Raw genomic sequence first — 110,771 nt, forward strand, 5'->3', positions numbered from 1 at the left:
GCAAGCTCGTCGACGAACTGCTCGAAGCCGGCATCGCTCCCGTCGCCACCCTGTACCACTGGGACCTGCCCCAGGAGCTGGAGGACGCCGGCGGCTGGCCCCAGCGGGTCACCACGGACCGCTTCGCCGACTACGCCGCGATCATGGCGGGCGCGCTCGGCGACCGGGTCGCGACCTGGACCACCTTCAACGAGCCGTGGTGCTCGGCCTTCCTCGGATACGGCTCCGGTGTGCACGCTCCCGGCCGCACCGAGCCCGCCTCCGCCCTGCGGGCGGCCCATCACCTCAACCTCGCCCACGGCCGGGCGATCGAGGTGCTGCGCGACCGGCTCCCCGCCGGCGCGCAGACCTCGGTCACCCTCAACCTGCACCAGGTCCGCCCGCTGACCGCGAGCGCGGCCGACGCGGACGCCGCCCGCCGGATCGACGCGGTCGGCAACCGGATCTTCACGGGGCCGATGCTGCGCGGCGAGTACCCCGAGGACCTGCTCGCCGACACCGCGCACCTGGTGGACTGGTCGAAGCTGGTCCAGGACGGCGACCTGGCCGCCATCTCCCGCCCCGTCGACGTCCTGGGCATCAACTACTACACGCCGACCCTGGTCTCCATGCCCGAGAAGGGCGAAAGCGGCTCTGGCAACGATGTCCACGGCGCCAGCGACCACTCCCCGTGGCCCGGCTCCGAGCACGTCGCCTTCCACCTCGCCGAGGGGAAGGCGCGCACCGCGATGGACTGGCCGATCGACCCCAACGGGCTCTACAACCTGCTGATGGACGTCACGCGCGACCACCCCGGCCTGCCGCTGATGGTCACGGAGAACGGCGCCGCGTTCGACGACTACGTCTCGCCCGAGGGGCGGGTGGAGGACCCCGAGCGGATCGCCTACCTGCACGGCCACCTCGACGCCGTGCAGCGGGCGGTGGCCGACGGAGCCGACGTGCGCGGCTACTTCCTCTGGTCGCTGATGGACAACTTCGAGTGGGCGTACGGCTATTCGAAGCGATTCGGCACCGTGTACGTCGACTACGCCTCCCAGCGCCGCATTCCCAAGTCGAGTGCCTACTGGTACTCCGACGTGATCCGCCGGCACGCGCTGCCGCAGGGCGGCCTTTCCTGACCGTTCCCGTCCCGGCGGCTCCTTCCGGCCGCACCACCCGCATCACCCGCACCACCACTGAGGCCCGGCCCCGTGCCGGGCCTCAGTCGTGTCCGCGGCCTTTTCCGTCGCCCCGTCGCCTCTACCTGCGGGACCCGCTTGACCACGCGCGTAGAGTGGGAGCGCTCCCACGGTTCGGCCGGGGAGCGCCCGACCGGTCCCGTTGAGTGTCAAGGGATCCAACACCAGGACTTGGTTTGGTTATCCGACTGTGAGAAATTGACCGCGAACGGGAGGCAGCCATGGCGGCAGCGCGAGTACGGAGCGGGGGCCGGCCCACGCTCGAAGAGGTCGCGGCGCGGGCGGGGGTGGGGCGCGGTACCGCCTCACGGGTCATCAACGGCTCACCGCGGGTCAGCGCGCACACGCGGGAGGCGGTGGAGGCGGCCGTCGCCGAGCTGGGGTACGTACCCAATCGCGCGGCCCGTGCTCTGGCCGGGAACCGGACGGACGCCATCGCGCTCGTCGTGCCCGAGTCCGAGAGCCGCTTCTTCACGGAGCCCTACTTCTCCGACATCGTCCGCGGGGTGGGCGCCGCTCTCGCCGACACCGAGATGCAGCTGCTGCTCACCCTCGTCGGCAGCGACCGTGAGCGCCGAAGACTGGCCCAGTATCTGACCGCGCACCGCGTCGACGGCGTACTGCTGGTCTCCGTGCACGCCGACGACCCCCTGCCCGATCTGCTGGAACAGCTCGGCATGCCCGCCGTCATGAACGGCCGCAGGTCCGCCACCGAGCCGCTGCCCTCGGTCGACTCCGACAACTTCGAGGGCGCCCGCGGGGCCGTCGAGCACCTGGTCTCGCGGGGCCGCCGCTCCATCGCCACCATCACCGGGCGGCTGGACGTGTACGCCGCCCAGCGGCGTCTCGACGGCTACCGCAAAGCCCTGGCCGACGCGGGCCTCGAACCGGACGAGCGGCTCATCGCCCCCGCGGACTTCTCCGAGGAGGGCGGCGTCCGGGCCATGCGCGAACTGCTCGCCCGCCGCCCGGACGTGGACGCGGTCTTCGCCGCCTCCGACCTGATGGCCGCGGGCGCCCGCCAGGTGCTGCGCGAGGCGGGCCGGCGCATCCCGGAGGACGTGGCCCTCGTCGGCTTCGACGACTCCTCCGTGGCCCGGCACATGGACCCCGCGCTGACGAGCGTGCGCCAGCCGATCGAGGAGATGGGCCGCGCGATGACCCGGGTACTCCTGGCCGAGATCGCGGGCGAGAACACCGAGCGCCCGCAGATCGTGCTGCCGACCGAACTGGTGGTCCGGGACTCGTCGTGAGGACGGGCCCGGGGGAGTCCTGGGGAGCCCGGGGGATGCCGCCGCCCCCCTTTCGCGTCCCCTGGCTGGGAGAGCGACAGGGGCGCCCTCCCGCGCCCGGCGGGGCTCTCGGCGCCCGTCCCGCGCCCGCCCCGCTCCCGGTTCCCGTGGGCAGCGCGAAGCGGTCCGCCCGGACCGGTGCGCGCTGCCGGTCACGGGGCCGGTACGGGGCGGCTCGCCCGGCCGCGTTCCCGCCGCGCTCCCCGGGGCCCGGTCCTTCGCCGTCCGGGCTCAGCGACGGGAACACCCGGGAGCACGTCGCGCGGACCGGGCACCGGCAACGCGTCACACGTCGGCAGCGGGCTCACGGAGAGAGGCCGGTCCGGCGGTGAGGAGCGCGGTGATCTCCCGGGCGGGCTCCGGGCCGAGCTCGCCCCACCCCTCCTTGTAGCCGTAGACGCTCGCCAGGGCGCGGGCCTCGTAGTCGCCGTTCATGATCTCGATGTCGCCCGTGGTGATGAGGGCCGGGTGGGCGACGCCGACGGCGCCCGATATCTTCAGCAGCTCCTTGCGCAGGGTGCGCAGATAGACGGCGGCCCGGGTGGCCTTCGAGGGCGCGTCGACGCCGCGCACCAGCCACGGGTCCTGGGTGGCGATGCCGGTGGGGCACTTGTCGGTGTGGCATTTCTGCGCCTGGATGCAGCCGATGGACAGCATCGCCTCACGGGCCACGTTGATCATGTCGACACCCAGGGCGAACGCGACGACGGCGTTCTCGGGCAGTCCGAGCTTGCCGGAACCGATGAAGGTGATGTCGTCCGTCAGCCCCCGCTCGGCGAACGTGCCGTAGACGCGGGAGAAGCCCATCCGGAACGGCAGCGACACCGAGTCGGAGAAGATCAGCGGAGCCGCCCCGGTGCCGCCCTCGCCGCCGTCGACGGTCACGAAGTCGACCCCGCGATCACCGCGGGCCATCAGCGTGGCCAGTTCCTCCCAGAAGCCCATCTCCCCCACGGCGCTCTTGATCCCGACCGGCAGACCGGTCGCGTCGGCGAGCAGTTCGACGAAGTCGAGCATCGAGTCGACATCGTGGAACGCGGAGTGCCGGGAGGGCGAGGCGCAGTCCTCACCGACCGGGATACCGCGGATCCCGGCGATCTCGGGAGTCACCTTGGCCCCCGGCAGCAGCCCGCCGAGCCCCGGCTTCGCGCCCTGCGAGAGTTTGATCTCTATCGCCTTGACCGGGGCGCCCGCGACCACGTCCATGAGCTTGTCGAGGCTGAAGGTGCCGTCCTCGTTGCGGCAGCCGAAGTACGACGTCCCGATCTGGAGGATGAGGTCGCCGCCGTTGCGGTGGTACGGCGAGAGGCCGCCCTCGCCCGTGTTCTGCATCGCGCCGGCCAGCGCCGCGCCCTTGTTGAGAGCCGTGACCGCCGGGCCGGACAGCGATCCGAAGCTCATCGCCGAGATGTTCACGACGCTCGCCGGCCGGAACGCCTTGGCGCGCCCGCGCGGGCCGCCCAGCACCTTGGCCGAGGGCAGCGGGCTCTGCGGGTCGTGCAGATCGGGCAACGCGCCGGCGAACGTCCGCTGCTTCACGTACGCGTGCCCCTGCACGTGCTCGACGTCCATGTCGGTCCCGAAGCCGAAGTAGTTGTTCTCCTCCTTCGCGGACGCATAGATCCAGGTGCGCTGGTCACGGCTGAACGGGCGCTCCTCCTCGTTGGACGTCACCACGTACTGCCGCAGCTCCGGCCCGATCTTCTCCAGCAGGTAGCGGGCGTGCCCGACCACGGGGAAGTTCCTGAGCAGTGCGTGCTTCCTCTGGGCGAGGTCGCGGGCAGCCACCAGCGCCACTGCTGCCGCGGCGGCCGCTCCGATACTCCGGGCGCGCATGAACGTTCCTCTCGTCGACTGCTCGGTCCGACTCCGACGCTGAGCGGCGGAGGTCGTGGCGTTGCGCGGCGGACGCGGTGAGTCAGGCACCGGCGTCCGGCGACGGAACGCCACACGATGCTAGGGCGTGTTGTGAAAGTCCCGTCCGGCTCGCGACGCCTGGCACGGCGCCTCGCCGCGTTGTCGGGGTCGCCCGAGTGCGTCCAGTACGCGGGCGGCCCTCCGCCTTACGATGCACCGCACCGGACGCCGCGAGCCCCGCCCTCCGGGCGGACGACGCTACTTTCAGAACACGCCCTGGAAGTCCCGGGGAGGGGCAGGGGCGGCAGGGGGCGCGCCCGGGAGGCGGGCGCCGCGCCGTGGGCCGGTCACGGTGCCGGGCCGCGCGGCGTGGGGCGCGGGCGTCGAAACCGGGCGCCACGGACCGGCCCGGACTCCCGGGCCCCGTACAGGACGAACAGCTCCCGGGTCCCGTATACGACGAAGGGCTCCCGGGTCCCGTACATGACGAAGGGCTCCCGGGCCCCGTACATGACGAAGGGCCGAACCGCTTGCGCGGATCGGCCCTTCGATCATTCAGGGTGAGTAACGGGACTCGAACCTGTTTTGTGACAGATTCTTGACCTGCGACGATTCCAAATACCCGGACATATGGGCCCAGTTCGATGCTGTTCGGTGTCACTGAGGACCACTGAATGCGCCTCGATTCCCGGCCCTGTTCCCATGGGAACACCCCTCGTGGCATGAGTAACAAATCCCGTGGCCGCAATACCCCGGACATGGCACCGCCCCCGCGGGGGCGGGGGCGGCGCCGGCCATCCCTGGTGCTCGCCTGGGGGGCAGAGCGGGGAGGCCGATCGGAATGGCGGTACGTGCCGCCACGGCCAGCTATATGCCCGTGGCGGTTGCACTCAACCGACTGTCACGGAACAGCGACCAATTGGGTACTGACTGGTGATCTTCGCAGTCAGAGCGTTTGTCGAGTGCCGAGCAGACGAACGCCCCTCCCGGACTGGGTCCACCATCAGCGCCGGGCGCTCGGCCACAGAATCGCCGAACGCAGACAGGAGCTCGGCCTGTCCCAGGACCAACTAGCCAGCCGCATCGGCATGGAACGGCGCAGCGTCCAGCGATACGAAGGTGGAAGCCGCGATCCCGCGTACGGGGACCTGCTGCTGCTCGCCCAGGCGCTCGAGGTGCCGCTGAAGATTCTCCTTCCGGAGTAGTGCACCACCGAGGTCATCGGTGCGGGCCCCTGCTGTGCGGCGCCGCATCGTCCACATTGCATGGTGGACTCCCATCGTCGGGGTGGTGCTCTACCCGCCCCGTGGTGGGCGGGGGGTCGGCGAGGCCGAGGCGGTCGGACCGGGTCCCCTGGAGCCAGATCAGATTGTCCAGGATCGCGTCCTGGTCCGTCCGTCGACGCTGGTAGGCGCTCACGCCTCCTCCTCGCACAGTGGATTGCTGGGGGCGGGGGTGACGCGGAGGAACGACGTGATGATCGCGCGGTAGCTGCGGTGGCCGGTGTTCCGGCCAGCGTGGCGCAGCGCCCAGTCCTCAGGCGGCGTGCGCTCCTCGTCCGCGTCGGACCGCTCCATGCAGGTGGTGCACTCGATCTCGTGCACAGGGCGCGATGCGCCGGGCTCCCGGTCCGGGCTGATCATCCAGTCTGCGAGGCGGATCACGGCGCGAGTCACTGGGCCACCACCGGTCGCGGACCCGCCGCGTCCTCCAGGGCCGCTCGTAACGTGGCTGCGTCAGTGATCCACTGGTCATCGCCGGGACAGACTCGCCAGTGCGGGCCCGGGCCCTGCGCGCGGCGGGCCGGAGGGATTACGACGTGCGAGCCCCGAGCCAGGACCCTGGTCCCAGGCACGTTCCAGGTGAGGGCCGCGCCGGTCTCGATGAAGAAGTACACGCAGGCCTCCTGTGGGTCCTCCAGGACTGCGCCCGCGCGAACGCCGAGAATGCGCACGGTGTCGTATCCCACGCTCCGGGGTACGCGGACCGCGTCCCACTCGTGGCCGGCGCCGTCGATGCGGCAGGACCCTACGGTCCGTGTGCTGGGTCTGGGCATCGGGTGCGCTCCTCGGGGGATCGTCCTGAACGATGCGCCAACATTCGCGCAGTGCTGTCCGTAATCCGAGGGCTTTTGGAGGACTCTTCGGGGCACTGAAGAGGACTTTCTGACGCCTCTTTGGGTGACGGCTGGCGTCAGTGAGGGCCTGCTGTGAAACTGGCGGGACCCGCTACTGGAGGACCAGCGTGCCGACAACGCCCAGCAACGTCCGTCTGAAGTCCGCTCGCCTTGCTGCTGGTTACCACTCTCAGCAGGCCCTCGCCGCAGCCCTTGGCGTCGGCGTTCGGCAGGTCCGCCGGTGGGAGACCGCCACTCCGCCATGGCCTCACCCTGAGCTCGGTCAGGCTCTCACTCGGCTACTCGGCCAGGACCTCGAGTCGCTCGGGTTCACCCCTCCGAGTGGCCGCGACCGAACCGACGGAGGGCGTCGCACCCTCGCGAGGTCCGCTGGCCTTGCCGCCGTTCCCTCGCAGACCGCCACTGCGATACAGCCGGCATCGGTCGCCGTCGACTTTGAGGCGGTTACCCGATCGCACCGACGTCTGTACTGGTCGGTCGCTCCCGCAACTCTGCACCCGGCAGTCATTGCGCACGCCACCCTCGGCTGCGCGCTTCTCCCGGAGACGGCCGGGCAGACCAGGCGGGCGATCGCAACGGCCCTGGCGGAGACGTGGCTGCTTGCCGGGCGCATTGAGTTCTTCGACATGCGGGAGGCCGACCGCGCGCAGCAGACGCTCCTCCGGGCGCTCCAGGCCGCGGGCGAGGCCGACGACCCGCTGATGGGTAGTGCGGTCCTCGCGCACATGGCGTTCGCTCCCGCCTGGGACGGTGCCCGGGAGGCAGCCGTAGAGCGGATGGTGGCAGCGCGGACCTACGCCCGACGCGGCCCTGCCTCTGCCGAGCACCTGGCGTGGCTCGACGCGGTCGAGGCCGAGTGCGAGACCCGCTGCGGCAACACCCGGACAGCGCTGAACCTACTCCGGCACGCCGAGGACATGCTCGCCGCAGGGGGCGAGCACGAGTCCCCAGAGTGGCTGACCTGGTTCTCTGCGGTGCGGCTAAGTGCGTTCAAGGGGAACACCGAACTGAAGGCAGGCCACATCCCTCAGGCGCGCACTACCCTGCTCGGGGTCCTGGACGCGCTCGACCAATCCGAGGAGAAGCAGGCGAGCGTCATCCTCGGTGATCTCGCCGCCGTGGAGGCCGCGGCCGGGGAGCCGGACGCGGCGTGCGGATACGCGGTCCGAGCGCTCGACCAACTGGAGCGGACCTGGTACGCCATGGGCATGGACCGTGTGCGGGAGGTGCGGCGCGCCCTGGCCCCGCACCAGCATGAGCAGTGCGTGCGGGACCTGGACGATCGGCTGTATGGCTGGTCGACGACCGTCAGCGCCCTCGCTCGTTGAACTTACTGATGGCCTCCGGCAGTTCGGCAAGCGACTCCACCCGGAACGTTGGCAGGTCGCGGGCCTCGGCAGTGTTCCACTGGATCGTCCCCCACGGCCCGCGGCGGATGAGCGCGGTCTGCATCCCAGCTGCGACGGCGGGGCGCAGGTCGTTGTCCACCCGGTCACCGACATACAGGATCTCGCCGGGCTCGTGCGGGACGACGTCGGCGACCCGGACGAAAAACTCTGGGTCCGGCTTCGAGGCCCCCCAGTCGTCCGACGTACCGATCAAGTCGACGTCGTCAGCGAACAGGGACCGCAGGATCCTGCCGGCGCGCACGGTCTGGTTGCCCGCGATGCCGAGCCACAGCCCATCGGCCCGCAGTTGCGTGAGGGAGGGGCGAACGTCGGCGTACAGGTCCGACTCGTCGAAGTGCTCGGGCTGTCTGGCCGCTGCCCGCCTTTCCCGCTCGGCGTACAGATCGAACCCCGGCTGGAACTCCTGGAATGTCTCTCGGTAGTCCCGACCTTGGGCGATGACGGCCCCGAACATGGCAACGAACGTGTGCCGTGGGACGCCGAGCCAGTCGGCCCATGTGCCGTACTCGCGGGTCTCGTCTACCAGGCACTCACCGACATCGAACACCACTGCGCGAATCATGAGCGGCATCCTAAGGGGCGCCGCAGTCCGGACGCAGAAGAGCGCCCCCTGCTGGCCCGCAGGCCAGACAGGGGGCGTGATCGTCAGAAGCGGCGGCGGTCGAGTAACGCGTATGCGGCTGGTGACGGAGTCGGGGTTGGGTTGGTGGGGGCAGTGTCGCGCCGGCACAGCAGCGCATCCGGATCATCTGGCGGCGGCTGCAGCGAGTACCCGTCCGGGCACGTCTGGCCATTCTTCCCGTTGGTGCCGTCCTTCCCAGCGGCGCCGTCCTTCCCAGCGGGGCCGGGAGGTCCCGCCGGGCCTGGCACGGTGGAGTTCTGGCCCGGTGGCCCTGCCGGACCGGGCACGGTGGAGTCCGCTCCGGCGCGGCCGTCCGCCCCGGACGGGCCTGGTACCGGAGTGGGCGTTGCTCCCGCAGCCCCCCGCTCGCCCTGCTCGCCCCGGGGCCCGGGCGGCCCGGGGATCGGCACGGGCACCTCGGCCCGTGCGGGCAAATCCTTGATCGCCTTGCCCGGGTCCGGTGCGACGGGCGTCCCGCCGCGGGCCTGGACCTGCGCGCGCAGGTTCCGTACGTCCGTGGCCAGCGTGGTGACGGCGGTGCCGCGCCGGTTGGCCTCGGCCGCCAGGTCGTCCGCGCGACGGTCCGCAGCACCGATCCGGAGCCACACGAGCACGACAGCACCGGACAGGACGAGCAGCGTGGCAGCGAGAGCGAAGGACCGCCACTGGCGGATCAGGACATCGGGCCGACGGTGCGTCACAGCGGGGTTCCTCCTAGCTCGGCGATGCGCGCGTGCAACCGGACGTTTTCGAGAGTGAGCTCAGAGATCTGCGCGAGCAGTTCGGCCTTGGCTGCGCGTTCGCCGGCGAGTTCTGCGTACGCCGCCGCTAGGCGCACCTCGTTCTCGGCTAGGTGCTGCTTGGCCTTGTCGCGCTCTTCCTGCAGGTTGTCGACCAGGGTCGAGTAGCCGCCGAGGACGGCTCCGGACTGGGAGGCACGGTTTTCGCCTCGCTTTCCGACGGCCGCCCCGACGGCTGCCGCGAGCCCAACGGCGATGGTTCCGACGGCGCCGAGCGTCGCAGCGTCCACGCTGTACCTCCGGTCGTGCAGATGGGACGGGTTGGGCTACGCGCGGCACATCACGGCAGCGGGGTTGCCCCGGTTCCGTAGGCCGCCGGGTCGACCGGCTCGAGGGCCTGGACCTTGGGGTAGGCCGGCGGCCGTGCCCATCCGAGGAACAGCCCGGCGAGGTTCTGCAGGAACGTGCCCTGCGCTCGCTCGCCCAGGAGCTCGAGGAGCCGGAACAGCAGGTAGTAGACGAGCGCGGCCGCGGTGGTCACGGCGCCGGTGACGGTCGCCGAGTCGATGTCGAGCCCGGCGCGGGCGAGCAGGGTGAGCAGGTATCCGGCGACGAGCGGCACCGCGGTGCGCATGAAGCTGACGAACAGACCAGCGGCCATGATCGGCCCCTTTCTGGTGGGTGGGCCCGGCCGCCGTGGTGGCGGCCGGGCAGGGGTGTCAGGCGGTGATGGTGAACCCGTGCGCCTTGCCGAGCGTGGTCAGCGTGGCCTGGCCGGGGATGCCGTCGGCCGCCTTTCCGCGGTAGCCGCGGCGCTGCTGGTAGAGCGCGTAGGCGCTGAGCGTGGCGGTTCCGGCGTGTCCGTCGGCGTAGTGCTTGGAGAGCAGGCCTTCGGCGACCAGGGCGTCCTCGACGTACTCGGTCGCGGCGTACGACACCGGGGTGCCGGCCTTCGGGGGGTCCGCCTTGAAGGCTTTGATCAGCTTGCTGAGGCTCACGACGCGCTTAGCTGTGGCCCCGGTCGGGAGCTTGAGTTTCTGCCCGGCTGTGATCTTGTTCGGGTCCTTGATCGCGTTCAGCTTGGCGAGGGCTGTAGTCGTCGTCTTGTGCGCCGTGGCGATCTCCGACAGGGAGTCGCCGTCCCGCACGGTGTACGTGCCCGTTCCTGCCGTCGGCGGGGCTGCCGCCTTGTACTTCGGTCGGCCGAATCCGGCGATGTCGTGGACGACCCGCACGCGGCGGGCGCAGACGTTCGATGTGTTGCCCTCGATCGTGTAGACGTACCGGTGGTCGGCGGAGACGTTCGTGACGATGCCGACGTGATCGATCGTGCCGATAGAGGACGAGCCGTCCCAGTCGAAGAAGATGATGTCGCCGCGCCGGATCCCGCTCGCCTTGATGCCGGTCGTCATCGCGGTCCACTGCCCGGCCTCTTTGAACCGTTGGGCGTGGGCGACGGTGTACGCGTAGTCGGTGCCGTGACAGACCGCGTCGTACTCGCCCGCATCGAGTGCGGCAACCGTGATGGTGGCGTCGCACCAGGCGAAGTTCCCGCCGTAGTCCGGGCCGTTGCGCTCCCGGTAGCGGCGCTGGATCTCGTTCGGCTCGCCGGTTCCTATCCAGCGCTCCATCTGCGCGATCATTCCGTCGACGCTCATGCGGACTCGCCCCCGTCCGCGGGTGCGTCGTCCTGGGCGACGGGCATGGCCGGCTCGTCGGTGGTGATCCCGTCGACGAACCCGGGGCCGACGTAGAAGCCGGCCATGTCCGGTGTGCCGTGCACTGCGGCGAGCAGCTCGGCCTCGTTGTCGACGGTCGGGCCGTTCCCGGTGCGGCGCAGGTGCTGTGCCTGCTCGTGCTGGTCCCCGAGGCGTTCGGGGATCGGTCGTTCGTCACCCATGGGTGAGCCTCCTGAGTGCGGGCATGCGAAACGCCCCGAGCCGGTCGGCGCGGGGCGTGGTCTGTGAGTGGTGCGGGTCAGGCGACGTAGGCGTACGCCAGGGGGGCTGCTCCGCCGCTGAAGGCGGCCGCGGTGAAGGCGCCGCCGGTGACGGTCGGGGGCCCGGTCTGGCCGCTGTTCGTCGGCCCGAGGCCGGGTGAGGTGCCGCTGACGGCGCTGACTGCGCCCTCGCCGATCAGGTTCGGGGGTGTCGTGCCGGTGACCATCACGCCGAGGTAGTGCAGCCCGGTGTACGTCGTCGTGAATGACGACGCACTGCCCGCCGTCGACTGCGCGATCGCGAGCGATTTCGCGGTGTTCGCAGCCCATGCCGCCGAGCCCTGGTCGGCGGTCCGGGCCAGGGCTACGCGGCTCGAGTCGTGCAGGGTGAACCAGCAGGCTGTCAGGCCCGTGGCGGCGTTGCTCCCGGAGACGAAGGCCAGGGCGCTGATGGCGAGTCCTGCGGGCAGCCAGATCGGCACGAGGTAGAGCACGCCGCTTGTCGGGGTGACCGCGCTGCCGCACCGCAGACGTGAGGTGGTCTCGTATCGGCCTGCGGGCCGCATCGCTGCCTCGAGGGCGGGCAGCGCGGTGAGATCGCTGTCGACGAGGTTGGAGCCGGGCAGTGCGGTCATGCCGCCTGGTCCAGTCGTCGGCGCCGCGGTGGAAACGCTGAGCGCGGTGGCCGCGGACCAGCCGTTGCCGGACAAGTCGTTGCCGTGGAGCAGGGCGCCGGTCGCGGTGGCGTCCAGGGTGATGCCCGCGGGCGTGGTTCCGGTGCCCTTGCGGACCTGGTTGGCTGCGACGGTTGCGCGAGTTGTCCCGGTGGACAGGCGGATCCCTGCCGATGTGGTGCGGGCGATCCGGTTGCCGGTGACGCTGCAGGAGTCGGAGCCGACCAGGACTATGCCGTAGTTGGCGGTGGTGCCGCCGATCGTGCACCCGGCGACAGTCGTTCCCGGGGAGTCGGAGACGTTGATCGCGTTCGACCCGGACGCGGTGACCGTGGACCCGTTGATCAGTGCGTCGGTGCACTGGTTGATGTAGATGCCGGTGGAGGCGGTGCGGTCGACGCTGTTTGCGACGACGCCGGGCCCCTTGCAGTACTCGACGTGGATGCCGTTGGCGCTGCCCGTGCCCCGGCCGTTGACGGTGTTGCCGGTGATGCGGACGCCGGAGTGCTGGGCGGTCGAGTAGCCGATGACGCGGATGCCCGAGTCGCTGACCGGCCCGTCGATGACGTTCCCGGAGATGACGATCTGGTCGGGAGTGAGGGAGTAGCCGGCGGTCGAGGGGTTGGGGACGGTGGCCACGATTGAGGCCTTGCCGGTGCCGGAGATGATGTTGTCGGCGATGACGACGTGCCGCCATCCGTACCCGTGCACGCCCTCCTGCAGGGTGCCCTCGACGGTGTTGCCCCGGACGATGATGTTGTCGTAGTACGTGCCGGACGCGGCCGTGTGTGACCCGACGAAGCGGCCGAAGACGCCGAGTCGGTCGGACGGGCCGCAGTAGCAGCCGCTGATCTTGATGTTCCGGGACGGGGTGCCGTCGAAGGCTCCAACGGCGCTGGCCCCGTTCACGGCGATATCGATCTGCACCGCCTCGGAAAACTGCCGGTTGGAGGTCGGGGACAGGTCTGCGAATCCCTCGAATCGGCAGTTGATCGCGCGGCCGCCGTCGCAGGAGTTGAACTCGAGGGCGTGCGCGGTCGCAGTGTTGCGGATGACCATGTCCCGGCACGTGATGTCACGGCAGTGGTTGAAGGACACCACGTCGTGCTCACCGCTGGTCTGCCCGGCCCCGGTGCCCGCGTTGCCGTCCCAGATGCCGCCCAGGACGGTGATGTGTGAGCGTCCGTCGTACCCGCTGAACACCTCGGCCGTCGAGGCGTAGTTGTGGAGCAGGCCGGTGTCACCGGTGGCTGTGATCGTTGCGCCGTACGCATAGATGACGGTGTGGTCGTAGGCGACCAGTGCCGATCCCACGGCGTACGTCCCGGACGGGATCAGGACGGTGCCGCCGCCCGCGTCCCTGGCAGCGTCCAGGGCGGCCTGGATCGGGGCGTAGTCGTTCGTGATGCCGTCCCGTGCGGCGCCGGTGACGACATGCCAGCTGGCCAGGCCGGCGCGGTCGAGGGCCTCGTCTGCTGTGGCCTGTGCGGCCTCGGCCGTGTCGCTGGCGGCGGCAGCAGCTGCCTGTGCTGCGGCGGCGGTGGCACTGGCGCCGGTGGCGGTGTCGAGAGCAGCTGGTGCGAGCTCGCGGGCTGCCTCGTACCAGGTGACGGGATTCCCTCCGGCGTCGAGGTACTGGTACTGGATCGCGCGGACGTCCACGACAGTAAACGTTCGGATCGCGCCGGGTGCGTTGCTGCCGGCCCCGTTCGAGGCGAGATGGGCGATGGGGGTGGTGCCGTCCGCCTCGTAGAGCGCGGTGACGGACTCGCCGGTCCCGGCCCGCAGGACGTTGACGGGGTAGGACAGAATCACGTCTCCGGCAGCGTCGGTGAGGACGGCGGCCGGGTTCCCGCCGAAGGTGTAGAGCGTCATGCCGAGGCGCCTTTCAGTCGAGCCAGTAGGAGCCGGAGATGTCGATCCAGGCCACACCGCCGCCGGATTCCTGGGTGCCGTCCTGCGAGTACCAGATGAGCGAGCCCGAGCCGCCGAGTGATGACGCCGAGGCATCGCCGAGCACCTCGAACCGGCCGACACCGGTCATCGGGTCGCCCTGCAGCGAGGCGCCGCCGGCGAACGAGCCGAACAGGGCGGGGCGGCAGTCGTCGGGCACGTCGCCGACCTTGACCCCCGCCATCGCGAACGTGGTCCCGTCTGCTCGCTGGATTCGCCCCCGCAGGGACACCTGCCGGCCGATCACCCGGGCCTGCGGTGTGAACTCGCCGGACTGGTAGCCCGAGGCGAGCGTGATGGGACGCCAGGCAGGCAGCGGCTGATAGATCGTCGCCCATACGTTCCCGTCCGCAGCAGAGGTCTTGATCCACAGAGAGCCGTCCTCCGCAGTGACCAGCGTGTGCAGCGGAGCCGCCGCAAAGGTTGTGTCGCGTTCCGCCTGGTTGGCCACGTGCTGAATGAGATGAGGATCAACGGCGTTGGCGAGCGCGGCCATTGCGGCCGGGCCGACCGGTGCGTCTCCCCCGTCGGGGACGGGCAGTGATGCGTAGCCGAGGGCGGCCATGGGGCTCCTTAGGTTGCGGCGAAGGTGATGCGCAGGGACCCGCCGGTGAAGGCGGCGTAGTCGGTCGAGCCGTTCGCGTAGATGGCCAGGCCGCGGGCGGTTCCGGCAGCAAGCGCGGTGCGCCAGGACGTGGGCAGGATCGCGGTGCCGCGGGCGCCGACGGACAGACGCAGGAGGTCCTCCGGGCCGACCCCCAGGGCCAGCTGCCCGGACGGCGGGGAGGTGTAGGAGTGCAGGTACAGGTGCATGGGGCGTTTGCCGTTGGCGCCGGATCCGCGGGCCCGGGTGAAAGTGACCGCCATCGATGAGACGGTCTTGCCCGCACACGCGGTCTGGATCTTCATGCCGTAGAACCAGCCGCCTCTGCGGTTGCCGCCGCCGGTCCAGTCACCCTGCATCGGGTTGGACGCGTAGTCGTCCGGCCGGCCGTTGCGCCAGGACCCGGAGGACGTCGCGGTGATGGTGACCGGGCTCGGGGCGCGGCTGGGCGGCGGGGGCGGTGGCGGGTCGGTTTCCGAGGCGAGCTGGTGGTAGTACTCCACTTTGCCCTGCTCGTTCTTGCGGACGTGCGTGGCGGCGACGGCCTGCCATCCGGTACCGAACGGTTCACCCGTGCCCCAGGCGACCGCCCGCACCACCTGGATTTCGGCGGCCGCGTCCAGGGCGAGCTCACGGATCTCGTCCTCGGTCTCTACCCCGGGGTCCTGGCCGAGTCGCCAGATGACGACGGGGCGGGCGCCGCGGGTGACCGCGACCCAGTCTCCGGCGGCCCGGTTGCGGTAGGAGTCGGCACACGGCACGTCCAGGATCAGTTCCTCACCGATCCGCAGGTTGACGCCCAGGTCAGTGACGCCGTCGACCTGCGCGGACCGGGTCTGCAGCCCGCCCGGTCCTCCGGGGCGGGCGAGCTGGGCGCCGAGCTCGGCGGCCGGATCGGTCATGACAGCCTCCTGGCGGTCGTGCGGGTGTTGCAGGACTGGGAGGCCGCGCCCAGGGCGTACGGGCAGGAGTCGATGATGTGGCGCTGCCACTCCCCGGGTCTCACCTCGACCTCGACGACGTCCCCCGCCTCGAGCGCCGGGTTGCCCGCAGTGGTGAAGGACAGCGAGGCCTGGATGCCGAGGCTGTCGGCGAGGCGGGCGCGGCCGACCTCGTAGCCCTGGCCCACGCTCGTGATGAGCGGTGAGGTGTAGCGGGCGGAGCGGATGCGTACCCCGGTCAGGCCCTGTCGCTGCGGGGCCAGGGGGTCGCCGACGGGATCGGGTCCGGCGTACGTCAGGCTGCCTGGGTCGTCGTCCCACACGTACAGCGGGCCGACAGCCGGGGCCCCGTCGCCGCCGTCGCCGGACACCGACCACAGATTGACCAGGCCCTCGGCGGACTCCTGCTCGGCTGGCTCGACCAGGGCCAGGCCGTACGGGATCCGCCAGACCACCGGGTCGGCGATGGTCGGGACCGGTGCGACCACGATGGTTCCGGAGGCGTCGGCGTAGACCTCAGCAGCGAGCGCGGCCGCGATGCCCGTGTCCACGCCCGAGGCGTCCGAGCCGCCGGACAGAGCCGCCCACCGGTCCTCGTCGACCACCCATGACGGCAGGGGCGTATCGGGGGTGACCCCGTCCCGCCACGACACCGGTACGCCGGGCAGTACCTCCCCGATGAGTGTCTGAGCGATGGCCCGGGCATTGTCCGGGCCGACCGTGCGCGGCGCCGGCAGCGGCGCCCCCCGGATCACTTCCTCCCGGCCCAGGAGTTCCACCTGCGCCCCGTGCCGGGTGCGGGTGAGTCGGTCCACGACGTACACCCCGGCCGGGATCCACTCCACGTCCATGCGCGGCCCCTGGATGCCCTGCCACAGGCGCACCTGTGTGATGACCGCGTTGACGCCGGACCGGCCCAGGGGCACGCCCAGCAGGTCGGCTGTGCCGGAGTACCGGCACTCCGCCGTACGGTCCGGCTTCACGTCCCCTGCGGCGACCCCGGCGGCCGCGGTCCAGGTGCGGCCGCCGTCGTTGGACCAGTCGGCGCGGATCGGCCGACGGGCCGCTCCGGTGACGGCGGCCAGGGCCTGGGCGGAGATCGGCAGCATCAGGTGATCCCGTTCGTGCTCAGCGATGCCCAGGTGCTGAACGAGGCGGCCACCGCGTCCCACGTGGCGAACCGCTCGGCGACGTCGTCCCACGACCAGCCCGGGATCCTCATCGGCGCACCTGTGGTGTCCGGGCGGGCCACCGGCTCCACTGCCCAGCTGAACTGATAGCCGCCCGAGGCGCCGAGACGTCCGGTGGAGAGCGGGCCTGTGATGTCCGCAGGTACGTGAAACGCGTCAGGCAGGGTGACGTACTCCGGGCGCGTCTGCAGGAGCAGCACACCAGACCGCAGCAGGCGGCGCACCCGGTCCACCGCGTCCGGGGGGACGTCGATGGTGAGGGTGTACGCCTCGGCGGCGTGCTCGTCGTAGGACACGACCCGGTACGGGGATCCGGGGACGGTGGCGACGTCTTGGCGGCCGGCAGCGGCAGGCTCGGGCTTCCCGACGATGACGGCGCGCAGCGACAGCGTGGGCTCGTCCAGGCTCTTGAGCCACACGTCCCGCAGCTCCCCGGGGACGGGTGCGGGCACGGTCACGGCCAGGGCCGAGGATGGGCCGGTCGTGCTGTCGGCGTAGACGGGAGTGGCCGTGTAGATCACGGCGACGCCCAGGGGCGCCTCGTGGTCGTACGCGGTCCCCACTGCGCCGATGGCCCAGGCCGGGTCCGCGGACCGTACTGGCAGGGGCGCGCGGCCGCCCGGGTCCTGGCGGACGATCCGTACCTGCCGAATGTTGCCGGCGTCCGCCAGGGCGGAGGCGTCGTACGACAGGACCACACCCGCCCACACCGGGTCGACGATCGCGGCGAGGTACCCGTCCGGGGACGTGACCCGGGCCGGTACCTCGATCAGCGGTGCGGCCGGGTCAACGATCATCGGCATGCGCTGTTACCTCCTCTTGGTGCCCGCGCGCGCTGTACGGCGGGCGGTCGTGAGCTTGGCGTCAACCCGCGTATCGAAATGCGCGGCCAGCTGTGTTCCGTCGTCCAGGACCAGGGCGATGGCGGCCCCGTCCAGCGAGGCCATCGGATCAGCCCCGGAGCGCTGCGAGGTGACGGGGACCAGTGCGGCCGCGGGCACTGCCGCGTCCCCGAGCCGCTCGGCCGCCGTGGCGACCGCCGGGCCCATCGCGGCCATACCGGCCACGACCCCGGCCCCGACATCGGCACCGGCCTGCGCGCCCTTGCGGCTGGGCGAGTGCGCGTCGATGCCCTTCTTCGAGCGGATGGCGGTGATCGCCCCGGCCCCGATCTTGGCCATCGAGTCCTGGATCGCCTTCTCCTGCGCGAGCAGCCCGGTCAGGAATCCCTTTCCGGCGGCCGCGCCCGCGTCGTACATCAGGTCGGCCATCGAGTTGCCGTAGGCCGTGCTGAGCTTCCCGCCCGACGCGATCAGCTGATTCAGCTGGGTGAGCTGGTTCTTACTGGACCCGGACACCAGGCCGGCCAGGTTGTTGCCGGCCTCCGGGCCCATCGCGATCAGCTGACTGATCAGGTCCTTCGATGCTCCCTTCTTCTGCGCCGTGGCCAGGCGCGTCTGGAACGACGTCAGGGTGTTCTGGCGGTCCGTGAGGCCCGTCAGGATGTCGCCGACCGAGGCGGCCTCACCGACGTTGGACAGGCCGAGGAAGTCCTGGACGCTCTTCGCTTGGTCGCTGGCGTACGCCTTCGCGGTAGTGATCTTGGAGGCGATGGCGTCGCGCTGCTTGGCCATGCTCTGCAGCCGGGTCGCGGTCTTCTGGACCGTGACGGCGAGCTTCGCTCCGGCGCCGCCGGCGTCCTTGAGGTCCTTCGCGAGCGCGGACGCCGCTTTGGAGATGGTGGCCGCGGTCTTGGTCAGGCTCGATCGGAACGCGGTCAGGTCCCCGGGAATCTCCCGGCCTGCCTTGGCCCTTCTCGCCCTGGTGCCGCTCGCGAACCCGCGCACCGGGCCGAGACCGGCCGCCATGCGCATGGACTCGGCGTTGGAGTAGACAACCTCCCCGCCCCGGAACTCCATGAGCTCGGGGCCGTTCTCACCGACCCAGGCGATCTCACCCGGGCGCGGAGACCCGCCGTTGGCGTACCCCTTGAACCCGTACCGGTCAGTGAACAGCGGGTCCATGTACGAGCGGGCCCGGGAGCCGACCACGACACCATCGCCGCCGCGGCTCTCGACGTTGACGCCGTTGATGGTGCCCGCCGTGTGGCCGACACCGGCATTGGTGACGCCGATCATGTAGGGGGACTTGGCGCCGCGGACCCAGCCGGGCGGGGCCTGCTCGCCGCTGAATGCGCCGGTCGCCCAACGGCGGTGAGGCTTCTGGCCGCGGATCACGGACTCGATCGCGGACACGAGCCCTGAACAGTCCCATGACGGGTCTCCGTTGCCGCCCCACTGGTAGGCCTTGCCCGCCTGCGTGCGGGCCCAGGCAAGTGCGCCCTTGAACCCCTTCCCTCCGATGCCGGCCTTCTCCAGCTCCCCATCGGCCTTGCCGGAGTACCCGATGATGTCCTTGATCATCTTCTTCGGGATGCCGGTGACCATGTCCTTGTACACCGACGCGGAGCCGCTGATCTTCTTGAGGAGCGGCTTCACGACCGAGTTGAGACCGGCCTCGGCTGAGGCCTTGACCCCGTCCTTAAGCCAGTCCACGCCGGACTTGGCGAGGTCGACACCCTTGGACGCGGTGTTCTTCACCCAGCCGAAAATCCCGCCCGTCGAGAATCCCTCGCCCCGGAACGAGGCGAGAGAGCGGCCCTGCATCGCAGCCCGGTTGACCGCGTGCAGGCGTGCCCGCTCGTACGGATCGCGCATCGCCTCGGAGACGTAGACACCCTCGCCGCGGCGCATCGGGACCAGCTGGTCGTCCCCATCGCGGAACGAGGACTGGCCGGGCAGCACGCCGCCGCGGGCGAAGCCCTTGAAGGCGGGCAGCTTCGGTGCACCGAACGCGCCGGCCACGGCGTTCCAGACGGGGCGAATGCCCTTGCCGTACACCTGGTTGATGATGAACTCGACGGGCGCCTTGGCGATGCCCTGCAGCTTGTCCCACTGCTTCTTGATCGCGTCCTTCGCCGTGCCGAACGCGTCACCCACGGCCTTGACGCCCTCGCGCGCCTTGTCGAACGCGGGCTTGAGCGCCTGGTTCCACAGCCAGGCCGCCTTGTCGCCGATCCACTGGAATACCGGCTTGGCGTAGGTGTTCCACAGCTCCTTGATCTTGCTGCCGAGCAGGCCCATTCCGATCTTGAAGAGCTCCCAGGCCGGTTTGATCCGCTGCTCCCACAGCCACACGGCCTTCTCCGCGATCCACCCGAACACCGGGGAGACGACGTTCTTCCACAGCCAGCTGGCGATCGCGCCGACGGTGCGGAACTGAATGACGATGTTGTCGAACGCGGGCTTGAGCGCGTGGTCCCACAGCCAGACAGCCTTGTCACCGATCCAGCCGAACACCGGGGACAGCACGGTCGACCACAGCCAGGAGGCAGTGGCTGCGAGGAGCTTGAGAATAATGATCATCGGCATGAGCGCCACCACCACAACGGCGGTGAGCAGGATTCGTGCCGCGGTGCCGATGAACCCGAACACCGGAGACAGCACCGTGCTCCACAGCCAGGAGGCGGCGCTGCCGACTGCCCGCAGGCCGGTCATGAATCCGTCGATGCCGGGTTTCAGGTATGACCAGAGCACCGCCCATCCGGCCTGGATCCCTGCCCAGGTTGCCTGCACGATGTTGCGGAACGTCTCGGACTTCTTGTAGGCGATGACCAGTGCGGCGCCGAGCGCCACCACACCGATGATGATCAGCGTGATGGGGTTGAGTGCCATGACGGCGTTGAACAGCGCCTGAGCGGCCGCCCAGGCCCGCGTTACCGTCATCACGCCGCGGACCGCAAGCGAGTACACGCCGAGGACGCCGAGGCTGACGCTGGTAGCGATCGCGTTTGCGGACATGGCCAGGGTCACGCCGCCGATGGCGATGGCCAGCGGTGCGAACCAGATGCCGTACTCCTTGACCCACCGGCCGCCGGCCATGAACGCGTCGCCGAGCGCTTTCACCGTCGGAACGACCTTGGTGTCTACGAACCCGCCGAACCGCTGGACGACCGGCAGAACATCGGCGTTCAGGTACCGGCCGAAGGTCACCAGGCGGGGCAGTACGTACTTTGCTGCTGCGTCGCCGAGCGCCATCAACGCCTTGCGCTTGAACCGCTCGAACGGGACGTCTGCGCTGCTCCGCAGATCGTCGCCGGCCTTCTTCGCCGCACCGCCCACGGCGCCGAGGTCGGCGACGGCCTTGGACGGATCCAGCTTGAAAAGGACGCCGGCCAGATCCTCGGCCTTGGTGCCGAACAAACCCACGCTCGCCGCGTTGCGGTCCACCGGGTCTTTCATGGTCCGCAGCTTGTCGAGAACCAGCTGCAGGCCGTCGGCCGCGCCCTTGCCGCCCTTGGCGAACTTGGCGGTGGACGTCTCGGCGTCCATGCCGAGGAGCTTGAACGCAGCCGCTGACGCTTTGGACCCGTCCGTGGTCCGGATCTGGAATTCCTTGAGGGCATCGGCGAGGACGTCGGTGTCACGCGCGCCGGCCTCCATGCCCTGGCTGAACAGGCCGAGCGTCGATTTCATGTTCAGGCCGAGAGCCCGAAAGATCGGGCTGTACTCGTTGAACGTGTCGGCCAGGTCATCGGCGCGCGGGCCCATGATCTGGAATCCGCGGAACATGGCGTCCAGGGCCTCGGTGCCGTCCTTGGCCAGCCCGTTTTTCACAGCCTGACCGGCAGCGTTGGCGGCCTGGCCCAGGTCGACCTCGAACAGAGTCGACAGATCCTGGACTTTCGTGCCGAGCGTGGCGAGCTGCTTGGTGGTGGCCTTCGGCGGGGCCAGGCCCGCGGACATGGTCGCCCGGATCGAGGCAGCGGCCTCGTCCACGGACTCGGTGACGGTGTCCCCGTACAGCTTCCCGGCTGCAGCCCCCGCCCGCTTCGCATCCGCAGCGGTCAGACTCAGTTGCGCCTTGAGCTTGCCGGTGGCCTTCTGCTTGTCCATCGACGTCTCGAGGCCCTTGACGACCAGTGCCCCGGCGGTCGCACCGACCGCCAGGGCACCGGCCAGCATCTTGACCTTCATGCCGGACATGAGGGACTCGCCGCCGGCCTGGCCCGCACGGTTGGTCGCGCGGGCAACCGGCTCACCGATCTCCCGGTCCAGCTGCTGCCCGAACCGCGACATGTTCGGCAGGACATCGACCCACACAGCACCCGCACGGGGCATGAGATCACCCCGTTTCTGTGTGCTACACCTGGTCGGCGTACTGCGGTGTCATCCGGCTGACGAGACGCCGGTAGCCCTCCCGGGCCTCGGACTGCGCCTTGGCTTCGGCCTTCGCCTTCTGCTTCGGCGACGGATCACCCGGCCGCGGTATGCGGTCCGGGTACTCCTGCTGCGGCGACTTCTCGGCCCGGTTCGCGTTGCGGAAATCGATCTCCATCCGGCCGACCCTGTCGAGGAGTTCAGCCAGCTGGTACTCGACCGTGCCCCACGGAGAGCCCGTGATCGCCCGGCCGAGAGCGCCCGTGGGAGGCAGGCCCTCGACCAGGACTCGCAGCTTGCGCAGCGTGATCTCCCCGCGCCAGTACTCGGCGATCGGATCGCGGCCGGTGTAGTGGTGCATCAGGTCGGCCTCGACGGCCTCGGGATGGTGCCCGAGGACGTCTAGGACCGTGTAGGGCGGCGCTTGATCTGCCCCTGCATGTCCTGCTGGACGGCCAGGAACAGCAGCCCGATATCGCCGTCCCCGTGGCCGGCCGCGGAGTACACCTCGTACTGGTCGGCGCCCAGGATGGCGATCGCCTTGTCCCTCGAGGACTCCGCCTCGTCGACCGCTTCCGTCCACGTGTCGTCCGCGAACAACGGGTGGGGGAAGGTGAGGACGTCACCCTTGTCGGTCTCGAACTCGACCTGGTCGCCGCCGACGGCCTCGGTGTACTGCGCCTTGACCTCGGACAGCTTGTAGCGCTTGCGGTTGGGCTTGCTCATGCTCTTCTGCTCTCGCTTCTGGGTGGCCGGTGGGTGAGCCGGTGGAGGCACCGCGGCGGCAGGGCTCACCCTGGGCCGCCGCCGCGGTGCCGGTTTGCGGGGGGAAGCGGTCACGCTCCGCCCTCGTCCTCAGGTGCGAGGCTGCGCCAGCCGGGTCCGTCGATCCACGTGATCACGTCGGTGCCGGCCGTCTCGTCGACGTAGGCCTGGTAGGTGACGCCGCGGGAGATCTCCGCAGTGCGGGTCCACTGCTCGTCCTCACGCCCGGAGCGCAGCGCGGACGGGAAGTACCGGCAGATGTACAGGGCTTCGCCGGTGGCCTTGTTGAGGTCCTCGGCGATGAACAGCAGGCGCCGGTAGCGGGTGGGGGGTACGAGCGGCCTCGACCACGTCCAGACCGCCGAGCCGATTGCAGGCAGAGCCCCGGTCCCGGACAGCGGCAGGTTGTCGTACAGGGCCACGGCTGCGGCGTTGGTCTCCTGCGGGACCCACTGCGCGGTCTGGATGTCCGTCTCGACGTCGGAGCGGGTCGGGCTGCTGGACTGCCCGGATTCGACATCGGACGTCGACAGGTCACCGCTGAACGTGACGCCGTCGGTGGTGGTGTAGCCGACCGGCACGTACCCGGCCGGGAGTTCCTGCAGGATCCCCCCGACGTCGAAGGGATTGGCCACGGCCGGGGCGGTGGTGTCCGCTGCGAAGATCGCGTATCGGAGGGCTTTGCGGATCAGCGAGGTGCGCAGATCCGCCATGGTGGTGAAATCGCCGGCAGCCACAGGGGGCCCCTTTCATGACGATGGCCCCGGGCGGACGCCGCGGGGCCGAGGATGGGTGGTCGGTCAGGAGGCCGCGCGCTCCCGCGTGGAGACCGCGTACGTGGCCACTGCGCGCCGTACCGCAGGGTTCCCGTACGGGATGAGGACGGGGCGCTCAGCGGTCGTTACGTCGTCGATGACGGCCGCCTGTCCGGGGACGTGGGTGGCGGCCAGTGCGTGCATGGCCTTGCGGGTCTGCTCGGCCAGGTCCCAGGTAGCCGCCCGGGTCGCGCCGAACGCCTGAACGTCGACGGTGGCGGTGTCGGTGACCTGGTCGTCGCCGCCGCCCGCGACCTGCACCCACACCAACGGCACGTGGGCTTCCAGCTTGTCGGGCAGTTCGTCGGTCACCCGCACCCCGGGCAGCAGAGGACCGATGCCGCTCATCACGGCCAGTTCGATATCCGCCCACATCACGTCACCCCGTCAATACGGGTGTGCGCGGCCCGGCCCAGGACGCGGCGCCTGGGCGTGGACGACGTTCCGTGTTCGTGGTCAGTGGCGTCCTCCCGGTCGGCGACCACCGCGGCGGTCGGCCGGCCCCGGGGGCGGATCTCCTCAACCACCTCGATCGAGGCGGCGAACTCCTCGAGGCCCTCTGATCGGGCGATGGACCGGGCCAACGGCGCGATGCGGTCAGCCTCGGCCTTGAGCGCCCCGCGTACGGGCTCGGAGCGCATGACCTCGGGCAGGCACCTGGGATCGAACTCGAATCGGATGCCGCTCATCCGGTCACCACCTTCAGGAATGCCTCGGTGTGGTCCATCAGCCCCCCGAACGACCCGAACACTCCGGGCTCTCCGTCGACCTCGTACAGCACGCCGCGGAACCGGACTCGAGAGATCGGAGTCAGGCCCAGGTCCGAGGGCCCTGCCAGGCGCCACCGGGTGACGACCTGGACCCGGTCGTCGGTGGCCTCGGTGCTTGAGACGGGCTGCATGTTGCAGTGATCGACGTCGTGCTCCTGGTCCTCGTAGACGTCGTGCCCGCGGTCGTCCTCACCGATCAGCACGCGAGTGATGACCGTGATGGTGTCCCGCCGCAGCGGATTGTCGATCGTCACGCGTCATCCCCCCGGTTGAGGCGGTGCGCCTCCACCGCGGCCTGCCACTGCGAGGTGATGCCGACCGCCGCCGTTGCCGCGAACGAGACGGATTCGGTGCCGGTGGTGATCTGCTGGATCGCCGGGTCCAGCCGGTAGATCGCACGGGCCTGGTCGATGACCGCCTCGGCGGCCTCCTCCGGGACGGGGTCGTGCCCGTGGTCGTACGTGACGGTGATCTCGGCCCAGTCCGGCCAGCACCCGTCCGGGTGCAGCAGCACACCCGCACGTCGTTTTGCCCGCACTCCCTCGAGCGGCTGCCCATCGACCAGGACCGCACCGAGCTGAACGATCGGTGCGGCCGGCAGTTGGAGTACGGCTCGGCCGGACCCGTCGAGGTGCACGGTGTCCTCGGTGACCAGCGATACGGGGTGGCGGACCGCGCCGCGAAACCGCCGGGTGGCAGCTCGCAGCGCGGCCAGCAGCCGCAGGTCATCGGCCGGGATCTTCAGGAAAACGGCGAGCTCGGCCGGATCGGCGAGATACGGCTCAGGCCCCGCCACCGGGACCGCCTGCCGCGCGCTGCCGGGCCTCGGCCAGGAACTCGTCCCGACGTTCGACCAGCCCCTTACGCGGGTCCTTGGCCCCCGCCTCGGCGTCCAGGATCCGGGCCGTCTCCTGCTCGTCAGCCTCGGCCAGGTGCGCGATGACCTGCAGCACGGTGTGCTCGCCCGGATCGAACGCGTCCGGGTCGGCGGGCGGCTCCTTCTCCTGGGTGCGCGGGTCCGCGTGCGCGGCCGTGAGCGGGGATGCCTGCCCGCCTGCGGGCGGTGCCGTGCGCGCCCGGTAGCGGGATGCTTCATCCGCCCGTACGCGGATTCCGTCGATGGTGATCATCTTGTGTTCGGGCATGTCGTGAGCTCCTTACGGGGTCGGCTTGACGACGATGAGCCGGTTGGGCTTCCAGATGACCTGCATGGCGCGCAGCTCTGCACGGACGTAGACCAGGTTTCGCTGGGCGTAGTCCTTGTGCTGGTTGAACGCCAGGACGGACAGGCCCTCGACGTCCAGGAGCGCGACCTGGCGCCAGTCGCCGAGGATCACGGTCCCCGGGGCCAGACGCTGCGACAGCGCGCGGGCACGGCCCCAGGACGTGTTCGGGCCCTGGCCGAACGGACCCTGCCCGAAGAACCGGTCGTTGGCGTCCTGCATCAGGTCCCACGCCTCGTCGTCCTCGGGGGACATCAGAGCCGCGGTGACGTTGCCTCCCGGCAGGGTGGTGATCTTCGTGATCGCCTGGCGGATCGCCTTGACCTGGGCCATGGCGTCCGCGCCCGGGGTGTACGTGAGTTCCTGCACCCCGGTCGTGTGCAGGATGCCCTTGGGCTGGCCGCTGGTACCGGTGCCGTTGAGCAGCTTGTCCTCGACGACCGAGTCCAGGCTGTACTCGAGCTCGTTGTCCATGTAGGAGGCCAGCGCGGGGGCGTTGGACAGCAGGGCGTTCGTGACGTCGTAGCCGTCCGCGTACGTATACGGCTTGGCGTCGGCCAACTCGGTCTGGATGGTCGACGTCGGCTTGAGAGCCGTGTCCGGGTCGCCGGGCAGGATCTCGTCCTGGACGACAGCGGCGTTGCGGGTCACCCCGGTCACCTGCAGGTACTCGAACGGGCCGGACGACTCGCCGCGGCTGATCAGGTCGAGGATCGTCAGGTTGTCCCGGTCGACCTGGTCGACCATCGGCATCCGGATCGGGGCGACGTGGCCGAGGGCGACCTGCAGCGGCGCGGAGGTCGCCTTGCGGCTGGCCATCCACTCCTTGAGGGATCCGACGCGGGTCCGGCCGATGTCGACCGCCGAGCCCTCGCCGAGCCCGGAGGGGTGCTGCTTGCGGAATTCCGCATACAGGGCGCTCTTGGTGAACCGGCTGCCCAGCGTGGCCGCGTCGCCGTCCTCCTGGCGGTCCTTGACCCCGGACGCATTGGGCTTCGGCCGGTCGGCGGCCTTGCCGGCCATCTCGGCGGCGGCGGCCTGGGCGTCGTCGGCCGCCTTGACCTTCTCCTGCAGGTCTGTGGTCTCGGACTTGAGCTCGTTGATCCGCTTCACCTCGTCCTCGGTGAAGTCCCGGCCCTCGCCTTCCTGCGACTTGGCGACGATGTCCGCCGCTTCCTTCAGCAGAGCCTGCAGCTTCTCGCGCAGCGTCATCCTGTACTCCTCATGGTCATCAGTTCCTGCGTGGTGACCCATGCGGCTACCTGGGCGGGCGTGGGACCAGTGGCCTTCGCGGCGGCCTCGAGGGCGGCGGCGGGCTCCTGCTCCGGCTGCTGGCCGGTCTCCTGCTCGGGTGTGCCCCCGGCCGCGGGCGCGGGCGGGGAGGTCTTGTGCCGGCTCTTTTCCTCCGGCATCGCGGTGGCGAGCACGTCACCGATCGAGGTGTGCGCTGCTGACAGTGCGTCGTAGTTCGCCTGCGACAGAACGCGGCCGGCCTTCGCCCCGTGAACGAGATCGTGGGCCTTCGCGGCGAGCAACTCGGTCTGCTGGTTCGCGCCGACCAGACACGGCCCCACTTCGAACAGTGACGCGAATCGCTTGATCTCGTAGTACTCGCCCCACGGGTACGTGACCGTGTCGTCGGTATCAACCCAGCCGCCCTCGGCCACCTCGTACGCGAACGAGAACTGCTTGATTCGGCGCCCCTTGAGCAGGCCATGCACATGCTTCGCGGTCGGGTTGGTGTCCATGTCCTCGATCTGAGCGAGGACCTCCAGGCCGTCGGCTGTCTCCTTCGCCTCAAGGACTCTGCCGATGTGGGCGAACGGGTCGGACCACTTGTGGGCCCACACGACCGGGATCGGGTCGCCGGTCGCTTTCCACTCGGCGAGCACCTGGGCGAACGCGCCCGGGGCGATGACGTCGCCCATGGAGTCCTCGTTGCCGAACACGGAAACCAGCGCCCGGAACTGGCCCTCCTGCAGGCCGTCCGCAGGGCCGGCCGCCTTGATCCGGGCCGCGCATTCCTTGGTACGGGGCACGTCAGACCCCCCTCTCGTAGTCCAGCCGGCAGTTGCAGTTCGCGGTCTCGGCCGCATCCCCGTTCGCGTCGCCGGGCCAGCGCAGCCCGTTGCCGAACGTCGTGCCGAGCGGCACGCTGTCGCCGCCCAGGCGCACGTGCGAGGCGCGTGGGTTTTTCCCCCCGGTACGCCAAATTTTGTGAGTGAGGCCGGAGGCGCCGGCCGCGTCGTGACCGCCGAACGAGCGGGCCTCGGTCGCCGAGGTCACCGCCCGCACCGCGGCGTTCGTCACCCAGTGCGCCAGCCCCGCACGGAGGTTGTCGCGCCAGTCACCCTCGTCCGCTACAGCCGACGTCGCCGCGGTGTAGGCGGCCTGCTCGTACTCCGTGGCGTGAGACTCGGCAGCCTTCGCCAGCCAAGCCTCCATCACAGCTGCGTCCCAGCCGTCCGCCTCGGGGTTGTAGACGTCCAATACGTCCCAGGCACCGATCTGCGCAAGCCGAAACCCATACCCCTGCATGAGCGCGGACAACTGCACCTGGCGCTCCGGCGACGTCGCCGCCCACAGGCCGTAGAAGTCGGGCGGCCCGTCGGCCTTCGCGTCGGCCGCGGACAGCAGCGCATCTGCCTGGCGGTCAGCCCACGCGGTCAGTGCCGCACTGTAGGCATCCCGTTCGGCGGCGAATGCCCCAAGGTCCTCGGGCCGCGCCGCCTTCATGCGGGGCGGCCCTGCCCTTTTGGGAGGGCGGGCGGCGGGGCCGTATCCGTCGGCGACGCCAGCCCGCCAACCAGAACATTGAGCGGAGTGACCAGCTCGTCAGTGCCGTCTACGTGCGGCAGATTCAACTTGCTGCGCGCCTCGGACCGCAGCATGTACGGGGATCCGGTCGCCGTCTGCAGGATGCTCGCCTGCTCCGTGAACGAGCCGCGCAACTTGGCCTCGACGTTCGCTTCCACGTAGAGGTCCGAGCCCGGGGCGACCAGCGGGACCAGCATGGTGTTGATGACGTCCTGCAGCATCGTGATGTCCGGCCCCACAGAGTGGGTGTAGAGCATCTGCCGGAACGCGTCCAGGTTGGAGAAGTTGCCCTCTCGCGCGCCCACCAGTTCGGGCGGGATGTGGTAGAAGCTGGCCACCTCTGCATCGGTGAGTTGGCGCCCCTCGATGTCCTGCGTCTCCTTCGGGTTGAACGCGTTGACGGCCACGAGCTTCATGCCGTCCTCGAGGAGAGGCGTCCCGCCAACTGCGGGGCCGCGGCCGACGAACGCGTTGAACCCGGCCATGAACCGCTCCCGGGCCCCCTTCGACCAGGCCGGTGCTTCCGTCGGCCGTTCGATGACGACCGGCACCCGTGCGCCGTTCTTCCACACCGAGCGGCGCCAGGCGACTGCTTCGGACTGCTCGGCAAGGATCTGCTGCATGGTCTCCATCGGCGATGTGCCATCCGCACCGACGGTGGCGTACCCGTGATCGAACAGGTACGGGGCCGGCAGCGTGACCACCTCGGCGGGACCGCGGGAGGAGATCAGGTACAGGGCGGCCGGTGCGTCGTCGTCGTCCGCCAGGACGTGCATCCGACGGGCCGGTTTCCTGCGCAGCTCCCACCCGGAGGCGGTATCGGCGTTCGGCAGGACGTGCATGCACCACCGGTCGTGGATGAGCCAGTCAACGATGACCGAGTGCCAGAGCCGTGAGGGCGGAACTGACGGAGCGGGGCTCGCCAGCAGCAGGGCCAGCGGGTGATCGGTCACCCGGCGGCGGTCGGTATCCGAGACCCGCTCATAGACGTGCCACGGAATCGTTGACAGTGCGCGGGCGATGTAGTCGACGACCTTGCGCACCGACGGCTGGGTCTCCCAGACGTTGAGCGCGGCCGCGGTGCCGGCGTAGTTGGACAGCGGGACGCCGGGGTCGACGACCCGGATCCCGTGCTGAGTGACGTACCGGCCGAGTTCGGCCAGATCATCGAACTGCTCCGACTTCACGGGTACCAGGGCGCCGGACTGGTCGATGACCTGACCGGAGGCCCCCTTGCTGCGACGCCACCAGGGCATACGCCGCCTCCTCTCAGATTGCTTCGAACTCGCCGTCCTCGTACGCGGACGTGCGCTTGGCCGGACGCACCAGGACCTCAGACATGGCGTCACACAGGGCGCTGATCCCGTCGATCTTGTCGCCGCTGTTCGCCTTGTCCGGCTTCACGTTTCCGGCCGCGTCCATGGCGACGGCGAGGTTGTCGACCATCCACGTCATGACGGGGTTCCCGTCATGACGCAGCATCGGCCGGCCCTTGACGCCGAGAAGCAGCAGCCGCTTGACCGCCTTGAGCGTCGGCGACATGGTCTTGAATCCCTGGCCGACACCGACCATCGGAGCGCGCTCGCCTTCGAGATCGTTGGTCAGTGAGGTGCTGCCCCACCGGTCGAACCCGAGCGATTTCACGTCGTAGCTGTCCAGGTCCTTGCGGACCTGCGCCCCGATCGCGTGGTAGTCGGTGACGTTGCCCGGGGTGGTGCGCAGCCACCCCTCCTTGACCCACCGTGAGGCCGCGTCTGCGGTCCGCTTGTCGAGTGAGGGCAGGTTGTCCTCCGGCGTCCAGAAGCGGAGCAGCAGGTCCAGGCTGCCGTCCTCGTCGTTGGGGAACAGCCACGCCAGCGCGTTGAGGTCGCTGACCGAGGCGAGGTCGAGGCCGCCGTACGCTTCGCGGCCGCGCAGCTTCACCTCGTCGACCAGGGCCTGATTGGCACGCCAGGCGTCCAGGTCCAGGAACCTGGTGACCTGCTTGGTACGGATCCCCAGGTGCAGGCGCTGGAAAGCGGCCAGGTCCGCCGGGGACTGCTGCGCGCCGCGCGCCTTGCGGGCGAGGTAGGCCCGGGTCGGCGACACCCCGAATCCGGGGTTGGCTGCCTTCCACGTTTCCTCGACGAATGGGTCGGCGTCCTTGGGCACGGCGAAGATGACGCCGTACACGGACGGGTCCTCGAGGACGCCGCGCGCCAGCTGCTCGATGCGCGTGCGCTTGCGGGCGTAGACGGTCTCCGGCTTGCCGCTGTCCGCCGTCGTGATGATGACGATCAGGGGCTGCCGCCTCGAGCCGGTTCCGGTCTCGATGACCTCGACCAGGTCCGGACTCTTGTGGATGTGCAGCTCGTCGATGATGCCGGCGTGGATGTTCGCGCCGTGCTGGGCGTCCGCCGCGTTGGCGATCACCTCGAAGTAGGAACCGCTCTTCGGGTGGATGATCTTGCCCTGGTACGCCTTGACGTGACCCTTGAGCTTGGGGGCCCGCTCGGCGAGATGCTTGATCGGCGCAAACACGAACCCGGCCTGGGCCTTGGTCGTGGCCGCAGCGATGACCTGCGCACCGGGCTCGCCGTCCGCGCACGTCATGTAGATCGCAATGCCGCCCGACAGCGTGGACTTGCCGTTCTTGCGGGGGACGTCGACGTACAGCTCAGAGATGATCCGTACGTACGCGCCGGCGTCGTCGTCCCAGTGCACCCACCCGAAAACCGGGGCGAGGATCCAGGCGACCTGCCACGGGTCCGGCACGAGCGGGCGGCCGGCCCACTGGCCTTGCGTGTGGCGCAGCAGGCTGAACGCCTTGATGACCTTGTCGACACGGTCGGGGTCGAACCGTGCGCCGGGAACGTTGCGGGGCTCCGGCGTCTTGATCAGCGGCGGGGAGTCCGGCAGGGCGATGCCCCGGGAGACGAGGTACCAGCCGACCTCTGGGCTGAGTTTGAGCCGCTCGAGCTGGTCATCATCCAGGAACGCGCCGGGGACCGGCGCTGTCTCCTCGGGCTCGGCGGCCTTCCTACGCGAACGGGTTGTCGTCCTCGCTGCCATCGTCGGCCCCTCTCGCCAGGGCCTGCTCTGACGAGGGGGACAGGCCGAACTGGGCGGCGAACCCGCGGAGCTCGCGGCCGGCGTTCCGCGCGATTGCCACGGACGGGTTGGGCACGGTCTTCTCGGTGGACGATCCGTCCGGCCGGTTGGTGATCTGCTGGACGGTCAGGCCGGTCAGGGTCACGTCGCGCGTCGCGGTGACAAACACGGACCAGGTCTCGCAGTAGGCGGCGAGCATCGCTCGGTCCTCCTCCTTCAGGAGGTCCAGGCGCTGCAGGCCGGGAACGACGCGGCGCCACTCGGCGGCCGCCTCCCGGGAGAGCCACGTGGGAGGGTTCGGCGGGATCCGCCGGAAGGCCGGCGGAGGCTTGACCGCACGGCCGCCGGAGTCCCGACCGTCCCCCCTACCGGTCAGCAACTTGAGCGCCGCGGGCTGCGCGGTGCGCCCCATGCCTACCTCCTGACCTGCGCGATCACTGGTGACGTTGCGTCATTTTCCCAGTTTCGGTTTCACAATTCTGAGCGTGTGTGTGCCGAGCTGACGGCGCCGGGCCCCGTGGCGATCACTCTGGAAATCTGGACTCCCCTACCCACATGGAGGGGCGGCCGCTCATCACCTGGCAGTACTTGCCCGCGGTCAGGAGGAGCTCGCCGAGCGCCTCGTAGAGGTCGGGAAGGTCGATCTTGTCGTCCTTGACGGGCACGGTGAGCGTGCCCAGGGGCGTCGTGATGGCCTCTCCGCCCGGGATCGGGGTCGTCACGTGGACCGTGGTGGTCATTTCTGCGGTCATCTCGTCCTCCTGAGGGCTCTGGAAGGGCTCCGTGAGGGCTCAGCGGGCCTTGCGACGGGCTCTGTTGGCCCTCGCAGCCTCCGCTTTGCTCTTGATGAGGTGGCACGGCTCGCAGATCAGTCCGAGGTTGTCGAGGTCCTCGGCTGCTCCGCCCTCGGCGATCGGCGTGATGTGGTCGAGCTGGTGCTGATGCTCGCCGTCCGGATCGTCTTGGCGGTCGGGCTGCTCGATGCCGCATCGGTAGCAGCATCCGTTGTCGCGGTCGGCGGTCCGGCGCTTCAGCGTGCGCCATCTGCCAGAGCTCACGCCGTAGCGCGCTGCCTTGTCGTCCCTGCCTGCCCATGGGATGCGCTGGTGCTCGTCGCAGCGGCCCTTGGGTACGAGAGTGGAGCAGCCGGGCTCAGCGCACCGGGTAGGGGGCCTGGTGGGCATGGGGGCTCCCCGGGGGGTCAGGCCCCGGAGGGGGGAACGGTGAGGGCCTCGGGGATGCCGAGGAGGCGCAGCGCGCGGCCGCGGGTGGCTACCTCGGCTCTGGCCACGTCTGCGAGCGCGTACATGGGGTGGCCGCGTTCGGTGAGGCCGGTCGGCCGCAGGTGGCCGCGGCGTGCCCATTGACGGATGGTGGCGGGCTGGATGTGGGCGGTGCCGGCGGTGAGGGCCTGGCGGGCTCGGTCGGCGTGGGCGGCGGCCTGGGTGGTGGTGAGCCATGTGGTGGTCATGGGCCTCCGTCCGGGCGCAGCAAAGCCCCTGCCGTTGAGGTCAGGGGCTCGGTGGACATACGTGTGGTGTTGGCAGCAGTGTGACGCCAAAAGGTGATCATGTCCAGCGGGGTCGGGTTGGACGCGCCGAGGCCCCGTCCTGCGGTGGGCAGGGCGGGGCCTCGTTCGAGCATCAGCGCTGCAGCCATGGAGCGCTGATAGTTGCCCTGCACGGTACCGGCAGGGTCTGACATTGATCAGTTCTTGGGCTTGAACCAGCCGCCGCGGCTGCTCTGGTAGGTCGTCTCGTGGCCGGCGGTGCGGGGGTCGGTCGCGGGGAGCCGGGTGGGCATGGAGGTGCGCAGCTTCCCGAGCGGTTTGGGGGTGGTGGCGGTCTCGGTGGTCTCGTTCTTGCGTCGGCCGAATGCCATGATGCGGGTCCTGTCTCGTGAGTGGGATGGGTGCTCCGGGGCGGCCGATGTCTTGGCGGATGGCGGCCGCTCCGGGGGTTATGGGGTGCGCTGCTGGTCGGGGTAGACCACGGTCGCGCGGGCGGGATTGTGTGGGTCGTCGACTACCTCGAACGGGTAGGACGGCGGAGTGTTGCCTGCGTTGTTGTTGTTGCTCTGACCTGCGGCAACATCGCCAACAACGGGGGGCTCAGAAGGGGGTCGGGGGAGGGGCGGGAAGTCGTCTCGGTGGACACCCTCACGGCCGCCCTTGGGGGGCACCCGTACGCCATCCCGTACGCGCACCTCGTGGCGGCCGAGCAGGGCACGCACGTGGTGGGTGGCCCAGGGGGTCGGGGGGAGGCCCACGAGTGGGGTCCGGGAGAGGTGCTTGGCGAGGGTGGCGAGGTGGACGCCGGAGCCCTCTGTGTAGACCTCGGCCAGGAGCAGGGAGACGTGCTCGCGGGACAGGACCTCGCTGGGGTGCCGCTCGTCGGCCGGGGCCTCGTTGGCCGGTGTTTCGTCGGGGGTCTCGGCTGGTTTGTCGGGGAGGGTTGCGGCGTAGCCGAGGGCGAGTGCTGTGAGCACCCAAGCGGCGGCCAGGCCCGCGGCGATGATGGTGGTGTACGGCAGGGTCTTGGCGAGGAAGGCGCCGGCCAGGACGCCGAACCAGCGCAGCAGGGCGGACCCTTCGGTGTCCGCGGTGGTCTTCGCGGGGGCCTTCTTCGAGGGCTTGGGCTGCTGCTCCCCCGGGGTGGCCTCTGATGCTTGTTCGGGCGTCTCCGCATCGGTGGCGGAGGGCTTGGCCGTGGGCTCGGCGGGCTTGGCGCGGGCGTTGCAGAGCCAGTCCACGGTCCAGCGGGTGACCTTCTCCGAGCCGACCCACAGGGCGGTCCAGAACTTGATCCAGTGCGTCATGTCAGCCGCCTCCGACCATCATGAACAGGGCTGCGATGAACTGGCCGGGGACGGCCCAGATTGCACCGTCGCCAGCGGCCGGCCACGTGAATGCGGCGATCAGGCAGAGGACTGCGGACCGGGTCGGGTTCAGTGGGGCGACCACCATCAGGATCACGAGCAGGGTGCAGGCCGCGCCGATGCCGAACTCTCCGAAGGGCCCGCCGCTGCCGCCTACGCCCAGGCCGGTCCAGCCCTGTTGTACGACCTGTTCGGGGCTGTCCCAGATCTTCCCGGCGGCGGTGTAGGCGGACCCGGCGGCGAACGCGACGACTCCGGCCCAGAGGATGTCGAGCTTGCGTGAGCCCTTGCCGATGACGCCGAAAACGAGCAGGAAGGTGAGGCACAGGGCCAGGCCGCCCGATCCCATGAATCCGAGGACGGCGCTCCCACTGTTGGGCGCTGCGAGGTACATGACGGGTCGTCTCCTAGAGGGTGCCGGGCGCGTGGAGCGCCAGGGCGAGGACGGCGGTGCAGACGGGGATCCGGGCGGCCCAGATGGTGATGGGGCGCAGCGCGGGGGGCATGTAGGGCAGGCCGGGGAGGTACGAGGCGATGACGTACGTGACTCCGGCCATGGCGATGCCGGCGGCGGGGGCTCCGGGGCCTGCGGAGTTGAGGAGGTCGGCCATCGCATGGGCGAGGCCGGCGTACCAGCCGACACCGGCCGCGCTGCCGTGGTAGGCGAGCCACACCCGGCGGCGGTGGCGTCGCGCACGGGCCAGTTCGTCCTTGAGTGACGGGCCTGGTTCGGTGGCGGGCTGGTTGACGGTGACGTGGATGCCGGGCGCGGCCGCGATGGTCTCCTGCGGCGTGGGCGGGGCCGCAGGGGCGTGGTGGCCGATTCCGAACGCGCTGGGCCGTACGTCCCACCACGGCCGGTCCGGCTGCTCCTGGTCCTCCTGGTCCTCGTCGTCCTCGGCCTCGTTCTCGGGCTGTGGGATGACGTGGACCTCGACGAGCGGGACGGCCTTCGGCGGCTGCTTCTCGGCCGGTGGGCCGTCGATGGTGCGGCGTAGCCAGTTGCTGATCTTCCGTTCGGTCGGGTCGGGGGCGCCGTGGTCGGTGCTCACTGCTCAGTCCTTATGTGGATGCGGATGCGCAGCCGGATGCGACCGGATGCGAGTGCGGTGGGTGCGGCTGCGGTCAGCCGGTGGATGCGGATGCAGTCGCCCGGATGTGCTCCTCGACTGCGGGGAGGATGCGTTGCGCGCGGCGCTGCCCGATGCCGAGTTCCCCCTGCAGTCGCCGGAGGGTCAGCGGACCGGTCAGTGCGAGTGCGGCGGCCTGCTCGATCACGGCTGCATCGTCGGGGCGTGCAGCCGATTGCGTGCGCAGCCGGGGGTGCGGCTGCGCATCCGCGGTGACGTCGGGGTGCAGGTCAGGCATGAGTACGAGGTCGAGATGCAGCCCGGTGGCGCCGAGTGCGGGCTGTGGCCGGCATACGACCGGCAGCAGTCGCGCGCCCGGAGGGAGGGTGTTGGTGGGTGCGGGTGCAGCCGGTTGCGCAGTCGGCTGCACGAGCGCATCCGGCTGCACGGCTGCTGGTGCGGCGGCGAGCGCGAGTGCGGCTGCGGGCGGGGCGAGTGCAATAGCTTCGGCTGCGGCCCGGTCGAATGCGGTTGCATCCGGCTGCGGGTCCTCGGCTGCATCCGGCTGCGCGATGAGTGCGGGCAGGGTGCGGCCGTACCGGGCCAGGCGCAGCTGCAGCCGCAGTTCGACGGGTGCAGTCCACCGCCACGTCCGCCCGTACCGTGCCTGCAGCCGGGCCCGGTAGATGAGGCGGTCCTGCTCGAGCTGGATGACCTGTTCGTAGCTGCGGAGCTCCCAGAGCTTCATGCGGCGCCACAGCCGGAACGTGGGGACGGGTGAGAGGAGCCAGCGGGAGATACGGACGGTGTCCATGTCCCGGTCGGCGGTGATGTCGGCGAGGCGGCCCACGGCGTGACGGCCGGCCTCCACCGTGATGATGAACAGGACCGGGATGACGGCGTGCATGCCGGTGCCGACCGGGTCCGGCCATGCGGCCGCCGCGTTGAACGCGATGGTGGCGGCGGTGAGCAGCCAGGCGGTCTGACGGAGCAGCGGGAACGGGATCCGGATCCAGGCAAGCAGCAGATCGAGGGCGAGCAGCACGACGATGCCGGCGTCCAGGCCGAGCGGGAACACGAGCGCGAACCTGCCGAACCTCTTTGCCTCGGCGAGAGAGCGGACGGCGGCGTACGAGCCGGCGAACCCGATTCCGGCGAGAAGGACGGCGAGGACGATGACGGCGGCGACGAGTCGGCGCTGCAGGCGTGTGAGGACGGGGCGGGAAGGCACGGCGATCTCCCGGTGAAGGGTGGCCGGACCCCACGGGGTGCGGTCCGGCCGGTCGGTGTGTCAGTCGGTGGAGGCCGGGCGGGCGTCTGCGGCGGACTGGTTGGCCGCGCGGCGCTCGGCCTCGGCGCGCATCAGTTCCTGGCCACGCTGGTACGCGGCGGCGGCCTCGGCGGGCTCGACGGCGGGGTGTTCGGCGTCCATCAGGCGCCGGCCCTTTTCAGGAGGCGCATGCCGTACTCGGCGCGGGTGATGGGGGCCTCGGTGGTCGGCCAGTCGACGCGGGGCATGTGGCGGAGCAGGCGGCCGGTGGCGGCGACGGCGTGAGGGGTGCCGATGCCGTGGACGTCGGCTGCGACACGTCCGGCGTATGCGAGACGGGTGACCTCTCGCATGAGGAGCGTGGGGCTGGTCCCGCACAGAGCTCGGCCGATGTCGGCCAGGAGGGTGCGGGTGGCCTGGTCGGGGGTGGTGCGGGCCTGGGCGAGGGCTAAGTCCATGTCGGGGGCCGAGGCGCGGATACGATCGATCATGTCTGGCTCTCCTGTTGATGGCAGGGGGCTGGCGTTGCGGCGGGTGTGTCAGCACCCGTTGGCGGTCGGGTCCGGCGTGTCAGCGCCGGGCCCTTCCGCGTTCCGCCTCGCGAACGTGTCAACGAGCTTGGCCTAGCCACTTGGCTATTGTCAAGCGCCTTGGCCTATCTCCTTGGCTGATCGCGTGGCATGATGTCGGCCATGGACACCACCGCCCTCGACGCAGCCACCCGCCGCTACCGGCGCGCAGAGGCCGCCCTTGACCGGGAGCGGGCCGCCCTCACCGCCGAGGTCGTCGCCCTGCTCCAGTCCACGGACGAGCGGGGCGCCCAGGCGGAGATCGCGCGGCGCACCGGCTGGTCCCGGGAACAGATCCGGCAGATCATGCAGCGCGCCGGCACGGTGGCCCCGGCTGCCGAGTAGAGCCACCGCACACCCGCTGCGCCCCCGCCCAACTCACCTGGGCGGGGGCGCAGCCGTGTCCGGGTCAGGCCGCGGCTTTCTTCTGCGGGGTGATCATTCGGAGGGCGAGGGCAGTGAGTGCTGGCATGACCTGGTCGCGGTGGGCGGTGTACTCGGTGGCGGTGAGGCGGTGCCCGCAGGCGTCGCAGGCGATGTGGAGCTCGCCGTCCTGCTCGACCAGGGCGAACGCGCTGCAGACAGGGCAGGGGGCCTGCTTGTGGCGGCGGCCTGGCCGGGCATCGGTGATCCGCTGGATTCGGTCCTGCAGGTGCTGCACCTGCTCGTAGAGCGGCACGGCGTACGGGCGGGTGACCGCGTACGGGAGGTAACGGACGAGCCACGTGGACCAGGCGGTGATGCCCGTCCCGGACCGTGGCACGGCAGCGGCATACAGGTGCGCCCCGGTACGGAGGACGCCGCTGCGGTCGGTGTAGACGATCGGGACGTCCGTGGCGATGTAGTGCGCCCACCCGGCGAGCAGCGCGGTGATCGGGGCGCCAGCGGTCTGGTCGCCGTGCGGGTCGTCCAGCGGTGCGGGGTGCCCGGGGCCGAGCAGGTCCAGGACGCGGAGATCAACGGGCAGGGGTGAGTGGGCGCGGCCGCTGCCACCACGCTGCGCCGGGCCTGCGGTCGGCTCGAGGTAGTCCTGCAGGAGCTCGGCCTGCCCGGGCAGGCCGGACAGCCAGGACCGGGCCCGGTACTCGCAGGCCTCGCACAGGTAACGGTCGGCACCGGTGGTGTGGTGGCAGATGTCGCAGGTGGTGTCCATGGGCGTCTCCGTGCGGTGGTGGCGGTGGGTCAGGTGGTGGCGGGGTCGGGGCCCGTACACCCGAGCTGCTCACGGATGGATCCGGTGTGGCGCGGGTCGGTACACGGCAGAGCAGGGGGCAGCCCGGTCTCGGACGGGGCGGGGGAGGACGGGGCGGTTTCGGGTGCGGCCACGGAGGCGAGCACCTGCCGGGCCACCGTGAGGGCGGCGTAGTCGGTCACCTCGGCGATGCTCATTCCGTCGGCGACGGCCTCCAGCCAGTCGGCGAGGGCGAGACCTACCCCGGGGCCCATCGCGGAGGCGTAGGCGGCGTGCTGCGTCTCCATGTGGGCCTGCCGGTGCTGGCTGCCCCCGCGCAGGAGGAGCGGCCAGGCGATGGTGCTGCTGTCGTCGCGGGTGAGGTAGTCGCCGTAGAGGTAGCTGCTGTTGCTGTTCGGGTTGTTTGGCCAGCACGGCCGACTGTTCCATGCGGCGGTTGGGGTGCCGTCGCTTGCGGTGCTGGCGGCGGTGGCGAGGGTGCGCAGCAGCTTTGCGGCGGCGGTGAGTTCGTCAGTGGGTGTCATGGGTGGCTCCTGGATGTGGGCGCAGCGGGGTCGGTGGGGTTGGTGGCCGGGTGCGGGGCGAGTGGGCGGGGCAGTAGTCGCGGCCGCCGCCGTTGATGTCCCAGCTGGCGCGCTCGGCGACGGCCAGGGCCTCGTCCTCGGTGCTGGTGCCGGTGTACAGCCGTGCGGCGCAGGTGCCGTACGGGACGGACCGGTCGCAGTTCACGACGATGTGGAGGGTCACTGAGGCTCCCGGGTGCAGCCGGGGCGGTGACTGGCACCGATCGTGAGGAATCCGCCCTCGCAGCACCAGCTGGTGTACGGAGCGTCGGCGCCGAGCTCGGCCAGGAGCCGCGCCTGGTGGTACTGCTCCTGCAGGCGGTGTGCGGTACGGCGGACGTACGCGGCACCCTCGGCGCAGAATCCGGCGATGACCAGGCAGGGCAGGCCGCCGGGGATGAGCAGACCGGCCCGGGTGCAGAGGCCGGCCATCGCCGCGGCCGCGACGGCGGCCGCGGCCAAGGCGACGAACCGAAGCCGAGCTGTAATCACTGAGCCCCGCCGGTCTGCGACGCGCGCCAGGCATCGACGACCGAGGCAGGGATCGAGCCGCGGTCCGCCACGGTGTGCCCGTTCTCGCGGGCCCACGCCCGGACGGTCGTCTGGTCGTAGCCGGGTGCCGAGGTCTTCCGCCGGGGCCGCAGCTGTTCCTTGCGGACTCGTACGGCCTCGAGCTGCTGCAGCAGGCGCTGCTCCTCCGCGTCGGCCTCGGCTCGCTCCTCGTCCTTGGCGTACAGGCCACGGAGCTCCCGCAGGAGCAGCCGGGCCTGCTCGCCCTTGCGGACTACGAACTTGGTGTCGTGCGCTTCGGCCCAGGCGAGCAATTTCCCGACAGCGAGCGGTGGGGCGGTGGGAGACGGCTGAGGGGCGGGCGGCTGGCTCATGGGGTTCCTCTTTCTGGCGGTGGTCTGAGGGGTCGGTACGGCTGCGGTCTCGTCCTCGATGAGGCGGCGCAGGGCGGCGATCGTCATGGGCGGTCCCGCCGTCGCGGCGTGCGGGTCAGGTCAAGTTCGGCGACCAGTTCGGCGCGGTGCTCTGCCGCCTGCGGATCGGGGCGGGGGCACCGGATCGGCTCGGACGGACGGCCCGGGACCAGCCGCACACCGCCGAACGTGCCGTCCGGCCACTCCTCCGACAGCGCCCGGGGCTCGACCAGGCGCCGCCGGCGCTTCACCGCTGCCACGGGACCGGCCTCACTCCCACGGTGGTGCGCTCCGGCGTCCGCGCGCTGCGCCTGGGCGGCGGCGCCTTGCACGTGGCGTGGTGGGGCATGGCCTGCCACTCGCCGGGGCGGATGTCGGGCCGGGCCGCGGTGACCGACCGGACGTACAGGACCCCGTCTGGGCCCTGCATCACGGCCAGGTTCCCCGCGGCGGTGGGCTCGGCGTCTACGGGTTGCCGGCGCCCGTTCGCCGTGGTGAGTGCCCAGCAGATCCGGGCGTTGCAGCGACGGCAGATGGTGATGTGAGTGGTGCTCGGTTTCATGCTGGGCTCCCATCGGGGTCGAGCGTGGCGAGGTGGGGCAGTACCAGGGCGTGGCCGTAGAGGTAGGTGGCCCGGGCCCGTCCGTGGTCGGTGATGGCCTGGCGGACTGCGGCTGGTGTCGCGGCCGCCCGCAGCTCGGCGAGCTCGGCACCGCCCGGTACGGGTGAGCAGCTGCTCACCGCCGGAGCGGGCACCGCCACCCACGCCACCCGGGCCGGGCGCGGCCGCGGCGGCGGTTCGGGCGGCTGCTCCTGGACCACGGACTGCTGCTGCGCCCCGGCGGCCTGCAGGGCGTGCATGGCGTTGTCGTGGCAGACGGGGCAGAGGTCGCCCGTGTGCCAGGTGATGCCGTCCTCGCAGGCCTCGAGGCCGCAGCCGCGGCGGACCAGGCCGGAGCCGAGGATCCAGCGTCCGACGTCGCCGCGGCGTGGGGCGTCGGTGGTCACCCAGCGGCGGGCCAGTCGGGCGGTCAGCCGCTCGGATCCGGCGCCGCCGGCCAGCTGGCGGCCGATCTCGTGGGCGATGCGGCGCAGCACGTACGGGCGGATGGCGGCCAGTTCGTGGCGTACGGGCTCGAGGACGGCCCAGACGCGGGGCGAGAGCTGCAGCCCGGGGCCGGTGTAAGCCCGGTTCGTGGCCCCGCCGTTGTTGCTGCGCTTTTCGCCGTGACCCGCACCGCGGAACGATGCCCCGGCCGAGTTATCCACAGGGCGGGCCTGCGTACTACCGGTCTCTCGCCTGCGGCGGATCCCACCACCCACCCGCTCGTTCATCAACAGTCGGTCAGTCCTGTGGTCTTCCCTAGACGGGGAACCGTCAGCTGTGCGGGGAGCCGATCCGTCATGTATGTCAGGGGTCGCGGCGGCCGGAGCGGCAGCGGCCGCGGGCGCGGTCGGCTCCTCGTCGACGTCGTCGAGGACGGGGTGAAGCGGGTGCAGGTGGGCCTCGTAGGCGTGGCGGCCGCGCGGCCCCTGGCGGCGGTGGATCGTGATCCAGCCGGAATCCTCGAGCTCGTCCAGGAGCCGCATCACCTGCCGCTCGCCGAGCGGCTCACCGGCGCTGTCGCCGTACTGGTGGCGTACGACGTCCCGCAGCTCGGCGAGGGACAGCGGCATGCGGCGGATCTGGGCGTAGGCGATGACGGCGTACAGGCGCAGCTGGCGGGGCGGGAGCGAAGTGGCGGCCCGGGCGGGCAGCCAGACGAACAGCTCGTCCTCGTCCATGGTGCGCACCCAGCGCTCGGCGGACTCGCCCTCTCCGTCGCGGGAGGTGTGCCGGACGGTGATGACCTCGGCGATGCCGTCCGTGCCGGCCGTGGTGAGCTGCGTCAGGGCGCGCTCAACCGCCGTCTTGGACAGGCCGAGGTACGTGGCGATTGTTGCGACCTCGGCCCGGCAGTTCTCGGGGCGCATCGCGAGTGCTGCGATCTTGACGTAGGTGCTCAGGGCAGCGTCGCTGTACTGAGCACCTACGACCAGGCGCAGGGGGACACGGACCCGCAGACCGCCGCCGGTGCGCGGCCGTGCGTGGGCGGCCGCGCGGGGCGGCTGCGGGCACGGCGCAGCAGCAGCGGGGGCTGCTGCGTACGCGACGGCGGCGGTCAACGGGGTCTCCGGGGTGTGGGTGGGTCAGTTGTGCTGGACGAGTGAGGCTGCGGCGTGCTGGGGGATGTGGGCGCGCAGCGAGCCCTGGTCGTAGTTGCGTGACCCCTGGCAGCTGATCCAGCCGCGGGACTCGAGGACCCGCAGCGCGACGACCACCTGTCCGGCGGACAGTCCGGTTGCCTCGGCCAGGCCGTGGAGGCGGGGCTGCCGGTGTTCCGGGATGTGGCCGGTGCGGTAGTTGCCGAACATGGCCAGGGTCAGGGCGACGAGTCGGGGGTTGGGCGTCATGCCGCAGCAGCGGATCGCGCGGCCGAACTCCACTCGGAACCGGGCGGTCGGGGGGATCGCGGCGGGGGCGAGCAGCGCGGCCTGCCGCTCCTGGGCCCGCTGGTGTGCGGGCGTCTTCGTGGCGAGGTCGGCCGGGCTCGGCCGGTGTGGTGCTGCAGCGGTGGTCATGGCGACGGTTCCTGTTCTGCCGGCGGTTCGGTGTTCTGGTTGAGGTAGGACCCGGCGGGCCAGCCGGGACCGGGCGGGGATTCCGGTCGGCCCGCCCAGGCGGCCGGGGTGTGGCGGTCGCACTTCCAGCCGGTCACGTACCGGCGGGCGTAGGTGAGGCCGTGGTGCGGGTCGACGTCCGTGCAGGGGCGTACGGACCCGGTCACCGGTCGGTGTAGATCCGGCCGCAGCGCCTGCAGACCAGACCGGCCGCGGTGACGTCGTGCGGCCGCGAGTTGTGAGCGCACGTCAGGGAGTGGCAGGCGGCCCAGATTTCGCTGTCCGGCGGGGCGCCGGTGCGGTCGCCGTCGGGGCCGGCCGTGGGAGCTCGGCGGCCACGGGTGTACGTGGACACCAGGACCAGGGCCACGCCGACGGCGAGCACGATCCCCCAGGAGGCGATCGCGTCAGGCACTGGCGGTCTCCCGCGTCGGGGAGGTGACGCGGACCTCGGCCAGGGCGATGCCGTACGTGGCGCAGAGGCCGGAGCACCAGACCCGGTCGGGCTCGGGCGAGCCGTAGACACCGGCGCGTACCCATCCGTCCTGCAGGGTGTCCTCGTCGGTGAGTTCGGCGACGTCGCCGCAGAGCGGGATGGTGCACGTGCCGGGGGTGACGGGGTGGAGGCCGAGGCGCGGCAGGTTCTCCAGCGGGTCGGTGATTTCCTTCTTCTTGCGCGACGACTTCGCCTTGAACGGGGGCGGGTCGTTGAATCCGGTGGCCATCAGCCCTCCTTGTGGTGGTGTGCGGTGCGGGTGATGTGGCGGTCGGCGAGCCAGCCGATGACGATGGCGGCCAGGTCGAGCAGGCCGAGAGCGAGGACAGCGAGGAGTAACGCGGCCTCGCTGGTCACCACTCGGCGTCCGGGTCGGGCTCCGCCTCGACGCGCAGTGCCTGGACGACGTAGCCGGTGGGCTGCTCGTCGCCACCGTCGATCTGGACGGTGAGCTCCCACGGCTCGTCCGGCTCGGACTCGTCGCCGATCCAGTCGAAGATCAGCACGGGGTCCTCGGGGTGCTCGTTGCTGAGCAGCTGCTCGCAGTGCCGGCGGGCGACGGCCTCGGTGGTGTACCGGCCGACCACGATCGATTCGTGGGAGGCCCGGTAGTACGTCAGACCGGTGTCCGGGGTGGTCGGCAGACCGGCGAGCAGGCTGATGCCGTCCACCCAGGACCGGGCCTCGCCCAGGTCCTCCTGGATGACGGCCTCGCCGAGCTCGCCCAGGCCGTCGAGGATGCGTCCGGCGGTGGGGTGCTCCCGCAGGGCCCGGGCCAGCGCGGTCAGGACGACGGTGCGCGCCGTGGCGACTGCTGCAGTGACCTCGGCCCCGTACGGGGTGGTCTTCTCCAGCGCCGCGGCGATGTGGTCGGCGAGGCCGTCCACCGTGCCGGTCCAGGTGTCGCGGGCCGGGTATCCGGGGCCGCCGCGGGACCGCTCGAGCGTGACCCGCATCGTGGCGCGGGATGCGCCGGCCAGACGGGTCAGGATCGCGTCACCGATGACGGCCTGCAGCGTGGATTCGGTCGCGTCGATCATGCTGCGCTCCCTGTGCGCTGGCCGGGCAGGGGGAGCCTGGTGCCAGGGCGAATCAGGCCCAGCGACATGCCGACCGCCACAGCGTGGGGGCCAGTGCGAACGCCGAGGGCGCGGTACAGGGTCTGACGGTGGCTGCGCACGGTGTCGGGGCGCAGGCACATGCGGCGCGCGATCTGCTCCACCGATTCACCGAGTGCCATGCCGATCAGCACGCGGGTCTGCTGGTTCCTCAGTCGCACACTGCCGGCGCCGGGCACGGAAAGGGTGACCGAGGCTGTTGCGGCCTCGGCGGCCGCCACGGCCAGGGCGTGGACGTCGGCCGTGGTGATGGGCAGGTCACGCTCCTCGGCGACGACCAGGAGGCGGGTACGGATGTCCTCGAGCTGGTTCGTCATGCCGACCGCCTGCGCAGCCGGCCGAGCAGCCCGGCGAGGGTGAGCGGCGTCGCTTTCTCGTCCTGTTCGTCGGGCGCGGTGCACGACGTTGCGGTCAGCGCGGCGCGCCGGTCGGCGTAGGTGACGGGGTGCGGCGCCGGGATCAGCGGCCCGAACGTCCAGTAGACGTACGACAGGCGCCGAGGGGAGCCCTCGCTGCGCTGCATGACAGCCATGCCGGACTCGTCCGTGTCGCCGGTCCAGGTCCACCGGTCCCCGTACGTGTCGATCCACGTCAGCGACAGGTCGAAGGTGAACCCGGCGGCCTCGGCGGTCCGCTCGATGATGGTCTTCACGCTGCATCACCGATGGCCTCGGGGAGGGTGGTGACGGTGATGGCGGCAGTCGGGCGGATGCCGTCCGGGTCCTGCTCAGTGCGGGCCTGGTCGGCGGTGATGGGCAGGCCGTGGCCGGTGAGGATGGTGGCGATGCCTCGGGCCGCAGCGACGGCGTGGAGCCACGCGCCCTCGTAGTAGGCGTGCAGCTCGACGGCGGCCGGCGGAATCTGCAGGGCGGTGCGCCACTGCTCGAACGCGTCGGGGGAGTTGGCCTGCAGGTCGAGGCTGGCGCCGTTGTGGAGCAGGATGACGTGCAGGGTGGGCAGCGTCGGGAACGTGCGCTGCAGGTAGGCCAGGGCCTCGATGGCCGAGGCGAGATCGGCAAGCGTGCCGGTCGGTGTAGGGCGGGTAGTCTCGGGGGTCACGGTGACCTCGATTTCTGAAGGTTGAGGTGTGCCGGGTGAGGGGGCTGTCACGGACCAGGCCCGGTCCGCGGCGGCCCCGTTTTCATGCGCGAACGGCGCGGCGCTTCGCCGGGAGCGGCTTGAGAGCCGCCAGCGGGTGGGGGCCAGGTGTGGCGTGGGTGACCGAGGCCAGAGGGCCGGTCGCCGGTTCGACGTGGTGCAGCTGGTCGATGCGCTCAAGGTCGGCATCCGTGAATGTCACGGTGCGGCCCTTTTTGGTGTGCGGCAGGCTCGAGATGTTGCGGCGCAGCCAGCGCTCATGAACGCGGAGGATCTCGGCTGCCTCGGGGTAGGTGCGGGCGCTCATGCCGGCACCGCCGTAGCGTGCTCACCCGCAGGGGCGGGCGTTGATCGGCCTACCGGGGACCAGAGGACCAAGAGGTCGACTCCCAGCCTGGTGGCAATTGCCTTCGCGGTGGGCTGCGCGGTGGTCTGCTGCCTGCCCGTGAGCAGGAAGCCAATGAGGCTCGGGTGTACCCGCACAGCCTCGGCCAGTTCCCGGACCGTGATCCGGGCTCCCGTCCCTGTGCGCCGCATGAGCGTGCGCAGCAGGTCAGGGTCTATCAGTAGGTACATCTCGTCGGATGCGTCCACTAGTCACCTCCGTAGACGCTCTGTGCGTTTGCGTGAACAGAAGGGACGTTACACACCCGTAGACGTGTTGTCTACGCAGACGCACAGCGCCGAATTTCAGGCCAACCCGCCGTGCGCCCTACCGCACGCGGGTCGGTACCGTAGACAATCTGTCGAGCCCTGTGAACAGCAGTGGCGGCTGATCAGGGGAAAGGCTCAGCTCTCCACATCAGCCACATAGACAACAGGTGTGCGATAGGGAGCGAGCAGACAGGATGAGCCTCATGGTGGAGCAGCAGCAGAGAACGCAACTAAACGATCTTGTGCGGACGCGGCGAGCCGAGCTGGGCATCAGCCTGCGAACCCTGGAGGCCCGCGCCGTCGACCCGGTCAGCGGGGCGCAGGCCAAGTTCGGGTGGATCTCCAAGCTCGAGAACGGTCGACCTACGGACACGCCGAGCGAAGAGCTGTTGATCGCTCTGGCGCTCGGCCTCGAGCTGCCGGCGCGCGTGGTGCAAGAAGCGGCCGCGGCGCAGTATCTCGGGATGACGGAGATCCGCACCCAGTCGAGGGCTGCTCGTCTCCTCGTGGCCCGCGTTGAAGAGATGTCGGAAGATGACCTCCGCCAACTGGCCGCAATCGCCGAGACGTTCGAGCGGTCTCGGCGGCAGTCCGGAGATTGAGACTCGTACGACTTTTGACTACTCCTTGATTAACTCTAGTCACACCCTGAACAGATGTGGCAGTGTCCTGGACACGCCTGGGGGGCGCTTCATAACAGCTCAGCGGCCTTTCGTTCGAACGCCTGAGCGAATATGGTCCACCCATGCAAGGGGGCACGATGACGGAAGCGACGGACGGCAGCGCGACAGCGCACATCGAGCTGGTTGATTACCTCCCGGGAGGCCGCACGGTCTACCCCGTGGAGATCGAGGGCGAGCTGTGCTGGCTGGTCCTGCGGGGCGAGATGAGCGACAGAGCCGTTGCTGAGATGAATGAGTACCTCGTACACATCACAGGCCAGCGCCTGTGGGAACAGAAGTGGGCCGACCCCGAGGGACCGGCCCGTCTGCGCCGGGTCTCCTAGCCCCTACACGACGCGCCGCAGCCCTCCCGCGGCTGCGGCGGTCGGGGCTGTCATCGCCGCCTCAACCGCGGCCGTGATGTCGTCGTCCAGGGCCCGCACCAGGTGCCCGTACCGGTCCACCGTCGTCTGAATCGACTCGTGTCCCAGCCGCAACTGGATGGCCGGCAGAGGGACGTTCGCCCCGATCAGCCACGCCACATGCGTGTGCCGCAGGTCGTGGATCCGCGGCCGCTTCGGCAGGCCCTTCTTGACAGCCTCCTCTACGGCGGGCTTCCACTTCCGGTTGTAGAAGTTCGAGTGCCTCCACTCCCCGCCCATGGCGGCCCGGAACACGAAATCCTCCGGGGCCCGGCCGGTCACCTGCTCGCGCGCCAGGGCGACCTGGACGGGGGATAGGGCGATCAGTCGGCGTGCACGCTTGGTCTTGGGCGGGCCGAGGTAGAAGGCCCCGCCCGGGGCGCCCTTCTTTGCCTTCTTCCACGCCCGCTGTACGGACGCCGTGGGCCGGTCGGCGTTCAGCTTGAGGTCTTGTACCCGCAGGGCCGTGGCCTCGCCCCACCTCATGCCCGTACCGATCAGCCAGTCAGCCAGCGCCCGCGCGCCCGGGTCGGCGATCTCGGCCGCAATCCGCTGGTACTCCTCCCGCTCGAGGAACGTCATCTCCTCGACGGTGTGGTCGTCCGTGCGGGGCAGCTTGGTGCCCTTGCAGCAGTTCGTGGTGCGGAGCTGCGGCGTGGTGTCGATGGCGGCCTGGACGATGCAGTACAGCAGGCCGTGCCGGTTCGCGATGCTTTTGGGATCCGCCGGCCGCCGCACCCACTTGCCCTCGGCCCCTGGGTCCGGCTCACCAGCTTCCTCGGCCCGCACCCAGTCCGTGACGTCGTCCTGCGTCAGGTTGCCGATCGTGGCTGGCGATGTACGGCCCTGCAGGGTGGTGTGGCGCAGCAGGGCGAAGTGAATGCGTAGGTCGCGGTGGTAGTCCTCGCGGGTGCGCTCCTCGATGCCGGTCAGCCGGTCGATGTAGCGGGTGGCCCAGACCTCGAACGGCACATCACCGGGGATGGCCTCCTCTTCCACGAACCCTTCGCCGCGGACCCAGCCGTACGGCCACCGGTTCCCGTGGGCCTCAACCAGGTTCTTGAATGTCGTAGCTGAGGGCTCGTCCCCGAATCGTTCGATCTGCCAGTCACCGGACTCGCGCCACTTCACCTGGTAGGTGCAGGAGCCGTCCTTCTTCGGTCGTCCCACGATGCTCGCCATGGGGGGACGATAGGCCCGAATCGGCGCTCTGTGTTCCCACCGTGTTCCCAAAAATCCGGGAACGACGAAGGCCCGGCCTGTTTTCGCAGGCCGGGCCTTGATCATTCAGGGTGAGTAACGGGACTCGAACCCGCGACATCCTGGACCACAACCAGGTGCTCTACCATCTGAGCTATACCCACCATGTCCGGGCGTTTCCGACCGGCCGAGAAAAAGTGTACAGGGTCCGGGAGGGTGCTCGCGCCCCCGTTTCCCCGCCGCTGGTTCCGGCCCCCGAAAGGGCCGTGACCAGCGGCTTTCCCGAGGCCCTAGGCCGAGGGCCGCGAAAGGCGCGCGGCGATCGACTTCGCGCGCTCCGAGTCCGGGCCCGGCTGCGGGACGAAGACGGCCTCGCGGTAGTACCGCAGCTCCGTGATGGAGTCACGGATGTCCGCGAGCGCGCGGTGGTTGCCGTTCTTCTCCGGACTGTTGAAGTACGCCCTCGGGAACCAGCGGCGGGCCAGCTCCTTGATCGAGGAGACATCGACGATCCGGTAGTGGAGGTAGCCCTCCAGCGACGGCATGTCCCGCGACAGGAAGCCGCGGTCGGTGCCGACCGTGTTTCCGCAGAGCGGGGCCTTGCCGGGCTCCTTCACGTGCTCGCGGACGTACGCCAGGACCTTCTCCTCGGCTTCGGCCAGGGTGGTGCCCCCGGCCAGCTCGTCGAGGAGGCCCGAGGCGGTGTGCATCTGCCGCACCACCTCGGGCATGGTCTCCAGCGCCGCGTCCGGCGGGCGGATCACGATGTCCACCCCTTCGCCGAGCACGTTCAACTCCGAGTCGGTGACCAGTGCGGCCACCTCGATGAGTGCGTCTTCCGTCAACGAGAGCCCGGTCATCTCGCAGTCGATCCACACCATGCGGTCGTTCATGCGCCCCACCCTACGGGGCGCTCCGCTGTCCCGGCAGGGCCGGGCGCCCCGCGGCGTAGGCCTCGGAGCCCGGCTTCCCGTGCTCCCCGCGCCCCGTGTCCGCGGCGGCCGTGGACGGACCCGCCGGGGACTGGCCCGGCTGCGCCGGCACCGGGGCGCGACGGCTCACCGGGCTGCCCTGGGCGGGCACCACCGTTTCGCTCGCCGTGACGACCTGCTCCGGACCCCCGCCCTGCGGACGACGGGCCCGGTAAGCGGCCCGGTACGCGGCAGGCGAGGAACCCAGCTGACGCCGGAAGTGTCCGCGCAGCGCGACCGGCGAGCGGAAGCCGCAGCGGCCCGCGACCTCGTCGACCGAGTAGTCGGACGTCTCCAGCAGCCGCTGCGCCTGCAGCACCCGCTGGGTGATCAGCCACTGGAGCGGTGCGCTGCCGGTGAGTGAGCGGAACCTCCGGTCGAAGGTCCGCCTGCTCATGTAGGCGCGCGCGGCCAGCGTCTCCACGTCGAACTGCTCGTGCAGATGCTCCAGCGCCCAGGCCACGACCTCGGCGAGCGGGTCGGAGCCGATCTCCTCCGGTAAAGACCTGTCGAGGTAGCGCTCCTGGCCGCCACTGCGCCGCGGCGGCACGACGAGCCGGCGGGCCAGTGCCCCGGCGGCCTCCGTGCCGTGGTCCGAGCGGACTATGTGCAGACAGAGGTCGATCCCGGCCGCCGTACCGGCGGAGGTGAGCACATCGCCGTCGTCGACGAAGAGTTCGCGCGGGTCGACGTGCACCGACGGATAGCGCTTGGCCAGCGTCGGTGCGTACATCCAGTGCGTGGTCGCCGGGCGGCCGTCGAGCAGCCCGGCGGCGGCGAGCACGAAGGCCCCCGTGCACAGTCCCACGATGCGCGCGCCCTCTTCGTGGGCACGGCGCAGCGCGTCGAGCGCCTCCACGGGCGGCGGTGAGGTGATCGAGCGCCAGGCGGGCACCACGACGGTGCCGGCCCTGCTGATCGCCTCCAGCCCGTAGGGCGCGGTCAGTTCGAGTCCCCCCGTGGTGCGCAGCGGCCCCTCTTCGCCGCTGCACACGAGCAACCGATAACGCGGAACTCCCGCGTCCTGGCGGTCGATCCCGAACACCGAGAGCGGAATGGAGCTCTCGAAGATGGGGCCGCCGCTGAACAGCAGCACAGCGACCACCTCGCGGCGTCGGCGCCCGCTCAGCTTCCGTACAGCCTCCGTTGCGGTGGCGGAGTCCTGGCTCATGACGCTAAGCCCCCCTCGGTGTTCGCGTCTTCCTGGTCCTTACGGGCCTGTCGCACCTGCACGTGTCCCCTCGGTAGTGCACGAGTCCCCAGCCTTCGACACCCAAGATCGAATCTACTGCGTCCCGTGGTGCCGCCGTGACAAGTTCACCAACCGGCTTTATGTCGACAAGGCCACCTGGCGGGAAGCATTCGATCACGAAGCGTTTCACCCGTGAGTCGTGCAGGGAAGTGCGCCTGGCTTTGATGGCCCGTCCCCATGGGGTGGAAGCGTACCGCTTGGTCTCCTTCTGCCTGCTGGCAAGGGGGCTGATCGGCCATTTCGACAAGGAATCGACTGCCGCCTGAAGTTGGCTGAAAATATACGGTCGCGTGTGCGGAAATCAGTCGTTCTACCGGCGCACTACCCCTGAGGGGCGGTCACTCCTGTGCGCCCCCTGGGCCGAACCGGACGCCGGACCGGGGCCCGAACCGGAGGGCCGGGCGAGGAGCCGGACGGGGTGCGGAACCGGACTCCTCGCGGGAGTCCTGGCGGATGGACCGGCGCGGCGGGGCCCGGCAGGTCACGGTGACGTCGGCCGGGCCGAGCGCGGCGGCCGCGGCGCCTTCCGCGGAGTCGTCCCGGGCGGGGGAGGGGGGCGGGCGCCGGAAGGCGGCGGACCGCCGTCCGGCGGACCGCGTCGGTCGTCGGCCGCGCGGCGGGTTCGGCGGGTGCGGGCGGAACGGTGCCGGGCGTGGAGCGCCCCCGGGGCGTCTCGGGCGGCGCTCCGGCCGGCACGGGACGCGGAGGGTGCCGCGACAGGCGTGCGGGGCATGGCCGCGAGGCCGGCGGACCGGGCCCGGCCGGTCGTCGATGCGCGGCCGTCCGGGTCCCCGTGACGTCGGTGTATCGCGCAACCGGCATTGCCATACGGGGCGGTCTCGGGCATGCTCCGTGAAACGTCGCACGCGCTTTGCGCGGGTCTGGCAGTGGAGGAGTGGCGCCGTACCCTTGGGGGTAAGGGGTTGGGAAGATGATTCCCGGACACCACTACACCGCCCGCTGACGCACCTTCTCCACGTCGCTCTCCTCACGAGGACTCTCTTCGCCGAGACACCGATGGCCGGTCACGAAATCCCCGAACCCGCGGACCGCAAGCAGGTAGCCGACCCCCGGTCGGACCAGCAGGCGGCCGAAGAAGCATGTCACTCCTGCGATCCCGCCTTCCGGCACGGTGTCGTCGTCGGTTTCGACGGCTCGACCTCCAGTGAGCGGGCCCTCGCGTACGCCATCGGCATGGCCCGGCGGACGGGCTCCGGCCTGATCATCGTCCATGTCGCCAACCGGCTGCCGACCACCGTCTGGGCAGGCTGCGAGCCGCCCGTCTTCGTGGACGTCCCCGATCACCGGACCGAGGTCCTCGGCCTGGAGCTCGCGTGCGCGGACTACCTCTCCGAGGTGCCGTGGGTGCTCGTCGAGCGCGGCGGGGACATCTGCCACGAGCTGGAGGAGGTCGGCCGCGAGTACTCGGCCGACGCGATCGTCGTGGGCTCCACGCACGGGATCGTCGGCCGGATCTTCGGCTCCGTCGCGGGCCGGCTGGCGCGCCGGGCCCAGCGCCCGGTCGTCGTCATCCCGTAGCGGTCCGTAGAACCGCCTGAGGGCTGTTCCGTAACCCCTGGTGGATCAGCGCGCCGCGTCAGGCGCGACGCACCGCACCGGACGCCGCGAGCCCCGCCCTCCGGGCGGACGACGCTCCTTCACCACACTCCCAGCCGCCTGCCGAACCGGTCCCGGTACGGGTCCGGTGGCCGTCCGCCGAGCCGTTGGCCGTCTGCGGCGACACCGGCCCCGATCCTGCCGCGGCCCCGCGTGACGCGCTCCCGTCCACCCCGCGCTCCCGCATCCCCGCACGTCCCCTCGGCGGCGACCCGGAGCCGTCTCCGCCCGCGGTTCCCCTGAGGCGTGTTCCTGCCGCCTGTTCGCGCATCGGCAGGGTGCCGACCGGGTGCGGTGGAGCGCCGGCCGGGGTGGGGGCGGTCTGTTTCCGGTCGGTTCTGTGCCCGGCAGTGATCAACTCCGGCCGGAGGCCGGTCTCTTTCCGTCGTGATCGAGCGGACGTGGCGTCAACTCGACTACGGAAACAGCGCGAAAGACGAAGCTACCGGTACGTAGATGTGGATTGTGCGCTTGTGAAGGGTACATAAGCGCCACGGGAAATCAGCACGATTGCATGTGAAGGGAGCCCGCCGTGGACAACGACGTCTCTGCGGGAAACACCAGCACCTCCACCCTCGGCCATCTCGCCCTGGGACTCACGCTGTTGGCATTCGGGATCGGTCACACCGGGGCCGTGGACGGGGTGACGGCGGCCGATGCCGTCTCGCTCGCGCTGTATGTCGGCGGTATCGCCCTGTTCGTCGCCGGACTCCTGGAGTTCCGCGGCGGCGACGGCTTCGCCGGCACGGCCTTCGCCGGGCTGGGCGCCTTCTGGTTCACCTGGGGCACCGGTGCCGACGCCCGGGTCTCGGACCACGCGGCAGGTCTGTTCCTGCTGCTCTGGGCCCTGTTCGCGCTCACGCTGACGCTGGCCGCGTCCGGTCGTGGTCTGCTCGGCCGGGGGACGTACGGCCTCCTGTTCGTGGCGCTTCTGCTGCTGGGTGTCGGGCAGTTCGCGGACAGCGGGGCCCTGGGCAAGGCGGGCGGCTGGTTCGCCGCGGTGGCCGGTCTCGCCGCCTGGTACGGAGCGACCGCCGCGCTGGCCCACTGGCCGACGTCGGTACCCGGGCGCGCTGCCGGCCGCGGAGTGACGGCCGCCGGCTGAGGCAGCGGCCAGGGCCGGTCCGGGGGCGGCACCGGCCCGTACGGGGAGCGGCCCCGTACCTACGACCGGACGTGTGGGTACGGGGCCGCTCCCCGTGTCTGCGGCGGTGTGCCTATTCGACGGTCACGGACTTCGCCAGGTTGCGCGGCTTGTCGATGTCCCGGCCCATGGCCAGCGCCGTGTGGTACGCGAAGAGCTGGAGCGGGATGCCCATCAGGATCGGGTCCAGCTCGTTCTCGTTCTTCGGGACGAGGATCGTGTGATCGGCCTTCTCCTGCTCGCGGTGGGCCACGGCGAGGATGCGGCCGCTGCGGGCCTTGATCTCCTCCAGGGCCGCCCGGTTCTTCTCCAGCAGGTCGTCGTCCGGGACGATCGCGACGGTGGGAAGCGCCGGCTCGATGAGCGCGAGCGGGCCGTGCTTCAGCTCCGAGGCGGGGTAGGCCTCGGCGTGGATGTACGAGATCTCCTTGAGCTTCAGGGAGGCCTCCAGCGCGACGGGGTAGCCCCGGACCCGGCCGATGAACATCATCGACTGCGCGCCCGCGTACTCCTCGGCCAGCTTCCTGATCTCGTCCTCCGATTCGAGGATCCGGTCGATCTGCCCGGGCAGCTCGCGCAGCCCCTCGATGATCCGCTTGCCGTCGGAGACCGACAGGTCGCGGATGCGGCCCAGGTGCAGGGCGAGCAGTGCGAAGGCGACCACGGTGTTGGTGAAGCACTTGGTGGAGACGACGCAGACCTCGGGGCCCGCGTGCACGTACATGCCGCCGTCGGCCTCGCGGGCGATCGCCGAGCCGACGACGTTCACCACGCCGAGGACCCGGGCGCCCTTGCGCTTGAGCTCCTGGACCGCGGCCAGCACGTCGTACGTCTCGCCGGACTGGGAGACCGCGACGTACAGGGTGTCGGGGTCCACGACCGGGTTGCGGTAGCGGAACTCGGACGCGGGCTCGGCGTCCGCGGGGATGCGGGCCAGCTCCTCGATGAGGCCGGCGCCGATCATGCCCGCGTGGTACGAGGTGCCGCAGCCCAGGATCTTGATCCGGCGGACCCCGCGGGCCTCGCGGGCGTCCAGGTTCAGGCCGCCCAGGTGCACGGTGGAGAAGCGGTCGTCGATGCGGCCGCGCAGTACGCGGTCCACGGCTTCGGCCTGCTCGGAGATCTCCTTGTGCATGTACGTGTCGTGGCCGCCCATGTCGTACGACTCGGCCTCCCACTCCACCGTGGTGGGCGTGGCCGTCGTGGTCGAGCCCTCGGTGGTGTACGTACGGAAGTCGTCCGCCTTCAGGGTGGCCATCTCGCCGTCGTCCAGCGTGACGATCTGGCGGGTGTGGGCGACCAGGGCGGCGACGTCGGAGGCGACGAACATCTCCTTCTCGCCGATGCCGAGCACCACCGGGGAGCCGTTGCGGGCGACGACGATGCGGTCGTTGAAGTCGGCGTGCATGACGGCGATGCCGTAGGTGCCCTCGACGGACTTCAGCGCCTCGCGGACCTTCTCCTCCAGGGAGTCGGCCTGCGAGCGGGCGATCAGATGGACCAGGACCTCGGTGTCGGTCTCGGAGAGGAAGACGACGCCGTCGGCGACCAGCTTCGCGCGGAGCTCGGAGGCGTTGTCGATGATGCCGTTGTGGACGACGGCGACCCTGCTGTCCGCGTCCAGGTGCGGGTGGGCGTTCTCGTCGCTCGGCGCGCCGTGGGTGGCCCAGCGGGTGTGGGCGATGCCGGTGGTGCCGGTGAAGCGCTTGGGGACGCGGGACTCCAGCTCGCGGACCCGGCCCTTGGCCTTGACCATCTTCAGCGCGGCGGGCTTGCCGGCCGCCGGCTTCCCGGTGATGACGATGCCCGCGGAGTCGTAACCCCGGTACTCCAGCCGCTGCAGACCCTCCAGCAGCAGCGGGGCCACATCACGCTTTCCGATATAACCGACGATTCCGCACATGGAGCCTCTGCCCTTCCATCGACGTACAGGGTGCAAACAAGTAAGGACATACAGGGACGAACAAGTAAGGGGGTGCCCGGTCGCGGGCGGGGCCTCAGCCGTAGACGATGCGGCGCAGCTGACGGAGCGACAGCTCCGGCGGCGCGACCGCCCGGTGCGGCAGTTCGGCCGAGATCCGTTCGAAGATCTCCGTGTTGACCAGGCCGCCGGACTGCAGTTCACGGTGGCGTCGGCGGACGAAGGTCTCGGTCGTCTCGTCGAAGTAGGCGAGCACGTCGAGAATCACCCGGGCCGCCTCGCCGCGCGGGAGCGCGGTGCTGCGTACCAGGTGGTCAATGAGGTCGTCGTACGACGAGCGGCGTTCGAGCACTCGTCGATATTGCGGCTCAGGTGGGCTCGGTGCAACATTCCTGCCCGATATCGGGCAGGAATCGCGTCGAGTGACGTTCATTTTGCCGTTCCGGACGATTCTGACGTGCCTGCGCCGATGCGTGCGGTCGTCATGGGCGCGCCCGGCGGGGCGAGGTGGGGTGAGCCGGGGCGCGTTCGGCCAGATGCCCCTGACGGCCCGGTCACGTTCAAGCGCGGCCCGTGCGGGGAAGTGGTCTACACCTTGACCATCCGTGAGGCACGCGGTACGCATGGTGACGGTTCGAATGGTCAGGAGATCCAGGTGTGAACCAGTAGAAAGGGACCCGGCTTGTGAGACTGCACACGGCGCAGCGCAGTGCTCTTCCCCGTGCTCTACCCCGTCTTCTCGGCTCGCTGCTTCTCGTCACGGCGGCCGGTATCTCCACCGCTTGCGTGGCCCCCACAGCGTCCGCGGCCGGCAGCGGCTCCGCCGCGTCGGCGCCCCGGCCGCTGGGCCAGCTCGTCCCCGTCCCCGCGTCGGTGCGGCCGGGCGGATCCCCGTACTCCCTCACCGGCGCCACCCGGATCCGGGTCGACAGCTCGTCCGGCGAGGTCCGCAGGATCGGCGAATACCTGGCGGGCGTGCTGCGCCCCTCCACCGGATACGCCCTGCCGGTCACCGGGCGGTCCGGCCCGGACGGCATCCGGCTCCGGCTCGGCTCCCACGACAGCGGGCTGGGCGCCGAGGGCTACACGCTGACCGTCGGGCGGGGCTCCGTCACCATCACCGCCCGCAAGCCCGCAGGGCTCTTCCACGGCGTCCAGACGCTGCGTCAGCTGTTGCCGGCCCAGGTGGAGCGCGACAGTCGCCAGAAGGGGCCCTGGAAGGTCGCGGGCGGCAGCATCACCGATGCGCCGCGCTACGCCTACCGGGGCGCGATGCTCGACGTCTCGCGGCACTTCTTCTCCGTCGACGAGGTCAAGCGCTACATCGACCAGATCGCGCTGTACAAGATGAACACCTTCCACCTGCACCTCTCCGACGACCAGGGCTGGCGGATCGCCGTCGACTCCTGGCCGAAGCTGGCCACGTACGGCGGTTCCACGGAGGTCGGCGGCGGGCCCGGCGGTTACTACACCAAGAGCCAGTACAAGGAGATCGTGCGGTACGCGGCCTCCCGCTATCTGGAGGTGGTGCCGGAGATCGACATGCCCGGCCACACCAACGCCGCACTCGCCTCGTACGCGGAGCTGAACTGCGACGGCGTCGCGCCGCCGCTCTACACCGGGACCAAGGTCGGCTTCAGCTCGCTGTGCGCGGCCAAGGACGTCACGTACCGGTTCATCGACGACGTCATCGGGGAAGTGGCCGCGCTGACCCCCGGCAGGTACATCCACATCGGCGGTGACGAGGCGCACTCCACCAGCCACGAGGACTACGCGAAGATCATGGAGAGGGCGCAGGCCGCAGTCGGCAGGCACGGCAAGACCGTGATGGGCTGGCACCAGCTCACCGGAGCCGCGCCGGTCGAGGGCGCGGTCGCCCAGTACTGGGGCTACGACAGGACGAGCGCCGCGGACCGGCAGCAGGTGGCGGACGCGGCGAAGAACGGCACCAGGCTGGTGCTGTCGCCGGCGGACCGGGTGTACCTCGACATGAAGTACAACGAGCAGACCGAACTGGGCCTGAAGTGGGCCGGTCTGGTCGAGGTGCAGCGCAGTTACGACTGGGACCCGGCGACCTATCTCGCCGACACCCCGGCGGAGGCGGTGCTCGGGGTCGAGGCGCCCATCTGGGCGGAGACGCTGACCGACAGCGACGACATCGACGTCATGGCGTTCCCGCGGCTGCCCGGCGCGGCGGAGCTGGGCTGGTCCCCGGCCGCGACGCACGACTGGGACACGTACAAGCTGCGACTGGCGGCGCTCGGGCCGCGGTTCACCGCGCTGGGGATCGACTACTACCGGTCGCCCCAGGTGCCGTGGCCGGCGGAGCCGGCCGCGGCGGGGTGAGCCGGGCCGTCCGGCGGCCGGGGACGTGACCCCGGCCGCCGGACGGGCTCGGCGTGTTGTCCCCGGCCGTCGGACCGGCTGAAGCGCGCGGGGCAGCCGGAGCGCGTGGACCGGCCGAAGCGCGCGGACCGGCCGGGGCGTGCGGGGCGGCTCAGTCGCCCGAAGGGGCGGCTTCCGCCTCCTCGCGCAGCCGGTCCTCACTCAGACCGAGGCGCCAGTAACCCACGAACGTCACGCGCCTGCGGTCGATGCCGCGCTCGCGCACCAGATGCCGCCGCAGCGCCCGCACCGAGGACGCCTCGCCCGCGATCCACACGTACGGGGTTCCCCCGGGCAGTTCGGCCGCGCGTACGGCCTCCACGGCGTCCGGCGTCCCCGCCTCGTCCCGCACCAGCCAGCTGATCCGGGCGTCGGCCGCGGTGTCGATCGCGCGGCGGTCCCCGGTGTGCGGGACCTCCAGCCAGACCCGCGCCCGCAACCGGGCGGGCAGCCACTCCAGCGCGGCCGTCGCGGCGGGCAGCGCCGTCTCGTCGGCCCAGATCAGCACCCAGTCGGTGTCCTCGGGCGGGCGGAAACGGACGGCCGTGTTGTCCTCGACGGCCGGTCCGAGCGCCTTGAGGACATCGCCGGGGGAGGTCGCGGCGGCCCAGCGGCAGGCCGGACCGCCGTCCTCGTGGAGCGCGAAATCGATGTCGATCTCGGTGGCCGTACCGCCGGCGGTACGACGCTGCGCGCGGACCGTGTACGAGCGCAGCACGGCCCGGACGTCGGCCGGAAGTGCTCGCCAGGGGGCGAACCAGTTGCCCTCGTTATCGACCGGAACGACTGGTTCCGGCTGTCCGGGGTGCGGCAGGAACAGCGACAGGCTCTGATCGCGGCCACCGGAGGCGAACCCGTCCAGCCCCGGCCCGCCGAACGTGACGCGGAGCATGGACGGGCTCAGCCGCTCCGTGCGCAGGACGGTGAGCCCGAAGAGCCGGAACGGGTCGATGCCGGGCGAGGCGGCGGTCGTCATGGTCAGGCGGTCTTCTTCGCGTCCTCGATGGCCTTCGCGAGGTCTTCGAGGATCGGCGCGCACTTGTCGTAGCTGTAGATCGGCTCGGTGGTGCGCGGGATGACCTGGCCGGCCTTGACGGCGGGCAGCTGCGCCCAGGTCGGCTTGGAGGTCAGCGCGTCGGGCTGCAGGGCCGAGGACCGGTTGTCCATCATGATGATGTCGGCCCCGTACTTGTCGACGTTCTCCCAGCTCAGCTCCTCGAAGAAGCCGGCCGCGTTCACCTTCGGCTCGACGAACTTCACGCCCAGCTCCTGGAAGTACAGGGTGTCGGCGGAGGTCTTGGCCAGCGAGACGTAGAACAGGTCCTGGCTGGCCGAGCCGATCATGACCTTGAGGTTCGGCTTGGACTTCGCGGCGGCGCGCAGCCGGGCCGCGGCCTTCTCGAACCGGGCCTTCGCGTCCGTGACGGTCTTGGCCTTGACGTCGGCGCCGAGCGAGGCGGCGAGGTCCTCGTGGCGCTGGATCGCCTTGGGGATCGTGGTCTGGGCGGCCCACAGCGCGACGCTCGGGGCGAGCTTCAGGATCTTGTCCTTGGACGCGTCCGGCACGTACCAGAGGGCGTCCTTCTCCCACATGGCGGTGACCAGCAGTTCGGGGCCCAGCGCCGCGTACTTCTCGACGTTGAACTCGCCCCAGACGTTGCCGAGGATCTCGACCTTGCTGATGTCCAGGTCGCCGGCCTGGACATCGGCCTTGCCGTCCTTGGTCTTGGTCGGGCCGAACACGGCCTTGACCTCGACGCCGTAGTCGTGGAGCGCGGCGGCGACACCGGTGAAGGCGACGATGTTCTTCGGGACGGACTTGGCCTCGGCGGTCTGCCCGCGGTCGTCCTTGAAGCTCCACGGCCCGGCGTCGGCGCTCTTGGAGCCGGTCGAGCCGGAGTCCTTCGAGTCGCTGTCACCACAGGCAGCCAGCACGGCACCCAGGCCGACGGCGCCGCCCATGGCGAGCAGGCCGCGGCGGGTGGGAGTGGACACTCGGGCAGTGCGCATGACGGGGTCCGCTTTCGTACGAGCCGGAGTCCGGCCGGTGACAAGTTCGAGCGAAGGTTAGCCTAACCTCACGAACTGTCGAGCCTGCGGACGGCCCCTGCCTCGCGCACCCCCGCTCACCAGACGAGGACGCCGCCGCCGACGTCCAGGGCGCGCACGGCGGCGGCGCGGATATTGGCGAGCCGCTCGGCCACGTAGCCGTCGCGGTATCCGGCGTGCGCGTCGAGCGCCGACGCCCGCGGGAGCAGGATGTCGCACTCGGCGAGGAAGTCCTCGACGTCCTCCGGGTCCACACACAGGTTGCCGGTGGCCAGCCGGGGAAGGAACCGGGCGCCGAGGTCGCACACCGGCTGGGACCCCCAGACCTTGGTGCGGCTGCTCTCGAATCCCGCGAGGGTCAGGCCGTGGTCGGAGTCGTCCAGGAGGTGGTCCTTGCCGCTCCTGCCCCGGACGAAGGTGTGCACGAGGAGGCTCATCCGAACATCGCCCGGCAGTCGTCGAGCCCGTCGACCGTGACCTCGGCCGAGCGGTGTTCCTCCCACCGCGCGCGCTCCAGGCGCAGCCGCTGGAGGGTGACCCGCTCACCGCGCACCGCGGCGACCTCCAGCCCGTCGGGCAGATAGCCGAGCCGCCGCGAGACGCCCAGCGAGCGGGGGTTGTCCGTCATCGCGGCCGAGACCGCCGTACCGGCGCCGAGACCGGCGAACGCGAGATGGAGGACTGCGGCCCGCATCTCGGTGCCGATACCCCGGCCCTGGTGGGTGAGCCCCAGCCAGGAACCGGTGCTCACCCGGCCGGTCACCGCGAAGTCCTTCGCCGACAGGTCCTGCCGCCCGACCACCTGACCCCCGTGCAGCACGGCGAGGCTCAACGACCAGTCCCGCACCGACCAGTTGGCGACGGTGCCCAGGACGTGCTGGAACACCGCGCGGCCCCGCTCGGCGGGCGGGCAGTCGGTCCAGGGGACGGTGAACGGCACGGCGTCCGGGGCGTGCACCCCGTCGGCGGCGACCGACGCGAGCTCGTCCAGCAACTCCACGTCCGGAAGGCGGAGTTCCAGCCGGGAAGTGCGGATGCGGAGCCCGTACAGGGGCCAGTGGTGCGGCTTCATGAAGGAACTCTGCCGGGGGCGGCGGACCGCTGTCGAACGAATTGCCCGGCAGCGGGAGCGGCGGGCAGAGGGGCGGGAACCGTGGGCATCCGGGAACACGGCGGACACGCGGGAACCCAGGGGGAGTCCGCTTCCGTCGTGCCCCCCGGCGGGCTGCGTCGCGGCCGCGCGGGCGCGGTCACGCGCAGACGGCGGGCCAGTCGCCGGGCAGCTCGTACCGCCGGCCCGGACGCCAGGCCGGCGGTGCCTGGAGCAGTTCCTCCAACGGCGTGCCCGTGAGCAGGTGTTCCAGCGCCCACAGGTTGGCCGAGTGGGCGATCACCAGGATCCTGCGGCCGTCCCAGCCGATGGCCAGGTCGTGGAGGAACGCGTGGGTGGCCGCGACGACTTGGCGGTAGCTCTGGCCGCCGGGGAACGGGACGTCGATGTGCTGGAGGCGGCGGGCGGCGATCAGGGGGCGGGGAGCTCCGCCGAGATCGCCGTAGTCGCACTCACGCAGTCGGATGTCCTGGTGGATCGGAACCCGGCCGCCGGGGTACGCGGTCCGTGCCGTCTGGACGGCCCGGCGCAGGTCGGAGGTGAAGACGGCCGCGAAGCCGTCGCCCGGCCTGCGCTCGCCCAGTTCACGGGCCTGGCGGCGGCCCAGCTCCGAGAGTTCCCCCGGGGACCAGCCGGTGGCGACATCGGCCTCGTTGTCCGTGGTGGTGGAGTGCGTCTCGTAGACGATCTCTACTGTCATCAGGGCTCCCGCGTGCTCCGCTGTCCGTCGGCGCCGCGTACGAGCATCGGCAACTGCGGGCGGTTGCCGCGCTATGGAAGCAGCAGCACAGAGGGCTGATCCGGTGACCGGTCCCGACAGCAGGCGGGGCGGACCCGGCTTCCGGATCCGCCCAGCCCGTACCGGAAACCCTCAGGCCCGCATCCCCAGCTCCCGCGCGATCAGCATCCGCTGCACCTCGCTCGTGCCCTCGCCGATCTCCAGGATCTTGGAGTCGCGCCACATCCTGGCCACCGGGTACTCGTTCATGAAGCCGTAGCCGCCGTGGATCTGCGTCGCCTCGCGGGCGTTGTCCACCGCCACCGTCGAGGAGTACAGCTTGGCGATCGCCGCCTCCTTCTTGAACGGCTCGCCCGCCAGCAGCCGCGATGCCGCGTCCCGCCAGCCGATCCGGGCCATGTGCGCCCGCATCTCCATGTCCGCGATCTTGAACTGGATCGCCTGGTTGGCGCCGATCGGCTTCCCGAAGGCGTGCCGCTCGGCGGCGTACTTCACCGACTCGTCCACACAGCCCTGCGCCAGCCCGGTCGAGAGGGCCGAGATGGCGATCCGGCCCTCGTCGAGGATCCGCAGGAACTGCGCGTAGCCGCGGCCCTCCTCGCCCAGCAGGTTCTCCAGCGGGACGCGTACGTCCGAGAAGGAGAGCTCGCGGGTGTCCGAGGCGTTCCAGCCGACCTTGGAGTAGGGGGCGGCGACCGTGAAGCCGGGGGTGCCGGACGGGACGATGATCGACGAGATGAGCGGGGCGCCGTTCTCCTTGCGGCCGGTGACCGCCGTGACCGTGACCAGTTCGGTGATGTCCGTGCCGGAGTTGGTGATGAAGCACTTGGAGCCGTTGATCACCCACTCGCCCGTCGCCTCGTCGCGCACCGCCGTGGTCCGGGTGCCGCCCGCGTCCGAGCCGCCGTCCGGCTCCGTCAGGCCGAACGCGCCGAGCGCCTCGCCCGCGCAGAGCTTCGGCAGCCACTGCCGCTTCTGCTCCTCCGTACCGAAGCGGAACACCGGCATCGCGCCGAGCGAGACCCCGGCCTCCAGCGTGATCGCCACCGAGGAGTCGACCCGGGCCAGCTCCTCCAGGGCGATGCCGAGGGCGAGGTAGTCGCCGCCCATGCCGCCGTACTCCTCGGGGAACGGCAGCCCGAACAGGCCCATCCGTCCCATCTCGCGCACGATCTCGTACGGGAACTCATGGCGCTCGTAGAAGTCGCCGATCTTCGGCGCGACCACGTCGTGGGCGAACTCCTCGACGGTGCGGCGCAGTTCCTCGTGCTCGGCGCTCAGCCGGTGGTCCAGGGACATGGGGACGTTCACTCCTTGTGGGGTGTTCAAGGTGTTCACTGCGCCGCGAGTGCGCGGACGGTGCGGGACGGGCTCGGTCGGCCCAGTTGTCCGGCGAGCCACACGCTGGTGGCGGTGAGCTCGTCGAGATCGACGCCGGTCTCGATGCCGAGGCCTTCGAGCATCCAGACCAGGTCCTCGGTGGCGAGGTTTCCGGTCGCGCTCTTCGCGTACGGGCAGCCGCCGAGACCGCCCGCCGAGGCGTCCACGGTGGACACGCCGTGCTGGAGCGCGGCGAGGGTGTTGGACAGCGCCTGTCCGTACGTGTCGTGGAAGTGCACCCCGATCGTGTCGGTGTGCACCCCCGCCTCGTTGAGGCCCGACAGCAGGGTCTGTACGTGGCCCGGCGTCGCGACCCCGATGGTGTCGCCGAGCGAGAGCTCGTCGCAGCCGAGGTCGATGAGCGCCTTCGCGACCCGGACGACCTGGTGGACGGGGACGGGCCCCTCCCACGGGTCGCCGAAGCACATCGAGAGGTAGCCGCGCACATGCACCTTGTCCGCCTTGGCGCGGGCCACCACGGGCTCGAACATGGCGAGCGACTCGTCGACCGTGCGGTTGAGGTTGCGGGCCGCGAACGTCTCCGTCGCCGAGCCGAAGACGGCGATCCGGCGCGCCCCGAGCGCCAGTGCCCGGTCGAGTCCCCGCTCGTTCGGCACCAGGACCGGGAGCGCGACGTCGCCGACGTCCGCGATCTCGCCGAGCATCGGGAACAGCTGCTCCGCGTCGGCCAGTTGGGGCACCCACTTGGGGTGGACGAAGCTCGTGGCCTCGATCGTGGTCAGGCCGGCGACGGCGAGCCGGCGGATGAACTCCGCCTTCACCTCGGTCGGCACGACCGCCTTCTCGTTCTGCAGCCCGTCGCGGGCGCCCACCTCGTGGATGCGGACCCGGGCGGGCAGGTCCGGGGCCGTCACGGTCATGGGCAGGGCGCGTTCGGTGGTCGTCATGCTTCCTCCCCGGTGGCGGCCGCGGGGACCACCACCGCCAGTACCTGGTCCATGGCCACCGTGGTCCCGGCGGTGACGTCGAGTTCGGTCACGGTGCCGGCGTGCGGGGCGGAGATGACGTGCTCCATCTTCATCGCCTCCACGACGAGCAGGCTCTGCCCGGCCGCGACCTCGTCGCCGACGGCCACCTTCACCACGGTGACGGTCCCGGGCATGGGGGCGGCGAGCGTGTCCGCCCCGGCGCGGGCGGCGCCGGTCAGCGACGCCTCCACCGGGTCGTGGTCCCGGACGTGCCAGGTGTCGCCGTCCCGGCCGAGCCAGTGGCCCTCCGGGGAGGCGGCGTACGCGAACGTGTGGGTGACACCCCCGAGTTCGAGGGTGATCCGGGTTCCGTCGACGGACAGGGTCCTGGCCGTCTCCGCGCTGCCGGGCAGCGGGCCCAGCGGTCCGCAGGTGCCCGAGGCGGGGACCGGCGGCCGGGCGCCCTCGCCGACGTGGCCGAAGGTCAGCTCCGCTCCCGCGCCGCACGGCCGCAGGCCCACCTGGACCGGGTCGTGGCCGGGGATGCGGAAGTGCCGCACCGTGCGCGCCGGGGTGCCGCCGAGGCGCCAGCCGTCACCGGCCGAGAACGGGTCGGCCCAGACGTCCGTACGGGCCGGACCGGCCGAGTGCTGCCGCAGCAGCGCCGCCGCCGCGTACACCTCCTCCGGGACCCCGTCCGGGACCAGCCCGTCCACCTCGCGCTCCACCAGGCCGGTGTCCAGCTCGCCGGCCACCACGGCCGGGTGGCCGAGCAGCCGGCGCAGGAAGCCCGCGTTGGTGGGGACGCCGAGGACCACCGTGTCCGCGAGCGCCGCCCGCAGCCTGCGCAGCGCCGTCGCCCGGTCGGGGCCGTACGCGATCACCTTCGACAGCATCGGGTCGTACAGGCTGCCGACCTCGCCGCCCTCGGCGAGCCCGGAGTCCGTCCGCACCCCGCCGCCCTGCGGCTCGTGCAGCGCCAGCACGGCGCCGCCCGAGGGCAGGAAGCCGCGGGCCGGGTCCTCGGCGCAGATCCGGGCCTCGACCGCGTGCCCGGTGAGGGTGATGTCCGGCTGGGCGTAGGGGAGTTGCTCGCCGGATGCGACCCGCAGCTGCCATTCCACCAGGTCGAGGCCGGTGATCAGCTCGGTCACCGGGTGCTCGACCTGGAGGCGGGTGTTCATCTCCATGAAGTAGTACGAGGCCGGGTCGTTGCCCGGGACGATGAACTCCACCGTGCCCGCGCCCACGTACCCGCAGGAACGGGCGGCCTGGACGGCCGCCTCGCCCATGGCCGCGCGCGTCTTCTCGTCGAGCAGGACCGAGGGCGCCTCCTCGATGATCTTCTGGTGGCGGCGCTGGAGCGAGCACTCGCGCTCGCCGAGGTGCACCACGTTGCCGTGGCCGTCCGCCAGCACCTGGATCTCGATGTGGCGCGGCCGGTCGATCCACCGCTCCACGAGGAGGGTGTCGTCGCCGAAGGAGGCGCGCGCCTCGCGCCGGGCGGCGGCGATCTCGTCGGAGAGCAGCGCCGCGTCGCGCACCAGCCGCATGCCCTTTCCGCCGCCGCCCGCCGAGGGCTTCAGCAGCACCGGCATGCCGATCTCCTGCGCGGCGTCCGCCAGCTGGCCGTCGGTCAGCTCGCTGCCCGTGGAGCCGGGCACCACCGGGACACCGGCCGCCGAGACCGTCTCCTTGGCCCGGATCTTGTCGCCCATCAGCGAGATGGCGGCGGCGGGCGGCCCGATGAAGACCAGTCCGGCGTCCGCGCACGCCCGCGCGAAGCCCGCGTTCTCGGCGAGGAAGCCGTAACCGGGGTGGACGGCCTGCGCGCCCGTGCGCCGGGCGGCCTCCAGCAGCCGGTCCGCGCTCAGGTAGCTCTCGGCGGCCGGTGCGGGTCCGATCCGTACCGCCGTATCGGCCTCCCGTACGTGCCGGGCGTCCGCGTCCGCGTCGCTGAAGACGGCGACGGAGCGCACCCCCAGTTCGCGCAGGGTCCGGATGACCCGGACCGCGATCTCGCCGCGGTTGGCGACGAGAACCGTGTCGAACATCGTCATCAGTTCCTCACATCCGGAAGACGCCGAAGCCGGCATCGCCCAAGGGGGCGTTGGCGCACGCGGTCAGGGCCAGTCCCAGCACCTGCCGGGTCTCCATCGGGTCGATCACGCCGTCGTCCCAGAGCCGGGCGGTGGCGTAGTACGCGTTGCCCTGGGTCTCGTACTGCTCGCGGATCGGGGCCTTGAAGGACTCCTCGTCCTCGGCGCTCCAGTCGTCGCCCAGCTGGTCGCGCTTGACCGTGGCGAGGACGGAGGCCGCCTGTTCGCCGCCCATGACGGAGATCTTCGCGTTGGGCCACATCCACAGGAAGCGGGGGGAGTAGGCCCGGCCGCACATCGAGTAGTTGCCCGCGCCGTACGACCCGCCCACCACGACGGTCAGCTTCGGCACGCGGGTGCAGGCGACGGCGGTGACCATCTTGGCGCCGTGCTTGGCGATGCCGCCGGCCTCGTAGTCGCGGCCGACCATGAAGCCCGAGATGTTCTGCAGGAAGACGAGCGGGATGCCGCGCTGGTCGCACAGCTCGATGAAGTGCGCGCCCTTCTGGGCGGACTCGGAGAACAGGATGCCGTTGTTCGCGACGATGCCGACCGGATGGCCGTGGATGTGCGCGAAGCCGGTGATCAGCGTCGTCCCGTACTCCGCCTTGAACTCGGCGAAGCGCGATCCGTCGACGACCCGGGCGATCACCTCGCGTACGTCGTAGGGCGTGCGCGAGTCGACGGGCACCGCCCCGTACAGACCGGCGGGGTCCACCTTCGGCTCGTCGGCCGGCTGTACGGACCACGGCAGCGCGCCCCGGTCCGGCAGCGTGGCCACGATGTTCCGCACGATGCGGAGCGCGTGCGCGTCGTCCTCCGCGAGATGGTCGGTGACCCCCGACGTACGGGAGTGGACCTCGCCGCCGCCCAGCTCCTCGGCGGTGACGACCTCGCCGGTCGCGGCCTTCACGAGCGGCGGACCGCCCAGGAAGATCGTGCCCTGGTTCCGGACGATCACGGCCTCGTCGCTCATCGCGGGGACGTACGCCCCGCCGGCCGTGCAGGAGCCCAGCACCGCCGCGATCTGCGGGATGCCGGCCCCGGACATCCGGGCCTGGTTGTAGAAGATCCGCCCGAAGTGCTCGCGGTCCGGGAACACCTCGTCCTGCATCGGCAGGAAGGCGCCGCCCGAGTCCACCAGGTACAGGCACGGCAGCCGGTTCTCCAGCGCCACCTCCTGGGCCCGCAGGTGCTTCTTCACGGTCATCGGGTAGTACGTGCCGCCCTTGACGGTCGCGTCGTTGGCGACGATCACGCACTCCCGGCCGCTGACCCGGCCGATCCCGGCGATCACCCCGGCGGCCGGGGCCGCGCCCCCGTACAGCCCCTCGGCCGCCAGCGGGGCCAGCTCCAGGAAGGGCGAGCCCGGATCGAGCAGGGTGTCCACCCGCTCCCGGGGCAGCAGCTTGCCGCGTGCCACATGCCGGGCGCGGGCCTTCTCACCCCCGCCGAGCCTGGCCGTGGCGAGCCGCTTGCGCAGCTCGTCGGTGAGCGCGTGATGCGCCGCCTCGTTGGCCTGCCAGGCCTCCGAGGCGGGATCGGCCGCGCTCGCCAGCACCGGTGCCTGCTGCATCCTGTCGAGCCCCCTTGCCCGTACCGCAGTGTGACGGCCTCCCCCTGATCGGTAGCGGGAGAGGCGGTTAGTGAGCGTTAACGTCCTCCACAGGTTAACGACCGCTAACGCGCCTGTCTAGAATGACTCGTCATGAGCACCCATGCCGCCGCCCGCGTCGCGGCACCCACCCGCCGCGAGCAGATCCTCAAGGAGGCCGCCCGCCTCTTCGCCGAGCGCGGCTTCCACGGCGTCGGCGTCGACGAGATAGGCGCCGCCGTCGGGATCAGCGGCCCCGGCCTCTACCGGCACTTCCCCGGCAAGGACGCGATGCTCGCCGAGCTGCTCGTCGGCATCAGCGAGCGGCTGCTGGCCGGCGGGCAGCTGCGGGTCTCCGAGGACGCCTCCGGTGGCAGGTCCCCCGAGGCGCTCCTGGACGCGCTCATCGAGGGCCACATCGACTTCGCCCTCGACGACCGTCCCCTGATCACCCTGCACGACCGGGAGCTGGACCGCCTGCGGGACACCGACCGCAAGCGGGTGCGCCGGCTCCAGCGCGAGTACGTCGAGGTGTGGGTGACCGTCGTCCGCGACCTCTACCCCGCCCTCCCCGAGCACGAGGCCCGCGCGGCCGTCCACGCCGTCTTCGGCCTGCTGAACTCCACCCCCCACCTCGGCCCTGTCCGGAGTTCCGCCGCGACGCCGCGGGGGAACTCCGGACCGGACCTGAGCCGCCCCGAGGCGCTCCCCGGCCGCACGGACACGGCAGCGCTGCTGCACCGGCTGGCCCGGGGCGCCTTCGCCGCGGCGGGGACCCGGGGAGAGGGCTGAGCGGCCGCCGATGGCGGGCCGGCCCGTGCAGCCGTCGCGCAGCCCGGCGCCCGGCGTCCAGAAGGCCGTCCGGTACCCGCCCGCCTTCGCCCCCGTGACCTCGGGCAGGGCGATCGACGCCTCGATCCGCAGGACGCCGCCGGGCGGCGGTGCGAAGTCGGAGCGCCGGGACTCGATGCGGCCCGAGTACCACGTCCCCCCACGGCGGGTGGGCACGATCTCAAGGGCCCCCTTGCCGTCGAGCCGGACGTTGCCCGCCGAGTCCGTCATCGTCTCGACCTCCCCGGTGCCCCACCGCGGGGCCGGACAGCCCGGGTAGCAGGTGCCGCGGTCGTACAGCCGGCGGGAGGCGGCCGGGCGGCTGCCCGCCGGGCCGTCGAAGCCCTCGCGGCGGGTCCGGACCGGGACTCCGGCGGGCCGTCCCGCGCACTCATGGAACCACCGGTCCGGCGCCGGGCCGCCCGGGCTGCCCACCGTTCAATACGACCGGCACACTGCGCACACTCCACGGCACAATGGGTTCATGCCGATACCCAGCCGTGCCGCCCTTGTCGACCATCTCGTCCGTACGCGCATAGCGGGAGACGTCGCGACCCCACGCGACAACAACCTCTCCCACTACCGCAAGCTCGCCAACGGTGACCGCCACTTCTGGCTGGGACTCGAGCTCGGCGACCGGTGGCGCGACGAGCAGGACGTCCTCGCGGTCATGGCCGAGAGATGCGGGGTCAGCGACGACCCGGAGCACCGGTTCGGCCAGGACACCATTGATCCCGAGCTCACCGTCGCCGCCCTGGACCGGGCCGCGGCCCGGCTGCGGAAGGCGGCCGACGCGTCCGAGCGGGTGCTCTTCGCCACCGGTCACCCGGGCGGGCTGCTGGACGTCCACCGGCAGACCGCGGCCGCGCTGCGGGCGGCCGGCTGCGAGATCGTGGTGATCCCGTCCGGGCTGACGGCGGACGAGGGCATGGTCTTCCAGTTCGCGGACGTGGCCGTGCAGGAGCGCGGCGCGACCCTCTGGCACACCCACTCCCCGGCCCCCATGGCAGCGATCCTGGACGGCCTGGAGCGGGAGGGGCGCCCCCTGCCGGACCTGGTCGTCGCCGACCACGGCTGGGCCGGGTGCGCGGCCCAGCGCGGACTGGACGCCATCGGCTACGCGGACTGCAACGACCCGGCCCTGTTCCTGGGGGAGTCCGAGGGCACCCTCCAGGTGGCCGTCCCGCTGGACGACCATGTGCTGGACCCGCGGTTCTACGACCCGATGACGGAGTACCTGCTGGACGCGGCCGGACTGATCTGAGCGGCCGGGCCGATCCGGGCGTGCGGGCCGGAGGGCCGGCGCCGCGGGTCAAGGGCGTCACCGAGTTCTTCCCAGCGCCCTCAGTCGTTGTCCAGGCGGTCCGTGAACAGCCCTCCGCCGTCCCCGTTGCCCTTCCCGTCGCCGGGCCCGACCACCGGATTCCCCTCTGCCCGGGCCCGTCGGCGCTGGGCGACCCCCGGCGTCGGGTCCAGGTACACCCGCTTGATCGACGGATACCGCTCCCGCAGCTGCTGCTCCGCCTCCTCGCAGGCCCATTCGACCTGCTCGGCACTGGCCACGTCCCGGAAGTCGACCTTCGCGGCGATCAGGATCTCGGACGGTCCCTGGATGAGCGTGGTCAGCTCCAGTACGTCGATGATGTGCGGGACCGTGAGCAGTTCCTCGCGCACCCCCGTCCGCATCGACGGGGGCACGGGGCGGCCGATCAGCAGCTGGGCGTTGGACCGGCCGAGGACCCAGGCCACGTACACGAGCAGCACCCCGATCAGGATCGACGCGATACCGTCCCAGACGCCGGAGCCCGACAGCTGGCCGCCGAGCAGCCCGCCCGCGGCCAGCAGCAGCCCGACCAGAGCCGCCGAGTCCTCCATCACCACGGCCTTGACCGCGGTGTCGGGCGTGCGGCGCAGGTACCGGGTGGGGGCGGCGCCCAGCCGGGCGGCTTCGCCGCGCACCTGCCGCAGCCCGGTGCGCAGGGAGTAGCCCTCCAGGAGGAAGGCGATCCCCAGCACGATGTACGAGATGAGCGGATCGCCGAGGTCCTCGCCCTGCGTCAGGGTGTGGATGCCGTCGTACAGCGAGAAGACCGCGCCGCCGACGAACGTGGCGACGGAGGCGAGCATCGCCCAGATGTACCGCTCGGGGCCGTAGCCCAGCGGATGTTCCTCGTCGGCGGGCTTCTCGCTGCGCTTGAGTGCGGTGAGCAGGAGCACCTCGGTGACCGTGTCGGCGACGGAGTGGGCCGCCTCGGAGAGCATCGCGCTCGATCCGCTGATCAGCCCCGCGACGGCCTTCGCCACGGCGATGCCGAGGTTGGCGACGGCAGCGACGATGACGGTGAACGTGGACTCCCCACCAGCAGACTTCGCGTCACTCATGGTGGGGAGTATGTCCGCAGCCGGGCCGGGTATGTCCGACGCGCGGCCGTGCGGCCTGTTCAGCCCTTCCGGGGGACCCGGACCACGCCCTCCTGGATGACGGTGATCGCCAGCCGGCCGTCCTGGGTGTAGATACGGGCCTGGCCGAGCCCGCGCCCACCGGACGCGGACGGCGACTCCTGGTCGTACAGCAGCCATTCGTCGGCCCGGAACGGCCGGTGGAACCACATCGCGTGGTCCAGGCTCGCCCCCACCACGTCGCCGACCGCCCAGCCGCCGCGCCCGTGGGCCAGGAGCACCGAGTCGAGCAGCGTCATGTCGGAGACGTACGTCGCCATGCAGACGTGCAGCAGCGGGTCGTCCGCCAGTTTCCCGTTGGTGCGGAACCACACCTGCGAGCGCGGTTCGCGCGGTTCGCCGACGGTGCCGAACGGAGGGGCGTCCACGTACCGCAGGTCGACCGCGGCCCGCGCCTCGATCAGCCGGTCCACGACACTCGGGTCGCTGAACCGGTCCGCGTACCGCGGCAGCATCTCGGCGGCGGTGGGCAGCGTCTCGGGGCCGGGCGCGGCCGGCATGTCCGCCTGGTGCTCCAGCCCCTCCTCGTGCGTCTGGAAGGACGCCGAGAGGTGGAAGATCGGCTGTCCGTGCTGGACGGCGACGACCCGCCGGGTGGTGAAGGAGCGGCCGTCCCGGATGCGGTCGACGGTGTAGACGATCGGCGCGCCCGGGTCCCCTGCCCGCAGGAAGTACGAGTGCAGGGAGTGGGCGGGCCGGTCCGCGGGGACGGTGCGGCCCGCGGCGACGAGCGCCTGGGCCGCGACCTGTCCGCCGAAGACGCGGGGCACGATCGCCGAACGGCTGGTGCCCCGGAAGATGTCCTGCTCGATCTGCTCCAGGTCGAGCAGGTCGAGCAGATCGAGCAGGGCGTCTGGTGCTGAGCTCATGAAGAGAACGTAGCCGCTCTACAGACCCATGGACTTCGCGATGATCGACTTCATGACCTCGCTGGTGCCGCCGTAGATGCGGTTGACCCGGTTGTCCGCGTACAGGCGGGCGATCGGGTACTCGTTCATGAAGCCGTAGCCGCCGTGCAGCTGGAGGCAGCGGTCGATCACGCGGTGCGCGACCTCGGTGCAGAACAGCTTCGCGGAGGCGGCCTCGGCGGCGGTCAGCTCACCGGCGTCCAGCGCCTCCAGCGCGCGGTCGGCGACGGCCTGGGCCGCGTCCACCTCGGCCTGGCAGGCGGCCAGCTCGAACTTGGTGTTCTGGAACGAGGCGACGGTCTTGCCGAAGACCGTGCGGTCCTGCACGTACTCCTTGGCGAACCGGACGGCGGCCGCGGCCTGCGCGTACGCACCGAAGGCGATGCCCCAGCGCTCGGAGGCCAGGTTGGTGCCGAGGTAGCCGAAGCCCTTGTTCTCCTCGCCCATCAGGTCCTCGACCGGGACCTTCACGTCGACGAACGCCAGCTCGGCGGTGTCCGAGACCTTGAGGCCCAGCTTGTCGAGCTTGCGGCCGATGGAGTAGCCCGCGGACTTGGTGTCGACGGCGAAGAGGGAGATGCCGAAGCGGCGGTCGTCCTCGCGCGGGGCGGAGGTGCGGGCGCAGACGATCACACGGTCGGCGTGCACGCCGCCGGTGATGAAGGTCTTGGAGCCGTTGAGGACGTAGTGCGTGCCGTCCTCGGAGAGCTTGGCGGTGGTCTTCATGCCCGCGACGTCGGAGCCGGTGCCCGGCTCGGTCATCGCGAGGGCCCACATCTCCTCGCCCGTGGTGAACTTCGGCAGCCAGCGCTTCTTCTGCTCGTCGGTGGCGAGCATCTTGATGTAGGGCAGGCCCAGCAGCGTGTGCACACCGGAGCCGCCGAAGGAGACGCCCGCGCGGGCGGTCTCCTCGTAGATGATGGCTTCGTACTTGTGCGAGTCGATGCCCGCGCCGTCGTACTCCTCGTCCACCGTGATGCCGAAGACGCCCAGCTCGCCGAGCTTCAGATAGAAGTCGCGCGGGGCCTGACCGGCCGCGAACCACTCCTCGTACACGGGCACGACCTCGGCCGCGATGAAGGCGCGGATGGTCTCCCGGAACGCGTCGTGGTCCTCGTTGAATACGGTACGGCGCACGGGGTGCCTCCCTGGTCGGCTTCGCTCGGCATGGCTAAGCGCTTGCTCAGCCTTGGGTAAAAGTTACCCGGCGGTCACCGGGGCTGTCCAGGGTGATGCTGAGCACGCCCTTCCCCGTGCACAGCCCGGCGGCGGTACGGGAGAGGGCGGGCCCGGGAATGATCAGCCGTTCGGCAGCTCGATCGAGGCGAGAGCGGTATGTTTCGGGAGGCGAGGCCGGTTCTCAGGCGCCCGGATGCGGGTGCCGGCCACTAGCCTGATCGCGAGAACACGCGAGAGGAGGACGCCGTGCTGCTGAGATTCCGCGTTGCGAACTTCAGGTCCCTGCGTGACGAGCAGGAGCTGTCCTTCGTCGCCACGTCGGACGAAGAGCACTCGGCGGCCCGGGAGGTGGAGCTGGCCGACGGGCCCGTCTCCGTGTTCCCTCTGGTCGGCATCTTCGGCGCGAACGCCTCCGGCAAGTCCAACGTGCTCGACGCGCTCGCGGCGATGCGGACGGCGGTCCTCAACTCCTACGCGCAGTGGGCCTCGTACCAGGGCATCCCCCGCGAGGTCTTCGCACTGGACGCGAAGAGCACCGCCGAGCCGACCTTCTTCGAGGCCGATGTGGCCATCGACGGGGTGCGCTGGACCTACGGATTCGAGCTCGGCGAACAGCGCGTCGAGTCCGAATGGGTGCACAGCTACCCTCTGGGGCACCAGCAGGAGTGGATGGACCGGGACGCCTCACGGTCCGACGTCTACAGGTGGCCGAGCAGCCGCGTGAAGGACCGCGCCCAGCTGGTCCGCCGGACACGCCCCAACGCCCTGCTCCTCTCGACAGCCGGCACGGACAACCATCCGCAGCTCTCTCCGCTCTTCCACTGGTTCCGGAACCTGTGGTCCATCGGCCCCGAGATGGAGCGCCCGCAACGCGAAGCCTTCACTGCATCGAGGCTCACAGGTGAGCAGGGATACCGCATCAAGGAGCTCCTGCGCGTCGCCGATCTCGGCATCACGGACGCCCTGGTCGAACCTTCGGCGAACGGCACCGGAAAGGTCCGCCTGCTGCACCGCACGGCGTCGGGTGAGGTGGCCCTCGACTGGCAGCGGGAGTCCTTCGGCACCCGTTCCTGGTTCGCGCTCCTGGGGCCCATGCTCCTGGCCCTCGACGACGGAGCGGTCCTGCTCCTGGACGAACTCGACGCCAGTCTGCATCCCCGGTTCGCCGCCGAGGTCATCCGCCTCTTCAAGGACCCGCTGTCCAATCCGAACGCCGCCCAGCTGGTGTTCACCTCCCACGAGGCGACCGTGCTCAGCACGCCGACCGGCGAACGGCTCCTCGACGCCGGACAGGTCTGGTTCACGGAGAAGGACAAGGACGGCGCCACCGAGCTCTACCCCTTGAGCTCCATGTCGCCGGGTGTCCACGAGGACCTGGCCAAGTCCTACCTGGAAGGTGCGTTCGGCGGCGTTCCGTCGCTCCTGGCCGGGCAGATCGTCCGTCGCCTGGGGGCAGTGCGGGCCGAGAGCGCGGAGCACATCTGATGGCGAAGACCAAGGGGAACGCGTCCCTCACCTCGGGCAAGACGCACGGCCGCGGGCGCAGCCGGGTCGTGTACGTCTTCACCGAGGGCAAGGTCACCGAGCCGGACTACATCAAGGCGGTCCAGCAACTCGGAACGCTCAAGCAACCGGGGACCTCCCTCGACGTCCACGTCGCCAATGCCTCGGACGAGGGCTCGCAGCGCAAGCCGCTGGTCCTCGTCGAGAAGGCGATCGCCTTGCTGCGCGAGAAGAACAGGGAGGCCAAGCGGGCCGGCCTCGCCAAGGCGCTGTGGCCCCAGGTCTGGTGCCTGTTCGACAGGGATCAGCACGAAGGGGTGGAGACCGCGCTGTCCCGGGCTGCCAGGGCCGGTGTGGAAGTCGCCTATTCGCACCCGTGCTTCGAAATCTGGCGTGTGCTGCACCTGAAGCCCGTCACGGGTACTTTCGCCGGGGTCTGCGGTATGGCGGAGCAGCGGCTGCCCTCCGACTGGCACCAAGTGCCGGGCGGCATCAAGGCCGTCATCCCGGAGCAGATCGAGAACCGCTTCGCCGACGCCAAGAAGCGCGCTCTCGACATGAACGCCGAGCATCCCGAGTACAGCGCGAAGGCGCACCGGGACCCGTACACGGACGTCTTCGCGTTCGTCGAGAAGGGCCTCGGCATCGCGTCGTACTGACACCCGTTGCCGGGTCCCCGCCCCCGGAACAGCGGATTTCCACCCCGCCCGGTGACCGTCCTAAGGTCCCCTGGGTTTCTCAGTCTAGGGAGTCGGTACGTGGCCAAGCTCACGCTCGCGCAGTTGGAGCGGCACCTGTTCGCCGCTGCGGACATCCTCCGGGGCACGCTGGACGCCTCCGAGTAAAAGGACTACCTCTTCGGCCTGCTGTTCCTGAAGCGGGTGAACGACGAGTTCGAGGCCGCCCGCGAACAGCTCAAGGACCGGGCGGCCAAGGATCTGGGCCTGTCCTCCGACGATCTTGAGAGCTACCTCGACGAGGAGTCCGCCTACCGCGACCGCGGCGTGCTGTTCGTCCCGAGGAACGCCCGCTGGGAGCGGCTCTCCTCCGGCACGCACCATCTCATCGAGGACAGGCTGCACCCCGCCTTCCAGGCTCTCGAACTCCAGAACAGTGAGCTCCAGGGCCTCTTCGGACACCTCGACTTCCACCGCATCGGCGGCTTTGGTGCGGCGAGGCTCGCCGACCAGCGACTGAAACTCCTCATCGCGCACTTCGGGCGCATCCGGCTGCGCACGGACGACTTCGAGTTCCCGGACCTCATCGGCGCCGCGTACGAGTACCTGATCAAGGAGTTCGCGGACACGGCGGGCCGTAAGGGCGGGGAGTTCTACACCCCGCGTGCCGTGGTCCGCATGATGGTGGAACTGCTGCGCCCGCAGCAGGGCATGCGGATCTACGACCCGTGCGTCGGCTCGGGCGGCATGCTGGTCCACGCCAAGGAGTACGTGGAGGAGCACGGCGGCGACTCCTCGGACATGTTCTTCGCGGGACAGGACGCGAACAGCGGATCCTGGGTCATGGCGACCATGAACATGGTGCTGCACGGGGTACGCCGCTTCGACCTGCGCATCGGGGACACGCTGGCCGAGCCGGCGCACGTACCGGCGTCGGACGCGGACCGTTTCGACGGGGTGCTCAGCAATCCGCCGTTCTCCATGGACTACACGCTCGGCGACCTTGCGCATGCCGCGCAGCGCACGACGTACGGGGTGACGAGCGAGCGCGGCAAGGCCGACCTGATGTTCCTCCAGCACATGCTGTGGCAGACGAGGCGGGAGGGGCACGGCGGTACGGCCATCACGGTCATGCCGCACGGGGTGCTGTTCCGCGGGGGCGGTGAGCAGGAGATCCGGACGAAGCTGCTGGACGAGGGCGCGATCGAGGCGGTCATCGGGCTGGCCCCGAACCTCTTCCACGGCACCGGCATCCCGGCCTGCGTCCTGGTGCTGCGCCCGCCGAGGGGGCGGAGCGCGGCTGAGGAGAAGCCGGTGCTGTTCATCAACGCCGGTCGCGAGTACCGCAAGGAGCCGGCGCAGAACGTTCTTCTGCCGGAGCATGCCGAGAAGATCACCTCCACCTTCCACGCACGCGCGGAGGTGCCCGGTTTCTCGCGGCTGGTGACCCGCGAGGAACTGCGCGAGAACGCCGACAACCTCAGCATCCGCCGCTACGTGGACAACACGCCCCTGCCGGAACCGCAGGATGTACGGGCTCACCTGGTGGGTGGCGTTCCGCGCGCGGAGATCGAGGCGAAGAAGGAACTGCTCGACGCGTACGGGGTGGTGCTGAGCGACCTCTTCGCCGAGCGCGATCTGGCGGACCCGAAGTACGTGGACTTCCTTCCGGAAGGGCGGCGGCCGGACGCCGCCCGGCTCGCGGACCTCGCCCGTCCGCGCGAGGACGAGCTGCGGGCCGCTTTCGGCGAGTGGTGGGACGAGCAGGCCCGCCAGCTGGCGGAGACGGCCCCCGAGCACCCGGCCGACCTGACCTCTTCGGAGCGCAGGGCCGCGCTGATGGCGCTGCGGGGCTCGCTGATCGACTCGTTCGTGGAACGTCTGGGAGAGGTGGGACTCCTCGACCGGTATGCGCTCGCGGGCGCGGTGGCGGCGTGGTGGCACGAGGTGAAGTACGACCTGCAGGCCGTGTCGGAGAACGGGTTCGCGGGCACCCTGGACGGATGGGTGGAGAACGTGGACACACTGCTCGCGCCCGAACAGGACCTGATGACGCGGCAGCTACGGAAGCGCTCGGGCGCCGAGCGGCGTCAGGCGTACCAGCACAAGGTGGTCGCGGCGATAGCTCCGGAGTTCCTGGAGGAGCTCGCGGCCGCGGACGCGCGGGACGCGGAGCTGGGCGAGAGCTGGGCGGAGCTCCGGGCGGAGACGGAGGCTCCGGAAGGCGGCGCGGCCGAGGGCGACGACGCTGCCGCACATGAGGAAGCCGCCTTGAGAGCCGAGCGGCCGACGGTACTCGCCACATTGAAGAGGGAACGCCAGAAGGCGGCCAAGGCGGCCAAGCGTCTTGAGGCGGCGTTCTGGTTCCCGTGGCCGAGCGACCCGCCCAGGGCGGGCGAGAAGCCACCGGGACTGTTCCGGGCGAGGGCCGCGCTGGACGCGGAGGGGGAGCGCCGGGCGGTCACCGAGACCCTGCGCAAGGGGCTGGAGGACAGACTCGATGCGCTCGTGCGGGAGAGACGCCAGGAACTGCTGCGGTCCTATGAGAGTTGGTGGGCCAAGTACGGTCTGTCCTTCCGGGAGATCGAGCAGCAGCTGACCGGCACGGCGGAGAGCACCTTCGCGAGCAATCCCTGGTCTCAGCAGAGTGCCTGGGACCTGATGGCCGATCGCGCGAGCATGATGGACGACCGGGACGTCGTCGCCGGACTCGTCCACTTGCTGATCGATGCCGAGAAGTCCGTCGAAGGCGAGCTCGCCAAACTGGACGTCGACGAGCTGATGTTGCTGCTTCCCCTGGTCGACTCCGGTGCGTCGGGCCGAACGCAGCGCTGTCCGCTGCGTGAGGTGGTCAGATCGGCGCGGACCGGAGGCGTTCACCGGCTGGGGGACCGGTCCGGAGTGCTGGTCGTCAGGGCGGCGGACCTGACCGATCGCGAACTGACACTGCCCGGGCCCCGGTCCGAACGGGCGGGACTGTCCTCCCGTATCCGTCGAGGAGACGAGATGCTGAGTCCCGAGGACGTCCTGCTCGCCGCCGCCGACGCGGGAGGGCGGACGTTTCGCGCCGCGGTATGGCGGGACCGGCAGGCGCAGGCGACACACGGCGGCAGCGTCATACGCCTCAGGCCCGACACCAGCCGTCTGACCGCGGACTACCTGGCGGCTTGGCTGATGCTTCCCGCGGTACAGAAGCGAATCCACGCGGTGGCACGGTCCGTTGACAGTCTGCATGTCGTCCATCCGAGCAGGCTGCTCGACGTCGACATCGAACTCCCCGGCAGGGCCGAGCAGGAGGTCTTCGCGCAGGGCCTGGCCGCCCTGACCGGGGAAAGGCGGGTCCGTAGCGCGCAGCTGGCGAAACTTCACCGGGTGAAGGAGACCCTGATGAACAACCTCACGCAATCGGGGCGGGAGTGACCGCCTGACCGGTGCCGCGGAGTCCGGTGACGCGCCCGGTGGTGCCCGCTCCGAGTGCCCGCCCTCACCGCGGGGCGGCCGCCGCTCGGTGCGGGCGTCCGGACAGGTCCGGTCCCGGTCGAGGAGCGCCGTGCGGCGGGGTCCGGACGCGAACTTCCCGGACGCCGGGTGACCTCAGCCCAGGGCTTCCGCGCGGCCGGGACGGCCGAGCCCGGCGGGCGCTCAGCGGGACGGCGAGCAGAGGCGCCCGTCTCCCGTACCGGTGTACGACGAGCCCGCATCCGGAACTGCTTCCGAGGGTGATTCCGGAGATCGCCTCCGGACGCCGCTTCCGGGGCGCCCTCAGATGCCCAGCCGGGCGGCGATCCCGTCCAGTACGCAGTCCAGGCCCGTCTCGAACGCCCAGGTCGCGTCGTCCTTGCGGGTCGCCCGCAGTCCGTAGCGCCGGTACGTGGGGTAGCGGCCGGTCTCCATCAGGTACATCATCTGCGGCGCCAGGCCCAGCCGGGTCTCGTCGCCCGACGACCAGCCCGCGGATTGCGTCCACTCCCGCAGGGCCACCTCCGACTGCCCCGCGCCGTGCGCGAAGGCGCTGACCGTGCGGAACGCGACCATCATCGCGTCCTCGTCGAGGCCGAGCCCGTCGAGCGCCGCCAGCTGCCGTTCGGCGATGGCCAGGCGGCCGGGTGTGAGGACGAAGAGGTGGGTGGGCAGCTGTCCCACCCACGGGTGCCGCAGCATCATGTCCCGGGTCAGCAGGCCGAAGGCGCGCAGTACCTCGCGCCATCCGGTCACCTCGTCGGGGATCCGCATCTCCGTGGCGACCCGCTCGGCCATCAGCGCCCACAGGTCGTCCTTGCCGGAGACGTGACGGTAGGCGGCCATGGGGGCGACGCCCAGTTCCGTGGCGAGCCTGCGCATGGTGACGGCGGCGAAGCCCTCCGCGTCGGCGATCTCCACGGCGACGGACCCGATCCGCTCCAGGGTCAGCGAGGCGCGGGGTGCGGCCGCCGGCTGCTCAAGGCGCTGCCAGAGCGAGGTGTCCGGCCCCGTCCTGCCGTCCTTGCCGCTGTTCTTCTGCTGCTCGGCCATGGGCGGGCTCCTTTCGCTGGGCCGTCAGCGTACAACGTATCTCTCAGTAGACGCTGTACACATCGGCGTGTACGTTGTACGCGTCGAGATACGCCGTACACAGCGGCTGCTTCCGTACGCATCACGCCCAGGGGGACCCATGACCAGCACCCGCCCGCAGCTCCGCGTCGCCGTCGTCGTCGGCAGCACCCGTGAGGGACGCTTCGCACCCGTCGTCACCCAGTGGCTGAAGGGGCACCTGTCCCAGCGCGACGACATGACCGTGGATGTCGTCGACTTCGCCGAGACCCCGCTGCCCACCGTCTTTCCCGCGTTCGGCCGGCCCCCCGCACCGGGGACCGAGGAAGCCCTCGCCCTCGTGTCGCCGCGCCTCGCGGCGGCCGACGCGTTCGTCTTCGTCACGCCGGAGTACAACCACAGCTTCCCCGCGTCCCTGAAGAACGGCATCGACTGGCACAACGAGCAGTGGCACGCCAAGCCGGTCGCCTTCGTCTCCTACGGCGGCCTCTCCGGCGGCCTGCGTGCCGTGGAACAGCTGCGCGTGGTGATGGCCGAGCTGAACGCCACGACCATCCGCAACACGGTCAGCTTCCACAACGCCTACGGCCAGTTCGGTGCGGACGCCGCCGTCGAGGACCCCCAGGTCGACGCGGCGGCCAAGGCGCTCCTGGATCAACTGGCCTGGTGGGCACACGCGCTGCGGGACGCCAGGGCCGCCACCCCGTACGCGGCCTGACGACGAATCACACATGTGGGGGCAACGATGAGCCGCTTCACGAAGGACACGCACGACCGCCGGGAGCCGGAGCCCGAGGCGGTCCCCTCACCCGCCGGCGAAAGCGGCGGCCCGTCGAAACTCGTCCTGTTCGGGCTTCTCCTCGGCCTGATGCTCGGCCTGCTCGACGGCACGATCGTCGGCACCGCGCTGCCCACGATCGTCGGCGACCTGGGCGGCCTCGACCACCTGTCCTGGGTGGTGACGGCCTACCTGCTCACCGCCTCCCTCTCCACACCCCTGTGGGGCAAGCTCGGTGACCTGTACGGGCGCAAGGGCAGCTTCGTCTGGTCGGTCACGGTGTTCCTCGCGGGCTCCGTACTCTCCGGGCTCGCCCAGGACATGGGGCAGCTCATCGCCTTCCGCGCCGTGCAGGGACTGGGCGCGGGCGGCCTCATGGTGGGCGCGATCTCCATCATCGGCGTCATGCTGCCGCCCTCCCAGGCAGGCCGCTCACAGGCGATGATCGGGGCCATGATGCCCGTCGCCCTGGTCGGCGGGCCGCTCCTCGGGGGCTTCCTCACCGACCAGTTGAACTGGCGCTGGGTCTTCTACGTCAACCTCCCCATCGGCGCGCTCGCCCTGCTCGTCGTCGGGACGGGCCTGCGCCTGCACACCGAGCGGGTCAGGTCGCGGATCGACTTCGCGGGCGCCGGCCTGCTCTGCGCCGCCATCGTGGCCCTCACCCTGCTGGGCAGCTGGGGCGGTACGGCGTACGCCTGGTGGTCACCGCAGACCATCGGCCTCGGCGTGACCGGCGCCGCCGCCCTGGCCTGGTTCGTCCGGGTCGAGCGGCGCGCCGCCGAACCGATCATCCCGCCCCGGCTGTTCGCCGACCGCAACTTCACGATCGCCCAGGTGCTCACGTTCCTGACGGGCGCCGCCATGCTCGGTGCGTCCACCTATCTCCCGCAGTACATGCAGTTCGTCCGCGGCGCGTCCTCGACGGCCGGCGGCCTTCTGCTGCTCCCGCTGATGGCCGGGATGTTCGCCGCGCAACTCCTGGTGGGCCGGCTCCTCGCCAACGGCGGCCGCTACCGCCCCTATCCCCTCCTCGGCGGCGCGCTGACGTTCGCGGGCGCGCTCGCGCTGCTGACGACGGGTACCACCACTCCCACGGCGGTGACCTCAGCCCTGACGCTCGTACTGGGCGCGGGCATGGGCCTGTTGATGCAGAGCACGCTGCTCGTCACCATCAACAGCGCGACCCCGCGCGACATGGGCGCCGCCACGGGAACCACCACCCTCGTCCGTACGATCGGCAGCTCCCTGGGTGTCGCGGTGCTCGGCGCCGTCTACGCGAGCCGGCTCCACGCGGCCGGTATGCCGGAGGGCGGCACGGCCTGGACCCCCGTCGCGGTACGCGGCATGCCGGAGGACGTCCGGGACGCGGTACGGACAGCGGTCACCGAGGGCCTGCACGGGGTGCTGCTCGGCGCGACGCTGCTCGGGGCCGTGATCTTCCTGGCGGCCTGGCTGATGCGGGGGGTGCGGTTGCGGGAGGAGTGACCCGGCGGCCCGGACGCCGGGGCTCCTTCCCCGGCGTCGCCTCAGCGGGCCGCCGCGAAGGCGTCGACGCCCGTGAGGTCGGCCGACAACGCCCAGAGCCGAGCTGCCTGTTCGGGGTCGATCGCGTGGGCGTGCACGCCGCCCTCCGTGCCGTCGACGGCGGGCTCGGCGATGTCGCAGTCCTCGCAGTACACACCGCCAATGCCCGCCAGCTGGGGGGAAGTCGCCGCCCAGACGTGCGTGGCCGCACCCTGCTCGGGCGTCTTGAAGGTGGGGTCGGTCAGGGTGCCGTTCTCGTCGATCCAGCCCGCGTCGACCATGTCCGCCTTCGCGAGGTGGCGCTGGAGCGGGGTGAGGATGCTGCCCGGGTGCAGGGCGAAGGCCCTGACTCCGGCGTCGCGGCCGAGTGCGTCGAGGTGCACGGCGAACAGCACGTTCGCCGCCTTCGCCTGCCCGTACGCCGCCCATCGGTCGTAGCCGCGCTCGAAGTGCACGTCGTCCCAGCGCATACCCATGTCGTGCGCTCCGGAGGACACGGCGACCACGCGCGCGCCTCCACGGGCAAGAGCCGGCCAGAGATGGTTGACCAGGGCGTAGTGCCCCAGGTGATTGGTGGCGAACTGCGCCTCCCACCCCGGGCCGACCCGCGTCTCCGGGCAGGCCATGATTCCGGCGTTGTTGATCACGATGCCGATGTCGCGGCCCGATGCCAGGAACCGTTCGGCGAACCCGCGCACGCTCTCCAGGTCGGCCAGGTCGAGGTCGTCGGTCTCCACGCCGTCGATGCCCGCGACCGCCTCCTGTGCCACCGCCCGTCGCCGGGCCGGGACGACGACGCGGGCTCCGGCGGCCGCCAGGGCGCGGGTCGCCTCCAGACCGAGCCCCGAGTAGCCGCCGGTGACGATCGCGGTGGTGCCGGACAGTTCGATCCCGCTCAGGACGTCGTCCGTGGTGCTGCGGGCGCCGAAGCCCGATCCGATCCTGCGCTGTGTTGTCGTCATGCGGGGGACGCTAGGTGCTGGAACGCACTCCAAGTCAAGGGCCGTCGGCGGTGCGTGTCCGTCGGCCGCCGTGCCCACGGCCGGCGCCGGCGGGGCGCGGCAGGGGAAGCCGGACCGGTACGTACGACGGGTGTGCGCGGATCATTCCTGCCGCAGGGCGAGCCACAACTCCGTCCGTACGTCCATGTCGTCCAGGTCCGCGCCCAGCAACACCCCGCACCGCGCGATGCGCTGGCGGACGGTATTGCGGTGGACGGACAGGGCCACCGCCGTACGGTCCCAGCTGCCGTGCAGGGAGAGCCAGCAGCGCAGGGTCTCGGCGAGCGGGCCGGTGAGCGGGGCGAGGAGGGTGCGGGCGCGCTCGGCCGCCGGGCCGGGCGGGAGCAGGGCGGCGAGGCCGGAGACCGGCGCGTCCACCACCAGCGGCGCGCGGGTCGCCTCCGCCCGGCCGAGCGCGCGTGCTGCCCGGGTGCCGGCGGTGTCCAGGGCGTCGGCCGGGGCGGGGGCCGAGGCGCCGAGCGTCCAGCCCGGCTGCGGGGTGATCCGGTCGCCGCCGGGGACCAGCACCCGTACCTCCCCGCCGCCCCGGTCCGCGTCCACGAGCGCCGAGCCCAGGGCCGCGCCGAGCGCGCCGGCCGTGAGCGCGTCCACCGCTTCGCCGCCGCTGCGGCGGGCGTGCACCACCGTCCACGGCTCGTCGCCGCCCAGCAGCGGTGCGACGTCCGCAGGGGCCGCGCCCAGCAGCAGCCGGACCAGCGCCGCCGAGCGGCCCGCAGCGCCCGCGCCCTGGTGCGGGGCGGCCAGCAGCGAGAGCAGGACGACCGCGATCCCGGCGATGGTGTGGTCACCCGGCTCGCGGCGGTCCGCCGCCAGGGTCAGGGCGAGGCCCTGCCCGCCGCCCAGCGCGTAGGCGGACAGGTGGGCGGCGCCCAGGGAGTCGGTGGCCGACGCGGGGGCGGGGCGGACGCCCGGGGCGACCATCCGCGCGAGCCGCGCCAGTGCCGCACGCAGGGGCGGGGGCGGCGGCGGGCCCGCCGCGTGCAGCTCCTCGCCGTCGGCCGTGAGCAGGGCCGCCCGCCCCGAGAGCCGGACCGCCAGCTGATGCAGCACCGCCGGAACCGGGTCCGGGCGGGCCGCCGCCGTCGCCAGGGCCTGCTGGGCCCGGGTCACCCGGCGCAGCTCGCGATGGCGCGCCTCGGCCATCAGCCCCCACACCGCCCGCGCGATCGCGGTGAACGGGGTCCCGGGCCCCACCTCCACCAGCGGCAGCCCATGGCGGTCGCACGCCGCGATCAGTCCCGGCGGCACCGTCTCGTGCACCGGGCGCACGCCGAAACCGAGCGCGGCCGCCCCCGCCTCCACCAGCCGGGCCACATACGCGTCCGGATCCGTCAGCAGCACCCCGGCGGTCAGCAGCAGCTCACCGCCGAGCAGATACGGGTACGGGTCGGCCATCTCCGAGGTGTGCACCCACAACAGCTCGGCGTCGGCCGGCCCCGCGATCCTGCGGAGTCCGAGCCCTTCGAGGGCCAGCAGCCCGGCCAGCGGGACGGGCGGGGTGGGCGGCCCCGCGGGGGCGTCGGGCATGGACGTTCCATCCGTTCAGCGAGGCAAGAATGGATGAAACATACACTTCAGGGTCACCGGCCGGCCGCCTAGCGTCGTACGCGGACCGGGACTGCTCAGCGGCCCCGGACACGGACCCGTCAGCGGATCCGTACGCGCGCTTCCGTACCGTTGCGAGGGATCCGGCACACTCGAAGCAGCGCGTCACCGAGGGAACCGAAGGAATCGAAGGAAAGGCCCACCCGCCCCATGAGCAGCAACGTAACGCCGCGCGGCCCCGTCGACTCGTCCCGCGTGCCGCGGTACGCCGGACCTGCGACGTTCGCGCGACTGCCCCGCCTCGACGAGGTCGGGACGGCGGATGTCGCCGTCGTCGGTGTGCCCTTCGACTCGGGCGTCTCCTACCGGCCCGGCGCCCGCTTCGGCGGCAACGCGATCCGGGAGGCCTCGCGGCTGCTCCGCCCGTACAACCCGGCGCAGGACGCCTCGCCGTTCGCCCTGGCCCAGGTCGCCGACGCCGGGGACATCGCCGCGAACCCCTTCCACATCGACGAGGCCGTCGAGACGATCGAGGCCGCAGCCGACGATCTCCTCGGTACCGGCGCCCGGCTGATGACGCTCGGCGGCGACCACACCATCGCGCTGCCGCTGCTGCGCTCCGTCGCCAAGAAGCACGGCCCCGTCGCGCTGCTCCACTTCGACGCGCACCTCGACACCTGGGACACCTACTTCGGCGCCGCGTACACCCACGGCACCCCGTTCCGCCGGGCCGTCGAGGAGGGCATCCTCGACACCTCCGCGCTCTCCCACGTCGGCACCCGCGGCCCGCTGTACGGCAAGCAGGACCTCACCGACGACGCCAAGATGGGCTTCGGCATCGTCACCTCCGCCGACGTCATGCGGCGCGGTGTCGACGAGGTCGCCGACCAGCTGCGGCAGCGCATCGGCGACCGGCCGCTCTACATCTCCATCGACATCGACGTGCTGGACCCGGCGCACGCCCCGGGCACCGGCACCCCCGAGGCCGGCGGCCTCACCTCCCGCGAACTGCTGGAGATCGTGCGCGGGCTGTCCTCCTGCAACCTGGTCTCCGCGGACCTGGTCGAGGTCGCCCCCGCGTACGACCACGCCGAGATCACCTCCGTCGCCGCCTCGCACACCGCGTACGAACTGACGACGATCATGACCCGCCAGATCGCGGAGGCCCGGGAGCCGGCCGAGGAGGCGCGGGACAAGTGAGCCACGACCACCACGACGAGCGGCCCGAGCTCACGCCCGCGCAGATCGACGCCGCGCTGAACCCCCCGCCCGGACGCAACGGCGGCGACCTCGTCGTCGAGACCCTCCAGGGCCTGGGCGCGACCACCGTCTTCGGCCTGCCCGGGCAGCACGCGCTGGGCATGTTCGACGCCCTGCGCCGCTCGTCCCTCACCTACGTCGGTCTGCGCGTCGAGAACAACGCGGGCTTCGCCGCCGACGCCTACGGGCGCATCACCGGCGAGGTCGCCCCGCTCCTCCTGTCCACCGGACCCGGCGCGCTCACCTCGCTCGCCGCCCTCCAGGAGGCGGCGGCCGCCTCCGCCCCGGTCCTGGCCATCTCCAGTCAGATCCCGACCGCGGGCCTGGGCGGCGGCCGGCACGGCTATCTGCACGAGCTCCGCGACCAGAAGGCTTCGTTCCGCGACATCGTGAAGTCGGTCCACACGGTCCGTACCGCTTCGCAGATCCCGTCCGCGATCGCCGCCGCCTGGGAGTCCGCGCTCACGGCCCCGCACGGCCCGGTCTGGATCGAGATCCCGCAGGACGTGCTCACCGCCGCGACGACCCTGCCCGTGGTCACGGCGATGGACGCCACCCCGCGCGAGGTGCACGCCCGCCCCGAGCTCGTCGCCGTCGCGGCGCACCTGCTGTCGAACGCGGAGCGCCCGGCGGTCATCGCCGGCGGCGGAGTCGTACGCTCCGACGCGTCCGGCAAGCTGCGCGCCCTCGCCGAGAAGCTCCGGGCGCCGGTCGTCACCACCTACGGCGGCAAGGGCGCCTTCCCGTGGGAGCACCCGCTCTCGCTCCAGTCCTGGATCGAGGACCGGCACACGACGGACTTCCTGGAGGACGCCGACGTCCTGCTCGTCGTCGGCTCCGGCCTCGGCGAGCTCTCCTCGAACTACTACACGTTCGCCCCGCGTGGCCGGGTCGTGCAGATCGAGGCCGACGCCGGGAAGCTGGAGGCCAATCACCCCGCCCTCGGCATCCACGCCGACGCCCGCGACGCGCTGTCCGACCTCATCGAAGCGGTCACCCCGCGCGAGGACCCGGCCGCCGCCGAGCGCGTCACGGCGGTGCTCGGCCGGGTACGGGACCGGATCGCCGCCCAGGAACGCACCCTGGAACAGCGGCTCATCGCCGGCATCCGGACCGCCCTGCCCGACACGTCGCCCAGCTTCTGGGACATGACGATCCTCGGCTACTGGGCCTGGGCCGCCTTCGACGCCCGACGGCCCAACACCATGCACTCCGCCCAGGGCTCGGGCGGCCTCGGCTACGCCTTCCCGGCGGCCATCGGCGCGGCGGCGGCGGACCGCACGAAGCCGGTCCTCGCGGTCTCCGGCGACGGCGGCGCGATGTACTCGATCGCGGAACTCGCCACCGCCCGCCAGTACGACCTCCCGGTCACCTGGCTGATCGTCGACGACGGCGGCTACGGCATCCTGCGCGAGTACATGACCGACGCGTTCGGCGAGACCAGCGCGACGGAACTGTCCCGCCCGGACTTCGTCACCCTCGCCGAGTCCTTCGGCGTCCCCGCGGTCCGTACGAGCCCCGGGACGCTCGCCGACGACCTGGCCGAGGCGCTCGCGCAGCCCGGCCCCTCGGTCGTCGTACTCCCGGCGCTGCTGCGGATGTTCGAGCCGACGCACCTCTGACGCCCTCATGCCTGTGCCCGGGACCGCAGCCGTCCCCGGCACAGGTGCGTCGCCTCAGAACGCGGCGGTCTCCTTGCCGATGACCTCCAGCTGATCCCGCCTGCCCCGGGCGAACTCCTCGCGCTGCCCGGTGTCCTGACTGCCCGGCAGGTCCCGGGCGGCCGGCAGCAGATCCGGGATCATCCGGAACACCGCGCCGGCCGCGGCCGCCCGGCCACGCAGCCGGGCGAGATGCAGGGACCGGCCCACCATGATCAGCGGTTCCGTCAGGTGGGTGCGGGGTTTCTTCGCGGCGTTCTCCCGCGTGTCCGCGCGGCTCAGCGCGCGGGAGCCGATGTCGGCGAGCGACTGCAAGGTCTCCAGAGCCGCGTACAACTGACCGCACCGATAGGCATCCGTGGGCTGACCCTCCGACATGACCTCTCCTCCGTTCCGCCGGCCGAGGGCATCACTACCCGTCCCGGCCCGTGGCGGAACGTCGCGGCGAGGCCCTGCGCCCGGAACCGGAATTCCCCGGAGGAGACACACTCCGGCCGCGGGTGGGGCTCCCTTCCCCGGTCCGGTCCCCGGCCCTCCCCCCGGTCCGTCGCTTTAACGCAGGGGACACCTTCCGTAGCTCTCCCGTAACACCCGGGCGCAAGACTCTCGGCATCGCGCAGCTCCCGGGATCGACGGGCTCATCCGCCCGCCGGGGCTGCAAGCTCACGACGCGTCCGGCAGCAAGGCCGGTGCGTGCGTGCCCGGTCCGCTCTGTGCGGGTCGGTGGAAGCGCCGGGGGCGGTGACCGCGCTTCGTTCCCCCGCGTACCGGCTCGACGGCCGCGTACGCCGCGAAGAGGGAGAACCACGTTGACCACAGAGCCGTACCGCATGCCCGCCGAGCGGGAGACCGGGGCCGAGCAGGAGCTCGACCGGGAGCGGCGGATGGGTGCCGCGACCGGGACCGCGACCGCCGCCCGGGACATCCGGGTCGTCGATCTGACCGACTTCGAAGCCCGCCGCGCCGACATCACCGAGGAGTTGTGGCAGGCAGCCACCGAGATCGGCTTCTTCCAGCTCTCGGGGCACGGCCTCGACCCGGCCGGGATCGACGCGGCGTTCGCCGCAGCCGAGGCGTACTTCGCCCTGCCCGTCGGCAGCAAGAGCCGCAACGCGCTCAAGAAGGGTCTGAACACCGGCTGGGAGTACCGCAGTCAGGTACGCCCCTCCACCGGCACCCCGGACGAGAAGGAGTCCTACCAGCTCACCCGGCCGCACATGGACGGGCTGTGGCCGGACGAGGGAGAACTGCCGGGATTCCGCGAGACCCTGCTCGATTTCGAGAGCCGCTGTCACACCGTCGCTCACCAGGTACTGTCCTGCTTCGCCGAACGCCTCGGCTTCGCACGCGACTTCTTCGCCCGGCGGCATGATCCGGCCAGCCCCCTGCACCAGAGCACCCTGCGGCTGCTGCACTACTACGCAGTCCCCGAGCAGGCGCGCGGTCGGGCGGACGGCGGGTGGCGCGCCGGAGCTCACACCGACTTCGACTGTCTGACCCTCCTTTTCCAGCGCGACGGACAGGACGGTCTCCAGGTGTGTCCCGGCAAGGAGGCCGACGGCCGCGCGTGGACGCCCGTACCGGCTCGCGGCGACCTCATCACCTGCAACATCGGCGACATGCTCATGCGGTGGAGCGGCGATCTCCTGCCGTCCAACTTCCACCGGGTCGCCACGCCCGGTCCACAGGACGACCAGGGTTCGCGCTACTCCATCGCCTACTTCGCGCAGGCCGACCGGGACGCGGTGATCGCCGCGCCGGACGGGCGCCACGCGCCGATCACCGCCGAGGAGTACCTGCGGCAGCGCATCGCCGCCAACTTCGCCGGCTGACGGGCGGCCGCCCGTAGAGGCGGCTCCCCGCCGCCGTGGCCGCTCGCGCGAGCGGCCACGGCGGCCCTTTCCCACACCCACGCACGAAAGCGGGGTCCCGCATGTCCGCACCACGTCCGTGCACGCTGCTGCTGTCCGGTGCCCAGGTGGTCACCGTCGATGACGCGCGCACCGTTCACCCCGACGGGGCGGTGGCCGTCGACGGCCACCGCATCGTCGACGTCGGCCCGACCGCCGAACTGGCCGCCCGCTGGCAGCCGCACCGTACCGTCGACTGCCGTGGCAGCGCCGTCCTGCCCGGATTCACCGACGCCCACACGCACCTGTTCCAGAGCCTGGCCCGGGGCATCGGCGACGGCCTGGCCATCGGGCGGTGGCTGAACGAGTTCATGTGGCCGTACGCCATTCACCTCGACTCCGAGGACGCCCGGATCGCCGCCCGGCTGGGTGCCGTGGAGGCCGCCCGGGCCGGCATCACCACGGTCGTCGACCACCACTACGCGCCCAGCGACCCCGAGACCGTTCTGGCGGTCGCCGACGCGATCGAGGAGATCGGACTGCGGGGGGCGGTCGCCCGCGGCATGCTCGGCGACCGTACCGCCGTCGCGGAGGCACGCGGTCTGCCGACCGCCCTCTACCGCTACAGCACCGACCAGGAACTCGAGCTCACCCGGCAGTGCATGGCCGCCCGTGGCGCCGCGTCCCGGGTGCGCGTCTGGCCCGCCCCGCTGAACCTTTCCTACGGTGACCGGGACCTGGTGCGCGGAGCCGCTGCTCTCGCCCGTGAGCAGGGGGTTCGCTGGCACACCCACTGCAGTGAGGGGGCCAAGGACCCGCAGAGCTTCCTGGACCGGTACGGGGAGAGGCCGGTGTCCTGGCTGGCGGCGGAGAACCTGCTGGACGAGCACGCCACACTGGCCCACGCGGTGTGGCTCGACGAGGAGGAGACCGAGGCGGTCGGCGCGTACGGGGCGGGCGTGGCCCACTGCCCCTGCTCCAACGCCTATCTGGCCTCCGGCGCCATGCCGTGGCGCGGCCTGCGCGACGCGGGCGCGGTGGTGGCCCTCGGCACGGACGGCCCCGGCGCGGGCGGTCGCCAGGACATGTTCGAGGTGATGAAGCAGACCCTGTTCGGGCAGCGCCTGAGCAGGCTCGATCCATCGGCCGTGCGGTGCGAGGAGGCCATCGAGGCTGCGACACGCGACGGTGCCCGGTACGCGGGTAACGAAGGCGGCGGGGTGATCCGGCCGGGCGCGCCGGCCGATCTGGTGGTCGTGGACCTGACGGGAACAGCCGTGCAGCCCGTGCACCGGGTGGTGTCCTCGCTCGTCTACTCCGCCCGTGCGTCGGACGTGGTGATGACGCTCGTGGACGGGCGCGTCGTGTACGAGAACGGCCACTGCCCGGGCGTCGACGAGGAGGCGCTGGCCGCGCACGCCCGGGAGCGCGCGGAGCGCTTGGTGCGGCGGGCGGATTTCGGGGCTCTGACCGAGCCGTGGCGTGACGGGAACCAGGACCGGCGGAGAAGGGTGGCGACATCATGACCGACACACACACGCGACCGGCACAGGGGCGGCAGCAGGGGCAGGACGGGAAGACTGCCGGAGGTCCCGTCGCCGATCCGGTCGAGGCGGTGCCGCAGTGGTGGCGGCTCGGTGTGCTGGGCCTGCAGCACGTCCTCGCGTTCTACGCGGGTGCCGTGGTCATGCCGCTTCTGGTGGCCCAGGGCATGGGGCTGTCCGCCGTTGACACGGCGGCCCTGATCAACACCGCGCTGGTGGCCTGCGGGGCCGCGACCCTGCTCCAGGCGGTCGGCCTGCCGGGCATCGGCATCCGGCTGCCCGTCGTCCAGGGCATGTCGACCGCGGCCGTGCCCTCCTTGGTATCGGTCGGTGTCGCCGCGGGCGGTGGGAGGGCGGGACTGCCCACGGTCTTCGGGGCGGTGATCGCGGCGGGGGTGGTCCTCTTCCTTGTCGCACCGGTGTTCGGCCGGCTCATCCGCTTCTTCCCTCCGTTGGTGACCGGCACCATCGTGATCATCGTCGGCGTGACCCTGATGGGCGTCGCGGCGCGGCAGGTCGGCGGCGGCGACTCCTCCGCAGCCGACTTCGGCACCCCCGCGCATCTCGGCCTGGCCGGGGCCACTCTGGCGGTGATCGTGGTGCTGTCCCGCTTCGCCAGGGGCTTTCTCGCCTCCGTCGCCGTGCTCGTGGGCCTCGCCGCCGGGACGGCCCTGGCCGCGACCGTGGGGCGTACGGACTTCTCCGGCATAGGCCAAGCCGACTGGGTCGGCATGCAGGCCCCCCTGCACTACGGCGCACCGCGCTTCGACGTCATGGCCGTCCTCGCGATCGTCCTCGTCCTCGTGATCATCGCGGTGGAGTCCATCGGCCAGTTCTTCGCTGTCGGAGAGATAGCCGGACGGGAGGTCGACGAACGGGACATCACCCGCGCCCTGCGTGCCGACGGACTGGCGACCGTCCTGGCCGGGCTGATCAACTCCTTCCCGACCACGGTCTACTCGCAGAACGTAGGACTGCTGCGGCTGACCCGTGTCACCTCCCGCTGGATCGTCGCGGCGGCCGGCGTGTTCATGCTGGTCCTCGGCCTGATGCCCAAGGTGGGCGCGGTGGTCGCCGCCATGCCCGCCGCCGTGCTGGGCGGCGCGACCATCGTCCTGTTCTCCACGATCGCCGTCGTCGGCGTGCAGATCCTCGTCAAGGCCGACCTCTCCGATGCCCGCAACACCGTGCTGGTCGCGGCGAGCCTCGGCATCGGCTTCCTGCCCACCGCCTATCCCCAGTTCGCGGAGCACATGCCCACGCGGCAGCTCCAGGTGCTCTTCGAGAGCGGCATCATGCTCGGCACGCTGTCGGCCGTCCTCCTCAACCTGTTCTTCCACCATCTGGGGCGGCTCACGGCCCGCCCTGCACCGCCCGCCACCGAACCCGCCCAGTAGTGCTTCGTCAGGTCCTCCCGTTCGGATCACGCCGGGCTCGTGGGGTCCGGCCTGATCCGAACGGAAGACCCACGGTCCTCGCGTTCGGATCACGCCGGATCCGAACGGGAGGACCTACGTCGAAGGTCCCGTATTTGTTGCGGCGGGATGAAATCCGCAGCCCGCCGCGTTGGTGCCTTCCGGCAGAGCAGGTAGATCGGGAGGCACCGGGTGTCGGACGCAGGGCAGCAAGGGAGCGGCGGGCAGTCGCGCGGCTGGGCGCGGAGGCTCTGCGGATACTCCTGGCGCTACCGGCGCAACGTGCTGCTGGCGCTCGGTTCGTCGCTCGCCGGAATGGGGGTGATGGCCCTCGTCCCGCTGGTCACCAAGGTGATCATCGACGACGTGGTCGTCGGTCACACCCGGTCCCTGGCCGTCTGGACCGGACTGCTGATCGTGGCGGCCGCGCTCGTGTACGCCTCCACCTACATCCGCCGCTACTACGGCGGCCGGCTCGCCCTCGACGTCCAGCACGACCTGCGGACCGAGATGTACGGGACGATCACCCGCCTCGACGGCAAGCGCCAGGACGAGCTCTCCACCGGCCAGGTCGTCGGCCGCGCCACCAGCGACCTCCAGCTGATCCAGAGCCTGCTGTTCATGCTCCCGATGACCATCGGGAACGTCCTGCTCTTCCTCATCTCCCTCGTGATCATGGCGTGGCTCTCGCCGCTGCTGACCCTCGTCGCCATCGCCGTCGCCCCCGCCCTCTGGTTCATCGCCCGCCGCTCCCGCACCCGCCTCTTCCCCGCCACCTGGTACGCCCAGTCGCAGGCCGCGGCCGTCGCCGGGGTCGTCGACGGAGCCGTCTCCGGCGTCCGCGTCGTCAAGGGCTTCGGGCAGGAGGACCAGGAGACCGGCAAGCTGCGCGAGGTCGGGCGCCGGCTCTTCGCCGGCCGGCTGCGCACCGTCCGGCTGAACTCCCGCTACACCCCGGCGCTCCAGGCCGTCCCCGCCCTCGGCCAGGTCGCGATGCTGGCCCTCGGCGGCTGGCTCGCCACCCGCGGCGAGATCACCCTCGGCACCTTCGTCGCGTTCTCCACCTACCTCGCCCAGCTCGTCGGGCCGGTCCGGATGCTCGCCATGGTCCTCACCGTGGGCCAGCAGGCCCGCGCCGGTGTGGAGCGCGTACTGGAACTGATCGACACCGAACCGTCCCTCCAGGACGGCACCAAGGAGCTCCCCGCCGACGCCCCGGCCAGCGTCGAGTTCGAGGACGTGCGGTTCGGTTACGACGCGTCGCGCCCCGTCCTCGACGGCTTCTCGCTGACCATCGAACCCGGCGAGACCGTCGCCGTCGTCGGCGCGTCCGGCAGCGGCAAGTCCACCGTCTCCCTGCTGCTGCCCCGGTTCTACGACGTGACGCACGGCGCCGTCCTCGTCGGCGGACACGACGTCCGCGAACTGACCCTCGACTCCCTGCGGGCCGCCATCGGGCTCGTCCCGGAGGACAGCTTCCTGTTCTCCGACACCATCCGCGCCAACATCGCCTACGGGCTCCCCGGCGCCACCGACGCACAGATCGAACAGGCCGCCCGCTCCGCCCAGGCCGACCGGTTCATCGCCGAGCTGCCCGACGGCTACGACACCACGGTCGGCGAGCACGGGCTCACCCTCTCCGGCGGCCAGCGCCAGCGCGTCGCGCTCGCCCGCGCCATCCTCACCGACCCCCGGCTGCTCCTCCTCGACGACGCCACCTCCGCCGTCGACGCCCGCGTCGAGCACGAGATCCACGAGGCGCTGCGTCAGGTCATGGCCGGCCGTACGACGCTGCTGATCGCCCACCGGCGCTCCACCCTCAACCTCGCCGACCGGATCGCCGTCCTGGAGAACGGCCGGCTCGCCGACATCGGCACCCACGAGGAGCTGGAGCGCCGCTCCGCGCTCTACCGGCGCCTGCTCACCGACCCGGACGAGCTGGGCGGCACCTCGCCCGGCCACCACCTGGCCAAGGCCGCCCCGGACCCCGCGGACGACCGTGCGCTCCAGGAGGAGATCGACGCCGAGTTCGACGCCGAGCGCGGCATCACCCCCGAGCTGTGGGTCCGCAAGGAGGGGGCGCGCGAGACCGCCGCGGCCGGCACCCCCGCCACCCCCGAGCTGCTCGCCCAGGTCGAGGCCCTGCCCCCGGCGACGGACACCCCGGACATCGACGAGGCCCGCGCCGTGCACGCCGAGGAGTCCTACGGGCTCCGCAGGCTGCTGCGCGGCTTCGGGCTCCCGCTGCTGGTCAGCCTGGCGCTGGTGGCCGTGGACGCCGGGGCCGGCCTGCTCCTGCCGGTGCTGATCAGGAACGGCATCGACGAGGGCGTCACCCAGCTGGCGCTCGGCGCGGTCTGGACCGCCTCCGCCTTCGGCCTCCTCGTCGTCCTCGTGCAGTGGGCGGCCCAGGTCGGCGAGACCCGGATGACGGGCCGCACCGGCGAGCGGGTGCTCTACTCGCTGCGGCTGAAGATCTTCGCGCAGCTCCAGCGCCTCGGCCTGGACTACTACGAGCGCGAGCTGACCGGCCGGATCATGACCCGGATGACGACCGACGTGGACGCCCTGTCCACGTTCCTCCAGACCGGTCTGGTCACGGCCTTCGTCTCCGTCGTCACCTTCTTCGGCATCATGGTCGCGCTGCTGGTCCTCGATGTGGAGCTGGCCCTGGTCGTCTTCGCGACGCTGCCGCTGCTCGTCGTCGGGACGTTCTTCTTCCGCCGCAAGAGCGTCAAGGCGTACGAGCTGGCCCGTGAGCGCATCAGCGTCGTCAACGCCGACCTCCAGGAGTCCGTCTCCGGCCTCCGGATCGTGCAGGCCTTCCGCCGCGAGCGGGACGGCGCCGAACGGTTCGCCGCCCGCAGCGACCACTACCGCGAGGCCCGGGTCCGCGGCCAGTGGCTGATCTCGGTGTACTTCCCGTTCGTCCAGCTGCTGTCGTCGGTGGCCGCCGCCGCCGTGCTGATCGTCGGAGCGGGCCGGGTCGACAACGGCACCCTCACCACGGGGGCGCTGGTCGCCTACCTCCTCTATATCGACCTGTTCTTCGCACCCGTGCAGCAGCTCTCGCAGGTCTTCGACGGCTACCAGCAGGCCACCGTCTCCCTCGGCCGCATCCAGGAACTCCTCCGGGAACCGGCGTCCACCGCGGACCGGGACGAACCGCTGGACGTGCTGTCACTGCGCGGCGAGATCGCGTTCGAGGACGTGTCCTTCGCCTACGGCGGCGAGGAGGCCGCGCTCACCGGAATCGACCTGCACATCCCGGCCGGGCAGACGGTCGCCTTCGTCGGCGAGACCGGTGCGGGCAAGTCCACGCTGGTCAAGCTCGTCGCCCGCTTCTACGACCCGACGGGCGGCCGGGTCACGGCGGACGGCACCGACCTGCGCGACCTCGGACTCACCGCGTACCGCCACCGGCTCGGGGTCGTACCGCAGGAGGCGTACCTCTTCGCCGGCACGGTGCGTGACGCCATCGCGTACGGGCGGCCGGAGGCCACCGACGCCGAGGTGGAGGCGGCGGCCCGGGCGGTCGGCGCACACGACATGATCGCCACGCTGGACGACGGCTACCTCCACGAGGTCGCCGAACGGGGCCGCAACCTCTCGGCCGGTCAGCGCCAGCTGATCGCGCTCGCCCGCGCCGAGCTCGTCGACCCCGACATCCTGCTGCTCGACGAGGCCACCGCGTCCCTGGACCTCGCCAGCGAGGCCCTGGTCAACCAGGCGACCGACCGCATCGCGGGCCGGCGCACCACCCTTGTCGTCGCCCACCGCCTCACCACCGCCGCCCGCGCCGACCGGGTCGTGGTGATGGACCACGGCCGGGTCGTCGAGGACGGCACCCACGACGAACTCCTCGCCCTGGACGGGCACTACGCCGTGCTGTGGCGCACCTTCATCGGGGAGGACGAGCCCGCGGGGGTGTGACGGGGCGCGCGCCTCGGTCCGGCCCGCCGGCCAAGGGCTGTCCCGTCCTTAATCGCGGATGCCGGAGATCTTCCCGGTGCCCAGATCCGACTGCACCGTCAGATACGTGTACGTGGGGTCGGCGGCGGACCCCCAGGTGAGCCGGACCGTCGACCAGGTGTGGCCCGCGCCGCTGTCGCCCGCGGTGACCCGGAATCCGGCCGGGATGTTCTGGGCGCGCAGCACCCCGTCGGCGTGGTTTGCCGTCTCCCAGTCGCGCAGTCGCGCGCGCAGCCCGGGCGTGAGGTAGAAGCCCCGGAGCGCGGTGGCGAGGCCGCCGCCGTCCTCGGCGGCCACGGCGTCGAGGTAGGACCCGTAGAAGTGGGCGACCTGCCGGGCCTCGGCAGCGGCGACGTCGTCGGCCGGCGCGGTGGCGCGGGCTCCCTGAGGTGCGGCGGCGGTGGCCGGGACGGCGGCCGCGCCGGTCAGGAGAGCGGCGGCGAGCAGGGTGCGGGCGATGACGCGCCGGCCACGGGGGCGTCCGGACGTGCGGAGTCGGGTCATGGCGGTTTCTGCCTTTCGTGCGGCTCTGTCCTGTCCGGGGCATCGTCCCCGATTCGGTTCCGCCGCAGGCGGAGCGCGCCGGGTGCAACCTCCGGATGGCCTGCCGCGTCGTACGCAGATACGCGTGTGTGCGTTCATGTGTCGGGTAGGGGCGTGAATGTTCGATGAGGTGATGGGGCTGCCGGTGACCAGAGGGACCGAAAGACACGACGGGAACACGGGACGCGGGGTCCCGTGCCGCCTGCTCGCCCTCGCTCTGACGACCGCCCTCGGGCTCGTCGTCGGCGGTGTGGAGGCGGGCAGCGCCGAGGCGGCCTCGGTCTGTGCCGGACGGCCCGCGAAGACGGTGAAGTTCTCGACGGGAGAGCTCCGCGTCTACCGGACCCGCGACTACGCCTGCGCCACCGCCGTCGCGGCCAAGCCCGGCAGGAGCCGCCGGATGTCCGTACGGATCCAGGCCCGCGGCGGCCGGCCCGTCGTCGACAGCGGCTCCTTCACCCAGCGGGCCGGACCGGTGACCGTCCACGCCCTGAACCGCTGCGTCCGGGCCTCGGGCACGATCTCCGGAAAGACCGGAACCACGGACTGGATCCTGTGCTGACCGGGTGACACGCGCGCATGCCCGGGCAACGGGGGCTGGTGGTACGGGTATCGCCCCGCTAGGTTCACGACGTCTGTTGTGAACCATGGGGAGGGTGAATGCGTAAGGCGCTCAGAGGGTTCCTGTCGCTTGCGGTGCTCATCGGCACGGTGAGTGCGACGGGTGCCTCGGCCGGGGCGGCCACCGCCGCGGAACCGGCCGCAGTCCGTTCCGCCGTCGCCGACAGCGGTACGAGTACGGACATCAAGGACCGCATCCTGGCGATCCCGGGCATGAGCCTCATCGAGGAGAAGCCGGCCGCCGGATACCGCTACTTCGTCCTCAACTACACCCAGCCGGTCGACCACCGGCACCCCTCCAAGGGCACGTTCCAGCAGCGCATCACTCTGCTGCACAAGGACACCTCGCGCCCGACGGTCTTCTACACCAGCGGCTACAACGTCTCCACCACCCCCGGCCGCTCGGAGCCGACCCGGATCATCGACGGCAACCAGGTCTCGCTGGAGTACCGGTTCTTCACCCCGTCGCGTCCGTCGCCCGCCGACTGGTCCAAGCTCGACATCTGGCAGGCCGCCAGTGACCAGCACCGGGTCTTCACCGCGCTGAAGCGCATCTACTCCAAGAACTGGCTGACCACCGGCGGTTCCAAGGGCGGCATGACCGCCACGTACTTCGAGCGCTTCTACCCGAAGGACATGGACGGCGTCGTCGCGTACGTCGCGCCCAACGACGTCGTCAACCAGGAGGACTCGGCCTACGACCGGTTCTTCGCGGGTGTCGGCACCAAGGAGTGCCGCGACAAGCTGGAGGGCGTGCAGCGCGAGGCGCTGGTCCGCCGGGAGCCGCTGGAGGAGAAGTACGCGCAGTACGCTGCCGACAACGGCTACACCTTCACCACCGTCGGCACCCTGGACAAGGCCTACGAGGCCGTCGTCATGGACTACGTCTGGGCGTTCTGGCAGTACAGCCTGCTCGCCGACTGCGACTCCATCCCGGCCGACGCCGCGAACGCGCCCGACCAGGCGATCTGGGACTCGATCGACTCGATCTCCGGCTTCTCCGCCTACGCGGACCAGGGCCTGGCGAACTACACGCCGTACTACTACCAGGCGGGCACCCAGCTCGGTTCGCCCGACATCGAGCAGCCCTGGCTCGGCGGGCTCAGCCGTTACGGCTACCAGCCGCCGCGCAACTTCGTGCCGAGCTCCATCCCGATGAAGTTCCAGCCCTCGGTGATGCGCGACGTCGACACCTGGGTGAAGCACCACGCCCGTCACATGCTGTACGTGTACGGGCAGAACGACCCGTGGGGCGCCGAGCGCTTCCGGCTCGGTGCGGGCGCCCGTGACAGCTACGTCTTCACGGTGCCCGGCGGCAACCACGGCTCGAACGTCGCCGGTCTGGCCCCGGCGGAGAACGCCACGGCCACCGCGGCGATCCTGCGCTGGGCGGGAGTCGCCCCGGCCGCCGTCCAGGCGGACCCGGCGCAGGCGAAGCCGCTCGCGAAGTTCGACGCGCGGCTCGACAAGAAGGACCTGACGACCGAGCACCGGCTCGGCACCAGGCGCCCGTAACGGCACCCCGCCCCGGCTGCCGGTCGTCACCGGCCGCCGGGGCGGGACCCTCGTCCGCGCGTCAGCCCGTGAGCCACGGGCCGTCGACGGGGGGCCGTCTCAGTACGTGAGTCCGTAACCCACCGGGTACAGCACCTGCGTGGGATCGTCCGCGCGCTGCACCGGCACCGGGAGCCTGCCCTCCGGCTCCGCCCGGCCCGCGATGACCCGTGCGGCCGCCCGCAGTTCGACATCGGTCCAGGAGTACGAGGCCAGGCTTGCCGCGTATCCGGTCCCGGCCAGCTGGGCGATGTCGTACGGATTGCGGATCGCGACCGTGATCACCGGGACGCCGGTCGCCGCCAGTTCGGTCACCAGGGTCCGCTGCGCACTGGTCTTCGTGACGTTGTACGTCCCCACGACCACCGCGTCCTTGCCCTGCGCGGCCGCCACCGCCGCGTCGATGTTCGCCCGGGTGGGGGCGGTACCGGTGGACAGGGCCGTGGCCGTGTACCCCAGCGAGCTGAACTCCTGCGCCAGAGTGGTGGTCGGCGGGCCCGTCGTGCCCGAGGGGGAAGCCGGATCGGCGCCGACCACCAGCAGGTTCCGGTGCGAGCGGCGCGAGAGCGGCAGCAGCGCACCGGGGTTGGCCAGCAGCGTGGTGGTGTGCTCCGCGATCCGGTCGGCCGCGGCGAGGTGCGAGCGGGTGCCGACCGTACGGTCCACGCCCCGGTGGCTGACGAACGGGTCGTCGAACAGCCCCAGTTTGGTCTTCAGCCGCAGGATGCGCAGGATCGATTCGTCCAGGCGGGCCTCGCTGACCTCGCCGCTCTTGACGGCTGCCAGCAGGGCGTTCCAGGACACGTCGAGGCTCGGCGGGTTGAGCAGCTGGTCGACGCCCGCCTGCAGGGCCAGCACCGGCACCCGCTCGTCGCCGTACTTCGTCCGCACGCCCTCCATGCCGAGCGAGTCGGTGACCACGACGCCGTCGTAGCCGAGCTCCTCGCGCAGGATGCCGGTGAGGATGGGCCTGGACAGCGTCGCCGGGTCCTCGGCCGGGTCGAGCGCGGGTACGACGATGTGCGCGGTCATGATCGAGTCGATGCCCGCGGCGATCGCCGCCCGGAACGGCGGCTCGTCCAGCTCGGCCCACTGCTCACGGGTGTGGGTGATCACCGGCAGGCCGGTGTGGCTGTCGGTGCTGGTGTCGCCGTGACCCGGGAAGTGCTTGGCGGTGGAGGCGATCCCGGCGCTCTGGTACCCCTTCACCTGGGAGGCCACCATCCCGGCCACGGACTGCGGGTCGGAGCCGAAGGACCGCACACCGATCACCGGGTTGGCCGGATTGACGTTCACGTCCGCGTCCGGGGCGTAGTTCTGGCAGATACCGATCGCCGCCAGTTCGGCGCCCGCGATCTGCCCGGCCTGCCGCGCGTCGGACCGCGAACCGCCCGCGCCGAGCGCCATGGCACCCGGCATCAGCGTGGCGGGCTCGCCCACCCGGCAGACGATGCCGTGTTCCTGGTCGGTGGAGATGAGGAGCGGCAGGGAGTTGGGCCCCGCCAGACCGGCCCGCTGAATGCCGTTGGAGAGATCGGCGATCTGGTGCGGGTCACGGGTGTTGTGCGCCCACGCGAAGTAGATGATGCCGCCCACGTGGTACTTGGCGATCATGTCCGCGGCGGTGCGCACCCCGATCTCGGCGAGGTTGGCGTCGATGTCCGCCTGGTCGGGCTCGGTCGCGGAGTGCCCGTAGACCCGCATGACGAAGAGCTGGCCGACCTTCTCCTCCAGGCTCATCCGGGAGATGAGCCGCTTCAGCCGCCGAGTGGTGGCGGCGGAGGTGTGGCTGCTGCGTGCGGGCTTCTGGGCGGCGACGGCGCCGGGGGCGACTGCCATGCCCGCAGCCGCCGCGACAGCGGTGGCCGCGGTGGCGGTGAGGAGGGTGCGTCTGGAGGTGCGGTCGTGCACGTGAGCTCCTTCGGCCGTACTCGGTGACGAGGGGGTGGTGAAAGAAACTGCGGTGAAAGAAACTGCCAAGGATCACGGATATCCAGAAAATAACTTCCGGTCAAGGGTGCGGACCGTTTCGAGCGCGTCCGGAGGTGCCGGGGCCGGGCCGATCGATGGCAGGCTGAACCGTGTCCCCGGCCCCGACGGAACATCCGAAGGCGCGCGAGGAAGCCCGAAACCGGTTGTGCGAGGGAGTCCGAAGTCCGGAGTCGCGAGGAGGGCGGGTCGGCCATGGGTGAGACGTCGGACCTGGAGGCGCTGGCGGCAGCGCTCGACGCATACGAGCCGGCGTCGGCCGACTGGACGCATGAACTGGGGGAGTTGTACGAGCGGGTGGAAGCCGAACGGCATCTGCTGCGCGTCGAGCCGCCCCACTGGACGGACGAGCTGTGGGAGCGGTACCGACGCACGCAGGTCCCCGCACCGCATGTGCCGCTCACTCGGGCACAGCAGCACCTCTTCGCGCGGGAGCGTGACCGGGAGCGACGGGCGTCCCGGGCGCAGCATCTGCTGGAGGCCCTGCGGGTACGGCTGGAGGAGGCCGGCCTGCGGGAACCCGCCCGGGCGGCGGGCCTGGCGGAGCGTGGGGTGAGGGCGAACCTGGCGGCCGCCACCGGGGTGTTCCTGCTGTACAAGCTGGGAGCGCCGCACGGTGAGGCGGCACTGCTCCGTCTCGTGGCCGACGACACGGTGGACCGTGCCGACCGGCAGGAGGCCCGCTCATGGCTCATCATTCTGCGCAGGCCGCGCAACCGCGCGCTGGGCCGGCAGCCGCAGGAGAGTGAGACACCACTTCTGCCGTCGGCGGTACGCGGCCTGCCGGATGCCTGGGGACTGGACGCCCCGTGGCCGCCCCGGGTCACCATGGACCGGGGGAACGCCGCCGCTGTCCACGCCGCCCTGGAAGCACTCCTCCCGGCCCGGCGGGCGGCTGTCCCCGAGCCCCCGCCCGAGATGACGGGAACGGGGGACGAGGAGCCGGAGGAGAGGCCCGACTGGGTCGACGTGAGGATCCTGTTGGGGCAACTCATGCCGTACCCGCGCACCGTCACCCGGGAGCGGATGGCCGAAGTGCGCCGTGAGGCCGGCCGCATGGGCCTGGAGTCCGGCGGTGACTTCGCCGAGCGGTGGACGACGCGCATCGGTGCGTGGCTCGCGGGCGCGATGTTCGCCTGGCTCTGCGAAGCGACGCGGGAGCCGGCCGCTCACGCCCCATGGGCCGCGGATCTCGCGGAGCGATACGTGCTCCGCGGATACGCCGCCGAGCACGCCGAGCGCTTCCTGGACCTCTCCGCGGACCTCGACCCGTGCAGCCCGGCCGCACCGGGCCGTCTCAGGAAGTGGCCGGCTGCCCGAGGGGAGGCCGGCGCAGCCCCACGCCCGTCCCGTGCGCCCGAAGGGCCGTGACCGCCGCCGTGATCGCCGGCCTGCGCGCCGCCTCCGTGCGCCACAGCGCGTACAGCCGCCGCACCGGTACGGGATCGATCCGCACCGCCTCCACCCCGTCGGGCAGCGGCCCGCGCCCCAGCCGGGGCATCATCGCCACCCCGAGCCCGGCGGCGAGCAGGGCCAGCTGGGTGTGGTTCTCCTCGGCCTGATGGCGGATGTCCGGTTCGTAGCCCGCCGTGCGCAGCGTTCGTACGAGCCAGTCGTGGCAGACCGTCCCCGGTGGCTGGCAGATCCACCGCTCCTGCGCCAGCTCCTCGCGCCGCACCCCGTCCCGGCCCGCCAGCCGGTGCCCCGTGGGCACCAGCAGATCGCACCGGTCCTCCCCGAGCACCGCCTGCGTCACGCCCTCCGGGGCGGGCAGCGGGGCGATGTCCCAGTCGTGCGCGACGGCCAGATCGATCACCCCCTTGGTCACCAGGTCCACCGAGAGGTGCGGGTCGACCTCGGTCAGCCGCACGTCGAGCTCCGGGTGTTCGCGGTCCAGCTCGGCCAGCACCCCGGGCAGCAGTCCGCGTGCCGCCGAGGCGAACGCGCCGATCGACAGCCGGCCCGTCGGCAGCCCCCTGCGCTCCTCCAGCGAGGTCTCGGCGCGCTCCACGATCGCCAGCAACTCCTGCGCGGCGGAAGCCAGATGGACCGCCTCCTCCGTCAGCGCTACCCCGCGGCCACGACGCTCCAGCAGCGTCGTACGGGTCTCCCGCTCCAGCTTCGTGATCTGCTGGGAGACGGCCGATGGCGTGTAGCCGAGCGCGGCGGCGGCTCCGGCGACGGAGCCGTGGACGGAGATGGCGTGCAGGGCGCGCAGCCGGGCGAGATCGAGCACCGGAGCCTCCGGGGTCCTCGGGAATCATTAGCGTTGCTCAATTCCACCATGAAGAATTCAGCGCTGGTGCTACATGGTCCACGCGCGCGATCCTCGGAGCATGCGCCCTCTCCACATCGCCCTGGCTGTCCTGGTGACCGCTCTCTGGGGCGTCAATTTCGTCGTCATCGAGCTCGGGCTCGACCACTTCCCGCCGCTGCTCTTCTCCGCCCTGCGCTTCCTCGTCGCGGCCCTGCCCGCCGTCTTCTTCGTCGGCAGGCCGAAGGTCGCGTGGAAGTGGATCGTGGGGGTCGGGCTGGCGCTGGGCGTGGCCAAGTTCGGTCTGCTCTTCATCGGCATGGACCGGGGAATGGGTGCCGGACTCTCCTCCCTGGTCCTCCAGGTGCAGGCGGTCTTCACCGCGCTCTTCGCGGCGCTCGTGCTGGGTGAACGTCCCGGAAGAACGCGGGTGTTGGGAATGGCGGTGGCTCTCGCCGGCATCGGGGTGGCCGCCGTCGACGAAGGGGCGAGCGGTCCCGTGCTCGCCTTCGTCCTGGTGATCGCGGCCGCGGCCTGCTGGGGGGTGTCGAACGTCCTGACCCGCAGGGCCGCCCCGCCCGACTCCCTCAACTTCATGGTGTGGGTCTCCACCGTGCCCGTCCTGCCGCTGCTCGGTCTCTCCCTGCTCTTCGAGGGCTGGGACCGCGACCGGGACGCGCTCGCCGCGCTCGACTGGAGCGGCGCCGGAATCATCGTCTACGTCGCCTGGATCGTCACGATCTTCGGCTTCGGGGCATGGGGATTCCTGCTCAGCCGCTACCAGGCCTCGTCCGTGGCCCCGTTCACCCTGCTCGTACCGGTCTTCGGCATGTCGTCGGCCGCGCTGCTGCTCGACGAGTCGGTGAGCCCGCTGCGGTGGTGCGCGGCGGCGCTGCTGGTCGGCGGGGTGGCCCTGACCTCGCTCGCGGGGGCGCGAAGCCCCCGCGCAGCCGCCCCGGAGCCGGTCCCCGTACCTCTCTAGGGCTGTTCGGCCGGAGCGGTTCGGAGCGGTTCGGGCCGGACGAACGCGGGGCCGGACACGCGTGCCGTTCCGGCCCGACGTGCCCGGCCCCGGCCCGGACGAAAGGCCTCAGTCCTTCGGCGCACCCAGCCGCAGCAGGTGCTCGCGGCCCGCGCTCAGCAGGCCCGGCAGCTCCGCCGCCTGCGGGTACCAGCGCTTCTCGTACTCCCAGCACACCCAGCTGTCCGCGTCCAGCGTGTCCAGGCACGCCCGCAGCGGCAGCACCCCCGCGCCCAGGGCCACCGGCGTGGTGTCCTCGGTCGAGGCGATGTCCTTCACCTGCACGTATCCCAGGTGCGGGGCCAGCACCGCATGGCTCGCCACCGGCTCCTCGCCCGCCAGCCAGGTGTGCATGACGTCCCACAGCGCGCCGATGCTCCCGTGCCCCACCGTGCCGGCCACCCGGGCCACATCGGCCCCCGCGCGGTGCGAGTCGTGGGTCTCCAGCAGGATGCGTACGCCCATGTCCGCGGCGTACGGCGCCGCGGCCGCCAGCCGGCGGGCGGCGGTCGCGTCGGCCGTGGCGGGGTCCTGGTCGCCGCCGCCCGGGAAGACCCGGACGTTGCGCGCGCCCAGGTCCCGGGCCAGCTCGACCAGCCCGGCGAGCTCGTCCAGCACCGGCTGGTCGTCCCCCTCGGCGGCGGCCCGCACATAGCCCGCCACGGTCAGGATCTCGACCCCGCCCCGCTCGAACTCGGCTACCACTTCGTCCCGTTCGGCCTTCGAGAGCCCGGGGTGGACCGGCTCCTCGGGGTGGGCGCGCAGCTCCACCCCCTGGTAGCCGTGTCCGACGGCCAGCCGGACGACCTCGGACACCGGCAGTCCCGGCACCCCCAGCGTGGAGAAAGCGAGCTTCACGTGCGTGTTCCTTCCGTCGGTACGTGCCCCTGCACCGTACGGACCGGGGCACATCCGCCGCGTACCCCGGTCCCGGGCATGCATCACCCCCGGGGTGCCGCCGTCGACCCGCGCACCATCAGCTCCGCGGCGATCGTCGCGATGCCGCCCGGCGGCGGGTCCTCCTTGCCGGTGGCCAGCCGGCCTGCCCGGGCCCCCGCCTCGACGAGCGGCAGCCGCACGGTCGTCAGAGCCGGGACCACGTCCACCGAGAACGGCAGATCGTCGAAACCCGCCACTGAGATGTCCTCGGGAATGCGCAGCCCGCGGTCACGGATCGCCGCGGCGGCGCCCAGCGCGACGGTGTCGTTCGCCGCGACGACGGCCGTGATCTCCGGTTCGCGGCGCAGGAGTTCGACCGTGGCGTCGTAGCCGGAGCGGCGGTCGTAGGAGCCGTGCACGGTGAGCCGCTCCTCGTCGCCGACGATCCCCACGGCCTTCATCGCGTCGCGGTGCCCCTCCAGCCGGTGGCGGGTCGTGGTGCGTTCGACCGGACCCGCGACATAGCCGATGTCGCGGTGGCCGAGCGAGAGCAGGTGCTCGGTGAGGCGTCGGCCGCCGCCCCGGTTGTCGAAGGCCAGCGCGGCCACCACGGAGGCGTTGTCGGGCAGCGGGGGCCGCCCGCACAGGACCACCCGGGTCCCCGCGTCCGCGAGTTTCGCCAGCTTCGCGGACATCGCGGCCTGGTGGGCCGGGTCCTCGACCGCACCGCCGGTGAGGACGACGGCGGCGGCGCGCTGGCGCTGGAGCAGGGTCAGGTAGGTGAGTTCGCGTTCCGGGGTGCCGCCCGTGTTGCAGACGATCGCGAGCTTCTCGCCGCCCGCCCGGCCCGAACCGTCGCCCGGACCGCCGATCTCCGTCTGGGCGGCCCCCGCCATGATGCCGAAGAACGGGTCGGCGATGTCGTTGACCAGGATCCCGATCAGGTCGGACGTGGCCGCGGCGAGCGAACTCGCGGGCCCGTTGAGTACGTAGTCCAGGTCGTCCACCGCACGCAGGACCCGCTCCCGGGTGGACGCCGCCACCGGGTAGTTGCCGTTCAGCACGCGGGACACGGTGGCCGGGGACACCCGGGCGCGAGCCGCCACGTCCGCCAGGGTGACTGTCATCGCATTCCTCCGAGGAGTGATGAGGGGGATGGGACCGAACCAGGAGTGGACCAAACCAATCAGCGCGCCCCCTCTTGTCCAGGCCGCTGTCGGCAGGCTAGCGTCATACCGCATAGAAAGCGCTTGCTACGGCTGTATGGAGGAACTTTCGTGACACGCAGGACAGTGCGCATCGCCATGAACGGCGTCACGGGTCGCATGGGATACCGGCAGCACCTGGTGCGCTCGGTCCTCGCGATCCGCGAGCAGGGCGGTCTCGATCTCGGCAACGGCGACGTGCTGTGGCCCGAGCCGGTCCTGGTCGGCCGCCGCGCGCACGCGCTGGAGGCACTCGCCGAGCAGCACGGTCTGACCGAGTGGTCGACCGACCTCGACGCGGTCCTCGCCGACGACACCATCGACATCTACTTCGACGCCCAGGTCACCTCGGCCCGCGTCGAGGCGATCAAGAAGGCCATCGCGGCGGGCAAGCACATCTACACCGAGAAGCCCACCGCCACCGACGTCGAGGGCGCCCTCGACCTCGCCCGACTCGCCCGCGACGCCGGGATCAAGCACGGCGTCGTGCAGGACAAGATCTTCCTGCCGGGCCTGCTGAAGCTGAAGCGCCTCATCGACGGCGGCTTCTTCGGCGAGATCCTCTCCGTGCGCGGCGAGTTCGGCTACTGGGTCTTCGAGGGCGACTGGCAGGAGGCCCAGCGCCCCTCCTGGAACTACCGCGCGGAGGACGGCGGCGGCATCGTCGTCGACATGTTCCCGCACTGGGAGTACGTGCTCCACGAGCTGTTCGGCCGGGTCACCACCGTCCAGGCGCACGTCCAGACGCACATCCCCGAGCGCTGGGACGAGCACGGCAAGCCCTACGCCGCGACCGCGGACGACGCCGCCTACGGCATCTTCCAGCTGGAGAGCGGCGCCGTCGCCCAGATCAACTCCTCCTGGACGGTCCGCGTCAACCGCGACGAGCTCGTCGAGTTCCAGGTCGACGGCACCCACGGCTCCGCCGTCGCGGGCCTGCGCAACTGCCGCGTCCAGCACCGCTCGGCCACCCCCAAGCCGGTCTGGAACCCGGACCTCCCGGTCACCGAGTCCTTCCGCGACCAGTGGCAGGAAGTCCCCGACAACGCGGTCTTCGACAACGGCTTCAAGGCCCAGTGGGAGCTGTTCCTCCGCCACATCGTGCTCGACGAGCCGTACGCCTGGGACCTGATGGCCGGTGCCCGCGGCGTCCAGCTCGCCGAGCTCGGCCTCAAGTCCTCCGCCGAGGGCCGTCGCTTCGACGTCCCGGAGCTGACCCTGTGACCTTCCACCTCCCGCAGGAAGCACCGGAGTTGATCGCGTGACCATCCACCTCCCGCAGGGCCCGTACGAGCCCCGCGCCACCCCGCTCGACCTCGCCCCCGGCGGGGCGCGCCTGGCCTCCCGTACGGTCTTCTCCGCCGCGCACGTCGTCGCCGACCCGTACGCCGACATCAGCCCGGACTCACCGGCCGCCGTCGACTGGGACGCCACCCTCGCCTTCCGCCGCCACCTCTGGTCGCACGGGCTGGGCGTCGCCGAGGCCATGGACACCGCCCAGCGCGGCATGGGCCTGGACTGGGCCGGCGCGGCCGAGCTGATCCGCCGCTCGGCCGCCGAGGCCAAGTCCGTCGGCGGTGCCATCGCCTGCGGCGTCGGCACCGACCAGCTCCCCGCGGGCCCGGCCACGCTCGCCGAGGTGCGTTCCGCGTACGAGGAGCAGCTCGCCCTCGTCGAGGAGAGCGGCGCCCAGGCGATCCTGATGGCCTCGCGCGCGCTCGCCGCCGCGGCGAACGGCCCGCAGGACTACCTGGAGACGTACGCCCATCTCCTGCGCCAGGCCGGCGAACCGGTCGTCCTGCACTGGCTCGGCCCGATGTTCGACCCGGCGCTGGAGGGTTACTGGGGCTCCAGCGACCTGGACGCGGCCACCGACACCTTCCTCCAGGTCATCGCGGAACACCCGGACAAGGTCGACGGCATCAAGATCTCCCTCCTCGACGCGGAGCGCGAGATCGACGTCCGCCGCCGCCTCCCGAGCGGGGTGCGCTGCTACACCGGGGACGACTTCAACTACCCCGAACTGATCGCCGGAGACGACCGCGGCTTCAGCCACGCCCTGCTCGGCATCTTCGATCCGCTCGGCCCGCTGGCCGCGCACGCGGTGCGGGTCCTGGACACCGGGGACACCAAGGGGTTCCGCGAACTCCTCGACCCGACCGTCGAGTTGTCCCGCCACCTCTTCCAGGCGCCGACCCGCTACTACAAGACGGGCGTGGTGTTCCTCGCCTGGCTGGCCGGCCACCAGGACCACTTCACGATGGTGGGCGGCCTGCAGTCGGCCCGCTCGCTGCCCCATCTGGCGAAGGCGTACGAACTGGCCGACCGGCTCGGCCTGTTCCCCGACCCGGAACTGGCCGAGTCCCGGATGCGCGCGCTCCTCACGGTCAACGGAGGCACCCGATGAGCGACGGCCGTCTCTCCATCAACCAGGAGACCATCAAGCAGTGGTCGCTGCCCGAGCTCGCCGAGGGCTGCGCCAAGGCGGGTGTCGACAAGGTCGGCCTGTGGCGGGCCCCCGTCCAGGAGTACGGCGTCGAGCGCACGGCCCGGCTCCTCCAGGATTCCGGCCTGTCCGTCACCAGCCTCTGCCGGGGCGGCTTCTTCACCGCCCTCGACCCGGCCGAGCGGGCCCGCGCCCTGGACGACAACCGCGCGGCGCTCGACGAGGCGGCGGGCCTGTCCACGGACACCCTGGTCCTCGTCTCGGGCGGCCTCCCGGAGGGCAGCAAGGACCTGTACGGCGCCCGCGAACGCATCGCGGACGCGCTGGCCGAACTGGCCCCCTACGCGGCCGAACGGGGCGTGCGTCTGGCCATCGAGCCGCTGCACCCGATGTTCGCCTCGGACCGCTGCGTCGTCTCCACCCTGGCGCAGGCCCTGGACATCGCGGAACGCTTCCCGGCCGAACAGGTGGGCGTGGTCGTCGACACGTACCACCTCTGGTGGGACGACCGGGCGCCCGCCCAGATCGCCCGCGCGGGCGCGGCGGGCCGGATCCACTCCTTCCAGCTCGCCGACTGGATCACCCCGCTTCCGGCGGGCGTCCTGCTCGGCCGGGGCCAGCTCGGCGACGGAAGTGTGGACTTCCGCGCTTTCCGCACGGCGGTCGAGGCGACCGGCTTCGACGGTCCCATCGAGGTGGAGATCTTCAACGAGGACCTGTGGGCGCGTGACGGCGCCGAGGTCCTGGCGGAGGTCGCCGCGCGTTACGCGGAGCACGCCTGCTGACGCCCTGACCGGCGGGTATCCGTGGAGGTGACCTCCGGGGCAAAAAAGATTGCCGCGGCGTGCAACCGTTCGGGGCTCTGCCGGGTCATATCTGTAGTCGGGAGCTTCCGGGGGGTATCCGGGGGGATGGGGAAGCCCCGGCAGTGGGGGAGAGCGAGAGGGGCCCGGTCGCCGAACCGGGCCCCGTTTCGCTGTCCGGGGCGTGCGCGTTCCCGACCGGTCCGCGGGGCCGGTTCACGGGCTGACGGACAGCCAGACGCGCTCGGGGACGGTGCGCGCGGCTTCTTCGATGTCGATGTCACCGACGGAGAGCCAGCGGCGGGCGATGCCCGTCACCGGGCCCAGGATCAGGGATTCCATGACGGGGAGCGGCAGGGCGGCGAGCCGGCCCGATCGCTGGTGGTGGTGCAGCCAGGCCGCTAGAGGGGCCAGCCGGGCCTCCTGGGCGCCGCGGATCTGCTGGGCGTGCGTGGTGATCTCGCGGTCGACGGTGACGGAGTGCATGAGCCGCGCCGCGTCGGGGTTGGCCTGCACGAACCGCAGATAGGCCCGCACGAGGGCATGGATACCGGACCGGGCGTCGTCCACCTCCCGCAGCGCACCGCCCAGTTCGTCCAGGAGCCGACCCAGCCAGAGCTGCCCGAGAGCGATCACCACGCCGTTCAGGCTGCCGAAGTGGTGGTAGATGCTCCCCGTGCTGACCCCGCTGGCCGAGGTGATCGCTCCCAGGGTGAGGCCGGCTTCGCCGTGTGCCGCGTAGATGTCCAGCGCGCAGTCGAGCACCTGGGCGGCCGTGGCCTCACCGCGTGGTTGTTTCGGGCTCATCGATGCCGTCCTTGCTCCCTGATTCGGCGGTCCTCATGGGCTCCGCCAAGGACAGCGTAGAAGAACGTTCCGTAATTATTTCCAGAAGTAGTTCCAATACCTCTGTCCGGTGCCCCAGACTGAACATCCGTTGCACCAAGTCGCCCACAACCGAAACGAGTTCGGTCACAGCCTCTCGGGGAGGCTGCGGGGGCGGGACACACGGGGGAGCGCTCGACCATGACCAGCGTGCACGACGGCGACCGGGCCGATGACGGGGGCCGCGAGGACTACCTGGACGGTGGCATCAAGCCGCTGACCGGGACCGACCCGGTCCGCATTGGGCCCTACCTCCTGCTCGGCAGGCTCGGGGCGGGTGGCATGGGCCGGGTCTACCTGGCTCGTTCCGAGGGCGGCCGCACGGTCGCGGTGAAGGTGGTGCACGCGGAACACGTCGCGGACCCGCAGTTCAGAGCCCGTTTCCGGCGCGAGGTCGACGCGGCGAGGCGCGTGGGGGAGCGCTACACGGCGCCCGTCCTCGACGCCGCCCCCGACGAGGAGTTCCCCTGGGTGGCCACGGGGTACGTGCCCGGTCTCTCCCTGGAGCAGGTCGTGCGCGGCCACGGCGCCCTCCCCGCCGAGTCCGTGCTCGCCCTCGCGGACGGGCTCCTGCGCGCGCTCAAGGACATCCACGCGGCAGGCATCGTCCACCGGGACCTGAAGCCCTCGAACGTGATGCTCACCGTCGAGGGGCCCAAGGTCATCGACTTCGGCATCGCCCGCGCGGCCGAGACCTCGGTCGAAGCG

Annotated in this window: 115 protein-coding genes, 1 tRNA gene and 2 pseudogenes (2 of these 118 only partly in view); 32 read left to right on the top strand and 86 right to left on the bottom strand. The window is 71.3% G+C overall.

The window, feature by feature from the left end:
* Both ACGFZA_RS31605 and ACGFZA_RS31610 read left to right on the top strand, forming a co-directional pair.
* On the top strand, window positions 1-1,118 hold the 3' portion of the coding sequence (locus tag ACGFZA_RS31605; RefSeq protein ID WP_385278312.1) for a GH1 family beta-glucosidase. Its footprint begins 343 nt before the window's first position; 1,118 of the gene's 1,461 nt are visible here — the last part of the coding sequence; its start codon lies beyond the left edge, outside the window; the stop codon is at window positions 1,116-1,118.
* A gap of 281 nt (window positions 1,119-1,399) precedes the next feature.
* Window positions 1,400-2,431: a LacI family DNA-binding transcriptional regulator gene (locus tag ACGFZA_RS31610; protein ID WP_385278310.1), complete on the top strand. Its 1,032-nt coding sequence runs from the start codon at window positions 1,400-1,402 to the stop codon at window positions 2,429-2,431.
* Between the two features lie 324 nt (window positions 2,432-2,755).
* On the opposite strand, the gene ACGFZA_RS31615 is transcribed toward ACGFZA_RS31610, so the two are convergent.
* The gene (locus ACGFZA_RS31615) at window positions 2,756-4,306 is read right to left on the bottom strand and encodes an FMN-binding glutamate synthase family protein (RefSeq protein ID WP_393683590.1); all 1,551 of its coding nucleotides are present in this window, start codon (window positions 4,304-4,306) and stop codon (window positions 2,756-2,758) included.
* 983 nt (window positions 4,307-5,289) lie between these two features.
* On the opposite strand from ACGFZA_RS31615, the gene ACGFZA_RS31620 reads away from it, so the two are divergent.
* The gene (locus ACGFZA_RS31620) at window positions 5,290-5,532 is read left to right on the top strand and encodes a helix-turn-helix domain-containing protein (protein ID WP_393683592.1); all 243 of its coding nucleotides are present in this window, start codon (window positions 5,290-5,292) and stop codon (window positions 5,530-5,532) included.
* Window positions 5,533-5,742: 210 nt separating this feature from the next.
* Here ACGFZA_RS31620 and ACGFZA_RS31625 read toward each other — a convergent pair whose 3' ends face one another.
* Complete coding sequence (locus ACGFZA_RS31625; RefSeq protein WP_393683594.1) at window positions 5,743-5,991, bottom strand: hypothetical protein; 249 nt, start codon at window positions 5,989-5,991, stop codon at window positions 5,743-5,745.
* Window positions 5,992-5,999: 8 nt separating this feature from the next.
* On the bottom strand, window positions 6,000-6,383 hold the full coding sequence (locus ACGFZA_RS31630; RefSeq protein ID WP_393683596.1) for a hypothetical protein: 384 nt from the start codon (window positions 6,381-6,383) through the stop codon (window positions 6,000-6,002).
* A gap of 188 nt (window positions 6,384-6,571) precedes the next feature.
* On the opposite strand from ACGFZA_RS31630, the gene ACGFZA_RS31635 reads away from it, so the two are divergent.
* Complete coding sequence (locus ACGFZA_RS31635) at window positions 6,572-7,792, top strand: helix-turn-helix transcriptional regulator (RefSeq protein WP_393683598.1); 1,221 nt, start codon at window positions 6,572-6,574, stop codon at window positions 7,790-7,792.
* On the opposite strand, the gene ACGFZA_RS31640 is transcribed toward ACGFZA_RS31635, so the two are convergent.
* The 36 genes from ACGFZA_RS31640 to ACGFZA_RS31815 all read right to left on the bottom strand — a co-directional run bounded on the left by ACGFZA_RS31640 (window position 7,773) and on the right by ACGFZA_RS31815 (window position 36,943).
* A complete protein-coding gene (locus ACGFZA_RS31640; protein WP_393683600.1) occupies window positions 7,773-8,435 on the bottom strand; it encodes an HAD family hydrolase in 663 nt (220 codons plus the stop codon). The two genes, ACGFZA_RS31635 and ACGFZA_RS31640, sit on opposite strands and share 20 nt — an antisense overlap.
* An 83-nt stretch (window positions 8,436-8,518) precedes the next feature.
* A complete protein-coding gene (locus ACGFZA_RS31645; RefSeq protein WP_393683602.1) occupies window positions 8,519-9,196 on the bottom strand; it encodes a collagen-like protein in 678 nt (225 codons plus the stop codon).
* A complete protein-coding gene (locus ACGFZA_RS31650; RefSeq protein ID WP_393683604.1) occupies window positions 9,193-9,525 on the bottom strand; it encodes a hypothetical protein in 333 nt (110 codons plus the stop codon). The genes ACGFZA_RS31645 and ACGFZA_RS31650 overlap by 4 nt, the downstream gene beginning before the upstream one ends.
* 50 nt (window positions 9,526-9,575) lie before the next feature.
* A complete protein-coding gene (locus ACGFZA_RS31655) occupies window positions 9,576-9,896 on the bottom strand; it encodes a hypothetical protein (protein ID WP_393683605.1) in 321 nt (106 codons plus the stop codon).
* 58 nt (window positions 9,897-9,954) lie between these two features.
* Entirely contained in the window at window positions 9,955-10,893 is a 939-nt protein-coding gene (locus ACGFZA_RS31660) for a LysM peptidoglycan-binding domain-containing protein (protein ID WP_393683607.1), read from the bottom strand.
* Window positions 10,890-11,135 (bottom strand): hypothetical protein, encoded by a 246-nt coding sequence (locus ACGFZA_RS31665; protein ID WP_393683609.1) that lies wholly within the window; start codon window positions 11,133-11,135, stop codon window positions 10,890-10,892. The genes ACGFZA_RS31660 and ACGFZA_RS31665 overlap by 4 nt, the downstream gene beginning before the upstream one ends.
* A gap of 77 nt (window positions 11,136-11,212) precedes the next feature.
* Window positions 11,213-13,723 carry a right-handed parallel beta-helix repeat-containing protein gene (locus ACGFZA_RS31670; protein ID WP_393683610.1) on the bottom strand — a complete coding sequence of 837 codons (2,511 nt, stop codon included), beginning with the start codon at window positions 13,721-13,723 and terminating at the stop codon, window positions 11,213-11,215.
* Between the two features lie 13 nt (window positions 13,724-13,736).
* Window positions 13,737-14,366, bottom strand: a complete 630-nt coding sequence (locus ACGFZA_RS31675; protein ID WP_393683612.1) for a hypothetical protein — start codon at window positions 14,364-14,366, stop codon at window positions 13,737-13,739.
* 8 nt (window positions 14,367-14,374) lie between these two features.
* Window positions 14,375-15,307, bottom strand: a complete 933-nt coding sequence (locus ACGFZA_RS31680; protein WP_393683614.1) for a hypothetical protein — start codon at window positions 15,305-15,307, stop codon at window positions 14,375-14,377.
* Complete coding sequence (locus ACGFZA_RS31685; protein ID WP_393683616.1) at window positions 15,304-16,455, bottom strand: phage tail protein; 1,152 nt, start codon at window positions 16,453-16,455, stop codon at window positions 15,304-15,306. The genes ACGFZA_RS31680 and ACGFZA_RS31685 overlap by 4 nt, the downstream gene beginning before the upstream one ends.
* Entirely contained in the window at window positions 16,455-17,339 is an 885-nt protein-coding gene (locus ACGFZA_RS31690) for a hypothetical protein (protein WP_393683618.1), read from the bottom strand. The genes ACGFZA_RS31685 and ACGFZA_RS31690 overlap by 1 nt, the downstream gene beginning before the upstream one ends.
* Before the next feature lie 6 nt (window positions 17,340-17,345).
* On the bottom strand, window positions 17,346-21,674 hold the full coding sequence (locus tag ACGFZA_RS31695) for a phage tail tape measure protein (RefSeq protein ID WP_393683620.1): 4,329 nt from the start codon (window positions 21,672-21,674) through the stop codon (window positions 17,346-17,348).
* A gap of 64 nt (window positions 21,675-21,738) precedes the next feature.
* The gene (locus ACGFZA_RS31700) at window positions 21,739-22,116 is read right to left on the bottom strand and encodes a hypothetical protein (RefSeq protein WP_393683622.1); all 378 of its coding nucleotides are present in this window, start codon (window positions 22,114-22,116) and stop codon (window positions 21,739-21,741) included.
* 41 nt (window positions 22,117-22,157) lie between these two features.
* The gene (locus ACGFZA_RS31705) at window positions 22,158-22,481 is read right to left on the bottom strand and encodes a hypothetical protein (protein ID WP_393683624.1); all 324 of its coding nucleotides are present in this window, start codon (window positions 22,479-22,481) and stop codon (window positions 22,158-22,160) included.
* 110 nt (window positions 22,482-22,591) lie between these two features.
* Window positions 22,592-23,257: a phage tail protein gene (locus ACGFZA_RS31710; protein ID WP_393683626.1), complete on the bottom strand. Its 666-nt coding sequence runs from the start codon at window positions 23,255-23,257 to the stop codon at window positions 22,592-22,594.
* 63 nt (window positions 23,258-23,320) lie between these two features.
* Window positions 23,321-23,710, bottom strand: a complete 390-nt coding sequence (locus tag ACGFZA_RS31715) for a hypothetical protein (protein ID WP_393683628.1) — start codon at window positions 23,708-23,710, stop codon at window positions 23,321-23,323.
* On the bottom strand, window positions 23,710-24,024 hold the full coding sequence (locus ACGFZA_RS31720) for a hypothetical protein (protein WP_393683630.1): 315 nt from the start codon (window positions 24,022-24,024) through the stop codon (window positions 23,710-23,712). Before ACGFZA_RS31720 ends, ACGFZA_RS31715 begins: the two co-directional genes overlap by 1 nt.
* The gene (locus tag ACGFZA_RS31725; RefSeq protein ID WP_393683631.1) at window positions 24,021-24,359 is read right to left on the bottom strand and encodes a hypothetical protein; all 339 of its coding nucleotides are present in this window, start codon (window positions 24,357-24,359) and stop codon (window positions 24,021-24,023) included. Before ACGFZA_RS31725 ends, ACGFZA_RS31720 begins: the two co-directional genes overlap by 4 nt.
* Window positions 24,356-24,901, bottom strand: coding sequence for a mobile element protein (locus ACGFZA_RS31730; protein ID WP_393683633.1), 546 nt, complete (start codon window positions 24,899-24,901; stop codon window positions 24,356-24,358). The genes ACGFZA_RS31725 and ACGFZA_RS31730 overlap by 4 nt, the downstream gene beginning before the upstream one ends.
* Entirely contained in the window at window positions 24,888-25,250 is a 363-nt protein-coding gene (locus ACGFZA_RS31735) for a hypothetical protein (RefSeq protein WP_393683635.1), read from the bottom strand. The genes ACGFZA_RS31730 and ACGFZA_RS31735 overlap by 14 nt, the downstream gene beginning before the upstream one ends.
* 12 nt (window positions 25,251-25,262) lie before the next feature.
* Complete coding sequence (locus ACGFZA_RS31740; protein WP_393683637.1) at window positions 25,263-26,540, bottom strand: phage major capsid protein; 1,278 nt, start codon at window positions 26,538-26,540, stop codon at window positions 25,263-25,265.
* Window positions 26,537-27,367, bottom strand: coding sequence for an HK97 family phage prohead protease (locus ACGFZA_RS31745; protein ID WP_393683639.1), 831 nt, complete (start codon window positions 27,365-27,367; stop codon window positions 26,537-26,539). The genes ACGFZA_RS31740 and ACGFZA_RS31745 overlap by 4 nt, the downstream gene beginning before the upstream one ends.
* A 1-nt stretch (window position 27,368) precedes the next feature.
* Window positions 27,369-28,064 carry a hypothetical protein gene (locus ACGFZA_RS31750; protein ID WP_393683641.1) on the bottom strand — a complete coding sequence of 232 codons (696 nt, stop codon included), beginning with the start codon at window positions 28,062-28,064 and terminating at the stop codon, window positions 27,369-27,371.
* Window positions 28,061-29,401, bottom strand: coding sequence for a phage portal protein (locus tag ACGFZA_RS31755; RefSeq protein WP_393683643.1), 1,341 nt, complete (start codon window positions 29,399-29,401; stop codon window positions 28,061-28,063). The genes ACGFZA_RS31750 and ACGFZA_RS31755 overlap by 4 nt, the downstream gene beginning before the upstream one ends.
* Window positions 29,402-29,414: 13 nt before the next feature.
* Window positions 29,415-31,196 (bottom strand): terminase large subunit, encoded by a 1,782-nt coding sequence (locus ACGFZA_RS31760; RefSeq protein WP_393683645.1) that lies wholly within the window; start codon window positions 31,194-31,196, stop codon window positions 29,415-29,417.
* Window positions 31,165-31,647, bottom strand: coding sequence for a phage terminase small subunit P27 family (locus ACGFZA_RS31765; protein WP_393683647.1), 483 nt, complete (start codon window positions 31,645-31,647; stop codon window positions 31,165-31,167). Before ACGFZA_RS31765 ends, ACGFZA_RS31760 begins: the two co-directional genes overlap by 32 nt.
* Before the next feature lie 112 nt (window positions 31,648-31,759).
* Complete coding sequence (locus ACGFZA_RS31770) at window positions 31,760-31,987, bottom strand: hypothetical protein (RefSeq protein ID WP_393683649.1); 228 nt, start codon at window positions 31,985-31,987, stop codon at window positions 31,760-31,762.
* Window positions 31,988-32,026: 39 nt separating this feature from the next.
* Window positions 32,027-32,293: an HNH endonuclease gene (locus tag ACGFZA_RS31775; protein WP_393683651.1), complete on the bottom strand. Its 267-nt coding sequence runs from the start codon at window positions 32,291-32,293 to the stop codon at window positions 32,027-32,029.
* 143 nt (window positions 32,294-32,436) lie between these two features.
* Window positions 32,437-32,706, bottom strand: a complete 270-nt coding sequence (locus ACGFZA_RS31780) for a MerR family transcriptional regulator (protein WP_393683653.1) — start codon at window positions 32,704-32,706, stop codon at window positions 32,437-32,439.
* Between the two features lie 236 nt (window positions 32,707-32,942).
* Window positions 32,943-33,116 (bottom strand): hypothetical protein, encoded by a 174-nt coding sequence (locus ACGFZA_RS31785; RefSeq protein WP_393683655.1) that lies wholly within the window; start codon window positions 33,114-33,116, stop codon window positions 32,943-32,945.
* Between the two features lie 78 nt (window positions 33,117-33,194).
* The gene (locus ACGFZA_RS31790; protein ID WP_393683657.1) at window positions 33,195-34,052 is read right to left on the bottom strand and encodes a hypothetical protein; all 858 of its coding nucleotides are present in this window, start codon (window positions 34,050-34,052) and stop codon (window positions 33,195-33,197) included.
* Between the two features lies 1 nt (window position 34,053).
* The gene (locus ACGFZA_RS31795) at window positions 34,054-34,506 is read right to left on the bottom strand and encodes a hypothetical protein (protein ID WP_393683659.1); all 453 of its coding nucleotides are present in this window, start codon (window positions 34,504-34,506) and stop codon (window positions 34,054-34,056) included.
* Window positions 34,507-34,519: 13 nt separating this feature from the next.
* A complete protein-coding gene (locus ACGFZA_RS31800) occupies window positions 34,520-35,164 on the bottom strand; it encodes a hypothetical protein (RefSeq protein ID WP_393683661.1) in 645 nt (214 codons plus the stop codon).
* 73 nt (window positions 35,165-35,237) lie between these two features.
* Window positions 35,238-36,419 (bottom strand): DUF2637 domain-containing protein, encoded by a 1,182-nt coding sequence (locus ACGFZA_RS31805; protein WP_393683783.1) that lies wholly within the window; start codon window positions 36,417-36,419, stop codon window positions 35,238-35,240.
* Window positions 36,420-36,473: 54 nt separating this feature from the next.
* A complete protein-coding gene (locus ACGFZA_RS31810) occupies window positions 36,474-36,614 on the bottom strand; it encodes a hypothetical protein (RefSeq protein WP_393683663.1) in 141 nt (46 codons plus the stop codon).
* Window positions 36,614-36,943: a hypothetical protein gene (locus ACGFZA_RS31815; RefSeq protein WP_393683665.1), complete on the bottom strand. Its 330-nt coding sequence runs from the start codon at window positions 36,941-36,943 to the stop codon at window positions 36,614-36,616. Before ACGFZA_RS31815 ends, ACGFZA_RS31810 begins: the two co-directional genes overlap by 1 nt.
* 201 nt (window positions 36,944-37,144) lie before the next feature.
* Between ACGFZA_RS31815 and ACGFZA_RS31820 the strand changes: the two genes are divergently transcribed.
* The gene (locus ACGFZA_RS31820) at window positions 37,145-37,366 is read left to right on the top strand and encodes a hypothetical protein (protein ID WP_393683667.1); all 222 of its coding nucleotides are present in this window, start codon (window positions 37,145-37,147) and stop codon (window positions 37,364-37,366) included.
* A 64-nt stretch (window positions 37,367-37,430) separates the two neighbouring features.
* Here the strand turns inward: ACGFZA_RS31820 and ACGFZA_RS31825 are convergent, their stop codons facing one another.
* The 18 genes from ACGFZA_RS31825 to ACGFZA_RS31910 form a co-directional block, all read right to left on the bottom strand.
* A complete protein-coding gene (locus ACGFZA_RS31825) occupies window positions 37,431-38,174 on the bottom strand; it encodes a hypothetical protein (protein WP_393683669.1) in 744 nt (247 codons plus the stop codon).
* A 29-nt stretch (window positions 38,175-38,203) separates the two neighbouring features.
* The gene (locus tag ACGFZA_RS31830; RefSeq protein ID WP_393683671.1) at window positions 38,204-38,737 is read right to left on the bottom strand and encodes a hypothetical protein; all 534 of its coding nucleotides are present in this window, start codon (window positions 38,735-38,737) and stop codon (window positions 38,204-38,206) included.
* Window positions 38,724-38,960, bottom strand: coding sequence for a hypothetical protein (locus ACGFZA_RS31835; protein WP_393683673.1), 237 nt, complete (start codon window positions 38,958-38,960; stop codon window positions 38,724-38,726). Before ACGFZA_RS31835 ends, ACGFZA_RS31830 begins: the two co-directional genes overlap by 14 nt.
* The gene (locus ACGFZA_RS31840; RefSeq protein WP_393683675.1) at window positions 38,957-39,238 is read right to left on the bottom strand and encodes a hypothetical protein; all 282 of its coding nucleotides are present in this window, start codon (window positions 39,236-39,238) and stop codon (window positions 38,957-38,959) included. The genes ACGFZA_RS31835 and ACGFZA_RS31840 overlap by 4 nt, the downstream gene beginning before the upstream one ends.
* A gap of 26 nt (window positions 39,239-39,264) precedes the next feature.
* Window positions 39,265-39,747, bottom strand: a complete 483-nt coding sequence (locus ACGFZA_RS31845) for a histone-like nucleoid-structuring protein Lsr2 (protein ID WP_393683677.1) — start codon at window positions 39,745-39,747, stop codon at window positions 39,265-39,267.
* Entirely contained in the window at window positions 39,744-39,959 is a 216-nt protein-coding gene (locus ACGFZA_RS31850; RefSeq protein WP_393683679.1) for a hypothetical protein, read from the bottom strand. The genes ACGFZA_RS31845 and ACGFZA_RS31850 overlap by 4 nt, the downstream gene beginning before the upstream one ends.
* Complete coding sequence (locus tag ACGFZA_RS31855) at window positions 39,947-40,261, bottom strand: hypothetical protein (RefSeq protein WP_393683681.1); 315 nt, start codon at window positions 40,259-40,261, stop codon at window positions 39,947-39,949. Before ACGFZA_RS31855 ends, ACGFZA_RS31850 begins: the two co-directional genes overlap by 13 nt.
* Complete coding sequence (locus tag ACGFZA_RS31860; protein ID WP_393683683.1) at window positions 40,258-41,865, bottom strand: hypothetical protein; 1,608 nt, start codon at window positions 41,863-41,865, stop codon at window positions 40,258-40,260. The genes ACGFZA_RS31855 and ACGFZA_RS31860 overlap by 4 nt, the downstream gene beginning before the upstream one ends.
* A 24-nt stretch (window positions 41,866-41,889) precedes the next feature.
* Window positions 41,890-42,321 carry a hypothetical protein gene (locus ACGFZA_RS31865; RefSeq protein WP_393683685.1) on the bottom strand — a complete coding sequence of 144 codons (432 nt, stop codon included), beginning with the start codon at window positions 42,319-42,321 and terminating at the stop codon, window positions 41,890-41,892.
* Window positions 42,318-42,527, bottom strand: a complete 210-nt coding sequence (locus ACGFZA_RS31870; RefSeq protein ID WP_393683687.1) for a hypothetical protein — start codon at window positions 42,525-42,527, stop codon at window positions 42,318-42,320. Before ACGFZA_RS31870 ends, ACGFZA_RS31865 begins: the two co-directional genes overlap by 4 nt.
* Window positions 42,524-42,775 carry a hypothetical protein gene (locus ACGFZA_RS31875; RefSeq protein WP_393683689.1) on the bottom strand — a complete coding sequence of 84 codons (252 nt, stop codon included), beginning with the start codon at window positions 42,773-42,775 and terminating at the stop codon, window positions 42,524-42,526. Before ACGFZA_RS31875 ends, ACGFZA_RS31870 begins: the two co-directional genes overlap by 4 nt.
* Complete coding sequence (locus ACGFZA_RS31880) at window positions 42,768-43,085, bottom strand: hypothetical protein (RefSeq protein WP_393683691.1); 318 nt, start codon at window positions 43,083-43,085, stop codon at window positions 42,768-42,770. The genes ACGFZA_RS31875 and ACGFZA_RS31880 overlap by 8 nt, the downstream gene beginning before the upstream one ends.
* Complete coding sequence (locus ACGFZA_RS31885; RefSeq protein WP_393683693.1) at window positions 43,085-43,213, bottom strand: hypothetical protein; 129 nt, start codon at window positions 43,211-43,213, stop codon at window positions 43,085-43,087. The genes ACGFZA_RS31880 and ACGFZA_RS31885 overlap by 1 nt, the downstream gene beginning before the upstream one ends.
* A complete protein-coding gene (locus ACGFZA_RS31890) occupies window positions 43,210-43,896 on the bottom strand; it encodes a hypothetical protein (RefSeq protein ID WP_393683695.1) in 687 nt (228 codons plus the stop codon). The genes ACGFZA_RS31885 and ACGFZA_RS31890 overlap by 4 nt, the downstream gene beginning before the upstream one ends.
* Window positions 43,893-44,291, bottom strand: a complete 399-nt coding sequence (locus tag ACGFZA_RS31895; RefSeq protein ID WP_393683697.1) for a response regulator transcription factor — start codon at window positions 44,289-44,291, stop codon at window positions 43,893-43,895. Before ACGFZA_RS31895 ends, ACGFZA_RS31890 begins: the two co-directional genes overlap by 4 nt.
* Window positions 44,288-44,626 carry a phiSA1p31-related protein gene (locus ACGFZA_RS31900; protein WP_393683699.1) on the bottom strand — a complete coding sequence of 113 codons (339 nt, stop codon included), beginning with the start codon at window positions 44,624-44,626 and terminating at the stop codon, window positions 44,288-44,290. Before ACGFZA_RS31900 ends, ACGFZA_RS31895 begins: the two co-directional genes overlap by 4 nt.
* The gene (locus tag ACGFZA_RS31905) at window positions 44,623-45,033 is read right to left on the bottom strand and encodes a hypothetical protein (protein ID WP_393683701.1); all 411 of its coding nucleotides are present in this window, start codon (window positions 45,031-45,033) and stop codon (window positions 44,623-44,625) included. The genes ACGFZA_RS31900 and ACGFZA_RS31905 overlap by 4 nt, the downstream gene beginning before the upstream one ends.
* An 82-nt stretch (window positions 45,034-45,115) precedes the next feature.
* Window positions 45,116-45,379: a helix-turn-helix domain-containing protein gene (locus tag ACGFZA_RS31910; protein WP_393683703.1), complete on the bottom strand. Its 264-nt coding sequence runs from the start codon at window positions 45,377-45,379 to the stop codon at window positions 45,116-45,118.
* 550 nt (window positions 45,380-45,929) lie between these two features.
* Here ACGFZA_RS31910 and ACGFZA_RS31915 point away from each other — a divergent pair.
* Together ACGFZA_RS31915 and ACGFZA_RS31920 are read left to right on the top strand one after the other, a co-directional pair.
* Window positions 45,930-46,328: an XRE family transcriptional regulator gene (locus tag ACGFZA_RS31915; RefSeq protein WP_393683705.1), complete on the top strand. Its 399-nt coding sequence runs from the start codon at window positions 45,930-45,932 to the stop codon at window positions 46,326-46,328.
* 158 nt (window positions 46,329-46,486) lie between these two features.
* The gene (locus tag ACGFZA_RS31920) at window positions 46,487-46,732 is read left to right on the top strand and encodes a hypothetical protein (protein ID WP_393683707.1); all 246 of its coding nucleotides are present in this window, start codon (window positions 46,487-46,489) and stop codon (window positions 46,730-46,732) included.
* A gap of 3 nt (window positions 46,733-46,735) precedes the next feature.
* On the opposite strand, the gene ACGFZA_RS31925 is transcribed toward ACGFZA_RS31920, so the two are convergent.
* From ACGFZA_RS31925 to ACGFZA_RS31940, 4 genes are all read right to left on the bottom strand, one after another.
* A complete protein-coding gene (locus ACGFZA_RS31925; RefSeq protein ID WP_393683709.1) occupies window positions 46,736-47,992 on the bottom strand; it encodes a tyrosine-type recombinase/integrase in 1,257 nt (418 codons plus the stop codon).
* A gap of 109 nt (window positions 47,993-48,101) precedes the next feature.
* Window positions 48,102-48,174 (bottom strand) — tRNA-His (locus tag ACGFZA_RS31930).
* A gap of 126 nt (window positions 48,175-48,300) precedes the next feature.
* On the bottom strand, window positions 48,301-48,903 hold the full coding sequence (gene orn, locus ACGFZA_RS31935; protein WP_385271281.1) for an oligoribonuclease: 603 nt from the start codon (window positions 48,901-48,903) through the stop codon (window positions 48,301-48,303).
* Between the two features lie 10 nt (window positions 48,904-48,913).
* Window positions 48,914-50,152: a helix-turn-helix domain-containing protein gene (locus ACGFZA_RS31940; protein WP_385271278.1), complete on the bottom strand. Its 1,239-nt coding sequence runs from the start codon at window positions 50,150-50,152 to the stop codon at window positions 48,914-48,916.
* A gap of 1,098 nt (window positions 50,153-51,250) precedes the next feature.
* On the opposite strand from ACGFZA_RS31940, the gene ACGFZA_RS31945 reads away from it, so the two are divergent.
* Together ACGFZA_RS31945 and ACGFZA_RS31950 are read left to right on the top strand one after the other, a co-directional pair.
* Window positions 51,251-51,772: a universal stress protein gene (locus ACGFZA_RS31945; RefSeq protein WP_326736299.1), complete on the top strand. Its 522-nt coding sequence runs from the start codon at window positions 51,251-51,253 to the stop codon at window positions 51,770-51,772.
* A 610-nt stretch (window positions 51,773-52,382) separates the two neighbouring features.
* Window positions 52,383-52,955 (top strand): acetate uptake transporter, encoded by a 573-nt coding sequence (locus ACGFZA_RS31950; RefSeq protein ID WP_385271275.1) that lies wholly within the window; start codon window positions 52,383-52,385, stop codon window positions 52,953-52,955.
* A gap of 112 nt (window positions 52,956-53,067) precedes the next feature.
* Here the strand turns inward: ACGFZA_RS31950 and glmS are convergent, their stop codons facing one another.
* Together glmS and ACGFZA_RS31960 are read right to left on the bottom strand one after the other, a co-directional pair.
* Entirely contained in the window at window positions 53,068-54,897 is a 1,830-nt protein-coding gene (gene glmS, locus ACGFZA_RS31955) for a glutamine--fructose-6-phosphate transaminase (isomerizing) (protein WP_393683713.1), read from the bottom strand.
* A gap of 94 nt (window positions 54,898-54,991) precedes the next feature.
* Entirely contained in the window at window positions 54,992-55,267 is a 276-nt protein-coding gene (locus tag ACGFZA_RS31960) for a hypothetical protein (RefSeq protein WP_393683715.1), read from the bottom strand.
* 332 nt (window positions 55,268-55,599) lie between these two features.
* Here ACGFZA_RS31960 and ACGFZA_RS31965 point away from each other — a divergent pair, with 332 nt between their 5' ends.
* Window positions 55,600-57,261: a beta-N-acetylhexosaminidase gene (locus ACGFZA_RS31965; protein WP_393683717.1), complete on the top strand. Its 1,662-nt coding sequence runs from the start codon at window positions 55,600-55,602 to the stop codon at window positions 57,259-57,261.
* Window positions 57,262-57,412: 151 nt separating this feature from the next.
* Here ACGFZA_RS31965 and ACGFZA_RS31970 read toward each other — a convergent pair whose 3' ends face one another.
* From ACGFZA_RS31970 to ACGFZA_RS32010, 9 genes are all read right to left on the bottom strand, one after another.
* On the bottom strand, window positions 57,413-58,276 hold the full coding sequence (locus ACGFZA_RS31970) for a siderophore-interacting protein (RefSeq protein ID WP_393683719.1): 864 nt from the start codon (window positions 58,274-58,276) through the stop codon (window positions 57,413-57,415).
* 2 nt (window positions 58,277-58,278) lie between these two features.
* Window positions 58,279-59,310, bottom strand: a complete 1,032-nt coding sequence (locus ACGFZA_RS31975) for an ABC transporter substrate-binding protein (RefSeq protein ID WP_385271260.1) — start codon at window positions 59,308-59,310, stop codon at window positions 58,279-58,281.
* Window positions 59,311-59,426: 116 nt separating this feature from the next.
* Entirely contained in the window at window positions 59,427-59,786 is a 360-nt protein-coding gene (locus ACGFZA_RS31980; RefSeq protein WP_393683721.1) for a hypothetical protein, read from the bottom strand.
* Window positions 59,783-60,421: a GNAT family N-acetyltransferase gene (locus tag ACGFZA_RS31985; protein ID WP_385271254.1), complete on the bottom strand. Its 639-nt coding sequence runs from the start codon at window positions 60,419-60,421 to the stop codon at window positions 59,783-59,785. The genes ACGFZA_RS31980 and ACGFZA_RS31985 overlap by 4 nt, the downstream gene beginning before the upstream one ends.
* Before the next feature lie 178 nt (window positions 60,422-60,599).
* The gene (locus ACGFZA_RS31990; protein WP_385271251.1) at window positions 60,600-61,160 is read right to left on the bottom strand and encodes a histidine phosphatase family protein; all 561 of its coding nucleotides are present in this window, start codon (window positions 61,158-61,160) and stop codon (window positions 60,600-60,602) included.
* A gap of 171 nt (window positions 61,161-61,331) precedes the next feature.
* Window positions 61,332-62,498: an acyl-CoA dehydrogenase family protein gene (locus ACGFZA_RS31995; RefSeq protein ID WP_385271248.1), complete on the bottom strand. Its 1,167-nt coding sequence runs from the start codon at window positions 62,496-62,498 to the stop codon at window positions 61,332-61,334.
* Between the two features lie 35 nt (window positions 62,499-62,533).
* Entirely contained in the window at window positions 62,534-63,487 is a 954-nt protein-coding gene (locus ACGFZA_RS32000; RefSeq protein WP_385271245.1) for a hydroxymethylglutaryl-CoA lyase, read from the bottom strand.
* Window positions 63,484-65,562 (bottom strand): biotin carboxylase N-terminal domain-containing protein, encoded by a 2,079-nt coding sequence (locus tag ACGFZA_RS32005; protein ID WP_385271898.1) that lies wholly within the window; start codon window positions 65,560-65,562, stop codon window positions 63,484-63,486. Before ACGFZA_RS32005 ends, ACGFZA_RS32000 begins: the two co-directional genes overlap by 4 nt.
* A gap of 13 nt (window positions 65,563-65,575) precedes the next feature.
* Window positions 65,576-67,183, bottom strand: coding sequence for a carboxyl transferase domain-containing protein (locus ACGFZA_RS32010; RefSeq protein WP_390091738.1), 1,608 nt, complete (start codon window positions 67,181-67,183; stop codon window positions 65,576-65,578).
* Between the two features lie 132 nt (window positions 67,184-67,315).
* Between ACGFZA_RS32010 and ACGFZA_RS32015 the strand changes: the two genes are divergently transcribed.
* Window positions 67,316-67,993 (top strand): TetR/AcrR family transcriptional regulator, encoded by a 678-nt coding sequence (locus ACGFZA_RS32015; protein ID WP_385271239.1) that lies wholly within the window; start codon window positions 67,316-67,318, stop codon window positions 67,991-67,993.
* A gap of 6 nt (window positions 67,994-67,999) precedes the next feature.
* Here the strand turns inward: ACGFZA_RS32015 and ACGFZA_RS32020 are convergent.
* A pseudogene (locus ACGFZA_RS32020) lies at window positions 68,000-68,380 on the bottom strand (acyltransferase); the annotation flags it as partial.
* 136 nt (window positions 68,381-68,516) lie between these two features.
* Between ACGFZA_RS32020 and ACGFZA_RS32025 the strand changes: the two are divergent.
* Window positions 68,517-69,296 (top strand): phosphatase, encoded by a 780-nt coding sequence (locus tag ACGFZA_RS32025; RefSeq protein WP_385271236.1) that lies wholly within the window; start codon window positions 68,517-68,519, stop codon window positions 69,294-69,296.
* Window positions 69,297-69,376: 80 nt separating this feature from the next.
* On the opposite strand, the gene ACGFZA_RS32030 is transcribed toward ACGFZA_RS32025, so the two are convergent.
* The 3 genes from ACGFZA_RS32030 to ACGFZA_RS32040 are packed head-to-tail and all read right to left on the bottom strand — an operon-like array spanning window position 69,377 to window position 72,537.
* Window positions 69,377-70,414, bottom strand: a complete 1,038-nt coding sequence (locus tag ACGFZA_RS32030) for a cation diffusion facilitator family transporter (RefSeq protein WP_385271233.1) — start codon at window positions 70,412-70,414, stop codon at window positions 69,377-69,379.
* A gap of 59 nt (window positions 70,415-70,473) precedes the next feature.
* The gene (tesB, locus tag ACGFZA_RS32035; RefSeq protein ID WP_385271230.1) at window positions 70,474-71,361 is read right to left on the bottom strand and encodes an acyl-CoA thioesterase II; all 888 of its coding nucleotides are present in this window, start codon (window positions 71,359-71,361) and stop codon (window positions 70,474-70,476) included.
* A gap of 18 nt (window positions 71,362-71,379) precedes the next feature.
* Entirely contained in the window at window positions 71,380-72,537 is a 1,158-nt protein-coding gene (locus ACGFZA_RS32040) for an acyl-CoA dehydrogenase family protein (RefSeq protein ID WP_385271227.1), read from the bottom strand.
* A 288-nt stretch (window positions 72,538-72,825) separates the two neighbouring features.
* Between ACGFZA_RS32040 and ACGFZA_RS32045 the strand changes: the two genes are divergently transcribed.
* The 4 genes and pseudogenes from ACGFZA_RS32045 to ACGFZA_RS32060 all read left to right on the top strand — a co-directional run bounded on the left by ACGFZA_RS32045 (window position 72,826) and on the right by ACGFZA_RS32060 (window position 78,179).
* The gene (locus ACGFZA_RS32045) at window positions 72,826-74,064 is read left to right on the top strand and encodes an ATP/GTP-binding protein (RefSeq protein WP_393683728.1); all 1,239 of its coding nucleotides are present in this window, start codon (window positions 72,826-72,828) and stop codon (window positions 74,062-74,064) included.
* On the top strand, window positions 74,064-74,741 hold the full coding sequence (locus ACGFZA_RS32050; protein ID WP_385271221.1) for an RloB family protein: 678 nt from the start codon (window positions 74,064-74,066) through the stop codon (window positions 74,739-74,741). The genes ACGFZA_RS32045 and ACGFZA_RS32050 overlap by 1 nt, the downstream gene beginning before the upstream one ends.
* 198 nt (window positions 74,742-74,939) lie before the next feature.
* Window positions 74,940-75,287 (top strand): annotated as a pseudogene (locus ACGFZA_RS32055) (type I restriction-modification system subunit M N-terminal domain-containing protein); the annotation flags it as partial.
* A 57-nt stretch (window positions 75,288-75,344) separates the two neighbouring features.
* Window positions 75,345-78,179: an N-6 DNA methylase gene (locus ACGFZA_RS32060; RefSeq protein ID WP_393683786.1), complete on the top strand. Its 2,835-nt coding sequence runs from the start codon at window positions 75,345-75,347 to the stop codon at window positions 78,177-78,179.
* A gap of 342 nt (window positions 78,180-78,521) precedes the next feature.
* Here ACGFZA_RS32060 and ACGFZA_RS32065 read toward each other — a convergent pair whose 3' ends face one another.
* Window positions 78,522-79,271: a TetR/AcrR family transcriptional regulator gene (locus ACGFZA_RS32065; protein WP_385271215.1), complete on the bottom strand. Its 750-nt coding sequence runs from the start codon at window positions 79,269-79,271 to the stop codon at window positions 78,522-78,524.
* A 139-nt stretch (window positions 79,272-79,410) separates the two neighbouring features.
* On the opposite strand from ACGFZA_RS32065, the gene ACGFZA_RS32070 reads away from it, so the two are divergent.
* Together ACGFZA_RS32070 and ACGFZA_RS32075 are read left to right on the top strand one after the other, a co-directional pair.
* Window positions 79,411-80,007, top strand: a complete 597-nt coding sequence (locus ACGFZA_RS32070) for an NADPH-dependent FMN reductase (RefSeq protein ID WP_385271212.1) — start codon at window positions 79,411-79,413, stop codon at window positions 80,005-80,007.
* Window positions 80,008-80,034: 27 nt separating this feature from the next.
* Window positions 80,035-81,555, top strand: coding sequence for an MDR family MFS transporter (locus ACGFZA_RS32075; protein ID WP_393683731.1), 1,521 nt, complete (start codon window positions 80,035-80,037; stop codon window positions 81,553-81,555).
* Window positions 81,556-81,596: 41 nt separating this feature from the next.
* Here ACGFZA_RS32075 and ACGFZA_RS32080 read toward each other — a convergent pair whose 3' ends face one another.
* Complete coding sequence (locus ACGFZA_RS32080) at window positions 81,597-82,556, bottom strand: SDR family NAD(P)-dependent oxidoreductase (protein ID WP_393683733.1); 960 nt, start codon at window positions 82,554-82,556, stop codon at window positions 81,597-81,599.
* A 141-nt stretch (window positions 82,557-82,697) separates the two neighbouring features.
* On the bottom strand, window positions 82,698-84,143 hold the full coding sequence (locus ACGFZA_RS32085; protein ID WP_393683735.1) for a PucR family transcriptional regulator: 1,446 nt from the start codon (window positions 84,141-84,143) through the stop codon (window positions 82,698-82,700).
* Window positions 84,144-84,371: 228 nt separating this feature from the next.
* Here ACGFZA_RS32085 and speB point away from each other — a divergent pair, with 228 nt between their 5' ends.
* Window positions 84,372-85,361: an agmatinase gene (speB, locus tag ACGFZA_RS32090; RefSeq protein ID WP_393683737.1), complete on the top strand. Its 990-nt coding sequence runs from the start codon at window positions 84,372-84,374 to the stop codon at window positions 85,359-85,361.
* Window positions 85,358-87,043: a thiamine pyrophosphate-binding protein gene (locus tag ACGFZA_RS32095; RefSeq protein WP_385271197.1), complete on the top strand. Its 1,686-nt coding sequence runs from the start codon at window positions 85,358-85,360 to the stop codon at window positions 87,041-87,043. Before speB ends, ACGFZA_RS32095 begins: the two co-directional genes overlap by 4 nt.
* A 54-nt stretch (window positions 87,044-87,097) precedes the next feature.
* Here the strand turns inward: ACGFZA_RS32095 and ACGFZA_RS32100 are convergent, their stop codons facing one another.
* Window positions 87,098-87,460 carry a hypothetical protein gene (locus tag ACGFZA_RS32100; protein ID WP_385271194.1) on the bottom strand — a complete coding sequence of 121 codons (363 nt, stop codon included), beginning with the start codon at window positions 87,458-87,460 and terminating at the stop codon, window positions 87,098-87,100.
* Between the two features lie 452 nt (window positions 87,461-87,912).
* Between ACGFZA_RS32100 and ACGFZA_RS32105 the strand changes: the two genes are divergently transcribed.
* The 4 genes from ACGFZA_RS32105 (at window position 87,913) to ACGFZA_RS32120 (ending at window position 95,824) form a co-directional block, all read left to right on the top strand.
* Window positions 87,913-88,914 carry an isopenicillin N synthase family dioxygenase gene (locus ACGFZA_RS32105; protein ID WP_385271895.1) on the top strand — a complete coding sequence of 334 codons (1,002 nt, stop codon included), beginning with the start codon at window positions 87,913-87,915 and terminating at the stop codon, window positions 88,912-88,914.
* Between the two features lie 101 nt (window positions 88,915-89,015).
* Window positions 89,016-90,458 (top strand): amidohydrolase family protein, encoded by a 1,443-nt coding sequence (locus tag ACGFZA_RS32110; protein WP_385271191.1) that lies wholly within the window; start codon window positions 89,016-89,018, stop codon window positions 90,456-90,458.
* Window positions 90,455-91,873, top strand: a complete 1,419-nt coding sequence (locus ACGFZA_RS32115) for a nucleobase:cation symporter-2 family protein (RefSeq protein ID WP_393683740.1) — start codon at window positions 90,455-90,457, stop codon at window positions 91,871-91,873. Before ACGFZA_RS32110 ends, ACGFZA_RS32115 begins: the two co-directional genes overlap by 4 nt.
* Window positions 91,874-92,083: 210 nt before the next feature.
* Window positions 92,084-95,824 (top strand): ABC transporter ATP-binding protein, encoded by a 3,741-nt coding sequence (locus ACGFZA_RS32120; RefSeq protein WP_393683743.1) that lies wholly within the window; start codon window positions 92,084-92,086, stop codon window positions 95,822-95,824.
* Window positions 95,825-95,872: 48 nt separating this feature from the next.
* On the opposite strand, the gene ACGFZA_RS32125 is transcribed toward ACGFZA_RS32120, so the two are convergent.
* Window positions 95,873-96,367, bottom strand: coding sequence for a hypothetical protein (locus ACGFZA_RS32125; protein ID WP_393683745.1), 495 nt, complete (start codon window positions 96,365-96,367; stop codon window positions 95,873-95,875).
* 157 nt (window positions 96,368-96,524) lie between these two features.
* Here ACGFZA_RS32125 and ACGFZA_RS32130 point away from each other — a divergent pair, with 157 nt between their 5' ends.
* A complete protein-coding gene (locus ACGFZA_RS32130) occupies window positions 96,525-96,968 on the top strand; it encodes a hypothetical protein (protein WP_393683747.1) in 444 nt (147 codons plus the stop codon).
* Between the two features lie 98 nt (window positions 96,969-97,066).
* On the top strand, window positions 97,067-98,542 hold the full coding sequence (locus ACGFZA_RS32135) for a S28 family serine protease (protein ID WP_393683749.1): 1,476 nt from the start codon (window positions 97,067-97,069) through the stop codon (window positions 98,540-98,542).
* Between the two features lie 99 nt (window positions 98,543-98,641).
* Here ACGFZA_RS32135 and ACGFZA_RS32140 read toward each other — a convergent pair whose 3' ends face one another.
* A complete protein-coding gene (locus ACGFZA_RS32140) occupies window positions 98,642-100,492 on the bottom strand; it encodes a glycoside hydrolase family 3 protein (RefSeq protein WP_385271173.1) in 1,851 nt (616 codons plus the stop codon).
* A gap of 273 nt (window positions 100,493-100,765) precedes the next feature.
* Here ACGFZA_RS32140 and ACGFZA_RS32145 point away from each other — a divergent pair, with 273 nt between their 5' ends.
* Window positions 100,766-101,941: a hypothetical protein gene (locus tag ACGFZA_RS32145; protein ID WP_393683752.1), complete on the top strand. Its 1,176-nt coding sequence runs from the start codon at window positions 100,766-100,768 to the stop codon at window positions 101,939-101,941.
* Here the strand turns inward: ACGFZA_RS32145 and ACGFZA_RS32150 are convergent.
* Window positions 101,868-102,806, bottom strand: a complete 939-nt coding sequence (locus tag ACGFZA_RS32150; RefSeq protein ID WP_385271167.1) for a LysR substrate-binding domain-containing protein — start codon at window positions 102,804-102,806, stop codon at window positions 101,868-101,870. The genes ACGFZA_RS32145 and ACGFZA_RS32150 overlap by 74 nt on opposite strands.
* Window positions 102,807-102,906: 100 nt before the next feature.
* Here ACGFZA_RS32150 and ACGFZA_RS32155 point away from each other — a divergent pair, with 100 nt between their 5' ends.
* Window positions 102,907-103,806 carry an EamA family transporter gene (locus ACGFZA_RS32155; RefSeq protein WP_393683755.1) on the top strand — a complete coding sequence of 300 codons (900 nt, stop codon included), beginning with the start codon at window positions 102,907-102,909 and terminating at the stop codon, window positions 103,804-103,806.
* Between the two features lie 108 nt (window positions 103,807-103,914).
* Here the strand turns inward: ACGFZA_RS32155 and ACGFZA_RS32160 are convergent, their stop codons facing one another.
* On the bottom strand, window positions 103,915-104,703 hold the full coding sequence (locus ACGFZA_RS32160) for a sugar phosphate isomerase/epimerase family protein (RefSeq protein ID WP_385271162.1): 789 nt from the start codon (window positions 104,701-104,703) through the stop codon (window positions 103,915-103,917).
* An 83-nt stretch (window positions 104,704-104,786) separates the two neighbouring features.
* Window positions 104,787-105,851 (bottom strand): LacI family DNA-binding transcriptional regulator, encoded by a 1,065-nt coding sequence (locus ACGFZA_RS32165; protein WP_385271159.1) that lies wholly within the window; start codon window positions 105,849-105,851, stop codon window positions 104,787-104,789.
* A gap of 150 nt (window positions 105,852-106,001) precedes the next feature.
* Here ACGFZA_RS32165 and ACGFZA_RS32170 point away from each other — a divergent pair, with 150 nt between their 5' ends.
* The 3 genes from ACGFZA_RS32170 to ACGFZA_RS32180 are packed head-to-tail and all read left to right on the top strand — an operon-like array spanning window position 106,002 to window position 109,160.
* Entirely contained in the window at window positions 106,002-107,153 is a 1,152-nt protein-coding gene (locus tag ACGFZA_RS32170) for a Gfo/Idh/MocA family protein (RefSeq protein WP_385271156.1), read from the top strand.
* A 37-nt stretch (window positions 107,154-107,190) separates the two neighbouring features.
* Window positions 107,191-108,336, top strand: coding sequence for a dihydrodipicolinate synthase family protein (locus ACGFZA_RS32175; protein WP_385271153.1), 1,146 nt, complete (start codon window positions 107,191-107,193; stop codon window positions 108,334-108,336).
* Complete coding sequence (locus ACGFZA_RS32180) at window positions 108,333-109,160, top strand: sugar phosphate isomerase/epimerase family protein (protein ID WP_385271150.1); 828 nt, start codon at window positions 108,333-108,335, stop codon at window positions 109,158-109,160. Before ACGFZA_RS32175 ends, ACGFZA_RS32180 begins: the two co-directional genes overlap by 4 nt.
* Before the next feature lie 234 nt (window positions 109,161-109,394).
* Here the strand turns inward: ACGFZA_RS32180 and ACGFZA_RS32185 are convergent, their stop codons facing one another.
* Complete coding sequence (locus ACGFZA_RS32185) at window positions 109,395-109,985, bottom strand: TetR/AcrR family transcriptional regulator (protein WP_393683759.1); 591 nt, start codon at window positions 109,983-109,985, stop codon at window positions 109,395-109,397.
* Between the two features lie 219 nt (window positions 109,986-110,204).
* On the opposite strand from ACGFZA_RS32185, the gene ACGFZA_RS32190 reads away from it, so the two are divergent.
* Window positions 110,205-110,771: the 5' portion of a serine/threonine-protein kinase gene (locus ACGFZA_RS32190; protein ID WP_385271144.1), read on the top strand. Its footprint extends 1,356 nt past the window's final position; 567 of the gene's 1,923 nt are visible here — the first part of the coding sequence; it begins with the start codon at window positions 110,205-110,207; its stop codon lies beyond the right edge, outside the window.

Source organism: Streptomyces sp. NPDC048211, from assembly GCF_043202315.1.
In the GTDB taxonomy this organism is placed as follows: Bacteria; Actinomycetota; Actinomycetes; order Streptomycetales; family Streptomycetaceae; genus Streptomyces.

Coding starts and splice junctions, on each gene's coding strand:
- ACGFZA_RS32085 (WP_393683735.1), bottom strand. CDS start 84,143: ATGCCCGACGCCCCCGCGGGGCCGCCCACCCCGCCCGTCCCGCTGGCC.
- ACGFZA_RS32165 (WP_385271159.1), bottom strand. CDS start 105,851: ATGACAGTCACCCTGGCGGACGTGGCGGCTCGCGCCCGGGTGTCCCCG.
- ACGFZA_RS31845 (WP_393683677.1), bottom strand. CDS start 39,747: ATGACGATCGCCGCCCTGCGCCGCCTCATCGAGGACGAGACCGCAGCC.
- ACGFZA_RS31990 (WP_385271251.1), bottom strand. CDS start 61,160: ATGACAGTAGAGATCGTCTACGAGACGCACTCCACCACCACGGACAAC.
- ACGFZA_RS31750 (WP_393683641.1), bottom strand. CDS start 28,064: ATGAAGGCGGCGCGGCCCGAGGACCTTGGGGCATTCGCCGCCGAACGG.
- ACGFZA_RS32110 (WP_385271191.1), top strand. CDS start 89,016: ATGTCCGCACCACGTCCGTGCACGCTGCTGCTGTCCGGTGCCCAGGTG.
- ACGFZA_RS32025 (WP_385271236.1), top strand. CDS start 68,517: ATGCCGATACCCAGCCGTGCCGCCCTTGTCGACCATCTCGTCCGTACG.
- ACGFZA_RS31675 (WP_393683612.1), bottom strand. CDS start 14,366: ATGGCCGCCCTCGGCTACGCATCACTGCCCGTCCCCGACGGGGGAGAC.
- ACGFZA_RS31890 (WP_393683695.1), bottom strand. CDS start 43,896: ATGATCGACGCGACCGAATCCACGCTGCAGGCCGTCATCGGTGACGCG.
- ACGFZA_RS31865 (WP_393683685.1), bottom strand. CDS start 42,321: ATGACCACCGCTGCAGCACCACACCGGCCGAGCCCGGCCGACCTCGCC.
- tesB (WP_385271230.1), bottom strand. CDS start 71,361: ATGAGCTCAGCACCAGACGCCCTGCTCGATCTGCTCGACCTGCTCGAC.
- ACGFZA_RS31910 (WP_393683703.1), bottom strand. CDS start 45,379: ATGAGCGCCCGCACCTACCCCGAGGCAGCCGAGATCCTCCGCGTTCAT.
- ACGFZA_RS31980 (WP_393683721.1), bottom strand. CDS start 59,786: ATGAGCCTCCTCGTGCACACCTTCGTCCGGGGCAGGAGCGGCAAGGAC.
- ACGFZA_RS31945 (WP_326736299.1), top strand. CDS start 51,251: ATGGCCGGTCACGAAATCCCCGAACCCGCGGACCGCAAGCAGGTAGCC.
- ACGFZA_RS31920 (WP_393683707.1), top strand. CDS start 46,487: ATGACGGAAGCGACGGACGGCAGCGCGACAGCGCACATCGAGCTGGTT.
- ACGFZA_RS31915 (WP_393683705.1), top strand. CDS start 45,930: ATGGTGGAGCAGCAGCAGAGAACGCAACTAAACGATCTTGTGCGGACG.
- ACGFZA_RS31810 (WP_393683663.1), bottom strand. CDS start 36,614: ATGGACGCCGAACACCCCGCCGTCGAGCCCGCCGAGGCCGCCGCCGCG.
- glmS (WP_393683713.1), bottom strand. CDS start 54,897: ATGTGCGGAATCGTCGGTTATATCGGAAAGCGTGATGTGGCCCCGCTG.
- ACGFZA_RS31855 (WP_393683681.1), bottom strand. CDS start 40,261: ATGAAACCGAGCACCACTCACATCACCATCTGCCGTCGCTGCAACGCC.
- ACGFZA_RS31880 (WP_393683691.1), bottom strand. CDS start 43,085: ATGGCCACCGGATTCAACGACCCGCCCCCGTTCAAGGCGAAGTCGTCG.
- ACGFZA_RS31780 (WP_393683653.1), bottom strand. CDS start 32,706: ATGACCACCACATGGCTCACCACCACCCAGGCCGCCGCCCACGCCGAC.
- ACGFZA_RS32155 (WP_393683755.1), top strand. CDS start 102,907: ATGCGCCCTCTCCACATCGCCCTGGCTGTCCTGGTGACCGCTCTCTGG.
- orn (WP_385271281.1), bottom strand. CDS start 48,903: ATGAACGACCGCATGGTGTGGATCGACTGCGAGATGACCGGGCTCTCG.
- ACGFZA_RS32050 (WP_385271221.1), top strand. CDS start 74,064: ATGGCGAAGACCAAGGGGAACGCGTCCCTCACCTCGGGCAAGACGCAC.
- ACGFZA_RS31820 (WP_393683667.1), top strand. CDS start 37,145: ATGGACACCACCGCCCTCGACGCAGCCACCCGCCGCTACCGGCGCGCA.
- ACGFZA_RS31825 (WP_393683669.1), bottom strand. CDS start 38,174: ATGGACACCACCTGCGACATCTGCCACCACACCACCGGTGCCGACCGT.
- ACGFZA_RS32075 (WP_393683731.1), top strand. CDS start 80,035: ATGAGCCGCTTCACGAAGGACACGCACGACCGCCGGGAGCCGGAGCCC.
- ACGFZA_RS31695 (WP_393683620.1), bottom strand. CDS start 21,674: ATGTCGCGGTTCGGGCAGCAGCTGGACCGGGAGATCGGTGAGCCGGTT.
- ACGFZA_RS32115 (WP_393683740.1), top strand. CDS start 90,455: ATGACCGACACACACACGCGACCGGCACAGGGGCGGCAGCAGGGGCAG.
- ACGFZA_RS31740 (WP_393683637.1), bottom strand. CDS start 26,540: ATGACGCTGCGCGAGAAGCTGCAGGCTCTGCTGAAGGAAGCGGCGGAC.
- ACGFZA_RS32125 (WP_393683745.1), bottom strand. CDS start 96,367: ATGACCCGACTCCGCACGTCCGGACGCCCCCGTGGCCGGCGCGTCATC.
- ACGFZA_RS31995 (WP_385271248.1), bottom strand. CDS start 62,498: ATGTCCCTGGACCACCGGCTGAGCGCCGAGCACGAGGAACTGCGCCGC.
- ACGFZA_RS31970 (WP_393683719.1), bottom strand. CDS start 58,276: ATGACGACCGCCGCCTCGCCCGGCATCGACCCGTTCCGGCTCTTCGGG.
- ACGFZA_RS31715 (WP_393683628.1), bottom strand. CDS start 23,710: ATGTGGGCGGATATCGAACTGGCCGTGATGAGCGGCATCGGTCCTCTG.
- ACGFZA_RS31655 (WP_393683605.1), bottom strand. CDS start 9,896: ATGGCCGCTGGTCTGTTCGTCAGCTTCATGCGCACCGCGGTGCCGCTC.
- ACGFZA_RS31640 (WP_393683600.1), bottom strand. CDS start 8,435: ATGATTCGCGCAGTGGTGTTCGATGTCGGTGAGTGCCTGGTAGACGAG.
- ACGFZA_RS31735 (WP_393683635.1), bottom strand. CDS start 25,250: ATGCCCGAACACAAGATGATCACCATCGACGGAATCCGCGTACGGGCG.
- ACGFZA_RS32065 (WP_385271215.1), bottom strand. CDS start 79,271: ATGGCCGAGCAGCAGAAGAACAGCGGCAAGGACGGCAGGACGGGGCCG.
- ACGFZA_RS31985 (WP_385271254.1), bottom strand. CDS start 60,421: ATGAAGCCGCACCACTGGCCCCTGTACGGGCTCCGCATCCGCACTTCC.
- ACGFZA_RS32180 (WP_385271150.1), top strand. CDS start 108,333: ATGAGCGACGGCCGTCTCTCCATCAACCAGGAGACCATCAAGCAGTGG.
- ACGFZA_RS31760 (WP_393683645.1), bottom strand. CDS start 31,196: ATGGCAGCGAGGACGACAACCCGTTCGCGTAGGAAGGCCGCCGAGCCC.
- ACGFZA_RS31785 (WP_393683655.1), bottom strand. CDS start 33,116: ATGGCATTCGGCCGACGCAAGAACGAGACCACCGAGACCGCCACCACC.
- ACGFZA_RS32000 (WP_385271245.1), bottom strand. CDS start 63,487: ATGACGACCACCGAACGCGCCCTGCCCATGACCGTGACGGCCCCGGAC.
- ACGFZA_RS32105 (WP_385271895.1), top strand. CDS start 87,913: ATGCCCGCCGAGCGGGAGACCGGGGCCGAGCAGGAGCTCGACCGGGAG.
- ACGFZA_RS31815 (WP_393683665.1), bottom strand. CDS start 36,943: ATGATCGATCGTATCCGCGCCTCGGCCCCCGACATGGACTTAGCCCTC.
- ACGFZA_RS32185 (WP_393683759.1), bottom strand. CDS start 109,985: ATGAGCCCGAAACAACCACGCGGTGAGGCCACGGCCGCCCAGGTGCTC.
- ACGFZA_RS31665 (WP_393683609.1), bottom strand. CDS start 11,135: ATGGGTGACGAACGACCGATCCCCGAACGCCTCGGGGACCAGCACGAG.
- ACGFZA_RS32080 (WP_393683733.1), bottom strand. CDS start 82,556: ATGACGACAACACAGCGCAGGATCGGATCGGGCTTCGGCGCCCGCAGC.
- ACGFZA_RS31700 (WP_393683622.1), bottom strand. CDS start 22,116: ATGCACCACTACACCGGCCGCGATCCGATCGCCGAGTACTGGCGCGGG.
- ACGFZA_RS31705 (WP_393683624.1), bottom strand. CDS start 22,481: ATGAGCAAGCCCAACCGCAAGCGCTACAAGCTGTCCGAGGTCAAGGCG.
- ACGFZA_RS31975 (WP_385271260.1), bottom strand. CDS start 59,310: ATGCGCACTGCCCGAGTGTCCACTCCCACCCGCCGCGGCCTGCTCGCC.
- ACGFZA_RS31630 (WP_393683596.1), bottom strand. CDS start 6,383: ATGCCCAGACCCAGCACACGGACCGTAGGGTCCTGCCGCATCGACGGC.
- ACGFZA_RS31685 (WP_393683616.1), bottom strand. CDS start 16,455: ATGCTGCCGATCTCCGCCCAGGCCCTGGCCGCCGTCACCGGAGCGGCC.
- ACGFZA_RS31660 (WP_393683607.1), bottom strand. CDS start 10,893: ATGAGCGTCGACGGAATGATCGCGCAGATGGAGCGCTGGATAGGAACC.
- ACGFZA_RS31610 (WP_385278310.1), top strand. CDS start 1,400: ATGGCGGCAGCGCGAGTACGGAGCGGGGGCCGGCCCACGCTCGAAGAG.
- ACGFZA_RS31830 (WP_393683671.1), bottom strand. CDS start 38,737: ATGACACCCACTGACGAACTCACCGCCGCCGCAAAGCTGCTGCGCACC.
- ACGFZA_RS32145 (WP_393683752.1), top strand. CDS start 100,766: ATGGGTGAGACGTCGGACCTGGAGGCGCTGGCGGCAGCGCTCGACGCA.
- ACGFZA_RS31755 (WP_393683643.1), bottom strand. CDS start 29,401: ATGCCCTGGTGGCGTCGCAGCAAGGGGGCCTCCGGTCAGGTCATCGAC.
- ACGFZA_RS32030 (WP_385271233.1), bottom strand. CDS start 70,414: ATGAGTGACGCGAAGTCTGCTGGTGGGGAGTCCACGTTCACCGTCATC.
- ACGFZA_RS32005 (WP_385271898.1), bottom strand. CDS start 65,562: ATGTTCGACACGGTTCTCGTCGCCAACCGCGGCGAGATCGCGGTCCGG.
- ACGFZA_RS31895 (WP_393683697.1), bottom strand. CDS start 44,291: ATGACGAACCAGCTCGAGGACATCCGTACCCGCCTCCTGGTCGTCGCC.
- ACGFZA_RS32070 (WP_385271212.1), top strand. CDS start 79,411: ATGACCAGCACCCGCCCGCAGCTCCGCGTCGCCGTCGTCGTCGGCAGC.
- ACGFZA_RS32010 (WP_390091738.1), bottom strand. CDS start 67,183: ATGCAGCAGGCACCGGTGCTGGCGAGCGCGGCCGATCCCGCCTCGGAG.
- ACGFZA_RS32130 (WP_393683747.1), top strand. CDS start 96,525: ATGTTCGATGAGGTGATGGGGCTGCCGGTGACCAGAGGGACCGAAAGA.
- ACGFZA_RS32135 (WP_393683749.1), top strand. CDS start 97,067: ATGCGTAAGGCGCTCAGAGGGTTCCTGTCGCTTGCGGTGCTCATCGGC.
- ACGFZA_RS31925 (WP_393683709.1), bottom strand. CDS start 47,992: ATGGCGAGCATCGTGGGACGACCGAAGAAGGACGGCTCCTGCACCTAC.
- ACGFZA_RS31670 (WP_393683610.1), bottom strand. CDS start 13,723: ATGACGCTCTACACCTTCGGCGGGAACCCGGCCGCCGTCCTCACCGAC.
- ACGFZA_RS31790 (WP_393683657.1), bottom strand. CDS start 34,052: ATGACGCACTGGATCAAGTTCTGGACCGCCCTGTGGGTCGGCTCGGAG.
- ACGFZA_RS32100 (WP_385271194.1), bottom strand. CDS start 87,460: ATGTCGGAGGGTCAGCCCACGGATGCCTATCGGTGCGGTCAGTTGTAC.
- ACGFZA_RS31770 (WP_393683649.1), bottom strand. CDS start 31,987: ATGACCGCAGAAATGACCACCACGGTCCACGTGACGACCCCGATCCCG.
- ACGFZA_RS31615 (WP_393683590.1), bottom strand. CDS start 4,306: ATGCGCGCCCGGAGTATCGGAGCGGCCGCCGCGGCAGCAGTGGCGCTG.
- ACGFZA_RS31765 (WP_393683647.1), bottom strand. CDS start 31,647: ATGGGGCGCACCGCGCAGCCCGCGGCGCTCAAGTTGCTGACCGGTAGG.
- ACGFZA_RS31720 (WP_393683630.1), bottom strand. CDS start 24,024: ATGAGCGGCATCCGATTCGAGTTCGATCCCAGGTGCCTGCCCGAGGTC.
- ACGFZA_RS31940 (WP_385271278.1), bottom strand. CDS start 50,152: ATGAGCCAGGACTCCGCCACCGCAACGGAGGCTGTACGGAAGCTGAGC.
- ACGFZA_RS31690 (WP_393683618.1), bottom strand. CDS start 17,339: ATGCCGATGATCGTTGACCCGGCCGCACCGCTGATCGAGGTACCGGCC.
- speB (WP_393683737.1), top strand. CDS start 84,372: ATGAGCAGCAACGTAACGCCGCGCGGCCCCGTCGACTCGTCCCGCGTG.
- ACGFZA_RS31680 (WP_393683614.1), bottom strand. CDS start 15,307: ATGACCGATCCGGCCGCCGAGCTCGGCGCCCAGCTCGCCCGCCCCGGA.
- ACGFZA_RS32015 (WP_385271239.1), top strand. CDS start 67,316: ATGAGCACCCATGCCGCCGCCCGCGTCGCGGCACCCACCCGCCGCGAG.
- ACGFZA_RS31795 (WP_393683659.1), bottom strand. CDS start 34,506: ATGTACCTCGCAGCGCCCAACAGTGGGAGCGCCGTCCTCGGATTCATG.